General features: G+C 33.0%; 85 protein-coding genes (2 of these 85 cut by a window edge). 28 read left to right on the top strand and 57 right to left on the bottom strand.

The annotated features are described in order from the left end of the window. The 4 genes from J8L88_RS13035 to recR all read right to left on the bottom strand — a co-directional run. Positions 1–320: the beginning of a hypothetical protein gene (locus tag J8L88_RS13035; RefSeq protein ID WP_147404174.1), read on the bottom strand. It extends 328 nt beyond the left edge of the window; the window shows 320 of its 648 coding nt (coding positions 1–320); it begins with the start codon at positions 318–320; its stop codon lies beyond the left edge, outside the window. A 238-nt stretch (positions 321–558) separates the two neighbouring features. Then, positions 559–1,902 (bottom strand): dihydrolipoamide acetyltransferase family protein, encoded by a 1,344-nt coding sequence (locus J8L88_RS13030; protein ID WP_211060937.1) that lies wholly within the window; start codon positions 1,900–1,902, stop codon positions 559–561. A gap of 90 nt (positions 1,903–1,992) precedes the next feature. Next, positions 1,993–3,102, bottom strand: a complete 1,110-nt coding sequence (locus tag J8L88_RS13025) for a glycosyltransferase family 2 protein (RefSeq protein ID WP_371813669.1) — start codon at positions 3,100–3,102, stop codon at positions 1,993–1,995. Positions 3,103–3,147: 45 nt separating this feature from the next. Then, complete coding sequence (gene recR / locus J8L88_RS13020; protein ID WP_027395500.1) at positions 3,148–3,768, bottom strand: recombination mediator RecR; 621 nt, start codon at positions 3,766–3,768, stop codon at positions 3,148–3,150. Positions 3,769–3,949: 181 nt separating this feature from the next. Here recR and J8L88_RS13015 point away from each other — a divergent pair, with 181 nt between their 5' ends. The 5 genes from J8L88_RS13015 (at position 3,950) to secA (ending at position 8,761) form a co-directional block, all read left to right on the top strand. Then, positions 3,950–4,114 carry a hypothetical protein gene (locus J8L88_RS13015; protein WP_155839784.1) on the top strand — a complete coding sequence of 55 codons (165 nt, stop codon included), beginning with the start codon at positions 3,950–3,952 and terminating at the stop codon, positions 4,112–4,114. Further along, entirely contained in the window at positions 4,111–4,257 is a 147-nt protein-coding gene (locus J8L88_RS13010) for a hypothetical protein (protein WP_162144515.1), read from the top strand. Before J8L88_RS13015 ends, J8L88_RS13010 begins: the two co-directional genes overlap by 4 nt. Continuing rightward, positions 4,229–4,804, top strand: coding sequence for a cob(I)yrinic acid a,c-diamide adenosyltransferase (locus J8L88_RS13005; RefSeq protein WP_027395499.1), 576 nt, complete (start codon positions 4,229–4,231; stop codon positions 4,802–4,804). The genes J8L88_RS13010 and J8L88_RS13005 overlap by 29 nt, the downstream gene beginning before the upstream one ends. Before the next feature lie 140 nt (positions 4,805–4,944). Beyond that, positions 4,945–5,166: a DUF2795 domain-containing protein gene (locus J8L88_RS13000; RefSeq protein ID WP_006989959.1), complete on the top strand. Its 222-nt coding sequence runs from the start codon at positions 4,945–4,947 to the stop codon at positions 5,164–5,166. Positions 5,167–5,404: 238 nt separating this feature from the next. Continuing rightward, complete coding sequence (gene secA / locus J8L88_RS12995; RefSeq protein ID WP_027395498.1) at positions 5,405–8,761, top strand: preprotein translocase subunit SecA; 3,357 nt, start codon at positions 5,405–5,407, stop codon at positions 8,759–8,761. Between the two features lie 81 nt (positions 8,762–8,842). Here secA and J8L88_RS12990 read toward each other — a convergent pair whose 3' ends face one another. Both J8L88_RS12990 and J8L88_RS12985 read right to left on the bottom strand, forming a co-directional pair. After that, positions 8,843–9,451, bottom strand: a complete 609-nt coding sequence (locus tag J8L88_RS12990) for a hypothetical protein (protein WP_035086670.1) — start codon at positions 9,449–9,451, stop codon at positions 8,843–8,845. Beyond that, positions 9,448–9,786, bottom strand: coding sequence for a PadR family transcriptional regulator (locus J8L88_RS12985; protein WP_027395497.1), 339 nt, complete (start codon positions 9,784–9,786; stop codon positions 9,448–9,450). Before J8L88_RS12985 ends, J8L88_RS12990 begins: the two co-directional genes overlap by 4 nt. Before the next feature lie 119 nt (positions 9,787–9,905). Here J8L88_RS12985 and J8L88_RS12980 point away from each other — a divergent pair, with 119 nt between their 5' ends. Further along, positions 9,906–10,487: a DUF4377 domain-containing protein gene (locus J8L88_RS12980; protein WP_118386834.1), complete on the top strand. Its 582-nt coding sequence runs from the start codon at positions 9,906–9,908 to the stop codon at positions 10,485–10,487. Positions 10,488–10,570: 83 nt separating this feature from the next. Here the strand turns inward: J8L88_RS12980 and J8L88_RS12975 are convergent, their stop codons facing one another. The 5 genes from J8L88_RS12975 to J8L88_RS12955 all read right to left on the bottom strand — a co-directional run bounded on the left by J8L88_RS12975 (position 10,571) and on the right by J8L88_RS12955 (position 14,616). Further along, complete coding sequence (locus J8L88_RS12975) at positions 10,571–11,215, bottom strand: hypothetical protein (RefSeq protein WP_118386835.1); 645 nt, start codon at positions 11,213–11,215, stop codon at positions 10,571–10,573. Between the two features lie 324 nt (positions 11,216–11,539). After that, positions 11,540–12,229 carry a peptidoglycan DD-metalloendopeptidase family protein gene (locus tag J8L88_RS12970; protein ID WP_211060936.1) on the bottom strand — a complete coding sequence of 230 codons (690 nt, stop codon included), beginning with the start codon at positions 12,227–12,229 and terminating at the stop codon, positions 11,540–11,542. After that, positions 12,226–13,557 carry an NAD(P)/FAD-dependent oxidoreductase gene (locus J8L88_RS12965; RefSeq protein WP_211060935.1) on the bottom strand — a complete coding sequence of 444 codons (1,332 nt, stop codon included), beginning with the start codon at positions 13,555–13,557 and terminating at the stop codon, positions 12,226–12,228. Before J8L88_RS12965 ends, J8L88_RS12970 begins: the two co-directional genes overlap by 4 nt. A gap of 95 nt (positions 13,558–13,652) precedes the next feature. Beyond that, on the bottom strand, positions 13,653–14,045 hold the full coding sequence (locus J8L88_RS12960) for a hypothetical protein (RefSeq protein WP_211060934.1): 393 nt from the start codon (positions 14,043–14,045) through the stop codon (positions 13,653–13,655). Further along, a complete protein-coding gene (locus tag J8L88_RS12955; RefSeq protein ID WP_211060933.1) occupies positions 14,029–14,616 on the bottom strand; it encodes an RNA polymerase sigma factor in 588 nt (195 codons plus the stop codon). The genes J8L88_RS12960 and J8L88_RS12955 overlap by 17 nt, the downstream gene beginning before the upstream one ends. 148 nt (positions 14,617–14,764) lie before the next feature. On the opposite strand from J8L88_RS12955, the gene J8L88_RS12950 reads away from it, so the two are divergent. Beyond that, on the top strand, positions 14,765–15,115 hold the full coding sequence (locus J8L88_RS12950; protein ID WP_027395492.1) for a DUF6249 domain-containing protein: 351 nt from the start codon (positions 14,765–14,767) through the stop codon (positions 15,113–15,115). Positions 15,116–15,216: 101 nt separating this feature from the next. Here J8L88_RS12950 and J8L88_RS12945 read toward each other — a convergent pair whose 3' ends face one another. The 5 genes from J8L88_RS12945 to J8L88_RS12925 all read right to left on the bottom strand — a co-directional run bounded on the left by J8L88_RS12945 (position 15,217) and on the right by J8L88_RS12925 (position 19,274). Continuing rightward, on the bottom strand, positions 15,217–15,855 hold the full coding sequence (locus J8L88_RS12945) for a hypothetical protein (RefSeq protein WP_211060932.1): 639 nt from the start codon (positions 15,853–15,855) through the stop codon (positions 15,217–15,219). Between the two features lie 364 nt (positions 15,856–16,219). Then, the gene (locus J8L88_RS12940; RefSeq protein ID WP_027395490.1) at positions 16,220–16,519 is read right to left on the bottom strand and encodes a hypothetical protein; all 300 of its coding nucleotides are present in this window, start codon (positions 16,517–16,519) and stop codon (positions 16,220–16,222) included. A gap of 263 nt (positions 16,520–16,782) precedes the next feature. Beyond that, positions 16,783–18,162, bottom strand: coding sequence for a hypothetical protein (locus tag J8L88_RS12935; protein WP_027395489.1), 1,380 nt, complete (start codon positions 18,160–18,162; stop codon positions 16,783–16,785). Next, positions 18,134–18,745 (bottom strand): hypothetical protein, encoded by a 612-nt coding sequence (locus J8L88_RS12930; RefSeq protein ID WP_027395488.1) that lies wholly within the window; start codon positions 18,743–18,745, stop codon positions 18,134–18,136. Before J8L88_RS12930 ends, J8L88_RS12935 begins: the two co-directional genes overlap by 29 nt. Further along, positions 18,729–19,274 carry an RNA polymerase sigma factor gene (locus tag J8L88_RS12925; RefSeq protein ID WP_027395487.1) on the bottom strand — a complete coding sequence of 182 codons (546 nt, stop codon included), beginning with the start codon at positions 19,272–19,274 and terminating at the stop codon, positions 18,729–18,731. Before J8L88_RS12925 ends, J8L88_RS12930 begins: the two co-directional genes overlap by 17 nt. A gap of 233 nt (positions 19,275–19,507) precedes the next feature. Here J8L88_RS12925 and J8L88_RS12920 point away from each other — a divergent pair, with 233 nt between their 5' ends. Continuing rightward, complete coding sequence (locus J8L88_RS12920; RefSeq protein WP_027395486.1) at positions 19,508–19,732, top strand: hypothetical protein; 225 nt, start codon at positions 19,508–19,510, stop codon at positions 19,730–19,732. A gap of 3 nt (positions 19,733–19,735) precedes the next feature. Here the strand turns inward: J8L88_RS12920 and J8L88_RS12915 are convergent, their stop codons facing one another. Next, positions 19,736–21,334, bottom strand: a complete 1,599-nt coding sequence (locus tag J8L88_RS12915) for an NAD(P)/FAD-dependent oxidoreductase (RefSeq protein ID WP_211060931.1) — start codon at positions 21,332–21,334, stop codon at positions 19,736–19,738. An 86-nt stretch (positions 21,335–21,420) separates the two neighbouring features. Between J8L88_RS12915 and J8L88_RS12910 the strand changes: the two genes are divergently transcribed. Then, on the top strand, positions 21,421–21,981 hold the full coding sequence (locus tag J8L88_RS12910) for a DUF2911 domain-containing protein (protein WP_027395484.1): 561 nt from the start codon (positions 21,421–21,423) through the stop codon (positions 21,979–21,981). A 90-nt stretch (positions 21,982–22,071) separates the two neighbouring features. Continuing rightward, positions 22,072–23,130, top strand: coding sequence for a methylmalonyl Co-A mutase-associated GTPase MeaB (gene meaB, locus J8L88_RS12905; protein ID WP_118386843.1), 1,059 nt, complete (start codon positions 22,072–22,074; stop codon positions 23,128–23,130). Between the two features lie 39 nt (positions 23,131–23,169). On the opposite strand, the gene J8L88_RS12900 is transcribed toward meaB, so the two are convergent. Then, positions 23,170–23,460 (bottom strand): hypothetical protein, encoded by a 291-nt coding sequence (locus tag J8L88_RS12900; protein WP_027395482.1) that lies wholly within the window; start codon positions 23,458–23,460, stop codon positions 23,170–23,172. A gap of 299 nt (positions 23,461–23,759) precedes the next feature. Between J8L88_RS12900 and J8L88_RS12895 the strand changes: the two genes are divergently transcribed. Both J8L88_RS12895 and J8L88_RS12890 read left to right on the top strand, forming a co-directional pair. After that, positions 23,760–26,000, top strand: a complete 2,241-nt coding sequence (locus tag J8L88_RS12895; protein WP_211060930.1) for a transglycosylase domain-containing protein — start codon at positions 23,760–23,762, stop codon at positions 25,998–26,000. Between the two features lie 11 nt (positions 26,001–26,011). Beyond that, positions 26,012–26,941: an expansin EXLX1 family cellulose-binding protein gene (locus tag J8L88_RS12890; protein WP_211060929.1), complete on the top strand. Its 930-nt coding sequence runs from the start codon at positions 26,012–26,014 to the stop codon at positions 26,939–26,941. Positions 26,942–26,961: 20 nt separating this feature from the next. Here the strand turns inward: J8L88_RS12890 and J8L88_RS12885 are convergent, their stop codons facing one another. The 25 genes from J8L88_RS12885 to J8L88_RS12765 form a co-directional block, all read right to left on the bottom strand. After that, on the bottom strand, positions 26,962–27,528 hold the full coding sequence (locus J8L88_RS12885; RefSeq protein WP_118386846.1) for a phosphatase PAP2 family protein: 567 nt from the start codon (positions 27,526–27,528) through the stop codon (positions 26,962–26,964). A gap of 42 nt (positions 27,529–27,570) precedes the next feature. Further along, the gene (locus tag J8L88_RS12880; protein ID WP_027395478.1) at positions 27,571–27,798 is read right to left on the bottom strand and encodes a hypothetical protein; all 228 of its coding nucleotides are present in this window, start codon (positions 27,796–27,798) and stop codon (positions 27,571–27,573) included. Positions 27,799–27,915: 117 nt separating this feature from the next. Further along, positions 27,916–28,986, bottom strand: coding sequence for an OmpA family protein (locus J8L88_RS12875; RefSeq protein WP_118386847.1), 1,071 nt, complete (start codon positions 28,984–28,986; stop codon positions 27,916–27,918). A 139-nt stretch (positions 28,987–29,125) separates the two neighbouring features. After that, positions 29,126–30,505, bottom strand: coding sequence for an MATE family efflux transporter (locus J8L88_RS12870; RefSeq protein WP_027395476.1), 1,380 nt, complete (start codon positions 30,503–30,505; stop codon positions 29,126–29,128). 126 nt (positions 30,506–30,631) lie between these two features. Then, positions 30,632–32,800, bottom strand: coding sequence for a glycoside hydrolase family 9 protein (locus J8L88_RS12865; RefSeq protein WP_211060928.1), 2,169 nt, complete (start codon positions 32,798–32,800; stop codon positions 30,632–30,634). A 273-nt stretch (positions 32,801–33,073) separates the two neighbouring features. After that, entirely contained in the window at positions 33,074–35,413 is a 2,340-nt protein-coding gene (locus tag J8L88_RS12860) for a carbohydrate-binding protein (protein WP_211060927.1), read from the bottom strand. A 127-nt stretch (positions 35,414–35,540) separates the two neighbouring features. After that, positions 35,541–37,808, bottom strand: a complete 2,268-nt coding sequence (locus J8L88_RS12855) for a carbohydrate-binding protein (protein ID WP_211060926.1) — start codon at positions 37,806–37,808, stop codon at positions 35,541–35,543. Between the two features lie 214 nt (positions 37,809–38,022). Then, on the bottom strand, positions 38,023–42,402 hold the full coding sequence (locus J8L88_RS12850; RefSeq protein ID WP_051336353.1) for a carbohydrate-binding protein: 4,380 nt from the start codon (positions 42,400–42,402) through the stop codon (positions 38,023–38,025). Positions 42,403–42,802: 400 nt separating this feature from the next. After that, positions 42,803–46,087, bottom strand: coding sequence for a T9SS type A sorting domain-containing protein (locus J8L88_RS12845; protein WP_211060925.1), 3,285 nt, complete (start codon positions 46,085–46,087; stop codon positions 42,803–42,805). Positions 46,088–46,379: 292 nt separating this feature from the next. Then, the gene (locus tag J8L88_RS12840) at positions 46,380–49,541 is read right to left on the bottom strand and encodes an RICIN domain-containing protein (RefSeq protein ID WP_211060924.1); all 3,162 of its coding nucleotides are present in this window, start codon (positions 49,539–49,541) and stop codon (positions 46,380–46,382) included. A 35-nt stretch (positions 49,542–49,576) separates the two neighbouring features. Continuing rightward, entirely contained in the window at positions 49,577–52,831 is a 3,255-nt protein-coding gene (locus J8L88_RS12835) for an RICIN domain-containing protein (RefSeq protein WP_211060923.1), read from the bottom strand. Positions 52,832–53,064: 233 nt separating this feature from the next. Further along, positions 53,065–56,472, bottom strand: a complete 3,408-nt coding sequence (locus J8L88_RS12830) for a PKD domain-containing protein (protein ID WP_211060922.1) — start codon at positions 56,470–56,472, stop codon at positions 53,065–53,067. Positions 56,473–56,682: 210 nt separating this feature from the next. Then, positions 56,683–63,624: a PKD domain-containing protein gene (locus J8L88_RS12825; protein ID WP_211060921.1), complete on the bottom strand. Its 6,942-nt coding sequence runs from the start codon at positions 63,622–63,624 to the stop codon at positions 56,683–56,685. Between the two features lie 142 nt (positions 63,625–63,766). Next, on the bottom strand, positions 63,767–66,148 hold the full coding sequence (locus J8L88_RS12820; RefSeq protein ID WP_211060920.1) for a cellulase family glycosylhydrolase: 2,382 nt from the start codon (positions 66,146–66,148) through the stop codon (positions 63,767–63,769). Positions 66,149–66,356: 208 nt separating this feature from the next. Further along, entirely contained in the window at positions 66,357–72,977 is a 6,621-nt protein-coding gene (locus tag J8L88_RS12815) for a glycoside hydrolase family 48 protein (RefSeq protein WP_211060919.1), read from the bottom strand. Positions 72,978–73,986: 1,009 nt separating this feature from the next. Next, positions 73,987–75,375: a M20/M25/M40 family metallo-hydrolase gene (locus tag J8L88_RS12810; RefSeq protein ID WP_027395472.1), complete on the bottom strand. Its 1,389-nt coding sequence runs from the start codon at positions 75,373–75,375 to the stop codon at positions 73,987–73,989. Positions 75,376–75,417: 42 nt separating this feature from the next. After that, positions 75,418–76,296, bottom strand: coding sequence for a PPK2 family polyphosphate kinase (locus J8L88_RS12805; RefSeq protein WP_027395471.1), 879 nt, complete (start codon positions 76,294–76,296; stop codon positions 75,418–75,420). Positions 76,297–76,534: 238 nt separating this feature from the next. Continuing rightward, on the bottom strand, positions 76,535–77,056 hold the full coding sequence (locus J8L88_RS12800) for a hypothetical protein (RefSeq protein ID WP_027395470.1): 522 nt from the start codon (positions 77,054–77,056) through the stop codon (positions 76,535–76,537). 49 nt (positions 77,057–77,105) lie between these two features. Then, on the bottom strand, positions 77,106–78,269 hold the full coding sequence (locus tag J8L88_RS12795) for a sigma-54 dependent transcriptional regulator (protein WP_027395469.1): 1,164 nt from the start codon (positions 78,267–78,269) through the stop codon (positions 77,106–77,108). Next, a complete protein-coding gene (locus J8L88_RS12790) occupies positions 78,269–79,171 on the bottom strand; it encodes a DUF6268 family outer membrane beta-barrel protein (RefSeq protein WP_035086660.1) in 903 nt (300 codons plus the stop codon). Before J8L88_RS12790 ends, J8L88_RS12795 begins: the two co-directional genes overlap by 1 nt. Before the next feature lie 20 nt (positions 79,172–79,191). Next, positions 79,192–80,088, bottom strand: coding sequence for a mechanosensitive ion channel family protein (locus tag J8L88_RS12785; RefSeq protein ID WP_035086658.1), 897 nt, complete (start codon positions 80,086–80,088; stop codon positions 79,192–79,194). Between the two features lies 1 nt (position 80,089). Beyond that, positions 80,090–81,391: an ABC transporter permease gene (locus tag J8L88_RS12780; RefSeq protein ID WP_027395466.1), complete on the bottom strand. Its 1,302-nt coding sequence runs from the start codon at positions 81,389–81,391 to the stop codon at positions 80,090–80,092. Continuing rightward, positions 81,384–82,313 (bottom strand): ABC transporter ATP-binding protein, encoded by a 930-nt coding sequence (locus J8L88_RS12775; protein ID WP_211060918.1) that lies wholly within the window; start codon positions 82,311–82,313, stop codon positions 81,384–81,386. Before J8L88_RS12775 ends, J8L88_RS12780 begins: the two co-directional genes overlap by 8 nt. Before the next feature lie 339 nt (positions 82,314–82,652). Beyond that, positions 82,653–83,771, bottom strand: a complete 1,119-nt coding sequence (dnaJ, locus tag J8L88_RS12770) for a molecular chaperone DnaJ (RefSeq protein WP_108801583.1) — start codon at positions 83,769–83,771, stop codon at positions 82,653–82,655. A gap of 8 nt (positions 83,772–83,779) precedes the next feature. Continuing rightward, positions 83,780–84,322 (bottom strand): nucleotide exchange factor GrpE, encoded by a 543-nt coding sequence (locus tag J8L88_RS12765; RefSeq protein WP_211060917.1) that lies wholly within the window; start codon positions 84,320–84,322, stop codon positions 83,780–83,782. Positions 84,323–84,482: 160 nt separating this feature from the next. On the opposite strand from J8L88_RS12765, the gene J8L88_RS12760 reads away from it, so the two are divergent. Continuing rightward, on the top strand, positions 84,483–85,154 hold the full coding sequence (locus J8L88_RS12760; RefSeq protein WP_027395462.1) for a YceI family protein: 672 nt from the start codon (positions 84,483–84,485) through the stop codon (positions 85,152–85,154). A 75-nt stretch (positions 85,155–85,229) separates the two neighbouring features. Here the strand turns inward: J8L88_RS12760 and J8L88_RS12755 are convergent, their stop codons facing one another. From J8L88_RS12755 to J8L88_RS12745, 3 genes are all read right to left on the bottom strand, one after another. Then, positions 85,230–86,132: a TIGR01777 family oxidoreductase gene (locus J8L88_RS12755; protein WP_118386859.1), complete on the bottom strand. Its 903-nt coding sequence runs from the start codon at positions 86,130–86,132 to the stop codon at positions 85,230–85,232. A 108-nt stretch (positions 86,133–86,240) separates the two neighbouring features. Further along, complete coding sequence (mnmD, locus tag J8L88_RS12750) at positions 86,241–86,936, bottom strand: tRNA (5-methylaminomethyl-2-thiouridine)(34)-methyltransferase MnmD (RefSeq protein ID WP_211060916.1); 696 nt, start codon at positions 86,934–86,936, stop codon at positions 86,241–86,243. Then, complete coding sequence (locus tag J8L88_RS12745; RefSeq protein WP_027395458.1) at positions 86,936–87,442, bottom strand: DUF4920 domain-containing protein; 507 nt, start codon at positions 87,440–87,442, stop codon at positions 86,936–86,938. Before J8L88_RS12745 ends, mnmD begins: the two co-directional genes overlap by 1 nt. Positions 87,443–87,614: 172 nt before the next feature. Between J8L88_RS12745 and J8L88_RS12740 the strand changes: the two genes are divergently transcribed. Next, positions 87,615–88,682 carry a branched-chain amino acid aminotransferase gene (locus J8L88_RS12740; protein WP_211060915.1) on the top strand — a complete coding sequence of 356 codons (1,068 nt, stop codon included), beginning with the start codon at positions 87,615–87,617 and terminating at the stop codon, positions 88,680–88,682. A gap of 84 nt (positions 88,683–88,766) precedes the next feature. Here the strand turns inward: J8L88_RS12740 and J8L88_RS12735 are convergent, their stop codons facing one another. Beyond that, positions 88,767–89,153 (bottom strand): nucleoside triphosphate pyrophosphohydrolase family protein, encoded by a 387-nt coding sequence (locus J8L88_RS12735; RefSeq protein ID WP_027395456.1) that lies wholly within the window; start codon positions 89,151–89,153, stop codon positions 88,767–88,769. Positions 89,154–89,575: 422 nt separating this feature from the next. Between J8L88_RS12735 and J8L88_RS12730 the strand changes: the two genes are divergently transcribed. The 7 genes from J8L88_RS12730 to J8L88_RS12700 all read left to right on the top strand — a co-directional run bounded on the left by J8L88_RS12730 (position 89,576) and on the right by J8L88_RS12700 (position 96,939). After that, positions 89,576–90,859: a S8 family peptidase gene (locus J8L88_RS12730; protein ID WP_211060914.1), complete on the top strand. Its 1,284-nt coding sequence runs from the start codon at positions 89,576–89,578 to the stop codon at positions 90,857–90,859. A gap of 25 nt (positions 90,860–90,884) precedes the next feature. Further along, a complete protein-coding gene (locus J8L88_RS12725; RefSeq protein WP_211060913.1) occupies positions 90,885–91,514 on the top strand; it encodes a hypothetical protein in 630 nt (209 codons plus the stop codon). 6 nt (positions 91,515–91,520) lie between these two features. Continuing rightward, entirely contained in the window at positions 91,521–93,500 is a 1,980-nt protein-coding gene (locus J8L88_RS12720; protein ID WP_211060912.1) for a sensor histidine kinase, read from the top strand. Beyond that, a complete protein-coding gene (locus tag J8L88_RS12715) occupies positions 93,497–94,123 on the top strand; it encodes a response regulator transcription factor (protein ID WP_108801576.1) in 627 nt (208 codons plus the stop codon). Before J8L88_RS12720 ends, J8L88_RS12715 begins: the two co-directional genes overlap by 4 nt. Before the next feature lie 103 nt (positions 94,124–94,226). Then, positions 94,227–95,144, top strand: coding sequence for a YfaP family protein (locus J8L88_RS12710; protein WP_211060911.1), 918 nt, complete (start codon positions 94,227–94,229; stop codon positions 95,142–95,144). Positions 95,145–95,252: 108 nt separating this feature from the next. Continuing rightward, complete coding sequence (locus tag J8L88_RS12705) at positions 95,253–95,450, top strand: hypothetical protein (RefSeq protein ID WP_027395451.1); 198 nt, start codon at positions 95,253–95,255, stop codon at positions 95,448–95,450. A gap of 319 nt (positions 95,451–95,769) precedes the next feature. Further along, complete coding sequence (locus J8L88_RS12700; protein WP_027395450.1) at positions 95,770–96,939, top strand: cupin domain-containing protein; 1,170 nt, start codon at positions 95,770–95,772, stop codon at positions 96,937–96,939. A 72-nt stretch (positions 96,940–97,011) separates the two neighbouring features. Here J8L88_RS12700 and J8L88_RS12695 read toward each other — a convergent pair whose 3' ends face one another. Further along, on the bottom strand, positions 97,012–99,063 hold the full coding sequence (locus J8L88_RS12695; RefSeq protein WP_211060910.1) for a dihydrofolate reductase: 2,052 nt from the start codon (positions 99,061–99,063) through the stop codon (positions 97,012–97,014). Positions 99,064–99,249: 186 nt separating this feature from the next. On the opposite strand from J8L88_RS12695, the gene J8L88_RS12690 reads away from it, so the two are divergent. The 4 genes from J8L88_RS12690 to J8L88_RS12675 all read left to right on the top strand — a co-directional run bounded on the left by J8L88_RS12690 (position 99,250) and on the right by J8L88_RS12675 (position 102,466). Next, positions 99,250–100,287, top strand: a complete 1,038-nt coding sequence (locus tag J8L88_RS12690) for a GyrI-like domain-containing protein (RefSeq protein ID WP_211060909.1) — start codon at positions 99,250–99,252, stop codon at positions 100,285–100,287. A 16-nt stretch (positions 100,288–100,303) separates the two neighbouring features. Continuing rightward, positions 100,304–100,675 (top strand): fluoride efflux transporter CrcB, encoded by a 372-nt coding sequence (gene crcB, locus J8L88_RS12685; RefSeq protein ID WP_211060908.1) that lies wholly within the window; start codon positions 100,304–100,306, stop codon positions 100,673–100,675. A gap of 34 nt (positions 100,676–100,709) precedes the next feature. Further along, positions 100,710–101,048 carry a P-II family nitrogen regulator gene (locus J8L88_RS12680; RefSeq protein ID WP_027395446.1) on the top strand — a complete coding sequence of 113 codons (339 nt, stop codon included), beginning with the start codon at positions 100,710–100,712 and terminating at the stop codon, positions 101,046–101,048. A 317-nt stretch (positions 101,049–101,365) separates the two neighbouring features. Next, positions 101,366–102,466 (top strand): porin, encoded by a 1,101-nt coding sequence (locus tag J8L88_RS12675; protein WP_118389953.1) that lies wholly within the window; start codon positions 101,366–101,368, stop codon positions 102,464–102,466. Between the two features lie 68 nt (positions 102,467–102,534). Here J8L88_RS12675 and J8L88_RS12670 read toward each other — a convergent pair whose 3' ends face one another. Next, positions 102,535–103,149: a DUF1684 domain-containing protein gene (locus J8L88_RS12670; protein ID WP_371813660.1), complete on the bottom strand. Its 615-nt coding sequence runs from the start codon at positions 103,147–103,149 to the stop codon at positions 102,535–102,537. 128 nt (positions 103,150–103,277) lie between these two features. On the opposite strand from J8L88_RS12670, the gene J8L88_RS12665 reads away from it, so the two are divergent. Together J8L88_RS12665 and J8L88_RS12660 are read left to right on the top strand one after the other, a co-directional pair. After that, on the top strand, positions 103,278–104,507 hold the full coding sequence (locus tag J8L88_RS12665; RefSeq protein ID WP_211060907.1) for an MFS transporter: 1,230 nt from the start codon (positions 103,278–103,280) through the stop codon (positions 104,505–104,507). 10 nt (positions 104,508–104,517) lie between these two features. Next, complete coding sequence (locus tag J8L88_RS12660; RefSeq protein ID WP_118386877.1) at positions 104,518–105,270, top strand: DJ-1/PfpI family protein; 753 nt, start codon at positions 104,518–104,520, stop codon at positions 105,268–105,270. A gap of 715 nt (positions 105,271–105,985) precedes the next feature. On the opposite strand, the gene J8L88_RS12655 is transcribed toward J8L88_RS12660, so the two are convergent. The 5 genes from J8L88_RS12655 to J8L88_RS12635 all read right to left on the bottom strand — a co-directional run bounded on the left by J8L88_RS12655 (position 105,986) and on the right by J8L88_RS12635 (position 111,812). After that, positions 105,986–107,404 carry a hypothetical protein gene (locus J8L88_RS12655; protein WP_211060906.1) on the bottom strand — a complete coding sequence of 473 codons (1,419 nt, stop codon included), beginning with the start codon at positions 107,402–107,404 and terminating at the stop codon, positions 105,986–105,988. Positions 107,405–107,483: 79 nt separating this feature from the next. Then, positions 107,484–108,302: a mechanosensitive ion channel family protein gene (locus tag J8L88_RS12650; RefSeq protein ID WP_027395440.1), complete on the bottom strand. Its 819-nt coding sequence runs from the start codon at positions 108,300–108,302 to the stop codon at positions 107,484–107,486. A 194-nt stretch (positions 108,303–108,496) separates the two neighbouring features. Next, a complete protein-coding gene (locus J8L88_RS12645; RefSeq protein ID WP_211060905.1) occupies positions 108,497–110,095 on the bottom strand; it encodes a sodium:alanine symporter family protein in 1,599 nt (532 codons plus the stop codon). 103 nt (positions 110,096–110,198) lie between these two features. Next, a complete protein-coding gene (locus tag J8L88_RS12640; RefSeq protein ID WP_118386883.1) occupies positions 110,199–111,344 on the bottom strand; it encodes a hypothetical protein in 1,146 nt (381 codons plus the stop codon). A 24-nt stretch (positions 111,345–111,368) separates the two neighbouring features. Next, positions 111,369–111,812, bottom strand: a complete 444-nt coding sequence (locus J8L88_RS12635; protein WP_247666477.1) for an Lrp/AsnC family transcriptional regulator — start codon at positions 111,810–111,812, stop codon at positions 111,369–111,371. A 153-nt stretch (positions 111,813–111,965) separates the two neighbouring features. On the opposite strand from J8L88_RS12635, the gene J8L88_RS12630 reads away from it, so the two are divergent. Next, on the top strand, positions 111,966–112,307 hold the full coding sequence (locus tag J8L88_RS12630) for a hypothetical protein (RefSeq protein WP_233557568.1): 342 nt from the start codon (positions 111,966–111,968) through the stop codon (positions 112,305–112,307). Positions 112,308–112,312: 5 nt separating this feature from the next. Here J8L88_RS12630 and J8L88_RS12625 read toward each other — a convergent pair whose 3' ends face one another. The 3 genes from J8L88_RS12625 to J8L88_RS12615 all read right to left on the bottom strand — a co-directional run. Beyond that, complete coding sequence (locus J8L88_RS12625; RefSeq protein WP_027395435.1) at positions 112,313–113,488, bottom strand: alpha/beta hydrolase; 1,176 nt, start codon at positions 113,486–113,488, stop codon at positions 112,313–112,315. Between the two features lie 194 nt (positions 113,489–113,682). After that, positions 113,683–114,882: a hypothetical protein gene (locus J8L88_RS12620; protein ID WP_211060904.1), complete on the bottom strand. Its 1,200-nt coding sequence runs from the start codon at positions 114,880–114,882 to the stop codon at positions 113,683–113,685. 75 nt (positions 114,883–114,957) lie between these two features. After that, on the bottom strand, positions 114,958–115,343 hold the 3' portion of the coding sequence (locus J8L88_RS12615) for an amidohydrolase family protein (RefSeq protein ID WP_211060903.1). The gene runs 946 nt beyond the window's last position; 386 of the gene's 1,332 nt are visible here — the last part of the coding sequence; the start codon falls outside the window, past its right edge; it ends in the stop codon at positions 114,958–114,960.

Raw genomic sequence — 115,343 nt, 5'->3', positions numbered from 1 at the left:
ACAGAACTAGTTCCAGACGCACCGGATCCGTTACTAAATAAAACTAACCTTGTTTCATCTTGATAATCACTATTAAATCCATCACACAAGAAAGTTGTCGTTAACACCTCGTTAGTTTCAAGAATTGTATTTGAATTTAAGTCTAAGCCATTTTCAATTCTAACCCCTCCATTTTCACAATTTGCTCCGCTAGGCTCATCATTTAATATTGTAAGATTACTTAACCCAGGAACACCATCAGTTCCATCTTCCGGAGAACAACTTAACAACATCGTTCCTAACAATACACACAAAAAATAATTTACTTTTGAGAATCTCATACATTTTAAAATTTAAATATTTATTAGAGTTTAACATATGTATCATTTAGAAGGAAAATGTTACCCTATTATATGCATTTATTGTATAAAAATCAGAATATAGGGAATAGGAGTATTTCAAGAACTAACACGTTTATATGTCTTCTAATCAAAACATCTTGGTAGTAATTAAATATTATAAAATAAAAAAACCGCATAATACATATGCGGTTTTTTTATTTATAAATTATAGTATTTCTTAAAACTCTCTATTTACATCAAATGCTTCGAGATAGTCCTTTACTCGTTGCACAAATTGTCCTCCAAGAGCACCATTTACAACTCTATGGTCATAAGAATGCGATAAGAACATTTTATAACGAATACCAATAAAGTCTCCATCAGGTGTTTCAATCACAGCAGGCACCTTACGAATAGCTCCTAACGCTAAAATAGCAACTTGTGGCTGATTAATAATTGGCGTTCCCATAATACTACCAAAAGTTCCTACGTTAGTAACTGTATAAGTTCCTCCTTGAATATCATCTGGTTTTAATGCATTATTACGCGCTCGGTTTGCCAAATCATTCACAGCTTTGGTCATTCCAACTAAGTTTAACTGATCTGCATTCTTAATTACTGGAACAATTAAATTACCATCTGCCAAGGCAGCTGCCATTCCTAGATTAATATTTTTCTTTTTAATGATCGTATCCCCAGAAACAGAAATATTAATCATTGGAAAATCTCTAATGGCTTTTGCTACAGCTTCCATAAAGATTGGAGTAAAGGTTAAGTTTTCTCCTTCTCTCTTCATAAAATCACCTTTCACCTTCTTTCTCCAGTTCCAGATATTAGTTACATCTGCCTCAATAAACGATTGTACGTGTGCAGAAGTTTGTACAGAATCTACCATATGATGCGAAATCAATTTCCCCATTCTGGTCATTTCTATAATCTCATCTTCTCCCGATGCAACTACTGGTGTAGCTTTGGGAGCATCCATTTTCTTAGCTGGTGCTGTAGGAGTATTTTTTTGTTCTTTTAATACTGGTGTTGAAGGAGTCGCAGTTTTACCAGCTTTTCTATCTTCTACAAACTGTAAGATATCATTTTTAGTAACTCTACCATCTTTTCCAGTTCCAGATATATTTTCTAATTCTGCTATAGAAATTCCTTCTGCTGCAGCTATATTTTTAACTAATGGAGAATAAAACTTAGAACTTTCGGAAAAATCAGCTTTTGTAGTAACCGTTTCAGTTACTGCAGCAATATCGTTTTCTATAACTTGAGCTGCGGTTTCAGGTGCAGCTACAACTTCTTCTTTAATTTTTTCTGGAGATGCATCTGTAGCAACTTCTCCTTCTGTTTCAATAATAGCAATTGTTTGACCAACTTTTACTACATCGTCAACATCAAAAAGCTTTTCAACCAATACTCCTTCTACCTCGCAAGGGACTTCGCTATCTACTTTATCCGTAGCAATCTCTAATACTGCATCGTCCATTTCGATAGTATCTCCAACTTCTTTTAACCAAGTTGTTATTGTTGCCTCTGCAACACTCTCACCCATCTTCGGAAGTTTAAGCTCAAATTTTGCCATATTCTTAATCAAAGGTATTTATTAGTTATGTTTTTTGCGAAATTAATAAAAGTTAAGCTCTTAAATTAATTTTTATTTACTAAAGTTTCTTTAAAAAGTAATTACCTCTCCTTTTCCATCACTAAAATCACTTCCTAATATAAAATCACATCCTACTGGTTTAATCTTAAAAGTCATATTTGATTTTCTCAAAATTTGCATTTCTTTTATTATTTCACCAAAACTTAGTAACTCGTTGTCAAAGATAAGTTCGTTATTAGTATATCCCAAATTCTTTGCAGCTTCCAATGAAATAAACTTCACTTCTTTTTGCAGTACCTCACTAAGTCGCTTCTTCAAACTATGATTCTCTGATACTAAATAATAAGTATCAATCACACACTTTTCTTTATGATAACTTTTAAACGACTGAATTATAGAAGTCAAACGTATTCCTAGAGATACAATGAAGTCCAAGAACCAATTACTCTTAAAGTGTTTTCTATAAAACAATCGCATTGCTCCATAAAAACGTTTTATGTATTCTGCGTTACGATCTGTACTTTCGCCTTTATAATGAATTACAGGAATTGTTCCTATATAGTAGTTTTGTAACCCTTTCTTTTTCATTTTATATGAGAGATCAATATCCTCTCCATACATAAAATAATCTTCATCAAAACCTTTTACTGACTTATAGTCTTTTTTTCTTACCAGAACAAAAGCCCCAACTAAAATATCAACAGCTGCAATTCCAGTTTCAGGTATATGATCTGCATAATAATTTTTCACTTTGCCTAATTTAACACCAAACAATCTTCGAAAAGAAGTCAAAGGAGATGGCACATTTCTCTTACTTTCTGGAAGAAAATTACCAGTACCATCAATAAGTTTTGGGCCTAACATGCCCATATGTATTAACTTTTCTGATGTCGAAATAATATTTACAAACGTATCTTCAGCTACTACAGTGTCTGGATTTAGGATACAGATATATTCACCTTTTGCTAAATCAACTCCTTGATTGTTAGCCCTTGCAAACCCAACATTATCATTGTTTTCTACTAAGAGAATTTTAGGAAAACGTTCTTTAACCATAGCACAACTATCATCAGGAGAATTATTATCAACAACAATAATCTCTGCATTTAAATCAGTTACGGCTTTCTGAACACTTAAAATGCATAGTTCTAAAAAATAACGAACATTATAATTAAGGATGACTACAGATAATTTCAGAAGATCAAATTTTAAAAATGAAACAAATTAAGAACTCTTCAATGCGTTTTCAAAAGGAATTCTATTAATAATACTTCTACCTAAAGTCACCTCATCGGCATATTCTAACTCGTCATTTACACCTATTCCCCTAGCAATAGTAGCTATTTTAATATCGACACCTTCTAATTGTCTATAAATATAAAAATTCGTAGTATCACCTTCCATAGTAGCACTTAAAGCAAAAATTAATTCCTTTACTGCTCCCGATTTTACTTTTTCTACCAATGTATGGATTTTAAGATCCTGAGGGCCAATACCATCCATTGGGCTAATTTTTCCACCCAAAACATGATATAAACCTCTATACTGGTTAGTACTCTCTATCGCCATAACATCTCTAATATCTTCCACCACACAGACAATATCTTGTATCCTATTAGGATTACTGCAGATATCGCATATTTCTACATCACTAATACTATGACAGTTTTTACAAAACTTCACATCTTCTCTTAACGTACCCAACGCTTTTACCAAATGCTGTGTTTGCGTCTCTGGTTGTCTCAAAAGATGTAAAACCAATCGTAACGCAGTTCTTTTACCAATCCCTGGCAACTGAGACATTTCATATACTGCATTTTCCAATAATTTTGACGAAAATTCCATAGCGATACAAATGTAATAAAATAGTCTTTGAGTTTACTTGTCTCTAAGGGAATACGATCACAACTTAAGTTCTTATTTAACATTTAACAATCAACTTAACACCAAACTGTACTAACACTGATAAACTCTAGTACTAAAATACTCATAGCTATTTATTACATTTACTGCAAAAGAAGAAATCATGTTTGATGCACTATCTGAAGAAACCCAGTTAGTTTTAGTTATTATTGGAATAGCATTACTGTTTTTTGTAGTGCGATGGAATTCTGGCAGAAATAAAAAGAAATTATATGATCGCTCGACAAGAGATTTTAGGAAGAATTATTTCAAAAAGAAGAAAAAATGAAATTTCCTTGGTTTTGGACCGCTGTATTAATCGGAGGAATCTTTGTTTATTTAAATGTAAATAAGGCGAAAAAAGATATTTCTAAATATAAAAAAGATAATCAACAAAAAAGAGATGAAGATATACACAAAGACAGGAGATAAAGGCACTACCGCATTATTTGGTGGTACCAGAGTCCCTAAACATCATATTCGTATTGACAGCTATGGGACCGTAGATGAATTAAACTCGCATATCGGTTTAATAAGAGATCAGCAAATAGATGAGCTAAGCAAGACAGTATTAGTGACTATTCAGGACAAATTGTTTACTGTAGGAGCCGTTTTAGCTACAGATCCGGAAAAAGCAACATTAAAAAACGGACAAAAAAGATTAAACATCCCTACTATTTCTATAGAAGATATAACACTTTTAGAAACTGAAATAGATCGTATGAATGAATCTTTACCTCCAATGACTCATTTTGTACTACCAGGAGGACACCAAACAGTGTCATTCTGTCATATTGCACGCTGTGTATGTAGGAGAGCCGAGCGTTTAGCCACAGCGTTATATGAGTTAGACCCTTTTGAAGCAACAACTTTACAGTACTTAAACCGACTATCTGACTATCTATTTGTACTGGCACGAAAGTTGTCCTACGATTTACAAGCAAACGAGATACAATGGATTCCTCAAAAAAATTCTTAGTGCTCAAAAAAGCTTAAAAATAAGTTAAGGGTAATACCCGAAAAATCACGTTCTTATAATTATTGTTGAAATAATTAATTTTTTACTTGACTTTTTAAACTAAAAAATTATTTTTGCAAAAAAATTAAACCAGTAAGCATATGTATTGGACTTTAGAATTAGCATCTTATTTAAGTGATGCACCTTGGCCAGCAACCAAAGATGAGTTAATTGACTATGCAATTCGTACGGGAGCACCGCTAGAGGTTGTGGAAAACCTACAATCAATTGAAGATGAAGGGGATTCGTATGATTCTATAGAAGAAATATGGCCAGATTATCCAACTGACGAAGATTATCTTTGGAATGAGGATGAATATTAAAAAAATATTTAAATAGTATTAAAAGTCTCGCAAGAGGCTTTTTTTTTGCGTAAATTACGCCACCTTCACTAGCTGTCAATAGTCTGTGAAGCATTGTATAATAATGCCTTTTAGGTATAGAGATTACAATAGATTCAAAGAATTGAAGTTACATTTAGAGTTCTTCTTTTTTTAAAGGAGAAACAAGTTAATTTCATTTTAAAATTAAATCTCATTAAAAAACACATAACCATAAATCATGGGAGTTTTAGATTCTGTATTAAAAGTATTCGTTGGAGATAAATCCAAAAAAGATATAAAAGAAATCCAACCAAAGGTTGAATTAATAAAAAAAGCAGCGCAAGGTATCGCTTCTCTTTCTGACAATGAATTACGTGCCAAAACCGTAGAATTCAAAAATACCATAAATGAAGCCCGTGCTGATATCAATGCAAAAATTGATTCCCTTAAAGAAGAAGCGGACGCTACAGAAGATATTGATAGAAAAGAAGATATCTATGGTGAGATCGACAAACTAAAGAAAGATGCTTATGAAGCAACAGAAAAAGCTTTAAACGAAATCTTACCTGAAGCTTTTGCTGTTGTAAAAGAAACTGCTAAGAGATTTGCAGAAAATGAAACTATTACAGTAGAAGCTACCGCTTATGACCGCGAACTTTCTGGAACGAGAGATCATATTAATCTCGATGGAGATCAAGCTATCTGGTCTACAAGTTGGGATGCTGCTGGTAAAGAGGTAAAATGGGATATGATTCACTATGATGTGCAGCTGATTGGAGGTATTGCTTTACACGAAGGAAAAGTAGCAGAAATGCAAACTGGAGAAGGTAAAACCCTAGTTGCTACGCTACCTGTATACCTTAATGCATTATCTGGCAATGGTGTTCATCTAGTTACTGTTAATGATTACTTAGCCCGACGTGATAGCGAGTGGATGGCTCCTATATTTCAATTCCATGGATTAACTGTAGAATGTATCGATAATCATAGACCTAATTCTGCAGAACGTAGAGCAGCCTATAACGCAGATATAACTTATGGAACTAATAATGAATTTGGTTTTGACTACCTAAGGGATAATATGTCTCATGCACCGGAAGATTTAGTTCAGCGCCCTCATAATTATGCGATCATAGATGAAGTTGATTCAGTATTAATTGATGACGCACGTACTCCTTTAATTATCTCTGGGCCTATTCCTAAAGGAGATATCCATGAATTTAATGAGCTAAAACCAAAAATTGCTGATATCGTTGGGGTACAACAAAAATACTTAACAACAGTCTTAGCTGAAGCTAAAAAACTTATCAAAGAAGGAAACACTAAAGATGGTGGGTTTAAATTACTTCAAGTTTACAGAGGAATTCCAAAAAACAAAGCGCTAATAAAGTTCTTAAGTGAAGAAGGTGTAAAAATGCTGCTTCAGAAAACTGAGAATTTTTACATGCAGGATAACAATAGAGAGATGCATAAAATTGATGCAGATCTATATTACGTAATAGAAGAAAAGAACAATCAAATTGATCTTACTGACAAAGGTGTAGATTATCTTTCTGGTAAAGATGAGCCTGATTTCTTTGTACTACCTCAGATAGGAATGGAGATTGCTAAAATTGAGAATCTTGGCTTACCAAAAGAAGAAGAAGCAGAAAAAAAAGAAGATCTTTTCAGAGAATACAGCGTAAAGAGCGAACGCATCCACACGTTACGCCAATTACTAAAAGCATACTCTTTATTCGAAAAAGATGTAGAATATGTAGTGATGGACAACAAAGTAAAAATTGTTGATGAACAAACAGGACGTATCATGGATGGACGTCGTTATAGTGATGGATTACATCAAGCAATTGAAGCTAAAGAAAATGTAAAAATTGAAGATGCAACTCAAACTTTTGCCACTGTAACATTACAGAACTATTTCCGTATGTATGGAAAATTATCTGGTATGACCGGAACTGCCGTTACAGAAGCGGGAGAACTTTGGGAAATATACAAATTGGATGTTGTAGAAATCCCTACAAATCGACCTATCGCTAGAAAAGATATGGAAGATTTAGTATACAAAACTAAACGCGAGAAATACAATGCTGTAATCGAACAAGTAACCGAATTATCAAGAGCTGGTAGACCTGTACTTATTGGTACTACTTCTGTAGAAATTTCGGAATTACTGGGTAGAATGCTTACAATTCGTAAAGTACCACACAATGTACTGAATGCGAAACTACATAAGAAAGAAGCAGATATTGTAGCTGAGGCTGGTAATCCAGGAGTAGTTACTATTGCAACCAACATGGCAGGTCGTGGAACAGATATTAAATTATCTGATGAAGTAAAAGCAGCTGGAGGTTTAGCAATTATAGGTACAGAACGTCATGATTCTCGTCGTGTAGACAGACAGCTACGTGGACGTGCTGGTCGTCAAGGAGATCCTGGTAGTTCTCAATTCTATGTTTCTTTAGAAGACAATTTAATGCGTCTTTTTGGATCAGAACGTATTGCTAAAATGATGGATAGAATGGGACTGAAAGAAGGTGAGGTAATTCAGCATTCTATGATTTCTAAATCTATCGAAAGAGCTCAGAAAAAAGTAGAAGAAAACAACTTTGGAGTTCGTAAGCGATTATTAGAATATGACGATGTAATGAACGCGCAGCGTGAAGTTGTATATAAACGTCGTTATCACGCATTGTTTGGAGAGCGTCTTCGTGTAGATCTTGCTAATATGATTTATGATACCGCAGAGGTGATCACAGAATCTAATAAGAATGCTCAGGATTATAAAAACTTTGAGTTTGAATTGATTCGTTATTTCTCAATGAGCAGCCCTATAACTGCTGAGGAGTTCGAGAAAATGGATTCTCAAAAGATTGCTGGAGAAATTTACAAAGCAGCTTATGAGCACTATCAAGATAAAATGAAGCGAAATGCAGAAGCTGCATATCCAGTTATTAAACAAGTATATGAAGATCCTTCTAGTAAATACGAACGTATTTTAGTTCCGTTTACGGATGGAGTAAAAAGCTTAAATGTAGCTACTAACCTAGAAAAAGCTTATGAAAGTGAAGGAAAACAATTAATTACTGATTTTGAAAAAAATATCACTTTAGCAATTATTGATGACGCTTGGAAAACACATCTTCGTAAAATGGATGAGTTAAAACAAAGTGTACAATTGGCAGTTCACGAACAAAAAGATCCATTATTGATCTATAAATTCGAAGCTTTTGAATTATTCAAAGTAATGATTGAAGAGGTTAACAAAGATGTTATTTCTTTCTTGTTCAAAGGAGAGTTGCCAACTGGTAACACTCAGGACATTTCTGAAGCTCGTCAGGTACGAAAAAAAGAGAATTTAGAAACTTCTAAAGAAGAAATCCCTAATATGGATGAGCGTGCTGCACAAAACAGAGCTGCTGGAGAAACACAACAACGTCCTCAGGTAACAGAAACTATTGTTAGAGAACAACCAAAAATTGGACGTAATGATAAGGTTACCATCAAACATGTAATGAGCGGAGAAAACAAAACGGTAAAATATAAGCAAGCAATTCCTTTAATAGAAAAAGGAGAATGGGTTCTTATTTCTGAATAAATCCCTAAAACGCTTAACTTAAAACAACCCTGAAGTAATACCTCAGGGTTGTTTCATTTTTATATCATATATCTCGTTTACTTAAGCAAGGGACTTTCTATACATTGTAAAAAACAAAAATGGAAGATACCCTACTACAAAAATAAAAGCACCTGCTAACAATAGCACCTCTGCTCCCATCCAATGCATCAATTTAAACAATCCTGATAAACCTACAATAACACCAGAAACACAACCTAAAACAATTTTTAAGCGCTCTGAAAGCGTTTTTGCAATCGCTACTTTATATCTATCAATAGCTAGCATCGGAACAAAAATCAACAACAACAATAGAAAACCTGTCATAAAAAGTTTATTAGCACCAGGATACCATAATATTTTAAATACAACACCTACTGTTAATGTTAACGCTCCAATAAATCCAATAAAATACATCAGTTTTTTCATCATAATAATTCGTTTTGAGTTTAATAAAAAAATTGTTTTTCGTTCTAAATCGATTAATCCATTAGGTGCCAATTCTGATATAGCATCTCGTAATGATTGATCAAATGTTCTTCCTCTCTTAAGATCACTCTCTACAACACAACATAGATGATCTTCTATATCATCTCGTAATTCTAATAGTTTAAATCCTTGTTTATCTACAAAATTTTTAATTTTCTTTTCTTGTTCACTATTCAATTTCATATAGCATCTAGTTTTGGAAAAATAACTTTATTAAGTGTTTCCATAAAATCCTTAAGCTCCTCTATATAATTTACTTTTTCTTCTTTCCCTTTGGATGTAAGCAAATAGTACTTTCTAATTCTTTTACCGATATATTCTTCTTCACAAGACAACAAACCCTCTTTTTTCATTTTCTGTAAAGCAGGATAGAGTGACCCATCCTTTAATAATATTTTACCATCTGATCGCTCTTTTACTTGCTGAAAAATCTCATAACCATACATTCTACCTTTTTCAGATAATAAGTTGAGAATAATTACAGACAGTGTTCCCTTTAAAAGTTCTTTTGAATACATAGATCAAATATACATAAAAATACAATACATCATAATTCTATGTATTTAATTTTAACATTATTTAAGATAAATAGTGAGCAACCTTTAAACACATAAACCATCCTATAATAAAATGTTATATGAAAAAAAAATTCCTTTTGCTTGTCATAATACTAACAATAAGTATTTCTTGTAATAATGATGATGAAATAATAGAAATCACTAACATTAGAGTGAATCATTATCAGGACACTGGATTAGTTACATTTTGGGGAGATTTAGGTGTTATTATACTAACCCAAGAAGGAGATCAGATTGGAGAAGAAGAATTTACAAATTCCCATGAAAAAATACAGGGATTTGAATATGGATTAGGGTTTATTCATGATTTACAAGTCAGCAAAACCCACATCCCCGATCCTCCACAAGATGGTTCTAGTATAAGAATTGACTTAATTAGAGTGCTATCCAAAACAGCCGTTTCGTCAAATACAGAATTTAAAGTACGATTAACAATGAATACAACCGATGGAACCTTTTACAACTGGACAACTGTAGATCAGGAAAACAACCATGCACTAATAAACTCTTCAATATCTATCGATTGTCAAGATCTATGTTTGGAATTATCTAATAAAATCAATAATCAAGAACAGTTAACAGGAGTATTTACTCATGGATCTGATAATCAATATGTTTTAAAAGAAATAATAAACGAATAATACACACTAATTACAAATAAAAACAAAGCGGGTTCTAATCGAACCCGCTTTATTCTTGTATTTGTTTATCCCCTTTAAACTTCCTACAAATCAGTTAATGTAGCTTGAGTTTCTATAAATTTTTCAACAACAACAGAATCCCCTTTACTATTTTCTAATATATATAATCCTACTGGTAATTGACTTAAATCTATTTCATTTGTTGTTTTAGACAATACGTGAATAGTATCTTTTACTTCAAACAATTTTAATTTGTCTCCTTCTTCAAAATCCACTACTACGATTATATCACCTTGCCTTTCAATATTCAATAAGTTCTGGTTTGAATTTACATAGTTATTGATGAAATCTTTCTCTACATTCATTTCTTCATCTCCAGTAACATCAGCAAATTGAGCATCATCCCCCACTATAAACTCTTCTTCTTGTAAAATAACCGCGCCATCAATCATCAACTCCTCTTCTTGACGGTTAATCACTAAAGACTTACCTTCATTGTTTTCTAATAAATAAGAACCAACAGGTAATTGACTTAAGTCTATTAATGAATATGATTTAGATAAGATATGATCCCCTGTTTCAAGTTCAAACAACTTTAATTTATCTCCTTCTTCAAAATTTAACACCTCAACAGTTAAACCATCCATATGAACAGTAAGTTTGTTGTCTTCATTGGCTGAAATGATAAGAGATAAAAATAGACTGAATATTAGGGCTATAACTTTCATTTTTTCTGGGGCTTTAAAGTTAAGTTATTACGGCTTTACCATACAAGAATAACACAAAAAACTTACGCCACCAACTAGAAATCAGACTTTTAGATGAAATAACACGGATTTTCGTTCAACTACAAAGGTTTTGTTAATTTTTACAACAAAACACTGATTATCAAGTTATTATATTTAAAAAATTATAAAAATACTGATGAAAGGCGTTTTAAAATCGATCAAAAACACAAAAAACTCCCAAGTTCTTATCTGTTTTCATATTATTTTACATTTTGATTATCTCACGTATTAATCAAACAAACCTAAAACAACACAACAATTAGCTTAAATTTTAAGTAATAAATTAGGGTTTGGGCAATTTTGCAAAAAATACCGCAATTCTTTTTTATTAGATACTCCTGGATAATCGCCTACATTACCCTGCATATCCTTAATAATCTGAAAATGTAAGTGAGGGGCATAATCACCATTCACAGATGCATCCCCTAACTTAGCTACCACATCTCCTGCATAAAAGTGTTGTCCTATCTTTATATCTTCAATTGATTTTTCGCTTAAATGTCCATATAATGTATAAAAGATCACTTTTTCTATCTTATGCTCTAGAACTATAGTAGGCCCGTAATCGCCAAAGTTTTTGTTATTTTTAAAACTATGAATTTTTCCTTCTAATGGAGCTAAAACATCAGTCCCTGCATCACACCAAACATCCAATCCGAGATGTATATTACGTTCGGTTTCTGGGTCTTGTTGGTTAAAATGTTTACTTCTTCTATAAATACCTCTGGTTTCATTATAACCACCAAAAGCTACCTCAGCCGCATTCTTGATCAAATATCTATTTATATAACCTTCAAAAGCCTTAGAAGAAGATACATCAATACGCTCTAAATCTTTATTATATATTGACAGATCTATAGAAACATAATTCTCTTTTAAAAAATCAGGATCAACAATAGGTATAAAACTACGGGATAAGCTCTCTATAAACTGAGAAAATGAATCATTCATCATAAAGTACTTTTTGAAATATTATTAGGTGTTTTCGAAACCCAATTCTTAGGCAACTGTTTTAGTAACGATTTTCTAAATTTATGATAATCAACAGTAATCGTATGTCTAGGTGTATTAATCTGTTTGTAGTGTGGATGTGTTATTTCTCGTTGACATAATTTTTTGATAGTAGAAGGCATTTTCCAGTCTCCCGTAAGGTAATTTGCCAGTATTTTACTTTGTAATTCTGATCCCGGCCAAATACATCCTAAAGGCTGGAATAATCCAATAAAAAAAAGGTTATGAAATTCTTCGTGAAACATCTTAAGGTATAGTGGAACTGGTCCATCACTATAATCGATAAATGAAGAATCAAAAAATGAATGTTTTAATACATAGCCCGTGCATGCTATAATTACATCATAATCTTCTTTTGTTCCATCTTTAAACCATACTATTTTACCATGCAGTCTTTCTATGTCAACTTTTGGATGCACTTTTCCATGTCTTACTTTATACAAAAGTTCATCATTAATCGTTGGATGTGTTTCACCAAACTTAGTTTTCACTTCTGGCAAACCGTATAATTTATTCTTCCCTAGCATAAGGCGTAACAACCTATCATTAAACCAACCTCTAATTTTTACCGGAAGCCATGCAGATCTTGCCCCAACAATGTCTGAGGGTAATCCAAAAAAGAATTTGGGTATTATTCGATAACCTCTACGCCAACTAATTGCTGTTTTTTTACTTACCCTACTTGTCTCGACAGCTACATCACAAGCAGAATTACCCCCACCAATTACTAAAACTTTTTTATTTGCAAATGGTGCTGCCTTTTTATACTCATGAGAGTGTATAAATTCTCCAGAAAAATGACCAGGATATCTAGGAACTCTAGGGACGGAATGATGTCCATTACAAACTACTAAATCTGTAAACATTTCTTTTCTTTCATCTCCATTTTGCAGTATGGTAATTTCCCATTTACTGTCACTTATACGGTTACAATGCTTTACAGTAGCTCCAAACTCTATATAAGGATAGAGCTCAAAATGTTTAGCATACGCTTGAAAATACCTTTTTAATTCGTCATGAGAGGGGTAATCCGCCACCGAACTATCAAAATCATCAAAAGTAAAATCTTCATACTGAGAAAGCGTTTTGGAACTAATTATATGGGTAGTTTCGAATACACTAGAATGACTAATATCTTCCGAAAAAATCCAGTTACCTCCTACTTCCTGATTACGATCATAAACAACAACTGCTAGATCTTTGTCTTTCAAATTTTTTAGAGCGGTAATACCACTTGGTCCAGCCCCTATAATACATATTCTTGATTTCATAAACTATAACTCTGTTATCCAAAGCAGCTTGTAAAATAAAGAATGTATATAAGTTTAAAAAGTAATTTATGATTTAGATTAACAACAGAAGCAGTTTAAACAGAATATATCTTATCTATTCTTCTTTTAATTATTGTAATCTGTACTATAAATAATATGGCAAGAAATATAATTCCATATGCTGTAGTAGTATGAAGCCTAAAATCGGAAAAAGGATTCTTAAAATCAACTAGACTAAATAATGAAAGATCGAATTTACGCAAAGCCCAAGTACCTTCGGATAAAAAGGGTAAAGAAATTAAAATTCCAATTACTATTAAACCAATAACAACCCATGCTTTTCTTGAAATCAAAGGTTGATAAGCTAGCGGTTGATCTGCCGAAGTATTTTCTACACTACGCATCACATTTTGTAAAAAATCTACTGAAGGGTTTTCTACACCTACTTCTTTTACTAATTTCTTTATGTCATTAAATTGCTCTTCCATTGCTAGTATTAATTTCTGGTGAAATGTGATACTTAAGTATCGAATATAGTTTTTTTCTACTTCTGTATAGTTTTATTTTTATATTATTTTCTGTAATTCCTACAATATCTTTAATTTCTTTTACACTCTTCTCTTCAAAATAATATAAGGTTATAATAACAGCTTCTTCTTCAGGAAGCTTAAGAATACTATCAGAAATAATCTGTTTCCGTTCTTTATCCTGTAAATAACTTAATGCGTCATTTACATTGGTCACTTCTCCTTCACTTATCTCCTCAATTAATTCTGTAGCAACGAATCGTTTTTTAGTTTTTATTGCGTCTAAGCTTTTTCTATATGCAATAGTATACAACCAAGTAGAAAACTTAGCTTCTCCTCTATAATTAGATAAAGATTTATACGCTTTAATAAAAGTATCCTGTGCAATCTCTTCTGCTTCTTCTTTATTTCTAACCATTCGATATATTACAGTATACACCAAATTTTGATAACGCTCTACTAATGTCGAAAAAGCGTTTACATCTCCTTCTAACACTTGTTTAATATAATATTGATCTGATTGATGGTTCATTTATACATTAGACGATATCTTTTTATAACTGGTTACACTCCTTACGTAAAAAGATACAAAATAATTTTTCATCTTTTCTGTAACCGAACTTTACATATCAACGTCATAGATAAAAAACGAACAGTTAAATTTTTTAAATCTAAAAATTATGAGTTTTATCGAAGTACTAATACCATTATCTATATTCGGATGTATTTTTGGTATTTTTTATTTATTTATTACCGCCCGCAATAAAGAGCGTATGTCTCTTATTGATAAAGGAGCCGATGCTTCTATTTTTTACAGCAGTAAAACTAAAAGAGTAACTCCCATTTGGAAAGTTTTCATTCTTAATTTTTCATTATTATTAATGGGGATTGGTTTAGGTATTTTTATAGCAGGAATACTGCACTATAGCTTAGGTGTAGATGGAGAAGTAGCATACCCAGGAACTATCTTTTTAATGGCTGGGGCAGGATTATTTACTGGTTTTAAAATGACTAGCAATTTAGACAAATAAACTTTTAAATAGTTTATAAAATATAAAGACCTATCATTTCTGATAGGTCTTTCCCCCAAATTCTACTTATTCTATAAAAATAAATAATTAATTTTAATTTTCTAGTTGAATGCCACAGTCTCAGTAAATTCTAGATCAACATCAAACTTCTCTACAACTACTGATTGCCCTCTATCATTTTCTAAAATATATTTACCGGTAGCCAACTGCGTAAGATCTACAACTTCTGTTGTTTTTGATAAAACGTGAATTTTACCAATCATCTCGAACAATTTAATCTTATCTCCTTCTAAGAAGTCTACCACTGTAATAACATCTCCATTCCTTGTTATTCCTAAAGGATTTAATTCTGACTTTAAATAGTATTCTTCTAACTCTTCCTCTACAGTTACATCACTTGAAGACATCGACTCGCTATCATACTCCACGATATATTCAGCACCAAGTTCTTTCTCGATTACTATATCATTTTCACTTTTTTCGATTACAACAGACTTACCTTCACTATTTTCCAATAAATATTTACCTGATGGTAATTGACTAAGATCAATCTGTCCTCTTGTTTTAGATAAAATATGATCTCCGGTTTCAACTTCAAACATTTTTATCTTATCTCCTTCTTTAAAATCGACAACTACTATAACAAATCCTTCTCTTGCTATTTGCAGATCATCATCCTCAAATCTAGCATTTAGATTTGTTAGGAAGAATAAACTGAAAATAAAAATTAAAGCCCTCATTGTCTGGATATGTTTATTGTAATGTTATTACGTGATTACCATACAATAATATTGTTAAATTATCGTTTCCCGAAAAAAAACACCAACTTTTAGATCAAACGTTTTTGATTTTCGACAAATGACACAAAAAGGTGCGTTTATTTAATTTTAAAATTACAAATAATTGATTATCAAGTATTTATTTTTTGTAAGGTTTCAAAAAAAACGACAAAAAGCACATTATTTAGACGAAAAAACCAGATTTTAATATTCGTACTATTATAATTCTCTTAAAAAAACATTAACAATTAGCTTTAAATGTGAATAAATTAACATTTATTCAAACAATTTTCATGTCAAAATTAGCTTGATTTTTGATTTACAATCACTTAACATAAAACTCTGGATTTGATAACTTCTCGACAATAACTTTTCGCCCATCTTTATCTACTAGAAGGTATTTACCTGCAGGAAGCTGAGTAAGGTCGAAGATTCCTCTTTTTGTTTTATAGGTAATAATCCTACCTGTTCTTAACTCAAACAATTTTACTTTGTCCCCATCTTTAAAATTGACTACAGTGATGATGTTGCCATTACGTTTGACGATGAGGCTTTCGTCATTCCCATTATTTCCAAACAAAACTGTAGCAGATATTAAAGAAAAAATTAGTAATAATTTTTTCATAAGCCACTGAAATTAAATTAATTATGATCTGTATTTTCCCACTTTAAATTTACTATAAAATCAGAATAGACAAAAGAACCTTAAAACTTTTTAGTTTAAATTTCAATATGGTCGACTAAATACATAATTAAACGATTTTAGAAACAAAAATGTAGTACTCCGTTTACAAGAAGAAATCCTTTTACAAGTAAAACACAACAACAAAAAAAGCTCTACTAAACTGATTAGCAGAGCTTTTAAACAATTAACACATTATTATAAAATTATTGTAGTATGATATCGCTATACTTGGCGTTTATAGTTATAACCCTATCAGTATTTCTGGTTTGATTGAATCCATTGACGAATACATTTCCAAAATTTCTTCTTGCATTTACCTCCATGGTTTTCGGTAATGAGATTCTACTTTGCATTCCACTATAGGCTATATTAAATGCTACTTCTGGTAATTTCAATTTAAAATCACTATTCTCAACCGCTAAATCTAATGTCGAGAATGACTCTAAAAGATTTGCTACAGTAATTGCTCCAAAACTTCCGGATATAGCAGCATTATCTTCTAGTTCTTGAATAAAAATATTGCTAGAATCTGCATTTACCCTAAGGTTTTTAGCGTTTTGAATCCTGCAATTCTTCACGTAATTAACTGCTAATCTACCATTATTCCATTGTTTAATATTTACCGGAGAATACGATGTTCTAATAAATGTCCGATCTCCATCGATAACATTAGCTTGTAGGCTTGTATGGGATAAAGAAGCAATTATATTCGTAGTTTTTTCTGCTAATTGTACATCTCCATGTCTAATATTTAATTTAAGTAATGCTGCTTTCGGCATTTTTACTTTTACAATTCTATGAATAGTTCCTGAGTTATTCATTCTAGAACTATATCTATATACGGTAACGTTAGAACCATTTGTTTGAGTAATTTCTAGATCACCAGAGAATTGTGATGCCCAAGCTTGCATTCTTCGAGCAAACTCTTCTCCTGCCCAATTCTGAGAACTCAATTCAGAATTTGGTTGGATTTGTTTTACATTCTTACTTAGTTCTTTTGTCCAACTCTTTACAACATTCTCATAATTATCACCAAACTTTTCTTTTATCTGGTCTCCCCATTGTTGAATATATTTTTCTTCATTTTCTTTAAACTTATTCGTATCAAAATTCATACTAGCCAGGTTTTCGGAAAGAGCACTTGGCATCGGATTATTCTCTATGTTCTTTAAAATAGGCTTTAGCATATTAGAAATAACTGGCTCCAATCGTCTAAGTTCTGGTGAGTTGATATTTTGCGTATTGGAAACAGCTGCTTTTCCTGACCAAAAATTACCCGTAATAGAATTTATAGTAATCTCTTTACTATTGCCTAAAGCTTCTATTTTCCAATTTTGTAATAGCCGCTCTTTATTTTCTTCTGTAATATTATCCCCCTCTATGTACGCTTCTATCTCAACGGAATTTTTATTCCAAGTTTCGAACACAACTTCGGTATGGCTAGTATTTAGATGAATTGCAACATCTTTATTTACTACAAACTTTTCACTTAACTTGTCTTGTCTATTCTGAGCAAATACTCCAGAGAAACATACTAGACTAAGCGTTACAAGATTAAGCTTGTATATCAATGTAATTTTCATTCTCAATTTTTTCTAATTCTTTTAGTTTGTCTTTTAGTCTCTTTAAGAGCGATAGTCTAAGTGTTAGATTTTCTATCATTGCTTCCGCACTTTGCTCATTAGGTCCTATCTCTATTAATTCTTTATTAAGATCTTGATATTCTCTATTTAAATTCTCTAACCTCTTCATAAAACTTTCTACTAGCTCCCTATTAGAATCATCCACATTAATTTGAGATAACTGAAACTTTATTCCTGTTAGCAAATAATTTTCCGTTTTTTCATATTCAGGAAACATTTCGGCTAATGAAGATGTCTGCTTACTCAAAACCACTGTAGCATTTTTCACATCTGGAGTATTGGTATCAACAATTTTAGTATTACTACCATTATTATTTCCAAACTCATTAAAAGCGAACATAGATATTGATAAGATTACCACAACACTGGCTGCAATTCTTAACCAACCATAGTTAAATTTCCTGGCTTTTTTAGGAAGTTCCTCCTCTAATCTTGCCATAAAACGATTCTGATGTCCTTCTGACAAACGTTCTGAAGGAATTCTGTTGTCTTGTTTTAATAACTCTCTAATATCCTGTCCCATCTCTCAAATGTTTTAATTGATCCTGAAGTTGTTTCTTTCCTCTATGTACTAAAGTCCTTGAAGCAACTGGAGTAATATCTAATATTTCACTGATCTCCTTATGATCATATCCTTCTATTAAAAATAGCATTACAGCATATTTATATTTCTCAGGCAATCTTTCTATTGCTCCCTTTACTTCGTCAACCGTTGTAGAATCAGCAACAGACCAATCATCCTGCTCTTCTACGGTAGACATCACCTGCTCATTAATAGCAACCATATTCATCTTCTTCGCTTTGAGCATATCAATGCTCTTATTAATCACTATACGTTTTAGCCACGCACCAAAAGTCACATCACCGGTAAACTGATGAAGTTTTAAAAAGGCTTTAATAAAAGATTCTTGCATGGCTTCTTCAGCCTCAAAAGGATCTTTTAGAAATCGTAATGCTACATAATACATACCATCACAGTATTTATTATAAAGCTTCATCTGTGCTTTACGATCATTAGCCCTACATTGTTCTATTAGCTCGCTCTGTAACAAACTTTTCTAAATTTTGGTTAGTGATTACTCTCTTAAAACTGTTCTAATTACTATTCTCTTCTAAAGACGACAGGGAATATCAATTTGTTGCAAAATTAAAGATAAAAAAAACAAAAAAACAAAACACACTGAATATCAATTTGTTAAAAAAAATCACGAAACGAAGTAAGCTTTTTATAAAAGATAAGACTATTGAAATACACTAATTCTGTTAATCACAAATTATCAAAGAAATGCTTACTCCAATTAACAATACTAAAACAGATACTAAAGAGTTTAAAAATGTTATCAATCTTATGAAGGATAATGTTGATAGTACGAAAGATATAATCAATCAAATAGACAATTTCTTAGAAACTAAATTATTGCCAAAATCAGTACTTGACTTATTAGTTACTCAACGAAACACATATGCAGTAAATGTGATGAATTCTATGAGAATCATGAAGAAAATATAGCGGTTAATATTTAGCAGCAATTTCTTTAAACTGCTTACTCATATTCCATTTTATAATTGTAGCTGCAGTCAAAACACCACTCCCCATAGCTCCACCTACTCCAACTAATGTAATATCTTGCCCAGTTAAATACAAACCTTTAATACGAGTCCTAGGTCTCAAGACTCTAGTTTGATATCGCTCCGGTCCATGAGTGATCCCATAAATTTCTCCTTGACTGTAATTACTAAATTTTCTCGTAGAAACAGGAGTAGAAACTTCTGCATGGATTATTTGCCCATCCAATTGTGGGTAGAGTTCTTTAAGCAATGCTAATCCTTTAAGCTTAAATTTCTCTTTAATTTTATCGTATTCTTCGCCTCTATTGAGCCAAGGCTTATCTTCGTATTTACTGAAATCCGAATACCAAGCCCTACCTATTAATTGAATTGTTGATTGATCAGGGTGCTCAGAAGGCCATAAACTATCTTTCGCAGAAGGAAAAGATATATAGGCAAAAGACAAAGTATCTTTTTCTAGATTATTTCTATCATTTAAAATACTATCTGTATCCTTATCATCATACCACCAAATATTATATTTTGGTAGTTTAAGATCCTTATCGCTTTTATTTAAACCAACATACAAGCACAAATGAGAGGTAGATGGATTAATCTTTTCAAAATTCAAATACTTTTTATTGTTCAAAGAATTGTTTAATAAACGTAAAAAAGTATTACGAGCTCCTGCATTACTTATTACTTTCTTACATACATATTCTTGTCCATTAATCATCACTCCACGCACTGCTCTTCCTTTAGTAAGAATTTTTTCAACTTTTGCTTTGATATATACCTGAACCCCTAAAGATTCTAAATTATCAATTATGGTCTCGTGGATACGATTAGCTCCTCCTCTGGGATAATACCCTCCTTCCATAAAATGATTAATCACTATACAATGGGAAGCAAAACTACTTTCTTTAGGTGATAGTCCATAATTTCCACATTGGGCACATAACGCTGCAATAAGCTCCTGATTATCTGTAATACTACTTAAAACCTCGTATGTAGTTTTTTTAGAAATAGAACTCTGTATTCTTCTAAATAAAGGGCCTAAAACTACACTTAGAAATGTTGGAAAAGCTTTCTGAGCAAAATATAAAAGGTTTTTCTTAATTGATTTCTGAAGTAATTCTAAATATTTATCTATTGCAATAGTATCATTAGGAAAGTATTCATGAAATTTCTGTCTAAAGTTTTCCTTTCCGCTAACAAATTCAAACTTACGATCACCTATGTACGCTACATCGTATGGATCTCCCATCGAATCCCATTCCAACTTATTATCAGATAGATAATTAAAAATCCTACGTAATCCCGAATCTTCTTCCATGTTCCCCACGTAATGAACTCCTACATCCCAAATCAATCCTTTTCGTCTCTTAAAAGTGTGTGTAAATCCACCTGGAGTATAATGTTGCTCTAAGATTACTACTTTTTTCCCAGCTTTAGCTAAAAAAACCGCAGTGGTTAAGCCGCCAATTCCAGAACCAATAATAACATAAGTATCATCGGTAAATTTAATATCTGAAGTAAATTTTTTAAAGGATTTTTCGACCATATGTCACTAGTAAGAGCCCAAAAGTACATAAATATCTGTATTTTCACATGTAAAATGGATTATCTTTAAAAACAAAAAAGCAACTAATGTCTAAGCTCTTAAAAAGATTATTAATCATAATTATCGGAATTGTAATTATAGGAATTGCAGGAATATCAATTCTTAAATCGAAGACCAAAGCGCATAGTCCAGAACAGACAGTGACACATGCAAGTAAAGAAACAAACTTTACTGTTTTTTATAATAGACCTATTAAAAACGGTAGGAAAATTTTTGGAGAATTAGTTCCTTTTGATAAAGTATGGAGAACTGGTGCCAATGAGGCCACAACTTTTACGACTGATAAGTCAATTCTCGTGGATGGCACGGAACTAAAAGCCGGAACCTATACGCTATGGACAATCCCCGGAAAAGACTCTTGGAAGGTTATTTTTAATAAAGGTCAATATAATTGGGGGGTTAATTTTACAGACGGTACTCCATCTAGAAACCCTGAATATGATATACTAACTATAGAAGTTCCTGTACAACATTTATTGAATGTTGTAGAACAATTTTCTATTTACTTTCAGGAGGCTAATAATTTTACTATTATGTTCTTAGCTTGGGATCAAACGGCTATTGCGATCCCTATAACTTCTAAATAATAATTTTACTTTGTATTCTATACAAGAATAGTAATGTATACTAAAATGAATTTATAAATTTGCTCTAAAGTAGTTTCTGAATAAAATTATATGAAAGATCAATCTTCTAAAATCCCCTCTAACACCAATAAGAATGTTATTGATCGTTTTAAAAAATTACAGCAAAAGGAAGTATCTATTCCTAATATATTTGAAGGAATTGTTTCACAAAACACAGCAGCTTTAAGCAAAGGAATTACATTAGTAGAAAGTACTCAACAAAAACACAGTCAAAAAACCCAACAACTTATTGAAAAATGTCTTCCTTATGCTAATAACTCTATAAGAATAGGAGTTACAGGAGTTCCTGGAGTAGGAAAAAGTACATTTATCGAAGCTTTAGGAAATCTTCTTATAAAAAAAGGAAAAAGAGTAGCCGTTTTAGCGGTAGATCCTAGTAGCACTATTTCTGGCGGGAGCATCTTAGGAGACAAAACCAGAATGGAATCACTTGTGAGATCAACTGGTGCTTTTATTAGACCTTCTCCTTCCGGAAGTTCTTTAGGAGGAGTTGCCCAAAAAACACGTGAGTCAATTATTTTATGTGAAGCTGCAGGCTATGATATAATAATCATTGAAACTGTTGGAGTTGGGCAAAGCGAAACTGCTGTGCATAGTATGGTAGATTTTTTCCTTTTATTAAAATTAGCCGGAGCGGGAGATGAACTTCAGGGAATTAAACGAGGTATTATCGAAATGGCGGATGCAATTGTTATTAATAAAGCAGATGGCGACAATCTAAAACGTGCTAGGGAGGCTAAAAACCAATTTAAAAAAGCTTTGCACCTTTACCCTATCGCTGAAAGTAGTTGGTCTCCAGAAGTATTGACTTGTAGTGCTCTTAAAAATACTGGCATTGAAGAGATCTGGGAATTAATTTTAAGGTATTTAGATATTTCAACAAAAAATGGGTATTTCGAACAAAACAGAATTCGACAAAATAAATTTTGGTTATTACAAACTATTGAAGAAGAGTTAAAAAGCTCATTCTATAACCATCCAGAAATCAAAAAATCTTTATCTGATCAAATTAAGGCTGTACAACAACATAAAATCACTCCCTTTGCGGCAGCAACATCTCTATTAAATCAACATAAAAAATCGAAATAACGGCACTATCTGTTTACTTGGAGCCTATAATATAATCAGTTAAACATCAAAGTTTACTTCATCTCTCACTTGTTCTTTTGTAACAGCTTCCGGAACTTTAATATTAGAAGTGTTCTCATCGTGATCTTGCATAACACCAGCAAGACGCTCACTAATTTTGACTAAATATATGGTATCATTAGTTTTTACCTCAACAGCCTCAATAGTATGATTTTGATGATTTTTAAAAGAAATAATATCACTGTCTGAATAGCCATCTGGAAATTTACCTACTAAAAGATTTAAAATATCTTTATTCAGTTTCTTGTAGTTAACAATTACTCTTTTCATAATGCGCAGGATTAGTCGGTTACTTTACTAATAAATAGTAAATCAAAGAATGTTATTTTGTGTTACATTTTTTAATACAATCCATTTTGAAGCTCAATTTTGATGGATGCTCCAAATAATTTTCTTCTAGTGCTTATGACACAGTATTTATTACTACAATTTAAAATAAAAAATCATAAAACCGTGATAATTAACCTTCAAAAAAAGTAAGTGTTTCCCTGAAATTAATTTTAGGAATATTGTAAAGCATGATACTCCTCAATAATATTATATTTTTAGCGTTAACAGTAGTCAGATCTATGATACGAGTACTATTAAAAAAAAAATGGATTAAGTATCCATTAATCTCATTAGGAGGATTTATTTTCATCTTCATTATTTTCTATGGAAGCATTTATTTTGGTTTCTGGGGAAACATTCCGAACAAAGATGAATTGAGCTCATTAAAACAAGTAGAAGCAACACAAGTTCTAGACAAAGATGGACGTCTTATTGGAAAATATTATATCTATGACAGACAACCCATAACCTATGATGATCTCCCAGATCATTTAATAGATGCATTAGTCGCCACAGAAGATATTCGTTTCTACCAACATAATGGCGTTGATAATGTTAGTTTACTTAGAGTCTTTTTTAAAACTATCTTATTAAGTGATAAATCCTCTGGAGGAGGAAGTACAATTACATTACAATTAGTCAAAAATATTTTTGGAAGAAAAGACTATGGGGTTTTTAGCATTGTAGTAAATAAATTAAAAGAATCTATTGTTGCTAAACGAATTGAAGATTTATACTCTAAAGAAGATATTTTAACCCAGTATTTTAATACTGTTCCTTTTCCTGATAACACATATGGAATTGAGAGTGCTTCGCAGAAATTTTTCAATAAATCAACCAAAGAACTTACATTATCAGAAGCAACTACATTAATTGGTAGTTTAAAGGCTAACCATAGCTATAACCCTAGACTCTTCCCAGAAAGAAGTCAATTAAGACGCGATGTTGTTTTACGCCAAATGGTAAAATACGGACACATTACTCAAAATGTGGCAGACCAAGTGATGAATAAAAATATCGTATTGGATTATCAATACTTTAATCATGATCTGGGATTGGCACCTTATTTTAGAGAAGAAGTAAAGAAAGAACTTATTCAGATCTTAAAAAAGCACAAAAAAACAGATAGTACCTTATATGATATCTATAAAGATGGGTTGATAATACATACAACCTTAGATTACGAAATGCAATCATTAGCCGAAAAAGTAATGAAAGATCATATGCGAAACTTACAAAACGTATATGAAAAAGAATATGGTTTAAAGGCTCCTTGGAAAGGAAACACAAAACTTCTAGACAATACAATTAAACGACTTCCTATTTACAAGAAATACCTTGAACAAGGTCTTAGTGAAAACCAGATCAAGGATTCATTATCTGTAAAACAAGAAATGGAACTTTTCGAATGGGGAGGTAATATTACCAAAAAAGTATCTACCAAAGATAGTGTCCAGCATTATCTAAAATTTCTGAATGCAGGAATGATAGCAATTGACCCTACAGATGGTGCCGTTAGAGCATATTTAGGAGGTATTGACTATAGATACTTTAAATATGATCACGTATCACAAAGTAAAAGACAAGTAGGTTCCACGTTCAAACCTTTTGTATATACTGCAGCCATTGAAAATGGAATGAAACCTTGTACTTATTTCCCATTAAAAGAAGTTACTTATACTAATTTAGAAGATTGGACACCAAAAAATTCTTCTACAGAACAAGATCCTTATTTAAACTACAACCTAGAAACTGCTTTAAGTAACTCGGTAAATACAATAGCTGTAAAAGTTATGGACGAAGTTGGAGTTACAAATGTGCTTGATCAAATAAAAAAAATGGGAATCGATGAAGAGCTACCGGAACAACCGTCCATTGCACTAGGAACAGCTGGAATCAAAATTAAAGAATTAGCTGGTGCTTATGCTAGTTACGTTAATAAATCTAAAGGTGTTCAACCTTTTTATATCACAAAAATACAAGATAGAAATGGCAATCTAATTGCATCTTTTGAAAAAGAAAAAACAGAAACTGCCTATAGCGATTATACCCGACAGGTAATGCTAGAAATGATGAAATCTACTGTAGATAATGGTACAGCAACCAGATTACGAAAAACCTATGGCTTAAAAAATGATATAGCAGGAAAGACGGGTACAACTCAAGATAACAAAGACGGTTGGTTTGTAGGGATTACACCAAAACTTGTCACGGTAACCTGGGTGGGGAATGATAATTATAATATTGGATTTAAAACCACCAAACAGGGACAAGGCGCTAATTCTGCATTACCAATCTTCGGAGAACTTTATCAAAAAATGAACGAGAACCCCGTTTTCGATCTTATAACCAAAAGTAGTTTCGAAAAAACTTCTAATAATGTGCTTGAAGATTTAGAATGTAAACCGGAAAAAAGAGATAATTTTTTAAAGAGGCTTTTTAGTAAAAAGAAAAAAAGAAAGAAATTTAAAAAGAATTAAAACCTAACTTAATGAATTCACACAATTATATTTTCTGCTTTTTGGCAGTAATCATGATTATGAAAATTTCTGCTCAGGAATGCAACGATACCGTACATACGGGTGAAGGTACATTTTATGATGGTGTAGCAGGAGGTACTTTTGGTAATTGTTCTTTGCCTGTAGGAGTTGGAGATTATATGCATTGTGCACTAAATAATTTTGATTACGATGGCAGCAATGGTTGTGGAGCCTGTATCGAAGTGACTGGAGCAAAAGGAAGTGTTATTCTAAATGTAGTTGATCGTTGTCCTGAGTGCGCTTCTGGTGATGTCGATATGACAATGGAGGCTTTTGAAATGATTGCCGAGGTTATTGACGGTAGAGTCCCAATATCATGGAAGTTTGTACCCTGTGAAACTATACTTACTAATGAAACTATTAAAATTAATTTTAAAGAAGGTTCCAGTGAATTCTGGACAGCCATCCAATTTAGAAACATTAATCATGCAATTTCTAAAATGGAATATCAATTACCAGATAATACTTGGAAAAACACAAATAGAGAACTATTTAACTTTTTTATAGAAACTTCTGGAATTCCATCTCCGATGAATCTAAGAGTAACTTCAATTTTAGGAGAAGAACTGATTTTCGAAAATATTGCATTAAATCTAAACGAAGATTTTGATACAGGACTTCAATTTTCTACTCCAGAAGAATGTAATCAAGAACTTTCTATACCAGAAGTTGATATTACAGAAGCAACGATATTGTATCCGAACCCAACATCAGATATAATACATATCACAAAAAATACTAAAAAATGGAAACTGGTAAATAATGCGGGTAAAATATTAGATCAAGGTTCTCGTAAAGAAATAGATATATCATCTTACAGTAATGGTATCTATTATCTAATATTAGAAAAGAAAAAAGTTATAAAATTAGTAAAACACTAACATTAGACTTAATTATAGATCTATCTTACATATTTTTTGACTAAAAACATAAGTAATTTATAGGCGCCTACACCTAAAAGAATTCCGATAGCCATACCCGTTATAATATCTCCTGGGTAATGAACTCCAACATAAATTCTGCTATAACTAACTACAGTAGCCCAAACCACCATAAAAGGAAATATATATTTCAACTTTTTTTGCAAAGCCAATCCAGTGAAAAAGGCTAATGCCATAGAACTAGCAGCATGAGCAGAAAAATACCCATGACGACCACATCTCTCAGCTATAAATCTGGTAAATTCCTCTACCCCTTCTGCCCGACAAGGTCTTGGCCTCATAAACAAAACATTTTTAAACAAATTAGATAACTGATCAGATGCTGTTATTAAAGCAGCTACTATAACAAGTGTTATAATCGTACCTTTAATTCCATAGTACTTATAAAAAAAGTATAACAGAAGTACATACAAGGGAATTTGATATAATTTTTCTGTCATAAACAACCAAAAACCATCCCAGAAAGGAGTTCCTAAATTGTTAAGAAAAACAAACAGATCTTTATCTAATTGTATAAGTTCTTCCATAATGACAAGTAATTTATATTTCTTTTTTAATTAAAACATTAATTAATCTTCATAACGTTCAATCTCTCGATCATAAAAATCATTCGCAGCCTGAAATAGATTCTCAGCCTCACTTTCTAATTCTTTTTCATCGCTTTTATCAAATTCTTCTAACCACTCCACCTCATCATTCTCTAAATTAATAATAAACCGAGGAAATTCTGTATGCACTACAAAGATGGCATTTGGATAATCTGTATTATCACCTAATAAGAATTTTGGAAAACTCATATATAAAATATTATGTTAAGCAAAGCTACGAAGTTTAATCCCAAAGTAACAAAAACAAGAAGAGGTAAATTTATTTTAAAATTTACCTCTTCTTGTTTGTTATGTCTTTATTAGGATTTATTCTATAATAATTTGAACTCTAGCGTTAGAACCCAATTCTGAATTATCTATACCTTCTCCTTCTTTAGGTTCTGTATTACTAACACCCACATATTCAATCAGGGTTTCGTCAATTCCATTTTCTATCAAGTAATCTTTAACAAATCCAGCTCTAGCAGATGAAAGAATTTCATTTTCAAATTCAATTTCAGAATCATTCGCATGACCAACTATTTTAATACTATCAAACTTAAAGACTTTAAGATATTGAAGATAAGAATCAAGTGCTGTTTTAATCTCTTCATAAACTTCACTTTCTCCGATTAGGTATTCTATATCAGAAAAGTCAAGTGCCATATCACAGATATTATCCACTGCTACACCTTGCACATCTTGCATTTCTCTAAGCTCTACATCATCTATATAATAATATGCATCGTTAAATGGTCCACCTTTTAATGATTTTCCATTAGGTGTATCCGAAAAATACCCTAAAGAGATATATTTTTCAGTTCCCTTAGCTTTATAAACTCCGCAAACTTTCGTCCATTCTTTTGTATCACAAATCATCTCTGAAGATTCTATGTGCAGTTTATAAGTTGATGTTTCTGTAATCCTAGGAACCCTAGCTGTAAAATAAGAACCTATTGATGAAGTACACGAATTACTAACTCTTCCTTCTCCAAGTGACACATACATATGAAAATAATAATACTTCCCCGCTTTTAAAGGGCTAACCAATTTCGTAACAATGGATTCTTTCGTATTGTTACCCGTTACATATAATCCTACTTTAGACTCACCTGTTCTAGGAGCCTGAGGACCAAATTGCTTTAGAAATCCAGGTGCTTTATGGTCAAACTTTACTTCGCTTACAGCTGGATGGTGTGCATCAGGTGTATTTGTTAAAGATTTCCAATGTGAAATGACACCAAAGTTTCGCATCTCATGCTTTAATTTTCTAACAGCTGCATTCGTTTCTTCAAAACTTGGATTAGGAATTAAATTTTGCGCATTAATAGTGTTACTAAAACTAACACTAAAAATCGCAAAAAGTAAAAGGTAAAGGTTAGATTTTGGGCTATTCATCTCTTTTCTTTTCAGGTTTAGATATATTCGAAATATAGTTAAATATTTCTTAATATGAAATATACTTTGACAAGTAACAAAAACTAGTCCAAAAAAAGAAACGATCTAAAACTATCTATATTGTAAAAGTCAAAAAAGATTACGCATTACCTTTTTTTAACATTAGATCTTTACTTAAATAATTGAATCTAAAATAAAGTAATATTGCCGATGTTGTTAACCCTGCCAATAGTCCTATCCAAATACCTGAACTTTTATATTCAGTATATAAACCTAGATAATAACTAACAGGAAAACCAACAACCCAGTACGCAAAAAATGTAATAGCAGTAGGTATTTTAACATCTTGTAATCCTCGTAGCGCACCAAGAACTACCACTTGTATTCCATCGGATATCTGAAACAATGCAGCAATGATCAAAAGTTTCGCAGCGATTCCAATTACTTCTGTATTATCCGCTAAATTTTCTGTGTCGTTAACATCTAAATAAATCTCGGGAAGAACATTATTAAAAATAACAAAACATAATGCAAATACAATTTCAATAAAAAAAGTTAATAAGAATATCGAAAAAGCAATTCTTCTGAGTTCTTTATATTTTTTCAATCCTTTTTGATTCCCTACTCTAACCATCGCAGCAACACTCAATCCCATAGCTACCATAAAAGTCATTGCCGACAAATTCAATGCTATCTGGTTGGCTGCTTGCGGATTTTTACCTAAAATACCCGAGATCCAAATAGCCGACGTAAAAATAGCAACTTCAAAAAACATCTGTAATGCAGAAGGAAAACCTAATGTAACTATTTTTTTCAACATGTTTTTTTGGAGAGAAAAGAATTTAATATTAGACACATACGCTTTTGATCTCTCTTTATATTTCAGAAAAAACCATAAAAAGATTACCATAACAAATCTAGAAACTAATGTTCCTACTGCTGCTCCTACTATCCCCATCTGAGGGAAACCGAACTTCCCAAAAATTAGCAAATAATTCAACACCACATTAACAATATTCGCAATTAATGTTGCATACATTGGATATTTGGTCATTGACAATCCATCGGAGAACTGTTTAAAAGCTTGAAAAATAATTAAAGGAATTAATGAGACTGCAACTAAGTCCAAATATGGTATCGCCAACTCAACCACTTCTGTTGGTTGTCTCATAAAGTACATAAGTGGTTTCGCTAATAATATCCCTAAAAATAAAACTATACCTAAGGTTGTACACAAAAATAATCCGTGCTTAAATGCTGATTTACCTTTGCTAAAATTATCTTCTCCATCTGCTTCTGCTACCAGAGGTGTTATTGCAGTAGAAAAACCAATACCTAGAGACATCGCAATGAACATAAAACTATTTCCTAGAGATACTGCAGCTAATTCCGCAGTACCTAATTGCCCCACCATAATGTTATCAATTAATCCCACAAAAGTATGTCCCAACATACCCAACATTACTGGGGCTGCCAACTTCAGATTATAACTAAACTCTTTTGTGTATTGATAAAGCATCTGTACATATTGAACCTACAAATATAGGGAGATTAGTAACAGAATTACTTCTTGTTTTAAAACAACTTTACTAAAAAAAGGTGCTTACAAATAAGCACCTTCTTTTATAGATATAAAACGATCATATTAATTCTTCATAAACTTGGTAGTCGCTTTAGCACCAGTATTAGAAGTTAAACTAACAAAGTACATCCCAGATGATAAATTCCAAGTTGGTATCGAAATCCTATCTGTAGCAACGTCAGATACTGTAATAGATTTTATGATATTTCCGGTTATTCCAGAGATCACAACAGTCGAATTTTGAATCTTTGTTAAATCTCCAGAAATGTAGATTACATTTTTTGCAGGATTAGGAAATAACTGTAGTCCTAACACATCAAAATCAGTTACAGATAATGACCTTGAAGGCTCCGTACCCCAAACTAATACCCCATCAGCATAAATAGGAACTTTTTCTGATTCGATAAGTGTATTACTTAAATTTTCATAAGAATAATCATTAGTAGGATCCCAAGAACTATCAGAAGCGTCATTAGGCACTGAAACTCTTACTTGAATTTCTTTTCGATGTTCTCCTTGCCCACCTGGAAAAGGCATATTTTCATTATCAATAGCTACCTCAACAAAATATATATTGTCATCTGCATTCCACACTTGTAAACCTCCTGTAGCTTGACCATTTCCTCGACTAGTAATTTCATAATCACTAGGTGTATATCCTGCATTAATTCCTTCGGTAATATCAATAAAATAACGTGCTGTTAAACTTCCCGGAATTCTTGCAGGCCAAGCTGACCTATTATTTAGCCAAATTGCCAATTCTGTAAATCTTCCTGACTCACTATTGATTTTCGTTTCATTAAGAAATTCAGTATTCGCTTGCTCTTCTTGCGGAAAATTATCCAATGCAGTACCTCCAAATTCCATTACCATTCTAGCTAAAACTCCTTGATAACAGGCATTATAGTCACAAGCAACTTCATTAGCTTGAAAATCTGATCTATTCTCTACAAAAACATCATCAGGGTTTCCTGGTCCTCCCATTAATGCGCCCCAAAGTGTATGTCTTGATTCTTCTGGAATACTTTCACTTCTTATCCAACTAGAATGTTGTCCTCTATGGTGTGGTTTTGTAGGAGGGTTTACTCCATAACCAGTAACTAAACTACGATTATTAGGGTTATCTCCTAAAGCATAATTAACTTGATCAACAGCAAAATCGTGATATTCTTGCTTATTTGGAGTATCTACAGTATCACTAAATATTAAAGCTGTTAATGCTGCATTCATAGAATGACGTAAAGATCCCCATTGTGTAAGATGCGCCTGACCTCCAGGAGAGTATGTTATACCATTCTCATTGTCTATCCAAAACTGCAAATGTCTTTCTGTATTATCAATATATTGTTGCTTTCCTGTAAGCTGCGCTAATAAAACCATATTTCCATATCGCTTATCATCCCATACAAAACTCCATAGATAATCTGGTTCTCCATAAGCGGCTTCAGCTTTTTGAAGATACGTATTATCTCCTGTTGCTTTGTACAACCATAAAGCACCCCAACTTAATTCATCTTCATACCCTCCAGAAGAATAAGTCCCAACAGCTGGAATTCCACCTTCTTCAGTATATTTTCCTTTATACGTTTCTCCAAATTCATATAGATCTTTAGCATGTTGTAATAAAGTAGCGCTATATGTAGGGTCACTGTCTTTAAATATAATACTAGCAGAAGCTAAAGCAGCAGCTGTTTCACAAACTACTTCTGTTCCTGGGTGATCCACGTCTAATTTATAAGATTCTCTTTGACCATATTGCGGATGTACATCTATCATCTCGGCAGGCATCCAAAAATTATGATCTTGTCCCTTTTTAGAAACTTGAGCATAAAATTCAAATTTAGAAGGGTGACATTTTATAAAATAATCTGTTACCCATTTTATGTTTCTCTTGTAATGTTCTGTTTGATTCACAGCATCATAACCATCTTTATATTCTAAAAACCCCCAATTTAATGCAGTTACGGAAAATGCCATTGGGAAACCAAACTTTATATGATCTCCAGCATCAAACCATCCACCAGTTAGATCTAATCCAACATCTTGCCCATCATTTACACCGGCGTTACTACGCCAGCTAATTCTATTCCAATCTGGAAGAACCCCTGATTGTTGTGATTCATAAAACAATATTGATTTTTGTAAAGCTTCACCATAATTGTGTTGTGCGACGACCTGTGTCCCTTGTAATCCTAAAAAGATTAACAATAAGTTTCGTAAGTTTTTTTTCATGTCTAAATGATTTGTGTATTATTTTAATTTATGTGAGGTTAAAGGTTTTCATAACTCTTTTTTCAGGTTACATATTGCTGTTTTTTTTCATTGTTAAGAGAGTGATAAGATATTTTTATGCTATTTGAAAAAAATTCTTACAAAGACCTTTTTCTTGTTATTCTAAAATTAAGAAGAGAAACTATCCTTTTTTAAGGGATAGTTTCTCTATACAGAGTTTGTGCAAATAATACTGGTAGTTAACTAGTATTTACTCTTATAGTTTTACCTGCTTTACTGCTTAACTATTTTCTTAGAAACAATTAATTTATTTGATTTACCAGCTTCCAAAACATTGATTATATAATAACCCGATGACAGATTGGCTACATCGATAGAATTTTGACCAGCTTCTAAAACAGTTTCCTTCATCAACACTCCATTAACATTGAATACTTTAACTATTTGACCTTCTATATTAGAAGAAAAATTAATGGTATTTACCACTGGATTAGGATACAATAGCACATCCTTCGATGTATTTTCATCACTTCGATTTGTAGTATAAGTGATAATCAATTGAGGTTTTGAGACTGATATATTTTCTTTTGAAGCAAATGCAAAATCATTTCCCGAAAGAGCATCGATAACAAATGAAATTTTATTACCAGAAATTTGTGTTGTTTTTAAAGGAATTGTTTTTGTGCTACCGATTGGAAGATTCGTATTTAATGATCCTAATTGTGCTCCTTTTCCTGGCTTATTGGAATTGGATAAATTAGTTTCTGTCCAATTATTACTATTTCCTTTACTAACAGCAATATTCCCATTTCCAGCATCTGAATATACAGTAAACTCAAGATCAGCTTTTGTTATAGTTCCGTTGATTGATGATAAATCAAACATCAAATACCCTGAACGTCGATTATGCTCAATTCGAATCATATCAAGATTGTGTCTAGTTGATCCTTGCAAATAAGCATCTTGTATTGGAATTAAAGTAACTGTTTGCTCTACTTGCTGGATCTTTGTTGCGATAACTTTGTCAATGTTATATAAATATCCAGAACCTCCTTTAAAAGATAATCTCAATGTTTTTTCTCCTGAAGTTAAAGAAACAGTAGTGGAATATTTCTTGTAATTATGCCATTGTCCTGTTACCGGAATATTTATCGTACCAACAATAAATCCTGTTTCTAAAATATCTACTTTTCCTCCAGTTCCATTACTAGAAGCATAAATATCAAATATATACTCACCACTAGAATCGACATTTATCGTGTAATCGGTGTAGTTATCATTTTTTATAAATCCAAGGTTTTTGCCAGAAGTTCCTGGTGTATTTTCTACACGAACATTACCTGATTTTCTTGTAAAATCCTCGACTTCGAATGTTCCTGGAATTGATCTTATTGGGTTTTCATCTTTTAAAACCACAGGGTATAGCGTTCCTCCTTTTGGAGATTCACTCGCTGATAACGCCGGAAAATTTGTTGCAGGATTCGAAGGTTTTACTTCTCGAGGTCCTTTGTACAATAAATTAGGATCTGACCATGGTTTAATATTATTATGATTTTCTTCAAGGCAATTATTCCTATATATAAAGTTTGGTTTTTTTGAATTTTGATGTTGGATGGACCAAGGTCCCATAATTGCATAGTAGTTGGGTTCATTTCTATTGTTATAAGCCGCATTTGGTGTATCAGCTTTAGAGTTAGGCATATCTCTAGGTAATGTAATTCTGTTATTTTCTATTAGGTTATTTCCATTATCACCACTATGGAAACTTACTTCTTGCCTAAAATCATTATCATACACCACATTATATTCAACGTTACTTCCTTGTAAAGATATATGTCGTAAACGGGTAACCTTACATCCTGTAATAAGATTATAAGCTCCTTGTATAAAAAAATATCCTTGCGCACCACCTGCTTTTTTATGAGCTCCATCTACCATTAAATCTCTCAATGTTACATGGTTAGAAGGAACCCTTACTGGATCTCTTGCAGAATTAATAATATTTACTTTATCTAACCAACAGTCAGGAGAATCATTAAACTTAACAGATATATTATCATTACCTCTTAATTCATCGTTAGCACTTAAACTATAATTCCAGTCGTATTTTGGTTTTCCCCAACTCCCTTCGATTGTTAGAGTATATATTCCACTTTTACTAACCTTATAAAAACTAAAGGCATTACTACTATTCATCCTAATGATACATTTAACACCTTCTCTACTCTCTCCTATCAAAGAGACATTTGATTTCATGGAAACTCGTTTATTGATATTGTAGGTTCCATTTTTCAAAAACACTGCTACCAATCCGTTTTGTTTAGATGCATCCTCAATTGCCCTATTAATTGCATCACTATCCGCGCCATTAGTTAGAGTTTTTACAATTTTAATGTCTTTTAAAAAAGGGATACCACCTCTAACACCGGCTTTTTCCCATTCTTTCATTTGTTGATAACGGTTATCAAATTTTTCCGAATCAAAAGTAACTCCTGGATCTCCTACTCTCAATTGGGCTTCTAATTGAGTGGTTATAAAAATCAATAGAAACAGCATACTTCCTATAGTTTTCTGCGTAGAATATTTATATTTTTTTGAAAATAAATTTTTCATTTTTTTTTGAGTTTTCTTCTAAAATTAAAGAAGAGAAACTATCCCTTTTTCAGGGGATAGTTTCTACATACTGAGTTTGTGTAAATAATACTAGTAGTTAGCTAGTATTTCTTGTTATAATTGATTCTTATTGTTTAACTATTTTCTTAGAAACAATTAATTTATTTGACTTACCCGCTTCTAAAACATTGATAATATAATATCCAGATGACAAGCTAGTTACATCAATAGAATTTTGACCAGCTTCTAAAGTAGTTTCTTTCATCAATACTCCATTAACATTAAACACTTTAACTATTTGGCCTTCCATGTCAGAAGAAAAGTTAATTGTGTTTACCACTGGATTAGGATATAATTTTATAATATTCGAGTTATTCTCATCACTTCGACTTGTAGTATAAGTAACCACCAATTGAGGTTTGGAGACTGATGAATTGTCTTTCGAAGCGAATGCAAAATCATTTCCCGAAAGAGCATCGATAACAAATGAAATTTTATTACCGGAAATTTGTGCTGTTTTTAAAGGAATTGTTTTTGTGCTACCGATTGGAAGGTTCGTATTTAATGATCCTAATTGTGTTCCTTTTCCTGGCTTATTCGAATTGGATAAATTAGTTTCTGTCCAATTATTACTATTTCCTTTACTAACAGCAATATTCCCATTTCCAGCATCCGAATATACAGTGAACTTAAGATCCGCTTTTGTTATTGTCCCATTAATTGACGATAAATCAAACATCAAATATCCCGAACGACGGTTATTCTCAATACGAACCAGCTCAGAGTTATATCTCGTTGATCCCTGTAGATATGCATCGTGAATTGGCGATAATATAATAGTTTGTTCCACTTGCTGAATCTTTGTAGCAACAACTTTGTCAATGTTATATAAATATCCAGAACCTCCTTTAAAAGATAATCTCAATGTTTTTTCTCCTGAAGTCAAAGAAATAGTAGTAGAGTATTTCTTATAACTATGCCATTGTCCAGTAACTGGAATATTTATAGAACCTACAACAGATCCAGATTCTAAGATATCTACTTTCCCTCCGACTCCCTGACTTGAGGCATATATATCGAGTGTATATTCACTTGTTGCATCTATAGTTACAGTGTAATTAGTAAAATCTCCATTTTTAATATACCCTAAATTTTTACCAGCGTTTGTTCCAGGAGTATTTTCTATACGAACACTCCCCGATTTTGATTCAAAACTTTCTGCCTGGAATGATCCTGGTATCTTAATTACATCAATTGGCGGAACCGAATCATCTTTAACAACAATATTTACAGCTTGTGATGTAGCAACAGCTCCATCATTATCAGTGGCCTTTGCTGTGATAGTGTAACTTCCTGCCGAATTAATAACCGTAGTTGTTTCATATGGAGCAACTTGCTCTGTTGCTATTAAGTTATTATTTACAAAAAACTCTACTTTAGAGATAGATCCATCACTATCGGATGCATTCGCTTTTAAAGGTATCGTTTGACCAACCTGATAATCTGCTCCATTTGTAGGTGCCGTAACATTAACTGTTGGAGGAGTATTAGGATTTGCATCATCCACTAATCTATAAGAGCGTACCCAATCATAATATGTAGTTCGATTTTCCAAAGAATCATTTATTCCATCCTGACCATTTTTTGGTGGATTCCAATCGTAGGTCTCCACTACCATACGCAAGTACATAGGAAGATTAAAATCTGCTGGTGGCTTAATTTGCCCAACAAACTGACCATCTAGATAAAATAAAATTTCACTTTTACTTTTCCACCAAACTCCATAAGTATGATAATTTTTCCAAGAAGCTTCTCCTAGTGGAGCTTTGTTTCCTTGTTGCCCAACAGGCGTATTATTACAATTTGTATTTCTACTATGCGTATTGGAATTCATATTAGTGATCATATTATCCACCCAATTAGCTCCATTAGAGTTAACACCTACCGTCTCCGTAATATCTAACTCTGTAACGCGAAGATTACATCCACTACCTTCATTTCGTTGATTAATAAGCCAAAACGTGGATGACATAAAGGTTTTATTACCTTTCATTCGCGTTTCGTAATATCCGTATGTATTTTTTGTTAAGGATCTAACCAGACCTCCGTTATGAGTCCAACCATTAAATGGGTTTGCCTTTTTAGAAGCAGAAATTTTAAGGTCTCCGTTCTCAACAGAAACTGATGATGTTTCAAATCTGGCAGGTTTTCTACCTTCCCATTGAGGACTATTTATTGCCCATTTATTAGTATTTAATGAAGAACCATTAAACTCATCAGACATGATGTCTATTTTTTCCCACTTCTTACCATTTGGAGGTGTTGGTTGTGCAAAAACACTTACTGTTATCACACATAACAATAAGAATATGATTGATTTGTTATTTTTTTCCATGATTAAAATCGTTTTGTTTTTTAGATCAAAATCCAATCTTTTTCAGATTGTATAATACAAGAGTATCTTAACATTTTTGGTAAAGGTTTTAAAACACTTTACTTCTTATATTTAATAATAAGTTAGGGGAAAAGGCGGTCTTTAAATGACCGCCTATTTTCCTATCCTTCTTTTTAAATTTTATTTTGATCTAATAAAAGATGAAAGAACTTGATTAACGCTTTAATACTTTCTTAGCCGAAAGAATCTTATTCGTTTTACCTGCTTCTAAAATATTTATGATGTAATATCCAGATGATAAATTACTCATGTCAACAGTATTTTGACCATCGGTTAGTACTACTTCTTTCACAAGAATACCAACAGTATTAAATACCTTGATTGTCTTTCCTGCAGTTGAACCAGAAATATTAATTACATCCACAACTGGGTTCGGATATAATGTAATATCATCCTCAACCTGTCCATCATCCCTATTTGTAGTATATGTAATTACTAACTGAGGCTTCGATACGGATCCATTTTCTTTAGATGCAAAAGCAAAATCATTCCCAGAAACAGCATCAATAATCAACGAAAGTCTATTTCCAGATATCTGCCCAGTTTTTAATGGAATCGTCTTTATGCTTCCTTCTGGGAAATTAGCATTTAACGAACCTAATTGGGTTCCTTTTCCAGGTTTGTTTGAATTTGACAAATTTGCTTCGGTCCAGTTATTAGTACTTCCTTTGGTTACACTAATATTACCATTTCCAGGATCAGAATATATAGTAAACTTTAAGTCTGCTTTCGTAATAGTTCCATTTATAGAAGAAAGGTCAAACATTAAATATCCCGTTCTCTTATTTAATTCTATACGAACCATATCGTTATTGAATCCTGTAGATCCTTGCATATATGCATCATGTATTGGATTAAGTGTTACTGTTTGCTCTACTGGTTGTATTTTTGTTGTAACCACTTTATCCACATTATACAGATATCCAGTTCCTCCTTTGAATACGAATCTCAATTCTTTTTCTCCTGAGGAAAGAGACACTGAGGTAGAATACTTCTTGTAATCATGCCATTGTCCATTAACCGGAATTGATACAGATCCTACAACTGTTCCTGCTTCAAGAATATCCACTGTACCACCTGTTCCTTTAGTAGATGCATAGAAATCAAAAGTGTACTCGCTAGTTGCATCAACATTTACATTGTATGATACGAAATCTCCATTGTTAATGAACCCAAGGTTTTTACCAGTACTATTTGGAGTATTTTCTATTCGTACACTTCCTGATTTTAACTCAAAATCTTCTGCTTCAAAAGAACCAGGAATATCGATTGCATCAGTTGGTGGAGTAGAATCATCTTTAACAGTTATATTTACTGGAGAAGACGTCTTAGTTGCTCCTTCATTATCAGTAGCTTTTGCAGTAATTGTATAGCTACCTGCAGCATTAATAGTTGTTGATGTTTCGTAAGGTGCTACTTGCTCTGTAGCTGTTAAGTTGTTATTTATATAAAATTCAACTTTTGCAATAGATCCATCGCTATCAGAAGCATTAGCCACTAATGGAATTGCTTGACCTATATCAAAGCTTGCACCATTGGCAGGAGATGTCACAGAAACTTGAGGAGCGGTATTTTGATCCTGGCAATCTGTATAGAATACATCTGGTCCTGCACCTGATGGCTTATTATAAGCTTTTGACAATACAAATTTATCCATTTCGAAACCATCTTCTCTCATAGAGAAAGAGATTGTATGCACTCCTGCAGAAGGAATATCTAAATAGATCTTTTGCGCTTCTCCACAGTGATTTGCATTGGTTCTTTGCTTACTTTCCCAAGTCCATTGGTTTTTACCAGCACACCATTGCATTCTTGCACCTGATGCTGGCCAGTTTCCATTTAATCCTACATGAATTCCATTATCTTCGGATCCAGTAGAATGTGCTCTAACCCATACAAAGTATCTTCCAGCACTTGTAAACTTAACTTTGTAATCGATGATCGCTACTTGTCCAGGAGTATTAGAAAAACTTACTCCGTTTACTAATGGATCACTATGAGTTACTCGCGTATCTGGCAAGATTTCTAAGTATCCGCCTCCACTAGCTCCATTAGAGTGATCTGGATCCGGATCTGGTGTAGGAGTTGAAGCTCCACTACCATCTAACACGTACCATTTTCTATCAGCTACTTTAGTTTGACTTTCAAACTTCTCTGCTTCTACAGCTAGGATTCCATTTTGTTCTGTTGGGATACAGTTATCTCCATCACCGCCGCCGTCTCCGCCGTCGCCTCCATCACCACCGTTGTCAGTACAAGTGAAGTTTAAAGCTGTCCATCTTCCTCTAGAATATGCAGTACTATTACCTTCTGGTATGGTACCATTGGTATGAGAGTTAAATTCTACTCTAATTTTATCACCTTTAGTAACCTGAACACCTGTAAAAGTTCTCCCCGATGCAGTATAATCAGTAGTAGTTGTAGGGTTTACAAACTCACCAATACGTGTTCCATTAACAGAAACTCTGTATGTTGATTCGCCATCAATTTCTGTAAGTGTAGCTAAATTGATATCATAAGTTCCAGAATCTCCATTAAAAGTAGCTTCTGCAGCAGCAAACTTATCTTTGTATTGTGCGGCATTAATTGCTAGAGCATTTCGAGCATTATCTTTATAAGCAGGTGAAAAACCCGCTACCGAAAGTGTAGGGAAATCTGTAATTGCCTGCATAGAAATTGTACCACAATTTCCTCCACCATTATTATCACCATCCTTACTTGTTACTAGGGCTACCCAGTCATTATTATCTGGAGCAACAAGATTGTTTCCAAGAGTTTGTTTAGTGGATAAATTTCCCCCAGAACGTGGATTATACCATTGTACATCGTATTTATTATTACCTCCTGGTAAACTTAATCCTGTAGATCCTCCATTAGGTCTATAGACTGCATAGATGCTACCCGATTTTGCTAATACATAATCGTTATTATCCGAAGTTACACCGTCAGAACTTACCATGTTCACCATATCTGACTGGAGATAACGATTAAAAAAGCTAAGTGCATAACCTCCTTCTTTATACTTATTACCTCTTTTACGCTGATCATTTCCGTTTATATCACCATCATCATTAGTATAACCACTGTAATACTCTACTCCTGTTCCTCCTGCTATAAGAGTAGCCCATAAAATTCTATGCCTTACTTCTTTATCAGAAATTCTAACTCCTGTAGAAGCAGGACCTTGCTCATCATTAGCAACTACCCATTTTTTACCTGAATTTCTAGACTTTTCTAACCATCTTCGCACATCATTATGAACGTTGTTTTTTCCTGTTTGGATAGAAGCCCCGGTTAAATCAGAGTTGTTTCCTAACAATGGATTATATCGCTGGTCTTGTTGATTTGGATATGTATGAATCACAATATTATGATCATATGGATCCACATTTTTAATATAAGTTGCAGTCGATTTTGCTACTTGATCTTTTAAAGTAGTTTCTTCTGTTAAATTCCAGTTTAGTGCTAAATGATGACTAAATCTTGCAATTAATTCACGATAGTATAATTTTCTTTCTCTTCCGAAATTATCACCATCCATTTTATTATCATTCTCCGTCTCCATGGTTTTAAAATGAAGATATACTCCTTTTTTATCAGCATACTCCATTACTTTTTCCCATTGAGCCATTTTGGACACATCAAATCTATCGTGATGAACCTTATCCCATTGTTGGCCTCTTGCTGTGTTTCCATACTCTTGTTCAGAAACTTTCAAAACATGCGGAAAAACTGCTCCTCCATCTCCAGAAGTGTTCCATGTTAAAAAAGAAACAACATTAGCTCCTTGACCAGATAGGTAGTTGATCATACCTAAAATTTCTGTTCCTTTACCATTCGACCAAGTATAAGAAGATGCATCAGCAGCTACATAATCTCTTTGATGTGGTTGCCACGTTTTATTTCCTATTTTATTAAGGTTATTATTATAACTTGGTGTAGCATCGAAATCTACATAGTTAAAAGCATTTTCTGGAGAATCTGCTCCAGCTTTTACAAACCAAGGTCCATTCGGATTACTGGGATTTGTTCCTACATGCTTTAAATAATGTTCTCCAATATACTTAAGCCTTCCAAGTTCTTTACTTCTATAATCTCTTCCTGACTTATTTGATTCAGCAATATTAAAAGATCCCGTATCACCATTCATAAATCCAGCATTAGATCCTCCACCATTAATTGCTACATTGGATCCTGATTTAAAAGAAGCCGACCAATTCCATGTACCTGTCTGATCTGGAGCAAAATTTACTCGCCATTTATTACCGGAATCACAACTATTATTTTCTGCATTTCCGCAAGCGGCAAAATATCCTGGTACAGTATAACTAGTATTACTACCTTGATGTGTAAATGTTACATCCAATCGATAATCCGAAAAAGGATTTGGGTTTGCGGTCTCTGAGGTGTTAGGACCGTTAAAGGTCAGAGTGACTTTGTGCCATCTCTTTAATTCTCCTTCTGGTGTTTGAGCTTGTAGCAAAAACCCTAGAAACAAGAACGTTAATAGAACGTTGAGTTTAGTTAATTTCATGATTTAAATTGTTTTTTGTGTGTGTTTGGTTTTAAGATATTTATTTTGTTCGTGTAAGTATTCAAAGAACGTCTTTTATTGTTTTTAATTTCGAGTCAAAACACCTAACAAACAGTTAGTTAACAAGTTTTAACACGAAGTTAAAAACGAAAGATTTCTCGAATTTAAGATCTCATAAGCTTATTAAATTTATCAAAACTATTAAGTGTTCTTTTGGAAATAGAATTCGTTAAAATTCATTTAGAATTCGATATTTAATTAACAAAATAGTTATTATAACTTATGCTACCTTATTGGGTCAAATGGACTTTTGTCCTACTGAAAATTACTATTTTTTAACTTTTAATTAACTATTTGATTTATGTTTTTCATGTTTAAAAAAAGGGTTGAAAATTTTGATTTAGTCTTTAACAAACTGCACTTTATCCTTACCAAATACTGATAAAACATAAAGTCCAGATGCCATATCAGAAACATTCACTGATTTATTATTGGTGGTTAATTTAGTTTGTTTAACAATCTTACCTGTTAGATCATAAATAGTAATAATATCATTAGCCTCAACTCCCAGAATAGTGATCGATTCTTTGGAAGGATTTGGATATACCGTTAGTACTGAATCATCTGATGTAGGGTCTTGTCTATTTCCTACGGAGAGAATTTTCCATTTTTGATTCGCATTTGTATTATTATAATCCCAAATAGTTGCATTCGTACCAACTACTCCTCCGGCTCTATCTAATGCTCTAGAAAGACAATGCATCGGTTTTACCCCATAAATATCATTACCATTCTTAACGATTTTCCATTTCTTATGAGAATCTACATCATCGGTCCAAGTGGCGACATTGGTTCCATTTTCACAACGAGCATAAGGAACTTCTAAATATCTGTTCGTTCCTAAATTTTTAATGGTATATGAATTATCACTAATATGCTTAATCTCCCATTTCTGATCATCAAAATTCGCTGGCTTATGCATTCTGGCACTATGACTTTCTAAAGCGCGAGCTAATAATCTTTCATTATTCTGAGGAGATTCTATATAATAAATACCATTTGGGATTAGCTGGGTAAAACGAGTACTTACTATCACATTATTTACTTGATCTCTGTCAATGGCATCTTGCCATGATGTATTTAACGGTCTGATATGAACTTTATAAACATATCCATTTCCAGGTGGAGGCAAATTAGGTAGGCTAACAGTAATTGTTTTTGTACCAATACCTTTAGCAACTTGCTCATTTTGTTGTGCAATCCAACCAGTTGATGACCAAAACTCTAATATTATATCTCTGGCGGTAGAAGCTTCATAATTAATATCAAATGAATACGAAGTTGCTTGTACAATAGTAGTTGGTGCATTGCTAAAGGAAACCTTATCCGCAAATGTTTGGTTAGCAACAGTTACATTATCCACCTGATCTCTATCGATAGCTTCTTGCCAGGTAGTGCCCACTGGTCTAATATGTGCTTTGTAGATATATCCAGCACCTGGAGTTGGTGCAGATGCCAAATCAACGGTAACATTTGCTGTTCCAGTACCGGCATTCACTGCTACCATTTGCTGACCTAACCAGCCCGTTGATGACCAAAATTCTACCACAATTTCTCTATTTGTGGAAGCACTATAATTCAATTTAAAATCATAGGAGGTTTGTGGTTGAATTGATGTTGCTGCGTTTACAAATGCTATCTCATCAGGAATAGTTGTATCATTACAATCCTCGCCAGGTAATCCATAACACCCATTTCCTGTAGGACCTAGGTCCGAATTCCAGTTGATTCCTGTTCTAAATGGTGGCACACCAAACTCATAAGCTCCTACATCAGGCTTATTCCCCTGATAACCATCTGTGTATCCGCTAATAACCCTTCCATAATCAATTGCTTGAGCTCCTGATTTTAAGGTATAATCATTATTATTATAGTTTTTAAAAGAATTTCTGCTTACCAAGTTATTCTGCTTATCGGACTGCGGTTCCCAAGTACTTTCAGTTTCTTGATTTCCATCTTGATCTGTAGCTTCTTTATCTGTTATGTTATTCCAAACTTTTACATTACTAAATTGAGTACCTGGCTTGTGCCATGCCCCCATAGTTGCAGAACCTTTGGCAAAGGTATTATTGAAAATATTGAGGTTTGTACCATCCCAATTAATCTGTATGTTGGTCCATTTAGTGTTCCATACAACGTTATGGTGGACATCCCAATTTTTAGAATCGTTATCTAAATAAATTCCTGCTCCTTTAAATCTACCAGTTCGAGCTTTAGAGTCATGAAAAGTATTATGATGAATAGATGATTTAGCAGCTCTTGCGTTAGTCGTATAAAGTAATCCTCCATCATCGGCGATAAAGTTATTATTACTAATATCATTATATGCAAATTCTCCGCCATCAACATATGCTTGAATTACATCTTTACCAGCTCTAGTTAAGGTATTATTTCTGTATTTTCCTCGTTTTGCCCCACGAGTATTTAGCACACAATCATAGTTACCTAAATAATTAAAATCATGAACATAAGAATTCAACAATCTATTATCATCTCCTTTATCATAAACTCCATTTCCTGCTCCCCAAGCAATTTCACATTTTTCAATAAGATTCTTATTACCTGTTATCAGAACACTTTGTCGTCTAGAGTCAAATCCATTGATAACACCTAAGGTATGATTACCATAAAAACTTGAAACCGCATATAACTTATTATTATTACCACTGATATAAATGGAACCGCCAAAAACAGCTATTCCTTCAATATGAATGTAATTTTTATTTAGATTTATAGTCTGTGTTCTTCTTCTAAAACGAATAGAATTATTTGCTGGCGATCCTCCACCTTCAATTTGAACATAAAGTGTTTTATTTCTTTTATCATAAAACCATTCATTTTTATAATCCAAAGCCTCTTTTATTCCTTGTAGAAAAAACTCACCCTTTTTGATACCATGTCCAGTATATCCTGGATTATGCCTTAATTGAATCCAGTTTTGCGCTCTTTGTAATTTAAAATCTATTCGATTAGAAGAGGAATTCGTTACATAATCCGTCCAGGCTAAAAATCCTGCTCCACCATAAAAATGAATTGAACCTCCATTTTGCCATTTACCAGCATGAGGAATACTCGTTGCATGTCCATTGGATTGGCTTCCATTATAATTTAACCAAGTTTTCCCACCTCCTGCAGCACCTCTATTACAAGCTGGTAAATAATCACGTTTGAATAAGTTTTGCGTTACATTGTTTGGCCATCTAGCAAGATCCATGAGTTTATCATTATGTAATGTCATATTATCTTGTCCTAAATCCCAAGTAACTTGTGCTTTATAGATCTTACCTTGGTCTTTACTCCAATTATTAACAGCTTGCATTGCTGTTATGATTACCTTTTCTCCAGCTTTGGATCGGTATATAATTGGATTCCCTGCTGTTCCAGATCGCACAGGCCGCAACAGTTCTTCATAAGTACCGCCTCCAATGATGACCACATCCCCAGCTTGGGCAACAGAAGAAGCTTTTGCGATTGTCTTATATGGTTTAGATTGTGTTCCTGGATTATTATCGTTTCCGTTTTTAGAAACATAAATATTCTTAGCACATAACGATGATGCTATAGTTAAGAAGAATATCAAGACATATTTTTGCAATATGAATTGAAGTTTTTGGTTAGTTTTCATGGTTTTTGAGTAGCTTTTGGTTTTTAAATGTATAAAATACGTTTAAAAATTATTTTTCTATTTTATTAATCGCTAGGATTCAAAAAGAATTCGTTAGATATTTTGAGACCATTACATAAATTAGGGCTATATCGAAATTCTCTTCACCCTACATACAGATAATTCCCCCTAAATACTTTGATCTAAACTATCACGATTGGTTCTGTTCGTTTACATCACTTTATACGTTTGCTATATTCTTGACAAACGCATAAAGGATGTTTTCTTTTTAATTAAATAATTCTTAGAGTTGTTACTCTTTTACAAATTGTGTTTTACTTTTTCCGAAAACAGATAGTATATAAACCCCAGATTCTATATCCGAAATTGATATTAACTCATCTCCAGAAGTTAGTTTCGTTTTCTTAATCGTTTTACCAGTGATATCATAAATAGTAATAATATCATTCGCTTCAACTCCTAGAATAGCAATCGATTCTTTGGACGGATTTGGATATACTGCCAGTACTGAATTATCTGATGTAGGATCCTGTCTGTTTCCTACGGAGAGAACTTTCCACTTTTGGTTTGTATTGGTACTACTATAATTCCAGATAATGGCATTTGTCCCAATGGTTCCTCCGGCTCTATCTAATGCTCTAGAAAGACAATGCATCGGTTTTATTCCATAAATATCGTTACCATTCTTAACGATTTTCCATTTTTTATGTGAATCCAAATCATTAATCCAAGTACCTACATTACTTCCATTTTCACAACGTGCATAAGGAACTTCCAAATATCTATTAGTTCCAACATTTTTAATGGTATATGAATTATCACTAATATGCTTAATCTCCCATTTCTGATCATCAAAATTTGCTGGCTTATGCATTCTGGCACTATGGCTTTCTAAAGCACGAGCTAGTAATCTCTCATTATTCTGAGGAGATTCTATATGATAAATACCATTTGGAATTAACTGAGTAAAAAGTTCAGTAACAGTAATATCATTTGTCTGATCAGTAGCTAATGCATCTTGCCAAGTAGTTCCTACTGGTCTAATATGTACCTTAAATAAATATCCTGAACCAGGTTGTGGCATATTCGGAAGATCGATTGTAATTGCTTTAGATCCAGTTCCTGCTGTTACCACTTCTTCTTGCGCTGCAATCCATCCGGTAGCTGACCAAAAAGACATTACAATTTCTCTATTAGAAGAAGCCTCATAGTTTACATCTAAAGTATAAGAAGTCGCCTGCGCCATACTATTCGGAGAATTACTAAAAGATATTTTATCTTCTAATGTTTGCCCTTGCACAGTTACATTATTAATCTGATCTGTATCAATAGTCTCTTGCCAACTAGTACCTACAGGTCTAATATCTGCTTTATAAACATATCCAGAACCCGGGATTGGTGCTGTTGGTAAATCGACTGTTACAATTATAGTATCTGAACCACTTCCCACAGTAACTCTTTTCTGACCTAACCATTCGGTAGCTGACCAAAACTGTACTACAATATCTCTATTGGTATCTGCACTGTATTGCACTTCAAAATCATAGGAAGTTTGAGAAGCAATTGTAGTGGAAAGATTGATAAATACAATTTGATCATTTGCTGCATCTCCTTCTCCTGTATCTTCTATTGCATCAATTCCTGCAGTCCATCTCGTTCCTCCTCGTTCGTAAGCTCCAATATCTGGTGCAGAACCTTTATAAGCTTTTTCGAATCCTGCAATCACTCTTCCGCTATTGACCACAGATCCATTAGATTTTGGCATAAAATTTAGACCATTTGCATTCTCAAATGGAGAAGTAGCATTTATTATATTATTCTTGTATTCAAACCCTGGTGCTTCATGCCATCCTTCTTTATTCGAATAATTATTATAAACTCTATTATCACTTTGTGGATAACCATTTACCCATGAGCCCATTGCTTCTCCTGCATTCCAGATAGTGTTATGAAAAAAGTCTAAATGTTCATTATTCCAGTTTACCTGATAACCAGTCCAAGATACATTCCATACCACATTATGATGGACAACATATCCTTTACTATTATTATCTAAGTATATCCCAGCTGCTTTATTTCCAGCATATGAAGGTGGTTTTGAATCATGAAACCAATTATGATGAATTTCAGTTCCTTTTCGTCTATCATCACCAACTGTATAAAAAACTCCTGAATCAGCATTGATTAGCTGCGCTCTTGACACATCATTATAAGCAACTTCGCAGTTATCTCCACTAACGTACATTCCATCTCTTCCTGAATTGGTAATTTTATTCTTTAGGACTTTTACATTATTTGCTCTCGTTCTTATAGGCGTAGCATGAATTCCTAAATAATCGATATTTGAAATGGTATTTTTCTCGATAATAGAATTATGAGCATTTGCCCAACTCTGAACCGAAATTCCATTTGCAGAACTATGATTAATGGTACAATTTCTTATAATAGTATTAGGTCCCAACACTTCGATTGATGATTCACCTACACCTGCGCTCGTACTATTTATATTATCAAAACCTTCACTTCCATGGATTACTTTATTATTCTCAAAGATATTAGAACGACCATTGATCTTTACACTTCCTCCAAAAAACTCAATACCTTCAATTTTTATATAATCTCCTTTTACTTCCGCAATAAATTTACGAGTGGCATACTCTACTGTATTATTAGCAGGTTTTTTACCATTCGCAGGTTGAAAATATAGTGTTTTAGTTACAGTATCGTAATACCATTCTCTGGCATAATCTAAGGCTTCAAATTTATTAAACAGATACAATTGTCCTCTATGTCCATTTCTTATAATTGTTGGGTTATGAGGATTAAATGGCCATTTATTTATATTCACTCCTGCGTGTTCAATCCTATTTCCGGTGCTACGAGTAATTCTTCTTGTCCAACTAGTACCCGAATGTCCTCCAATATAATACACTAATCCGCCTGTCCAATCGAAATTGGGTACTCCTGAGACACTAAAATAATTGCTGCCACCATTATCAATAAATTTACAATCTACCGTAAATCTATTGTTGTCAACATTATTTGGCCACCTCGCCAAATCCATATACTGTTGATTATGGTAAACATTCCGAAACCTTTCTTCTACAGTCATATTCACAGATGCCTTATAAATATTACCAGAATGTAATTGCCATCCATTAATAAACTTTGTTGCCTTGATTTTTACATTTTCTCCATCTGCAGCTTTAAAGGTGATATAATTATTTTGAGTTCCTTTTTTATTAACAACTAAAGGCTCGGTATATACTCCTTCTCGGATAACACATACATCCCCAGCTTTCATTACTGAAACTGCTTTAGCAAATGTTTTGAAGGGACTACTTATAGCACCGTTGTTATTATCATTTCCATTAGTTGCTACATAATAGTCCTTGGCGAGTAAACTCTGGGCACAGAATACCCAGAGAAAGCCAATTAAAAATTTAATTTTCATGGTTTGATTATTATAAATTAATTTAATTAGCTGATTTACTCTTTTACAAATTGTATTTTACTTTTTCCGAAAACAGATAGTATGTAAACTCCGGATTCCATATCGGATATAGATATCAATTCATCTACAGAAGTCAGTTTCGTTTTCTTAATCGTTTTACCAGTGATGTCATAAATAGTAATGATATCATTAGCCTCCACTCCCAGAATAGTGATCGATTCTTTGGATGGATTTGGATATACCGTTAGTACTGAATCATCTGATGTAGGGTCTTGTCTATTTCCTATGGAGAGAATTTTCCATTTTTGATTCGCATTTGTATTATTATAATCCCAAATAGTTGCATTCGCACCAACTACTCCTCCGGCTCTATCTAATGCTCTAGAAAGACAATGCATCGGTTTTATCCCATAAATATCATTACCATTCTTAACGATTTTCCATTTCTTATGAGAATCTACATCATCGGTCCAAGTGGCGACATTGGTTCCATTTTCACAACGAGCATAAGGAACTTCTAAATATCTGTTCGTTCCTAAATTTTTAATGGTATATGAATTATCACTAATATGCTTAATCTCCCATTTCTGATCATCAAAATTCGCTGGCTTATGCATTCTAGCACTATGGCTTTCTAAAGCGCGAGCTAATAATCTTTCATTATTCTGAGGAGATTCTATATGATAAATGCCATTTGGAATTAATTGAGTAAAACGAGCACTTACTGTCACATTGTTTACCTGATCTCTATCGATTGCATCTTGCCAAGAGGTATTTAATGGCCTGATATGCACTTTATAAACATATCCACTTCCTGGTGAAGGCAAATTAGGTAGATTAACAGTAATTGTTTTTGTACCAATACCTTTAGCAACTTGCTCATTTTGTTGTGCAATCCAACCTGTAGATGACCAAAACTCTACGATAATATCCCTAGTGGTTGAAGCTTCATAATTAATATCAAATGAATACGAAGTAGCTTGTACAATAGTAGTTGGTGCATTACTAAAAGAAACCTTATCCGCAAATGTTTGGTTAGCAACAGTTACATTTTCCACCTGATCTCTATCAATAGCTTCCTGCCAGGTAGTACCTACTGGTCTTATATGCGCTTTGTAGATATATCCTGTACCTGGAGTTGGTGCAGATGCCAAATCAACGGTAACATTTGCTGTTCCCGTCCCTGCATTCACTGCTACCATTTGCTGACCTAACCAGCCCGTTGATGACCAAAATTCTACCACAATTTCTCTATTTATGGAAGCACTATAATTCACTTTAAAATCATAGGAAGTTTGTGGTTGAATAGTTGTTGCTGGATTTACAAAAGTAACCTCATCTGGAGTGGTACTCACATTACAAACTTCTCCTGGTAATCCATAGCATCCATTCCCTGTAGGACCTAGATCTGAATTCCAATTAATTCCTGGCACCCAATTTTCGCCTCCAAATTCATATGCCCCTGCATCCGGTGCAGATCCTACAAATCCATCAGTTATACCTGATATTCTTCTACCAGCGTTTACTGCGGGTGAGTTAGATCTTAATGTAAAATTATTTCCGTTATAATTCGTATAACCAGATTGAGTAATTACATTATTTTGCTTATCCGCATCTCTTTCGAAAGTACCTTCGTCCTCTTGTGTAGAAGGGTCATCTTCAGTTTTAACATCAGCAATATTATTCCAGACCTTAACATTCGAAAAAGCTGTTCCTTCCTTATGCCAAGCTCCCATAGCTCCTCCCTCTGTCTTGACCAACGTATTATTAAAAATATCAATGTCTTTACCATTCCAATTAATCTGGACTCCAGTCCACTCTACATTCCATACTACATTATGATGTACTGAAAATGCTTCTGCATCATTATCTAAATAGATAGCTGCAGCTTTTCTTAATTTTCCTCTACCCTCATTATCATGAAACCAATTATGATGAATCTCCCCATAATGCGGCCCACCTACTGTGTATAGTAAAGCACAATCATCATTAATTAAGTTTGACCTATATACATCATTATAAGCAAACTCACTTCTATTATTAAAGAATTGAATACCATCTCTTCCAGCTCTAAAAATTGTATTTCCTTTGAAAAGAGTATTTTTTCCTCCTCTTGCATTAATGGGCGCATCATAAGAACCGATATAATTAAAATCATGAATTCTAGAATTAAGAATTCTATTTTTATCACCACTTACTTTGATACCATTGGCAGCTCCAAAAGCTATCTCACAACGCTCTATTGTATTATTATTTCCCTCCATTAAAACACTTTGTTTATTGGCAGAAAAACCTTTTTGAACACCTTGTGTATGATTCCCATAAAAAGAGGAAACACCATAAATCACATTATTATTTGAATTTCTAGGCATATTAATCGATCCTCCAAAAACAGCGAGGTTTCTGATATGAATAAAACTTCTACCACTTAGATCTACGGTTGTTGTTCTTCTTCTCATTTGTACAACTCCATTAACTGGTGCCTGCCCACCTGGCATTTGTACAAATAATTCTTTTGTCTGCTTATTAAACCACCATTCATTTTGATAATCTAAAGCTCCTTTTACTCCTTCTAAATAAAAATCTCCTTTATCAGCTGGGGCATGGAAAGTTCTAATCCAAGCAGGATTTTTATCCAGTGTAAAATTTACTCTTCCAGAAGAACTACTATTAATAAATGCTTTCCAGGCGATCCACCCTGATCCAGGTTTGTCTCCGTAAAAGAAAACTGATCCTCCCGACCAATTAATATTAGGAATTTGTGAAGATGTTAAAAAAGCTCCATTCACTACATTGCTTCCACTACCTCCATCATTTCGACGAGAATTTAACGTGAAAGGATCACCATCTGTATTATTGGGCCACCTTGCCAAATCCATTGCTGTATTACCATTCAAAACAAAGTTTTCTTGTCCTAAATCCCAGTTTATTTTGGTTTTGTAAATAGCTCCATTGTCTTTTTGCCAAGCGCTAAGCGCTTGCATAGCGCTAATTATTACTTTTTCTCCTTGTTTTGAAGTATATGTAATAGGCTGACCCGCTTGCCCTGATCTTGCTGGTCTTATGACTTCCTCATAGGTACCTCCTCCAATAACAATAACATCGCCTGGTTGTGCTACTGCAGATGCCTTTGCAATTGTCTTATATGGACTTGATTGTGTTCCGGAATTTGAATCATTCCCGTTTTTTGCTACATAAATATTTTTCGCGTGTAAGGAAGACACAAATATGAATAAAAGTATCCATATACATTTTCGAAAAAAGGTTTTGAGAGTTTGATTGTTTTTCATTGCTAATTGTTGAGTTTGATTAATTTTGGCGAAAATAATATTACCTCTTATTTCTGTATTGCTTCTTCTATTAACCGCAGGTATTATGCTAGAATTCGTTAAATAGAACAACAAGTTTGAGAGCTAAAAAGCTTCTTTATTTTTTCCAATAAATTCTATTTTTATTGCTCTTTTTTAAAGACTGACAAGGGTGATTATTTCTAATTCATCATCCATATCAATATCTTTTTTTGCTATCTATTATTGACTATAATTTTTCTTCTTGAAGTCACGTTTTCTATAAGGTCTTTAATCTCTAAAATATAGATTCCTTGTTCTAGGTTATCTAATGAAAATGTTATGATTGATTGCCTTTCATTCGGATTAGCTCTACGAACTAAATTACCTACTAGATTTGTCAATTTCACTTCAATTTTTTCCAAAACCTCAAAACCTGAAATATTAATATGGTTTTTAGCGGGGTTTGGATAAACTTTTACGTTTTTCAACAAATCTAATGTTGTTACAGAAGCAGGTGGTTCTATGCCCCAAACCAAATTTCCATTCACATACAAAGTCATCTCATTATTAAACTGAAAATCGGTTAACAAGGACTTGTAAGAGTAATCATCATTTTCATCGAAAGTGCTCCAATTGGTTTTAGCAAACCTTGTTTGTATTGGTCCAGAATTCTGGCTAGGCATTAACATTCCAGAAGCTGGATCAAATGAAACTTCGAGATAATCTACATTATTCTGTTGACCAAAAACCCCATTAACCATTTCAGCTCCTAATTGCGCCCAATCGCACCAAAAATTAAGTTCATTATTATCTTCTGAAGTGAACCAATACCTAACTGTTATGTCTTGATAAGAAACTGCAAGGTCACTATTATTTTGAATTCTAAAATGTGGATTGATCATGTTATCCGTGGCATTACCATTACCACCATCTTTATATTCTACGGATATATCTGATACAGGAAGTATCTCTTGTACTTGAATTACCATTGTACTACTATCAATTCCTCCTTGCCCATTATCTACCTGAAGAGTTACTGTATAAAATCCAATAGTATTAAAAGTATGAACAACGATTTGACCTGTTTCTGTTGTCCCATCTCCAAAATCCCACAAATAACTTAATGTATTATTAGAAGGATCTGTAGAACCTGAACCATCGAATGTTACTTGCAAAGGAGCAGAACCTGAGGTCACGTCTGCAATAATATTTGCAATAGGATTTCCATCAGAAATTATAATTTTTCTTATTGTAGAATCTTCAATTTTACCATCACTTACAGTGAGTTTTACATCAAACTCTCCTTCATTTTCAAATTGATATGAGACTACTACTCCTGTTGCAGTATCTCCATTTCCAAAATCCCACGTATAAGATAACGTGTCATTGTTCGCATCTGTTGATTCTGACGCATCAAAAGTAATACGTATTGGTGCCACACCTATTTCGATATCGCTGGTAAAAATAGCTAAAGGTGCTACATTAGGGTCGGTAACTGTAATCGCAATTGTTTCGCTATCTGAATTTCCATTACCATCATCAACTGTAAGAGTAACTAAAGCTTCTCCAAATTCAGCAAACTCATATATTACTATTCCATTTATAGCGGTATCTCCATTTCCAAAATCCCAACTATATGTTAGAAGATCTCCATTTGGATCTGTGGACGCTGATCCATCAAATGTTACAGACAAAGGTCCATCTCCACTTATAGTAGAAGCTTGAATTACTGCCGTTGGAGTATCTATTGTTGTTCCTGGTTCAATACCGCTAACTAATTTTCCATTAAGATACAAGGCAACTTTTTCCCAAGTCTCAAAATCCTTCTTAGTTCCATCATAAGAATAATCATTCGTTTGATCTGTATCGGACCAATTGCTATTCGCTATTTTGGGTTCCATTCTTCCGGAACCAGCGTTTCTTCCTAATATACCTGCGGCGGGGTCAAATGTAATTTCTAGGTAATGTTTGTTAGGCTCTGTACTAACAATTTGCCCTTTAACATTACTACTTCCTATCATTGCATAATCTATAAAAAAACTAAGTGGCAAATCAACCTCTGTCTCGAACCAATAGCGAATACTTAGATCTGAATATGCAACATCCTGAGAAGAATTATTAAATAATCTAAAATGCGGTTTTATAACATTTGTTATCGCCTCAATAGAAGCATCCTTATATTCTAATGATAATATACCATCTCCTCCTATTTGAATATTTCTAGGTGTTGATGTTTTAGTTAATCCACTAATACCCGTAGCTACCGAAGTAATAGTGTAATTACCATCAGGCAAGCCTGATATATCTAACTCATAGGGTGCAGTAGTGTCTTCTCCTATCAATTCTCCATTGCTAAAAAACTCTACTTTATTAATCGTATTATTTTCATTGAGCAAATTAGCTTCCACATGTACAACACTACCAGTTACATACTTATCTCCCGACTTAGGAGATAACAGAGATAGATAAATGGCTTCTCCTCCAGACATTTCTTCCATTCTCAGCGCATGCTCTTTATAAATAGCAACTTCGACATCACCTTCGAACACACCAAATTTATCTCTAGGTGTATTATTATCAGGAAACCACCAGAAGCCACTTGCTCCGATCTTATTTTCCTCAATAAAAGCATACATCTCTTCCCACCACTCGTATCGTTCTTGGATTTCTACATTAAACTCTCCAATATATAAAGGCTTTTTGATGATATTATGAGACTCATTAGACCATTGTTCCATTAGTTTCATGGTTTGTTCTAATGTAAAATTGGACCAACTTTCTCTAATATAAGGATGAGCTGATGTAAAATCAATATATGGAGATTCGTGTATTTTTATAAAATCATTTCCTTCATCTCCTCCAAAATTATATTTGGTTCCATGAGCTTCTAAACCAGTCCCTAACAAATGATTAGGATCAAGCTCTTTAATAAAAGCTCCCATATCATCAACCCAAGCTCTTAGAACATCGGAAGCAATATCATCTCCAAAACCCTGATACCTAGGCTCATTCATTAATTCCCAAGCTAAAATCGTAGGATCGTTTCTATATTCTACATTATCATAATGATTGACACGAGTAAGAAAGTACTCCACATAATCCTTATATCCTTGTACAGCCGATGGATTAGTAAAAAATTGCCCTTGATCATGTTCTCCGGCACCTTGTACATCGATTCCTTCCCATTTAAGACGATCTTTGATACCTCCGTAATCATTCCAATAATTTTCTAAAGCGACGATTAATTTTATCCCATTAGCTTCAGCTGATTTAATGATATAATCAAATAAAGAAAATTGAGCTTCACTATATACTCCTTTTTGAGGTTCAAAACCGTGCCAATCTTCGTGGCTAAATCCCCATAATCGTACAACTCTGATTCCATTTTTATATAATCTTCGCATATGTTGATCTATGCGATCTTTGTCCATAAATTGGGTTTCAATATCGCCACTGGAAGATCCGTAAGTAAAAAAATCATATACATTGGCTCCAGAAAAGTAATAAGGTCTCCCATCCAACATGAACTTTTCTTCTTCTGCATATACGAATCCCGTGGGAGCACTTTTTTGTTTTTGAGCAAATACTTGCATGCTACAGAGCAAGCTCGCTATTAATAAAATTTTAATGTTAGTTTTCATTTTTAAAAGAATTAGTTGTGTGTATGTTGATTTAAGTTTGAATTGATAATCATTATTCCAACTATTCCTAACTCATGAATCCCCCGATTCTAAGAACACTCTATTTCGGATGTTCTAAATTCTTTCTTTTTAAAAGTTTATTGTTTAGAGTTTTATTTTATAACCACTGTTAGATCTCCTATTTAAATAAGAGATCTAACAGTGATTTTCTTATTTAATAATTTGTTTAATTACGGTTTTTTGATTCTTCCTAATTTGTATGAAGTATATCCCTGATTGAAACGTATTCATATCCAATCGTATCGACTCTATGTTTCTCTGAATATTACTAGATGATAAGACCTTTCCATTTATATCTACAACCTTAATAAAAGTTCCTTTTAAATTTTGATTACTTTGTATTGTTAGATAATCTATTACCGGATTAGGAAACGCCGTTACTGAGATCGAAGTATCTTTTAATGGTTCACTTAGCTTGTTATCACAATTAGGAGCATTATTTTCATTACTAAAGTATATAGTAAATCCTGCTGTTTTAGAAACGAGCACCAAATTATTTCCATCCATAACAGCATCATAAACACCATCAAAATTTGATATTCCTATTCCAGAAAATGTTATGCTTGGTTGTACTTGATTAAATGTTTGACTTTCAATATTTGCCTTTAAATCAATCCACCAAGCAGGGTTACCATCACTCATATTCATTGAACATTGCCATAATCCATTGTTTTGTAAATCCCAGTTGATTGTAAAATTAGCCATGTTGCTTAAATCCGGACCTCCTTCTCCTAAAACATAGGCATAATCAAATGTGGAATTAGATAATGTAGGTAATGGATTTTGCATAGGAGCGCCAAAACTACAATTAGTACTGCCCGTAGATTCATTTACCAGAAGTACAGCTGTTTGATTAGCTGATAAAAGTCCATCACTTACTGTAAGAGAAATAATATATTCTCCAGCTGCCGTATATGTATGGGTACTATTTATTCCTTCTCCGGTTGTTCCATCACCAAAATCCCATAGGTATTCTAAAGTATCTCCATTGGAGTCAGAAGAAGTTGAAGCATCAAAGCTTACCAGCAAAGGAGCAACTCCTGATGTTACCGACATATCAAAACTAGCTTGCGGAGCGACGTTACCCTCAAGAACACTAATAGTAATTGGATCAGAAATGTCCGAGACTACGCCATCACTAATTGTTAACGTAACCGCATAAGATCCAGAACTAGTATATGTATGAGAAGGATTGGCCAAATCACTCGTATTTCCATCTCCAAAATCCCAAATATATGCTATCACAGATCCATCCGGATATACAGAACTCGAAGAATCAAAATCGACAACTAAAGGTACATTTCCTGATACTGAGTTTAATGTAAAACTAGAAATTAAAGTTGGAGTTTCGTCTTTAACCATAATCACAATAGATTCTGTATCGGAATTTCCGTTTCCATCATCCACAGTTAATTCAACCTCATAATCACCTGGAGTAAGAAATGTAAACTGACTAGTTACACCTGTAGTAACATTACCATTCCCAAAATCCCACGAATAACTCAGTGAATCCCCATCCGGATCACTAGAAGCTGAAGCATCAAAATCTACGGATAAAGGTGCTGTTCCTGATACAATACTAGGGTTTATAATAGCATTTGGTTTTCTATTTACTATTCCTCCACCATTAGGCTCTAATCCCCAAACTAATTCACCTTTATAGTATAAGGTTGTTAATACATGTGGTTTCAGAGAAGTCTTTCCTGCGTCATATGAATAATCATTATTCTGATTATGTGTTTGAAAACCTGAATGATGTAATCTAGTCTGAATTTGACCAGACTTACTATTAGGATTTAAATTTCCAGAAGATGCACTAAACCCAATCTCTATATAATTTTCTTCTAAACTAGAATCAAAGCCACCTACAGTTCCTACTACTGCGGAATAATCTATATTAAAATTCATAGCTTGATTATGTTCTGGAGTATACCAGTATCTAATTTTGAAATCTTTTAATGAATGACTTTCTGATGACTCACTTACTATCTGAAATACAGGCTTTAATTCTGATGTAGATACCCCAGAACTATTATCTCTATATTCTAAACTAAAATCGGTATCCGGAAGATTATTAAATCGTTCATCCACAGTTATTGTAACCTCTGCAGAATCTCCAATGATTTCTCCGTTTTCCGTAGCTAATGATAATGTGATAGTGTGTACACCTTCTGACAAGCCTGAAACTGGTATTGGTGCTATTTCGAACATAGAACCTTTCTCGATTCCATCAATAAAATACTTAATATGCTGTCCTCCTGGATGAATATCCCATTTATAAGTAGAAAATTCTATATTAAAATCAGGTCCTACCAATCCACCATCTGATGGGGATTGAATAATTGCTGTAGGATTTTGTGGTAATGTTTCGTTAGTAACTATTATCGTAATTGTTTCACCTAAATCTGTTACAGAATTATCACTTCTCTCCATTTGTAATAACAACTCATGAGGGCCTTCTGATAAAGCTGTACCATCCGTAAATTCCCCTTCGGAGGTTATTAATCCACGATCTTGTCCATCAATTTTAAATCTTAGTTTATACTGTTGAGATGGTAATTCCCAACCTTCAGTATTAAAATCTATTTTCAAAGGAGTATTAACTAACTCTCCATCCACTGGTGATTTAAAAAACACATCAGGCAAGGGGCCAATTGGTGTATCTGCATCGCCTCCATGTAATGTCCATAAAACCGCTGCATCGAACATGGCTAGTCCTTGATCAGTGAGCAAATGCATAAACTGATCTCGCAATGGGAAAGCTACTCTTCTCGAAGGGATATCAATACTAGCCTCATAACCAAACAAAATAGGTTTGGTTCCGGCTGTTGCAATAATAATAGCTTCATCTGTTGGATTACCGAAAGGTAAACTTTGACTTATGGAATATAATGATGTTTCAATACCCGCATTTACAGCCATTGGATGTCCTGGAGATGTTATTGCAATTGAAGAAAAACCTTGTTCTGTAATACCAAATCCACTATTTAATTCTCCAGTAACCATTCTTAATTTGTTATACATAAATGGATTCCAAGTCATCAATGGAACTCTAGCTCCTTCTAAATCATTTCCTAGTTCTCTAGGATCAACTGTGGAAGAAATTAAAGCCATGTCGAATGGATTAGCAGATTGCGGACTGGTCGCTTCTTCATCCGAGAATAATGTAATTTTAAACCCAAACTTTTGCTCCAATCTAGATTTTATACGTTGGTCTTCGGAAGTAAGTGCATTTTTATCCCCAACAACAAACATCACTTTTATAACATTCTTAAATTGAACTGTGATTTCCGGAGTTACAGAAGCTGTATTACCATTGTTATAAAAAACCTTTGCGTTGATTCTATAGTTTTTCCAAAGAACAGGTGTCCACGATGATGCGAAAGGAGCACTTACCACTTCTTCTATCATTTCATTATCTACAAAATATTGAATCTTTGTAATCCCTTCTATATTAGTATCAACACTAAGGTTTTGTGATTCTGCTCTATCAATTATAGATCCATCAACAGGAGAAGCCATTTTTAGTAACTGCTCTGATGGTTTGGCTAATTCGGAACCATCAATCTGTTTTATATATGCCTCTAATTGTCTTATTTGAGTGGCATTTAAAGATGATGTTACTCCGTGAGTATCATTATTATAAATTGTTAGTACTTCTTCTATAGTTTTGGCCATTCCATTATGAAGATATGGAGCTGTTGCCCAGACATCTTTTAACGTTGGCACATCAATCCCAAGTAATTTTTTATCCAAACGATTTCCCGTAGTACTCGTAATTGTACCAACATCGTGTAATTTTCCAGAATTACTATCTGTAAAATTACTCCCACTATGGCAAGCATAGCATTTTAGATCTTCAAATAAAGATTTTCCTGCTACTCCATCTGCTGTAAGCGATCCATCATTATTTCGATATGGACTAGGGCTAAAACTATTTAGAGATTCTATATACGCCGTTAAAGCATCTAAATCAACTGATTTCCCAGTTTTAGGATCTCCAGTAGTTAATGCCGTTGTACCGTCATTAAAATCCTGATCACTCATAAAACCTTGTCCCTTAAAATGAAATCGAATATCATTTTCAAAATCCTGAATCTCATCAAAATTAGCGCTCCAATGAACTCTCCCGTGAGCTGTTCCTGCTCTACCTATTAAAGAGATTGTATTTCTCAATCCTTCTCCTCTATCAGTAAAGTCCCAAGTTCTTCCATCTTCTCCTCCATCGATATGACAGGTAGCGCAACTCACATAACCATCTGTACCCATTCTGATATCGGCCGCATCATAGAATATTTGTTTCCCTTTAAGTTCTGTAGCTGATAGTAACTCATTATCTACCGTTACAATCGTCGATAATTCTTCCAACGTACTGCTACCATCATTTATCATCTCATTAGCATCAAAAACCGTAACTGAACGATCCATAAAATTCTTCACAAAAACCCGATTATTTACAGGATCTATTGTCAGTCCTTGAGGAGCTTTTCCCACATCTTTTTTAAGCAATTCTTGTCCCGTTTTAGGATCTATTACTACAATTCTATTGTTACCTTGCATGGTAACAAAAAGGTAATTTCCAGTTGGCGTGTATAAAGCCGATGAAGGCTGACCATGATTATCGATATCCAACCTCTCATTTAGATTTTCATTATTAGTTGTTAGATCAATAGATGATATTGCGGTCCTCACAACATTATCAAATGACAGTGGTTTTCCATCACGATTTAATCCTCTAAGAATATTATCCTTTTTAGCTACTGACCACGCTGATTCATTATTTGGATGAATAGTTATCCCTGAAACATAATTAGGCAAACCTCTTCCTTGATTTCCATTATCCTGTGTAAAATCATCCAATGGCAATCCAATAGTTGTGTCAAGAGTAAATGTATTTAAATCTATTTTCCATATTTGTCCTTCTTGATCTGGAGAAACAAACCTTGTTACTAAAAGCACTTCCCCTTCTCCATCTATAGCCATTGCTCTAGGTTTTTCTCCAACAGCTAATTCATTGACAATTGAATTAGTAACTATTGAAAACTCTAATATTTTACCTGAACCAAAAGTTGATACAAACCCGCGATTACCATCAGGTGTAAATACAATTCCATAAGGTTGAGATCCACTTTCTAAAGATATTTTGGTTTCTAATATTCCATCTTTTCTTAAAATATACACCTCATCAGAATCTCGACACGTGACCCAAGCTTTCCCCTGGGAATCTAATGCTATATTAACAGGGTCTTTTCCTACTTGTATTTCATTAATAATAGATAAATCATCCGAATTAATAAGTGTTACAGAATTATTATCGGGATTTACTGACCACACAGTTCTATTATCAGTATCAACGGTAATGGGTCCCGATTGTGTTGGTAACTTATCATATATAGCATCTACTATTACAATAGATTGAGATCCTACTACAAAACCACCATTATCATCAGAAATTTGTACTTGTATCAGGTAATTTCCTGGTTCTGTATACGTATGACTACTAACCGCTCCAATCCATTGGTTTTTAGGAGAATTATCATCAAAATTCCATCTATATTTCAAATCATTACCATCAGGATCACTTGCATTCGCTGTAAAATTTATAGTAGTTCCGATCGTTACCGGAGAAGAGATGTCTACATCAATTCCTGTAATTACAGGGGATTGATTAGAAGCATCGCCTCCAGTAGTAAAGTAAAACACATACTCTTCAATCCCATTACCAACAGCATCTTTTACACCTCCTTCTACAAACTTTACTTCGTAGGTTGTATTAGGAAGTAAATCTTCTTTTGGGGCATAATTTATAACTTGATAAGATGTTGTGGTCACATCACCCCGAATTGGATCACCTCCTAAAGGACTTACTTGTATAGTCTCGTCACTAAGCGTTAAATCATTTAATGTTTCATTTATTACAAAACCTATTGTAGAAGAAATAGGTTGATTAATTGCCCCAGAAATAGGAAAATGATGACCTACTGTTGGAGGTTTTGTATCAAGTCCATCCTGATGAGCAAAAATAGACGTCTTATCATCTCCACTTGCTATAAGAATATGGCCTATTGGCATCCATTGATTATCTATAAACTGAAGTGTCTCATCACTTGATGGTGGAAAAAACTCTTGTTCAATTTCCATAGTTTCAAAATTAAATTTGACTCCCCGATCAAAACGACCAGAAAAACCAAACTCATCCTGAAATATCATATACCTTCCTAATGTGGCTTGATCAGAATGTAAACTAAAACCTAATTTAACATCAGTTGGATCACTTATATCAAATCCAACCAAAGCATTTGGCCCTTCATTTCCACTCATGAAAACTAAGTGATTTCGCCATAATTGAAACCCTGTACTATACTGCTCATGAGGAATATCTCCTCCAAATGAACCAAGAAATTTAATATTAGTAGGGTCACCAAAATCAAATACACTTATATCCCCTGTTTGTGGTGCATAAAAAACATAGTTCCCTATTCTAACTACTACATCTGGCAAAGAAACTGAAGTTGGGATGTCATCTAATTGCTCTCCAGTTCTCATATCAAAAACTCTATTACCATCTATAGTATGTGGAAAAGTTTCTAAATTATCATAATTAGATTGCCCGTCTTGTACGGTATAGAGAATATCCGAAGTAGTAATTGGTTTTCTTTCTAACATATTAGAAAGATCTAAATATTTATATCCAGTTCCTTCTACTTCGGGAACCGAATATTCTCTATAGAAAAGATCTCCTTCTAATTTCCACCATCTATGTCCGTTATTTGCTGCATCGCTAAATTGTACTTTTTTGGGAGCCGTAGGGTTAGAAACATCCCATATTCCTGTTCCAGCTTGGCCATTAATCATCAAGTAATTACGATGGTAAGTATTAATTCTATCTCCTTCAGGGAAATTAGAAAGAAAAGTTCCCGCAGGCCAAGTTTGGGTTGTCATCATTGGTCCTTCTGTTCCATCATATACATCTACGAATGATATGACGGCAAGGCCTAATGATATTGATATTGCTATCGTGTAAAAGAGTGCTTTACGAGTATCTTTTATATACGCACGCCATCCACGCTTATTGTTTGGTGTTGGTCCCATAATAAGTGGTGAGTTTTGTAAATTATTTTGCTGTTTCTTTTCTATAAAGAAAAGTCTGTTGTAGGTATTTTCAGGATATTAGTACAAAAGAGACAACTAACATATCAATCATCTTAGAGTCTCTTTTATACTACTCTTTAAATTATTGCTTTATAATTTGTTTTGTTACAATATTCTTTTGGTCAAATATTTTTATAAAATAAACGCCAGCCTTTAATTCTGAAACATTTAACTCTATCATATTTGTATCAGTAATTGTAGAAAATGTTTTAATTACTTTTCCTGATATATCAACTATTTTCATTTGTGCATTATTAAAACTATTATCCTGACTTATCATTAATTTATCCGACACAGGGTTTGGATATGCTTTTATTCTTATTACGTCATTCTCAACAATTGGATCTTTTAACTGTTCCTGACAATTAGGAGCTGTATTACTATTACTAAAATAAATTGTAAACGCTCCGCTTTTAGATACCAATGCAAAATTATCCCCATCAATTGTTGCGTAATAAGCACCATCTAAGTTAGAAAAACCTGTACCTGCAATGGTAATACTAGGTTGCGCAGTATTAAAATTTTGAATAGTAACATTAGTTTTTAAATCATTCCACCAGCTTGGAATTCCATTATTGGTATTCATAGAGAATTGCCAAAGACCATTATTTTGTAAATCCCAATTAACAGTAAAATTAGTAACATTACTTAAGTCCGGTCCGCCAGATCCAAGAATATATATATTGCTGTACGAAGCATTAGAAATAGTTGGTAAAGGGTTAGCTAATGGTGCTCCAAAATTACAATCACCTCCAGTATTTGATTCTGTAATCACAATAGTAGTAATTGCTGTATCAGAGATTCCGTCTGCATTAGATACTGTTAATACAACATCATAACTACCTGCCTCTACAAACACGTGATTTATAGTTACTCCAGAACCAGCAGTTCCATCTCCAAAATCCCAGCCATAAACCAATGCACTTCCATCTGATGATATAGAACCTGTAGCGTCGAAATTAATAGTTGCTGGCGCTACTCCCGAGTTATTGTCCGTAACTAAATTAGCAGTAACCGTGGAAACCGTATCGTCTATAACAATTATGGTTTTATTAGCAGTATCACTTAATGCTCCATCATTAACAGTAAGACTAACTTGATAAGTACCTGGTTGCGTAAACAAATGAGATATTCCTACTCCAGTGGCAGTAGATCCATCGCCAAAATTCCAAGAATAAGATAAATTGTCTCCATCAGGATCTGTGGATTCAGATGCATCAAATTGCACTGTTAAAGGTGCATTACCTGAGTCTATATCCGAAGTAAATCTAGCTGTAGGAGGAAGATTTCCTGTTCCTCCTACAACATTAGGAATAAATGGTGCCAAATGGGGAGTTAACACATCTAATTTCCATTGATTAACATTTGTCCAATCATCTTGTAAAATTCCTCCGGTATCTCCAGAATTTGGATTCATACTCCAAAATGTCCAAGAATAAATATCACCCATGAAATCTGTAAACTCGGTAAACCAGGTATAGGAAATACCTCCAAAAGCATCTTGATCTTTAATCCCAAATTCTCCTAAAAATAGTGGAGAAGTACCCTCTTCATATAAATAATGAAAATTATCAGTCCATAAACCAGGCATATTTTGAGGAAAATCGCTAGCAGTAAACCAGTCTTGTTGGGATACCTCAGGACCATATTCATGAGCAGAATACATAAGTTTACTTGGATCAGACAATTGAACTGGATATTTCTTTGCTCCCATTAATTGTCCACCCCACCAATATGAGTTTCCTTCAAATTCTCCTACACCTTCAATTATAATTAAAACATTCGGATTTGCCTGAAGAACTGCATTACCACAACGTTCTGCTGCCTTATTCCAATCTGTATCAGGGTTACTATCACCCCAAGTAGATCCATGAGGTTCGTTATTTAAATCCATAGCTACCACTGCAGAGTAATTCTTATAACGATCAGCTATAAAAACCCAGTCGTTAATCCAACGTTCCTCAGAATATTCTGGAGTATACCAAACCGCCTCGTTTAAAAAACCATCAGCGGCTCTAGAATGATTATCTAATACAATCTTCATGTCATTTTCCTGACACCATTTTACAAAAATGTCAAATAATTCTATTGGCTTGCTTACCGTTGCTTCTTCTTCATTCATTGGTGATACTCCGCTATAGGCATCAGTACCATAAGAATTTATGGCAATAGAAGAACTCGGGTTTAACATCTCGTTACACCAAGGAACCCGTATGGTATTAAAACCTAAATCTTTAATTTGTTGTAAAACACTTTTCATATCTCTTGACCAAATTCCATGAGGAGAATAGTTTTGTGTTTCAAAACCAAACCAATTTACACCAGTTAGACGTACTTCTTTTCCTGTTGTATCATATAATTTATTTCCTGATACAGTTAAGAAATTTTGTTGTTGTGCTATAATTTCTGTAATACTGCTGAAAAACAGTAACAGAATCATCATATAATTTATAAATCGTTTCATGTATATATTTTTTTCAATAATTAGCGTAGTTATTGTAATTGGTATTAGTTTGCTCAAAATTGTGGTAACTGAAAAGTATATGACAAACCTATGATTTTAGCAAACTTTTGTTCATTTATACTTTTAAGAAGATGTCTATATATTCAGACTTAAAAAAGAATAAAAAAAGTAAGAGAGAGGTTGTACAACCTCTCTCTATTTTTTAAAATTAGTTTTTAATAATTTTATTTCTGAATTTATCTCCAGTAGTTATATCATATATTTCTAAAATATACATTCCAGAAGGTAATCCATTAACAGAAAGTCTAGTAGACTTTTGTTCATTTTTCATAGATTCTGTTCTGATCACATTACCAGCAATATCTATCACTCTAATTCTAACATTTGTCATATCAAAATTAGTAGAAAGTGTAATATAATCCGAAGCAGGATTTGGTGTAGCACTTACGGTAAGTTCTTTTTCTGGAGCTTTAACTCCTGGTTCTTGATCTCCAAAAAAGAATCCAAATTCTGCATTAGCTAATGCTACTTCTATCTGAGCCCAACTTCTATGATAACGTTGTGTATATTCCTCTCCAGCATTGTATGCTGCTTCTAATCTATCAAAATCTGGATCATTTTTATAATCTGATCTTATATCTAGGAATGTAACTCCAGGTTTAATCTGATCTCCATTAGGCATTGTTCCGCTAAAACCATTAGGAATGTATACTTCTTCTTCAAAGATTCTTGCAAAATCTCCTCTATCTTCTGGAGAAGAAACCCCTTTATCATCTCTATACGTATTCCACATTCTATCTAATACTTCTTTAGCTAAATCACGAGATTCTGTATCTAAAGTAGCATGCTTTTGGGTTGCTGCTGCATAATAAATAAGTGCCTTTGCCATAGAAGCTGCCACACCTAAATCTTTACCATAATCTGTAACTACAACACTAAGGTTATCATTACTTCCAGGACTATCTGGATTCCAAGTATCTGGTTCACCAGTCCACTCTAAAGTAGCAGGTATTTCGAAATCATCTGTTCCGATAAGTTTTACTTCACTTTTAACCCATGTTGCCCATTTATCCATCAGAGATTTTGCCATTGGATCGTTTGTGATATAGTAATACTCTGCCACTCTCTCCATAGACCAAGCTTGCCATCCGAACCAAGTTCCACTTCCTGGATCATGATATACAGGATCAGTATCAAAAGCCATATCGTAGAATGTAGATTTACCAGCAGGATATGGACTATAATCTCCATTCCAACTATTAGTAGCTCCACCAGCAATAGCACCTTCTTTAGACTGTAGCCAAGTATAAAATTCCATTTGTCTTTTTAAACTTTCAGTCCAATCTCTTTCTCCATTCTGAGATATTGGTTTCAACTCATCTACCTGTGTTAAAGCATAAGCCGCCATAGGATTCTGATATCCGAAGTGGCAATGACTAGAACTTATTCTAAAGGCCCATTGCGAAGCAGGATCTGCCGAACCACCCCAAGACATGTACCACGACATTAAGTAATGTGCACTGTCATATCCAGATCCCGCTCCACTGGTCGCACTTTGTACTCCCATGGGTTTAAAATACTTATCAAACATTGATAGCCTAAGGAAATCTCCCATTTTAGATGCTTTATCTAAATCTAAACTTCCTAAACTTGCACCTTGTTCTTTTGCATACACTTGAGCCCAATACATTGCTTGAACTGCTCTTGCATCTGCATCCGGAGCACTTGTATATCTCCATTGTTGTGCATAATTTTGATCTTCAATAAATAGTGGAAGATATCCATTGGTTCCTCCCCAGTCGAAACTCTCCCAAGATGGGTGAGGTACAGTTTCATAAACTGATTCCTGTTCTCCTCTTTGGAAAGTATTTATATATGATGGTGTACTTACGCCATCACCTCTGTTACCATATCCATAAAAGTTATCATTATCTAATAACCAATGCATCTGATAAATATCAGCACCGTATGTTGCAGTTAAATCTGGTGAAACTGGATCTGATCCAACCGGAGCACTAAAATTAAGTGGTGCCGGATAATCACTTGGCAATGGGAATTCACTTGCGAATGCTGCTGGAGATGAAGCATTATAGGCACCATTACTAGGCTGATCCGCTGTAGTAGGAATTATAAATTCCTCAATTTTATTCCAAACATTATTTAACGGAGCCCAATCTTGTGTAATTCTACCGTTCATAACTTCTAGCCACAACCAGTACGAATATAATTCACTAGTTGATTCATGACCGTGATCAGGAGCTTCTACAATTAATGTTTCCACTGAGTGATGTGGAGAACCATCTGCACTAAAATATCCATTTGCAGGATCATAGAACTCATTTCTCATTTCGATAAAACGATCGATATATGCATTTTCACCAGTAGGAGGGTTAATTATAATATCACCATCCGTTACCGTAATTGTTATCACTGCCTGATCTGTACCTCCATTACCATCATCCACAATTAATGTTACCGAATAATCTCCTACAGAAGTAAATGTATTTTCTACAGTCACTCCATTAGCAGTATTGCCATCTCCAAAATCCCAAGCGTAACTTAATGCATCTCCATCTGCATCGATAGAAGCAACTGCGTCAAATATTACTAAAAGTGGTGCTTCTCCAGAAATAGGGGTTGCAGAAATATCCGCCACAGGATCTGTATTTCCTCCTCCAGTATCGCCACAATCAGGCGTTGTAGGACTTAAACTGAAATAAAGTGTGAATCCATTATTTTTAGAAACCATTACAAAATTATCTCCATCTACATTCACCCAATACTCGCCATCCAAACCACTAATCTGAGTTCCTGTTAAAATAGCTTCTGGTTGAGAAGAGTTAAAATTATGAGTTAGATTTCCACTAAGATCTACATACCAATCAGGAGTACCATTATTTGTATTTAATGCAAATTGATATAATCCGTTATTTTCTAGATTCCAGTTGATAGAAAACTCTCTAATATTACTAGGATCTGGACCTCCATCGCCTAATACAAATACGTTAGTATATCTATTATCAATAGATGGTAATGCTGATGCAATTGGTGTATCAAAAGTACAATCGCCACCAATAGTGACTGGATTTCGGATGACAGCTATAGAATTCGAAAAATCAAAATCTCCTACTAAATCCGAAACATTCGTATTTGGTGTTAAACCTTGTAATCCATCCTCATAACTTAAATGCCAAATTAAACAAGTTCCTGTTCCTGCTCCATCAAAATCAACATCTTCGATGTTTCCTGGTAATCCAAGAATAACATTCTGATCATCTGTTACTACCCATTGAAAATTAGTACCTGTATTTCCTGCTAAAGAAATTCCAGAAACATTGTCTGTAATACCATCTCCAACGGTAAACGTGAACGGACCTCCTGATATAACTCCTCCATCAGGACCTGGTTGGTTTACTGGATTTCTTACTACATCAATTGAGTTAGAAAAATCAAAATCTCCTACTAATGCTGAAACATTATTATTTGCTTCTAAACCTTGTAATCCATCTTCATAACTTAAATGCCAGATTAAACAAGTTCCTGTTCCTGCTCCATCAAAATCAACATCTTCGATATTTCCTGGTAATCCAAGAATAACATTCTGATCATCTGTTACTACCCATTGAGAATTAGCGCCTGTATTCCCAGTTAAAGTAATTCCTGATACATTATCAGCAACACCATCCCCTACTGTAAATACAAATGGGCCTCCAGTGATACTACCACCATCCGTTATAATTGGATTCGATATTCCTCCATCACAATCCGGTGCAGTTGCAGAAGTGCTAAAATAAATAGTAAATCCACCAGTCTTAGAAACTAAAACAAAATTACCCTCATCGATTGTTACATAATATGAACCATCAAGCCCGACAAAACCAGAACCTGTAATTGTAATCTCTGGCTGAGAAGAATTGAAGTTTTGTGTAATGTTTGGTAAAAAATCATTCCACCAACTAGGAGTACCATTATTGGTATTCATAGAAAACTGATATAATCCATTATTTTCTAAACTCCAGTTAATATTAAACTTGGCAATATTATCCAAATTTGGTCCTCCATCTCCTAAAACAAAAATATTCTGAAACTCCTCATTAATAGAAGGTAATCCATTAGGTATTGGAGTATCAAACGTACAGCTTACACTACCATCAGTAATAGTAATAGCTTTTGTCACTGCATCTGTATCTCCCGAAGCATTTGTAACTGTTAGTGTTACAATCACTTCTCCTATATCTGTATATGTAGCGGAAGTGGTTACTGTAGAAGCTGTTTGACCATTCCCTAGATCCCAACTATATGTAAGACTTCCTCCTGTTGGATCTGCAGATCCAGAGGCATCAAAAGTAACATCTAATGGTGCAACTCCTGAATCTGTACTTACAGTAAAAGCAGCTACTGGACTTCCATCTGTAACTGTAATTGTTATGGTTTTTGTATCTTCTTTACTACCATCACTTACCGTAAGTTGAGCATCATATTCTCCTATTACAGCATATTCATGTGCAATTGTTACTCCAGACCCTGATTCTCCATCACCAAAATCCCATACATATGTCAAAGAATCACCATTTTCATCGGAAGAAGCTGACGCGTCAAAATTAACTATTACCGGAGCTATACCTGTAGTTGGTGTTACTGAAAAATCAGCTATAGGTGCTATATTCCCATCAAGTACGGTAATTGTTCGTGTAAATTCTGAGGAAGTATTAGTTCCATCATTAACTGTAAGAGTTACTAAATAAGATCCTATCTCTGTATATGTAATCAATGGATCTACAACAGAAGATGTTTGACCATTACCAAAATCCCAATTATAACTCAATGAATCTCCATTCGGGTCAGACGAAGCTGAAGCATCAAACGAAACCTCTAATGGAGCCGTTCCTGATTCTGGAGTAGCCGTAAAAGATGCTGTTGGTACTTCACCACCATTAGGCTCTCGTCCTCCTACTAATATTCCATCTGCATAGATTGGTACATTATCTGAAATTTGTAATCCACTGGTTAATCCTTGATACGAAAAATCATTAGATGCATCCCAAGCCGATTCTGGAGCACTAGTAGGTAATGAAACTCTTAGTTGAATTTCACTTCTATACTCGCCTTGACCTCCAGGAAAAGGCATATTATCTTGATCAACTTCTATTTCTGCATAATAAATATTACTAGAAGCATCCCATTCTTGTAAACTATTAATTGTTGTGTTTCCTGCTCCACGAGCAGTAAGCTCGTAATCACTAGCAGTAAATCCAGCTGCAATACCTTCTGAAATATCAACAAAATAACGAGCTTTTAGAGTATTTGGTACTCTCGCTGGCCATCCAGAACGGTTATTTAACCATATTGCAACTTCTGTAAACTTTGACTGATCATTATTTAGTTTAACCTCGTTAGCAAACTCTAATCCAGGAGTCTCTGGCTGTGGAAAATTAGGTAATGATGACCCTCCAAATTCCATCACCATTCTTGCTAAAACTCCTTGATAACAAGCATTATAATCTGTAGCTACTTCATTCGCTTGAAAGTCATCTCTATCCTCTATGAAGAAATCATCTGGCTTAGCAGGACCTCCCATTAATGCGCCCCACATAGTGTGTCTTGATTCTATTGGGTTAGCACTACTCCTAGACCAACTAGAATGTTGTCCTCTATGGTGAGGTTTTGTAGGAGGATTTACTCCAAAACCTGTAACCAAACTTCTGTTGTTAGGATTATCGCCTAAGGCATAATTTACCTGATTAATCGCAAAATTACGATACTGAGTACTTTTTGGTGTGTTCACATTATCACTATAAATAAGTGCGGTAAGGGATGCATTCATTGCATGACGCAAAGATCCCCATTGTGTTAAATGTGCTTGACCACCTGGAGAATAATTAACTCCTCCGTTTCCTTCTTGCCACCAATCTAAATGACGCTCGGCATCAATTTTATATGTTTCTTTTCCGGTAATAATTGATAACAAAACCATATTACCATATGACTTATCTTCCCATACGAGACTCCATAAAAAATCTGGCTGCGCATATTCCGCTTCAGCTTTATCCAAATATTTTTGATCTCCTGTAGCTTTGTACAACCAAAGTGCTCCCCAGGTTAATTCATCTTGATAATTACCAGATGTATAAGTACCTACAGCTGGTATATTACCTTCTGAAGTATAAAGTCCTCTATGATTATCTCCGAATTCATACAATTCAATTGCATGACTCAATAACGTAGCACTGTAAGCAGGATCGCTATCTTTAAAGATTATACTTGCTGATGCAAGTGCAGCGGCTGTCTCACAAGCTACATCTGTACCAGGATTGCTTGTGGTTAAAGCATATGATTTTCGTTGTCCATACATAGGATGCACGTCAACCATTTCTGCTGGCATCCAGAAATTATGATCTTGTGATTTACTATCCGCTACCTGCGCATAAAAAACATTAGGAGAGGGATGACATTTAATAAAATAATCCGTAACCCATTTAATGTTTCTTTTAAAATGTTCTGTCTGATTTGCCGTATCATATCCGTCCTTATACTCTAGGAATCCCCAGTTTAGAGCAGTTACAGAAAAAGCCATTGGAAAACCGAACTTAACGTGATCTCCAGCATCATTCCAACCTCCGGTTAGATCAAGACCTACATCTGCTCCATCATTGACTCCCGAATCGGATCGCCAACTTATTCTATTCCAATCTGGTAACTTTCCGGACTGTTGTGTTTCATAGAAAAGCAAAGACTTTTGCAGTGCTTCTCCATAATTGAACTGTGCTGATGATTTAGCACAGAATAAGCACAATAATATAATAGTACTTATCTTAATTAAATTTCTCATTGTTAGTGTAGTTTTAAGAATTGTGTTTTGAAAATTGTTTTTGATTTTGATTTTATAAGCAGTGAAAATAGTCTTATGCAGACTAGTCATATACTTCGATTTATTAATTGATCTGGTCTAAAGAGAATCCGATATAGTATTCTTAGAATTCGTTCAATAAATTGGTTGACCAATTTATTGAAACCTAAATATTCATTGATACTATTAACTCTCCTTTGAAGCTTTGTTTATTTTTTTACTGTAGTGTCTTAAATCTTTAGTTAAGACCAATAGGTTTAGAATGATGAAAAAAATTCGATTCTAAATAAAATAACATAGAAGACAATGCTATTTTGTTTTTTTTGAGTTTGTTCATAGGTTAGTACAGTTTTAAGTTAATTGTCATTAAAACCATATCAAACATAAATTGGGAAAATGCTTGACATGACGATTGTTACGTTTACTTTTCCGTTCATCGATAAACTCTTTTATCAAATCTTGATTTAGTTATTAAGGTTTGATCTAAAAATATCGTTTGAAACGTTGAATAAAGTTATGACAACTCTCAGGTAAAAAAGTAACACTAGTCACCTTTACTAAGTCTTAACAAGTTTTATCTAAAACTTGTTAGTTTCTAGCATTAATCTCTGAGCTTACTGTTTCTGGGGCGTAAAGGAAGAATCAAAATACTTTTCTTAAATCTTAAAAAAAGAAAAAAGTTTCGTTGTTAAGAAGATGCTAAGAAAAAAGAATGCAAAAAAGGACAAAAAAAAAGATGATTTACAAAAAAAGAAAACCTTCTCAATGGTAAAACCACAGCCTAAATTAACAAAAAATCATTTTTAAATGTTTTTTCTTATAAAAATTTTCATAAAAAAGTTAAATTTTTAAACAAGAAACAACTTACAGAATTTTTACACTTTTACACAATATTAGACAAAAAGCGCAAAATTCCCCAAAAAAAACAAACTATATCAACGTGTTTTAAGAAGTTTTTACGCCTAAATTTTTATTAAATTAACTTCGAAAATTACTTGACTCCATATTTATCAAAAAGATAAATTAAACTTGTCATAGTGGCAGCACCTAATTCTAATTCTCTTTTATTAATAGCATCAAAAGTATCATTCTTAGCATGATGATAATCAAAATACCGTTGAGAATCTGGACGAAGTCCGGCCAATACTATTCCATCTTTTTTTAATGGACCTATATCTGCTCCACTACCTCCCTGAACAAAATAATGAATCAAATAAGGTTCAAAAAGAGGTTTCCAACTTTTAATCTGATCAAAATTTTCATTACTACAGTCAAAAGAAAAACCTCTTGGAGTAAAACCACCTGCATCGCTTTCTAATGCAAATACATGATTCTCCCCTTTATTTTTAGCTACAGCTGCATATTTTTTACCTCCTCTTAGTCCATTTTCTTCATTCATAAATAAAACTACTCTAATGGATCTTTTTGGTTTATATCCTGTATCTTTAAACAACCTAAGTACTTCCATAGATTGTACTACTCCTGCTCCATCATCGTGTGAGCCGTCACCTAAATCCCAAGAATCCAGATGCCCTCCTACAACCATATATTCATCAGGGAATTCACTACCCGTAATCTCTCCTATTACATTAAAAGATTCCACATCCTTCCAACTACGGCAATTCATATTTAATAAGAACTTAACCTTTGGGTTTAGCGTTAACATGGAGTGTAATAATTCTGCTCCATTTGTACTTATTGCAGCTGCCGGAATCTTTTCTAAATCAGTTAGTTTTCCATAACTCATTGAACCTGTATGCGGAAAATCATCTAATCTCAAGTTCATTGATCGTACAATTACACCAACCGCTCCGAACTTAGCAGCTTCTGCAGCTCCAGAATAGCGTTGATCTACACATCCACCATAAGCTTCAAAAGTATTAATTAAATCAGCTTGCATCGGACGGTTAAAGAATACTATTTTTCCTTCTATCTTATCTGTTCCAAGTTTTCGAAGATCCTCTAAATCCTTTACTTCAACTATTTCGGCCTTAACTCCACCTATAGGTGTAGGAACAGAACCTCCAAGAGCGCAAATTGGGACATTCGTTGTTTGTCCAGGATCCGTTTCTATATAAGCAAATTCAGTAACTCCTCTTGTCCATTTAGGTACCATTACAGATTGCAACCATACTTTATCCAGCCCTATATCTTTAAGTTCCTGTTCTGTCCATTCCACTGCTTTTTGAGCATTTAAAGATCCTGACAACCTAGGCCCTATTTGATTAGATAAATAATCCAACCAAGTATAGCTTTTACCTTCTAATAATGAAGTTGTATAAAAGTTTTTAATTGCTATTGAATCTTCTTTTCTGTTATCCTTTTGACTATAAGAGGAAAAAGAAAAAGTTATAAAAAGGATAAAGACTATATTTCTCACAGATGTATTTTTTATAATATTATTTTAAATGTAATCGTATTATTATTCGTTTTCCAGTTGTTGCTTATATTGTTCTATATTAGACTTGGTTTTTTCGTCTAATTCCGGCTCTCTTATATCATCAAATTTTATCAAAGTATCATATAATGTTTTTGCTACAATATATCTTGCGGTGGGTTTATCATCTGCAGGAATTACATACCAAGGTGCATGTGGTAGGGATGTTTTATTTATTGCTTCTTGATAACAAGATTGATAATCGTCCCATAGTTTTCTTTCCTTAAGATCTCCTGAAGAAAATTTCCAGTTTTTTTCTTTCTTTTCTAACCTACGAAGTAATCTGTTTTTTTGTTCTTCTTTGGATAAATGAAGATAAAATTTATAAACAAGTGTCCCGTTATCTGCTATATGTTTTTCAAAATTTCTTATCTGCTCAAAACGCTTTTCCCAAAACTCATCATTTATATCATCTACAGAATTAATATTCGGTAGTTTTTCGCCTATAATATATTGTGGATGTACTCTAGTCACTAAAACATTTTCATAATGTGTTCTATTAAAGACAGAGAATCTTCCACGTTGTGGCAACGCTATATAATGTCTCCATAAATAATCATGTCCAAGTTCTAATTCCGTAGGAACTTTAAAACTATGTACAACAATTCCTCTCGTATTAAAATCTTTAAAAACTTCTCGGATAAGACTGTCTTTCCCAGCTGTATCCATTCCTTGTAAACAAATTAAAATGGCATATTTATCGTGCGCATATATTGTGTCTTGAAATTTGCCTAATTTTTCTCTGACCTTTTCTAGTTCTTTTTCAATTTTTTTTTCACTCTCTCCGAGGTCATAAGTTGTAGGAATTTTTGACAATTCTATCGGTTGAGAAACTTTAAAATCTTCGTGATCTATTTTATTCATAGTTTGATTTGTATTATCTCTGGTAAGATACTAAAGTTTTAGATTGGTCAAAAAAGAAAAATGTTAAGTAAGATTAATTACTTAAAGGATATTTGAGAATAAAAGAGGGGTAATGTAATGTATTCTAAAATTCTTTGGATGTAATCTCAAGATATATTCCTCTCATTCATAATACGATTCTTGAGAAGATATAAAGGTCAAAATAAAGAGTAACTTTTACCACAATAAAACAACATCATTATCGTGCATCAAAGTCATAACTAAATCCAATAAGAAACGTATGATATTGTTTCCCAAGGCTTTTTAAATTAAATTCGGCAAAAATATGAACAGGAACGGCAATTTGATGTAAAGCTCGTAATTTAATTTGAGCTCCATGATTAAAATCTCCACTTCTAAACGCTATTAAAGCATCATCTTCTATCTCTTCAAAAACACTAGAATCGTTTCCTATGTAACCAAACCCTGCAGTTATCGTTGTTGGATACCAATTAAACAAAATTAAATTAACTCCGAGAGCAAGTTCATTGTACCCTTCTATCTCATCGCTTGTTCCAATCGAAAACAAACGATTATATTCTCCCATATAGGTTGTATAGCAATTTGGAGCGTATTCTATTCTTACTCCCAGCCCAACTTCTTCTATCGAACTAAAACTTTTAATAGCAACTACCCCATAATTTATTGCACTTGGTTCATACTGCGCATTCAATACAGATGAAAGGCAAGCTAATATAATTACAAACAGTATTCTCTTCATTTTTGGGGTCAATATATTTTAGGGGTAAGTCGCAAGATAATGATTCTTCTTACTTCGCAGCAAAAAGTTTAACATCCTCCTCGCTAACTTCCTTTCCACCAAGTATTATAAGACGTTCCACAACATTACGTAATTCTCTAATATTACCGGTCCAATCATATTGCTGTAATTGCTTAACTGCTTTATCCGAAAAAGTCTTAGCAGGAGATCCTTGTTCATTAGAAATTTTCTTTGTAAAGTAATCTACTAATAAAGGAATATCTTCTCTACGGTCGTTTAATGCTGGTACTTTTATTAGGATCACCGCTAATCGATGATATAAATCCTCTCTAAATTTATTGTCTGCAATTTCCTTTTTAAGATCCTTATTTGTTGCAGCTACCACTCGTACATCTACTTTAATATCTTTATCACTACCAACTCGCTGTATTTTATTTTCTTGTAAAGCTCTAAGTACTTTGGCCTGTGCAGAAAGACTCATATCTCCAATTTCATCTAGAAATATAGTTCCGCCATTTGCTGCCTCAAATTTACCTGCACGATCTTTATTAGCAGAGGTGAATGCTCCTTTTACATGACCAAAAAGCTCACTTTCGATTAATTCACCCGGAATAGCAGCACAATTCACTTCTATCATTTGACCTTTAGATCGTTCACTTTTTTGATGTATCCAATGTGCTACCAATTCTTTACCAGTACCATTTGGACCTGTTATAAGAACTCTTGCATCCGTCGTTGCCACTTTTTCGATAATATTCTTTATATCAGAAATAGCTGTGGACTCACCGATCATTTCATAATTTTTAGAGACCTTCTTTTTAAGCATTTTGTTTTCGACAACTAATTCTTTTCTGTCTAAAGCATTACGAACAGTATTTAGTAATCGATTAAGATCTGGTGGTTTAGAAATATAATCAAAAGCCCCTAATCTCATGGTATTTACAGCTGTATCTAAATCACCATGACCCGAAATCATAACCATAGGAACTTCTGGTTTTATTTTCTTTACGGCTTCTAATACTTCTACCCCATCCATTTTAGGCATTTTGATATCACATAGTACTAAATCGAAATCCTCATTCTTGATTTTTTCAATTCCAACTAATCCGTCTTCTGCCTCAAAAACTTCATATTTATCACTTTCCTCTGATAATATCTTAACGAGCACTCTTCTGATTGCCGCTTCATCCTCTATTACTAATATTTTTGCCATTATAATTTTAATTTAATTCCACCTCTCAGATAAAATGTATTTCTATCATTGAGAATTAAAACATTTTCTTGATTCTTATCTCGCAAGCGAATTTCATTACTTAAAGTATATCCACCATATGCAAATAACAATAAGTGTTCCGTAAAATAGTATTCATACCCCAAAGCACTATTAATTAATAACATTGAAGCGTTTTCTGCAGTTTTAGTCTCGCCATTTTCATCGACAAACACCCTATTATTCTGTATGTTACCATAAAATCGATCTAGCCCTATAAATGCTTGTAAAGTATTGGTCTCATTAAAAAAATACTTTATACTTGTTTTTGGTGTTCCTATAGAATATGACCAACTTGGATGAAATCGTTTAGAATAATTAATTATAGGCAACGGAAAGTTAATACTGGCTGGTGCAGCATATCGCAATCCCAACACTAATCTTGCAGATTTTGGAGATGTCTTCTTTCCATAACTTTTTACAAAGTAAACCGATCCTACATATCTAAAATCATCTCCGTCTATTCCAGAACCTTCAAGATTAGAGGAAAGACGTGCTCCCAGTTTAGCCCCGAATCTCCAATTATTCTTCATTTTATAGGTATATCCTAATTCAAAACCTATCGTATGAAATTCTTGAAGACCATCTTTATCAACGATTATAGAATCATCATTTAACAATAAGTTATTTAATCTATACTGAAATGACATCACCAAATAAGTTCCCTTGTCATCCATCTTAATTGGATAGTTTCCAGAAATTCTTAAACTATTATATTCATTATCACTATTAGCTTGCGGAATATACGCGTACTCTACCCTAGCTAAATTAGTATCCTGTGATCTTACCGTATTAATAATACAGCAAAGAGTAATACAAATTATTAGTAAGGTTCTATTATTCATTTTTATATCTAGGGGCTATACTACTGTTTGGGGTTTAAGATAGTAACTTCTCGCTGAGGGAACGGAATATTTATCTTATTCTCCCTAAATAAACGATCAATTTCAAATCTTATTTCACTTTTTGGAATACTGGCCTGAAAGCTATCATTCATGGTAAAAATAAGTTTGAAATTTAAAGAGCTATCACCAAAGTTAGTAAACAATACTAGTGGTTCTGGAGTTTTCAGAATTTTGTCATTATCGTTTGCTATTTTTATAAGCAATTGCTTTACTAAATTTATATCACTACCATATGCTACTCCAATCTCTATGGATTCTCTTGTTATTGATCCATTCTGGGTCCAATTATATAATGTTGACGTAAGATACTTATGATTAGGGATAACTAACACTTTATTATCTATGGTAACTGCCCTAGTAGTCCTTAATTTAATTTCTTCCACCCTACCTACTTTACCGTCTAATTCAATAATATCCCCTACGTGAACCGTCTGATCAATTAGTATAAAAATCCCAGAGATAACATCCTGAATTAATGTTTGTAATGCCAAACCTACACCTACCAAAAGTGCAGCCGAGGCAGCAAAAATAGCTGTAATATTAAACCCTATACTATCTAAGGCTATAAGAATAACAATTATATAGATAAAATACTTTGAAAAAGAAAAAACAGATTCAAATTTTAGTTTATCCTCCTTTTGTAATTTTCTTGTAACGATTCGTCGAATAAACTTTAGTGATATCGTAGTAATAATGAGAATAAATATCACGAATAACAGAAGACCCACAGTAAGTATAATAGAATGATCATCTGGACCGAAATGAAATATTTCGTAATCTAAAAACTTCTTGATATTACCCCATACATCTTCTTGGATTACCTCTTTAACCTGTTCTGTTATTTCTTCCTGAATCATATTAATACTTCAACCATTTAAACAACTCCTTATAACTAGGTTTTTTACCGTACATCAAGATACCTATTCTATAAATTTTACCTGCAAACCATACCATAAAAATAATACTCCCTATAAGTAATGCAATAGAAATTAGAATTTCCCACCAAGGAACTCCAAAAGGTATACGCATAAGCATCACTATCGGAGAAGTAAGAGGAATCATAGAAAACACCGTAGATACTGTTCCGTGTGGATTCTCAATTACTGCAAAAAAACCAACATAAATCCCTAACATTAAAGGTAATATAATTGGCAACATAAACTGCTGAGAATCTGTTTCACTATCTACTGCTGCTCCAATAGCAGCATATATCGAACTATACAAAAAATAACCTCCTATAAAATACACAAAAAAGGACGACACCAATGTTAATAAAGGAAGTTTTAGAATATCCTGCACCAAAAGCTGAATTTCTTGTTGATTATTTTCTTGTAACGCGATCGAGGGATCAACTCCTACCGGTTGCGGATCTATTCCAAATACAGAGGTAGCAACTAATAGAAGAACTCCTCCTAAAATTACCCAAATAAAAAACTGTAAAATACCAGCAAAGGATGTCCCTAGAATCTTACCCATCATTAACTGCATTGGTTTTACAGAAGAAATTATAATCTCTATAATACGATTCGTTTTTTCTTCTATAACAGATCGCATCACCATATTACCATAGATGATGATAAACATCATTAACAGATAACCTGCAAAACCTCCAAATGCCATTTTTACATAATTAGACATTTTAGAAGTTTTCTCTCCAGAAAAATTCTCTATTTGAATATTTATTCTGGCCTTGGAACTCTCTATCGCCTCTAAATTTAGACCTTCTGCTTTATAATTCTGTTTTGTTAGTTTATTAGCTATAATTCTCTCAATCTTATTTAATATTGAAAAATTAGGAGATTCTTCTGCATAAAACTGTATGGATTCCGCAAGCTCTTTATTGGTAGATTTATTTGGGATATATAATAAACCATACAACTTTTGCGATATTACAGAGTCTTTTGCAGTTTCTAAATCAAAGCTACTATAATCTATATATTTTACCTCATCTGTATCTTTAAGATCTGCAGCAAACGACTTTGTTTCATCTACGTAAGCTACCTTCTTAACTTCGTCATTATTAAGAGTCGTTAACCAGGCGATCAATGCAATCATCCCCACTACGATTAAAGGACTCAGAAAAGTCATTACAACAAAAGTTCTATTGCGAACACGAGATATAAATTCTCTCTTTATAATTAACTGTAAATTACTACTCATTTTCGGTGATGGTTTTAATGAATATTTCGTTTACACTTGGTATTACCTCGTTAAACCTAACAACTTGCCCTTTCTCAGACAAATACTTTAATAAATCATTTGAAGTAGCATTGGTATCCAAAGAAATTTTTAACTTCAATTGGTCTTCTATAGTTTTAAAATCTGCAGGCTCCGTTACAAATCTGGCTTGTAAATCTTTCTGTAATTCTACTTTATTATCAGATAGTAGTCCAACTTCAAAAGTATTTGACTTATATTCTTTTTTAATATCAGATACCTTTCCTTCCAGTATTTTATTTGACTTATTTATTAAAGCAATATGATCACATAACTCCTCTACACTCTCCATACGATGTGTTGAGAAAATTACCGTAGCGCCTTCATCTCGCAATTGAAGTATTTCATCTTTAATCACATTGGCATTTATTGGATCAAACCCACTAAAGGGTTCATCAAATATCAATAATTTAGGCCTATGTAGTACAGTAACAATAAATTGAACTTTTTGAGCCATTCCTTTAGACAACTCTTGTATTTTTTTATCCCACCAATGCGAAATATCAAATTTATCAAACCAATATTTAAGACGCTCTTTAGCATCTTTTTTACTTAACCCTTTTAATTGAGCAAGATATAATGCTTGCTCTCCTACTTTCATAGATTTATACAAACCTCTTTCTTCGGGTAAATAACCAATATCTTTTACATGATGTGGTTGCAATGGTTCTCCATCAAGAAATACACTTCCAGTATCTGGTAATGTAATTTGATTAATGATTCTTATCAAAGTAGTTTTACCAGCTCCGTTAGGACCCAATAAACCAAAAATACTTCCTTTAGGTACTTTTATAGAAACATCATTTAATGCAATAAAATCGCCAAATTGTTTCGATGCCTGTTGTACCTCTAAAAGATTAGTCATAAAAAGGTATGGTTTTTTAAAAAATTAAAAACAATGCTAATTAAGTCAAAATATTAATGAAATGAAATAAATAACGAATTTAAACTGATCATTCAATAGTAAGATTGAAGTTACACATCAGATATGTTCTAAATTAGAATCTAGATTGGTCTAGAAAATTTAGTGTTTATAAAAAAACAAAACCCACCCTAAATACAAGTATTAAGGATGGGAAAAAAATTGCTATGAAAAAGAAAAATTATCACTAAATGCGCTAGTGATGTTTCAAATATACGAATTTTTATTAAACAAAAATTAGCATTCAAGAATGATTCTGGTTATATTTTATCATTCTTATTTTTATGAAAACATATCTTTAACTTTTTCAAAAAATGATTTGTCTTTACTATCAGGACTAGGTTTAAAATGATCATCCTGCGCCATTCTTTCGAAAAACTCTCGTTGTTCTTTATTCAATGTTTTTGGTGTCCATACATTCACATGTACTAAAAGATCTCCTTTTCCATAACCATTTATACTAGGAATTCCTTTACCACGTAATCTTAATATTTTACCACTTTGTACACCTTCCTCTATTTTAATACGAACTTTACCAGATACAGTATCAATCTCTCTAGATGCTCCTAAAGCAGCCTCAGAAAAACTAATATAAAGATCATAATGTAAGTTATCACCCTCGCGTTGTAATTCTGAATGATCTAATTCTTCTATTGCAACTAAAAGATCTCCCGCGACACCATTACCTGGCGCCTCATTTCCTTTTCCAGAAACTTTAAGTTGCATACCATCTTCTACTCCTGCCGGTATTTTTATACTTACAGTTTCTTCAGAAACTTTTAGTCCCTGCCCATCTGCATCTGAAGGTTTTTTATCTATAACCTGTCCAGCTCCTCCACAAGTAGAACATGTAGTAGAGGTTTGCATTCTACCCAAAATTGTATTCGTAATACGAGTCATTTGACCACTACCATTACATGTTCCACATGTTTTATATGTAGTTCCGGGTGCTTGAATTTTTCGTTTTACTTTAATCTTCTTTTCTACGCCATTAGCAATTTCCTCTAATGTAAGTTTTACGCGAATACGAAGATTACTCCCTTTTACGCGACGTTGTCTTCCTCCGCCGCCAAAACCGCCACCGAAACCACCGCCGCCAAAGATATCTCCGAACTGACTAAATATGTCATCCATATTCATTCCGCCACCTCCAAAACCGCCGCCAAAACCGCCGCCACCTTCGAAAGCCTGATGTCCATATTGATCGTAACGCGCTTTCTTGTTAGGGTCGCTTAAGACTTCGTATGCTTCTGCTGCTTTTTTAAACTTTTCTTCTGCTGTAGCATCTCCTGGGTTTTTATCCGGATGATATTCTATCGCTTTTTTACGATATGCCTTTTTAATTTCAGCTTCAGTAGCACCTTTACTAATACCTAAAATATCATAAAAATCTTCTTTCATCATTTATCTTATTGTCCGGTTACTACCTTAGGAAAACGAATTACCTTATCTCCTAATTTATATCCTTTTTCTATAACATCCACAATCTTCCCCTTTAACTCATCTGTTGGAGCAGGTATCTGGGTAATTGCTTCATGATCATCTGCATTAAAAGCATCTCCAGCAGCTACCTCAACTTCTGATAAACCTTTCCCTTTAAGGGCTTCTTTCAATTTATTATGGATTAACTCCACCCCTTTTAGCAAATCTTTATCAGCAGATTTTTCAATCTCTTTCATAGCACGATCAAAATCATCCAAAACAGGTAACATAGATTGCATTACATCCTGACCTGCGGTCTTAAATAATTCTATACGTTCCTTTGAAGTTCGCTTTTTATAATTTTCAAACTCTGCAAAAAGTCTCAAAAATTTATCTTTCTCCTTTTCCAGATCTCCTTTTAATTGTGTTTCAACATCTATTTCCTCTACTTCAGTATCTTCAACAGTAGTATCAAGTACTTCTTCTACTTGATCTTTTATATCTTCTGTATTTTTATTTTTCTTACTCATGTAACTAGTACCTTTTATAAGTTTCTTTATTTGAAGATGCAAAAGTACTGCCATTTTTGAATAAATGTCATAATGTCACAGGAATATTTTAGTATATATTTAAGAGTATTCATTTTCTAAAAAAATAATTTTGAAAATTAAACTATAAACTAACATTATTATGAAGACCAAATTGATTAACCTATTTGCTGTAACTGCTATTATTGTAGCGGCAACTTCTTGTAAAGGTGAGAAAAAAAATGAAACAGAAGCTACGGCAGCTGAAGAAGTAGTAGAAGCACCAGTAGAAGCAATTACATACGTAGTAGACAACGCGGCAAGCACTATAGATTGGGTTGGAAAAAAGCCAACAGAAAATCATACAGGAACCATCAATATCGCAGATGGAAAGGTAAAAACACAGGATGGTAAAATCCAAAGCGGATCATTCGTAATTGATATGACATCAATTAACGTAACTGACTTAGAAGGTAAGCAAAAAGCAGGATTAGAAGGTCATCTTAAAGGAGAAGGAGAAGGTAAAGAAGATCATTTCTTCAATGTAGCACAATTTCCAAATGCATCTTTTGAAGTAACTGGTGTTTCTGAAAAAGAAGGAAAAACTGTTATTGATGGTAATCTTACTATTAAAGGAATTAAGAAAAATATTTCTTTCCCAGCATCAACTTCTGTAGAAGGAAATACTATGACATTAAACAGTGAAGTTTTTACTATCAATCGTACAGATTGGGGTGTAAATTATGGATCTAAATCAGTATTTGAAAATTTAGGTGACAAATTCATCTTAGATGATATCGAGCTAAAAGTTAGCTTAAAAGCGACTAAAGCTTAATCCAAAAAGATTTTATAAAGCAAAAAAGTCCAGCATTTAAAATGTTGGACTTTTTTTATTTCTGAATTGAATCCATCAAACAAGATCTTCTATTGCCTGAGTAATATTTTCATATTTAAATTGAAAACCTGTTTTCAAAATTTTATCACAACATACTCTTTGACTGCTAAAAAGAAGCATATGCATTTCTCCAAGAACAAGTTTCATAGCAAAACGAGGAATATTGGGTAGTATTATTTTTTTCTCCATTTGGTCAGCTATAACCATTGTTAATTTATGATTAGAAATCGGATTTGGAGCGACAGCATTATATAAGCCATTTAATTCTTCTTGAACCACGTGCATAAACATTTTTGCTAGATCTTCTACATGTATCCAGCTTTGCCATTGCTTTCCATTTCCAAACACAGCTCCCATTCCTTGCTTTATAGGTTTTGCTATTTTAGGAAATGCACCTCCATTATCAGAAAGAACCAATCCTATCCTTAGTAAACTAACCTCTATATTTAGTGTATCAAACTCTTGGACAGCCGATTCCCATTTTTTCACCACTTCTCCTAAAAACCCATTATCAACTTTATTGGAATCTTCCATATAATAATTCTGAAAAGAATCTGGGTAAATCCCAATCGCACTAGCTGATACAACTTGACGTATCGAATGTTTTATTTTTTTTAATGACTCTAAGATTAGTGAAGTTGTAAGAACACGACTGTCAATAATTTCTTTTTTATAACTGCTCGTCCAACGTTTCGCTACTGTAGCACCCACAAGATGAATAATAACTTCGACGTCTTTAAAACAATCTAAATCAATTTCTCCAGAACTTGGATTCCAATAATATCCTTGATAATTCTTTTCAGATGTCAGTTTATTTTTACTTGTAGTAAGATAATTGACATCAATAGAAGATTGATGACATAACCTTACAATTTCCTGACCAATAAGTCCGGTTGCGCCAGTAATTAAAACTTTCATAATAAAGTAATTTATTGCAAAGTAATACGAGGGTTTAACATAACCTACCGATTTATTATAGGTTTAACACACTAAGAAAACTGTATTTTAATTTTCTAAAATCCATTATCAACCGTTCATTATTTTAGTAGCTCGAAGCATTTCTCTTTTGCCAGGAGGTCCAGGAAGTCTTTCTACAGTAAAACCTACTTCTTGCATCGCACGCCTTACGCTTCCCTTTGCAGAATACGTAACTAAAACCCCATGATCTAAAAGTGCATCATACATCTTTTTAAAGATATCTACTTCCCATAAAGTTGGCTGTACTCGAGCTCCAAATGCATCAAAATAAATCAAGTTATAACAAGATTTATCATCAATATCTTCAAAAAACTGTTGTCTCTTGGTAAGAAAAAATGAATCCGTTATAGCATGTTGATCCCCCCAAGAAGATTGATGAAAATGATCAAAAACAGCTACCTGATCTTGAGCTGATAATTGCTTTAAGTAATTCAGACATTTCACCTCTTCCATCAAAACAGGATACGCCTCTACTCCAACATAATATAATTTTTGAGAAACTTTAAGTGCTTCTAAATATGTTATAAAGGCATTTAAACCGGTACCAAAACCTATTTCTAAAACATGTAACTCTGGAAATGCTTTTGATGCTAAAACATGATCAAAACCCTTATCTATAAAAACATGTTTTGCCTCATTGATAGCTCCATGTTTAGAATGATAATGCTCATCAAGTTCCGGAAAATGAATAGTAGTAGAACCATCAGAAGTAGTAATAATCTCCCTTTTTAGATTCTTTTTCATTATTGTTTTACTAAAACTCCATCTGCCATAAAAGAATATGTTTTCTTAGGAGCAGTAATTGCTGCTATCTCAGTTTCTGATTTTCCTGCATCAGAAGCTAAATGACGTAATTCTTCCACAGAAGTTTCCGAGACATACGCCTTACCCTGAACAATTATTGTGTCGTTCTCTATATCCTTTGGAACAAAAAAACCATAATCTTTAAATTTCACCATTGTCTCTTGATCATTTCCTAAAGCAACTTTCATCCAACATCCTTTAGCTTTACAAACATCGTTTACTGTACTAGAAAAAGCGATATCAATAGTATCTCCTTCACTAAGATTTTCATATCTCTCTGCTATTGCATCCTTATAAAGAACTGTTTCTGATGAAACTTCTCCTCCAAAATTATCATATTGACTTAGTGTTACATCCGCAATTGAGAAAGATTCTTTTTCTTTTTGAACAGAATTACAAGATACTAGAAATGATAATCCGGCAAAAAATAGTGTGATTTTTTTCATGATACATTATTATTAATGATGTTTAGCAAAATTAAACATTTTTAAAATTCTTAATTTATAAGAAAAGGGTATTTTTGTTTAAAATATTAAATGAGTATATAGATCTATTATTATTTTAGAACTAATACAACAATTAATAAAAACTTTCATAACCCAATAAATTAAGTATCGGATGAGAAATGCAGTTCCGCAAGAGATCGAAATTACCAAGATAAATGAATCAAAAATCAGTCAAGTAGATTTTGAAAACTTAGCTTTTGGTAAAGTTTTTACAGATCATATGTTCATATGTGATTATGTCAATGGCGAATGGCAAACACCAAAGATTGTCCCTTACGGACCTCTAACACTGGATCCATCTGCTCGAGTATTTCATTACGGGCAAGCTGTTTTTGAAGGAATGAAAGCTTATAAAGATGATCAAGGTGATACTTTCTTGTTTAGGCCAGATGAAAACTTTAAACGAATTAACAAGTCTGCTGAGCGATTAGCAATGCCAGAATTTCCCGAAGAGTATTTTTTTGACGGACTAAATACGTTATTAAAACTAGATAATGAATGGATCAAATCTGGTTTTGGTAACTCCTTATATATACGCCCATTTGTAATCGCTACACAACCCAGTGTTTCTGCATCAGAAGCTGATGAATATCGTTTTATGATTATTTGTTCACCTGCACAATCTTATTATAGTGGTGATGTTAGTGTATTAGTTGCAGAAAAATTTAGTCGATCTGCAAGCGGAGGTTTTGGATATGCTAAAGCTGCCGGTAATTATGCGGGGCAATTTTACCCAACCAAACTAGCTAAAGAGCGAGGGTATCAACAAATTATCTGGACAGATTCTAACACTCATGAATATGTGGAAGAGGCTGGAACCATGAATGTTTTCTTCAGAATTAATGACACTTTATTGACAGCTCCCGTTAGTGATAGAATCTTAGATGGGATTACTCGTAAAAGTTTGATTGCATTAGCAGAAAAACAAGGATATAATGTAGAGGTACGCCCTATAAAAGTTAGTGAGGTTGTAGATGCTTTTAAAAATGGTAGTCTTAAAGAAATTTTCGGAGCAGGAACTGCGGCAGTAGTAAGTCCAGTAAAAGCATTCGGTTATAAAGGAGAGCATTATGAGCTAGAAAAACAAGAAAATTCATATGCTTCCCATTTTAAGAAAGCTCTTATGGATATTCAGTATAATAAAGCTGAAGATGCTTTTGGATGGAGAACGAAGGTGTAATTACTGAACTAAGATTAACAAATTACGAATTTATATAATCAAAAATGCCTCAAGAGAATTCCTGAGGCATTTTTTGATTTATAATTATCGGTCTAAAATCTCCTTGATATTCGGTTTGAAATAATTAGGGCCTTTTAGCACTTTACCATCTTCTCTATATATCGGTTTTCCATCTTCTCCCAATTTACTCATATTACTTCGTTGTATCTCTGCAAACACTTCTTCTATTTTATGTTGCATTCCATGTTCTATAATAGTACCGCATAGAATATAAAGCATATCACCTAATGCATCCGCCACTTCTACCAAATCATTATTTTGTGCAGCCTCTAGATATTCTTCATTTTCTTCTTTCATTAAATTAAAGCGAAGTGTGTTTTTAGCTTCTCCTAAATCTGCAATAGGCTCATTTTTATATCCTATCTCGAATGCTGTATGAAATTCCTGTACAGCAGCAATTTTATCTTTCATGTATTTCCTCTAATAAGTTATCTTTGCTGTAAAAATAGCATAAATATGTTTAGTACTGGTCAATGGATATTTGCAGGATGTTTTGTAATAGCTTTTATTGTTTTAATGATTATCAGCTACCGAAAAGATCTTAAACTACATCGCAAATACTACAAAGGCAGTATTTTTATTCTCGTTGGTTTTATTATCTTTATTTTACTGCTTTTCGTACTAAAAACGTATTTAAGGCCAGAATAAAAACTATACCCCTAGTTTTCAATTAAATAGTAATTCCTATTACCTAGGATCATTGGATCAGTAGGAAGGTGTTGTTATGGTGTTTTTTTAGATACCTTTAGAAATATACCTTGTATTGGGTATGGGAAAATTACAATATAAAATGAACCTTTGTTCAAGCAGTTAATATTTAATTTTTAGTCGTTATGAATTATTGGAAAAAAAGAGCTGAGAAGTTCCAAGAACTAAAAGAAAAATATGATTCTTCTTTTCAAGAACCAAGTCCTAATGGTAGATACATTATTTTATCACAAAATGATCATAATGCTAATAGGATAGAAAAAAATATCAAACGTAGTGATCTTAATTATGAACCAATAAGCTATGACAAGGTTATAAGACAAAAAAAAAGTATTGATAATGTTCTTTCTGAAAAAAAAGTCATTGTAATTAAAAAAACAGGTATTGGTATCATCAAGCTATCTGATGAAGAATTTAAATCCTCCAATAAACATTCAGACTTCTTAATAATCCCTGACTTAAAAATTCAAAATTCTAATCATCAGTCCTCAGAAGAAATCTTAACTCACAATGACCCAAATGCCAAGATGACTTATGGAATTAGAATGGGAGAAATTAAACTTGATTCTCATTTTAAAGGAAAGCAAGTTTCAATAGCAATACTTGACACAGGAATAGATAAAAAACACCCAGATTTAAAAGACAAGATTGCGGATGGAAAATCATGGGTTGATAATGAAAATGATTTTTGTGATACAAACGGTCATGGTACACATTGCGCTGGTATAATTGTAGGAGGAGTGGACTCCAATGGACTAAGGTATGGAGTTGCTCCAGAGGCTAAGTTATACGTTGGAAAAGTGTTAGATCATAATGGGGAAGGTTTTTTATCTAACTTACTATGTGCTATAGACTGGGCTATAAAAAATGAATGCAACATTATATCAATGTCTTTAACCTCCAAATTATACGACATTAGTAATGCTGTACATTCTGACTTATTTGAAAAAGCAGAGAAAAAAAGAATTGTTATGATTGCAGCCGCTGGTAACAATAGTGATCATTCTTCTGGTACGACCCATATAATATCAAACCCTGCTGCTTCACATTCTGTAATTGCGGTAGGAGCAATTGACGAATATTACAAACTATATAACAAAAGTAATGTTGGGGTATATCCGAGACTACCTTTAGGCTTTGTAGCACCAGGAGTAGATATTTATTCAACTTGGTTATCTGAAAATGGAGAAAGAAACTATAAAACTTGTACCGGAACAAGTGCTTCCGCTCCATTTGTTGCAGGTATATTCGCTTTAACAATTTCAAAATTTCATAACAACAGAAGAATCAATAGTTACAGACGTAGAGCTAGTCCGGAACAATTATTAAACGCAATTAATAGAAATGTTTTAGATCCATGGGACAATTCTAATCTATATGGTATTGGACTTCCACTTGCGCCTAAATAATAACTAATAACCAAATATTTATAAAATGTCAAACTTACACATCGGAAATGTTGATCTTACTGATAAAGAAAACTTTCAATTTTTATACGGAAGCCAACTTTACGGAACTCTTTTTGGAATTTATGGGAAATTTACCACAGCAAACGCTGATGAAGGATATTATATAAAAGAAATAGAGTTCAAAACAATTAATTATAAAGGAATATTGGATATTAACATTTCTGAAATTAAACGACCTGAATCTAAAGATTACCAACCTCCTCAAGATCCAGATGCTAATGAAGAAAGTCCAATGCCGACACCACAAAAAGTTCTAGTTTTCCTAATAGAAGTTCAAGCATTAAAAACTGCAGATTCAGATATCCAATACATGAACTTTATTCATCAAAATGGTGGTAATGAAAACGGTATAAAAGTTGGCAAAAACAATTTTTTACATTTTGATAGAAGATTAAAGAAAATACACGAGAATGGAGAAGCATTAAAAAACAATGTTTTTGATTCGGAGTTTTATTATAGAGAAGGGATTCTTCTAGATGGAGAGCAATATCCAGAAGTATGTCCAAAACCAAAAACTCAATCTGATGGACCTGTTAGTTTATTAATGTCTCATTCAGGAGGAATTTGCCCTAGAGGCACTGTTAAAATAAGATAGTTATAAATGATAAAAATATTATTCTTTATTTCACTTTACGGTTGTTGTTTTCTTTCAACAACCGTTTATTCATTTTCCAGTAACAAGCAAACTCAAGAGTTGATCATTAATAACATTGTTAACCTAGAGTATGAGAATGCAAATAGATTAATAGAAAAAATTGAAGATTGGCAATTAAAAGAAAGTTTAAAAAATTTAAATCTAATACTATACAACCAAGGTCAAGAGATTCAAGATTCCACTTCGGTTAGTTATCAAATAAATCTAAATACCAAAGACAAGCTTCTTCTTACTCTTAATAATCTTGCATTCGGATATAATGAATTGTTTCACAAACCCAATGAAGGAACATCTTTTACTTACTTTTTTGAGGCTTACCGATTGGCAAAAGAAAAAAATGACACTAATTTAAGAATACTAAGTTTATTAGGTATACTTGAATATTATCACTATGAATTTGTTCTAACTAGCAGACAATACGAAAAATACTTATTAGAACTCAAAAGTGTTGCAAAAACTCCAATTTTATATTCTTGGTATTATTTACATTACATCTATTTCAAATTAGAAAGTACTAACGAAAATGAACGAGAAGTATCTAATGAAATAGATAAACTCGAACAACAAATCAAATTGTTAAAAAAAAATCATAGAATTAGACCACTCTTTCTTTCGCTAAAAGCTATCAACTTAGGAAGACAAGGGAAAATAGAAGAGTCCAAAGAATTTCATCTAAAAACTTTAAAAGAATCTGCTGATTTTCCGTTTTTAAAATACATTAGATTCAGAACTTGCTATAAATTAGCCGAATTATACAATACTAACTACTATACTGAGGATGGTTTGAAATATATTAAAATGGCCGAAGAACATATTGATATTTCAGATAAACTGAGAAGTCAAGTTTTTATATCAAAATATATATCCGAAAATTATAAAGCTTTAGCCGAAAAATATATTGATTCTTTTAACGCATTAAAAAAAAATAAAAATTTATTCAGAATTGACTCAATGGCTCAAAAAGCTTTCTTGAGCTATCGAGAATCCTACACAAAATTCACACGATCTGTTCAATTAGAACATGAGCTGGATTATCAAAAAAACACTTCAGACAATATTAAACTTAACAAACAACTTCAAACAGCAGAAAAAGAAAAACAAATCCTAATAGAACAACAACAAAAGAAACGAAACCAAAACATAGCGATTGGTTTAGGCGGATCTTTAATCTTAGGAAGTACTATTGCGATTCTTATCTATAGAAACACCAAACGAAAACAACGTATCGCCGAGCAAGAACGGGAGATCGAAATTCAAAAGACAGAAAAACTACTCAAAGAACAAGAACTTACGACGATTGATGCTATGATTTCTGGACAAGAAAAAGAACGACAACGATTGGCTAATGATCTACATGATAATCTAGGTAGTACACTAGCAACCGTAAAACTGCATTTTGATCACCTGAAAAACAATCGAAATAATCCAAAAGTAGAAAACATAGAAGAGTTATATAGTAAAACAAACAACCTACTAGATGAAGCGTATAAAAAAGTTCGTACTATTGCCCATGAAAAAAACAGTGGTGTTATGGCCAAACAAGGATTATTACCTGCTGTTAGAAACCTTGCAAAAAAAGCTTCTAATGGTAATATATTACAAATTGAAGTTCAGGATTACGGACTAGATGAACGATTAGACAATGCATTAGAGATTTCTATTTTCAGAATTATTCAGGAACTGATTACCAATACTATCAAACATGCCAACGCTTCAGAAATTGGTATTTCTCTTACTAATCACTACTCTTTATTGAATATCATTGTAGAGGACAACGGAAAGGGGTTTAATGCGAAAGTATTACCCGAAAAAGATGGAATGGGATTAAAAAGTATTGAAAAACGTATAGAACATCTAGAAGGAACTTTTGAGATTGATTCTACCATAGGAAAAGGAACTAACATTATTATAAATATACCTATATGATCACAGTAGCCATAGCAGAAGATCACCAATCACTTATCGATGGAATAGATTTACTTCTCAAATACGAAGAAGAAATAAGCATTATCGGAAAGGCAAATGATGGCGAAGAATTGTTAGCTATTGTTAGAAGAAAACAACCCAAAGTAGTACTTATGGATATCCGTATGCCCAAAATTGATGGTATTGCAGCCACTAAAATCATAAAAAAGGAACTACCATACACTAAGATTATTGCTTTCTCTATGTTTGATCAAGAAGATGCTGTGAGACAAATGGTGGCTGCGGGAGCGTCTGGATATTTATTAAAAAACTCCCCTTTAGAAGAAGTTTTAACTGCTATACAAGAAGTTATGAAAGGTAACACATATTATGACGCTTCTATTGATCCTTCTTTTTTTTCTGAAGAGACAAAACAACAAGTAAAGAAACAGGTGCTTTCTAAAAGTGAACGTGAAATACTAACGCTTATTGGCCAAGGAAAAACCTCATCCGAAATAGCAGCAATTCGCTTCAACTCTGTATCAACTGTAGAAACACATCGTAAAAATATTATACGAAAATTAGGGCTGCAAGGAAAAGGAGAATTGCTTCGATATGCTATTGAAAAAAAATATGATTTTTAAAAGACTAAAGCTTATCCAATACAAATCAAAAATACCCTATTACGGGTATTTTTTTATGCTCATTTCGAAGGTAGATTTGATGTAAACAAAAAATACCATTCAAATGAAAAATTTTTATCTAATTACAATTATTGGAATACTATGTTGCTACAGTTGTAGCGAAGACAATGGCGATTCAGGAAATTCAGGGATATCTGATCCTGCGCAAATTGCTACTATTATGAACGACAATTTAGTATTACCTCCCGGTTCTTTTACGGTAGATCCAAATACCGTACAAATTGATGAATCCATAACTATTGGTAATGGTTCTTCTAGCATTGTGCCATTAGCTTCTGGACAATCCATGACTAATTCTATATCATTTAACGCTCCAAACGGAAATGTAAATGCTGTAGGAATGCGATTCGGTACAACAGGGCCTATTTATTTTGTTCCTGTAAATACCAACGGTGCTACTGCTGGTACTGGAAATTTTGATTTTTTAATCAATCAAGGAATCTGTGCAGATTTATCACAAGTATGTCATGATATCAAATGCTATGAATTTGCACAAACATCTTCTGGAAATATCTCTAGAGCGAACATAAGAGATGTAGCTATGCTCTGCGGTAATTGTGATGAACCTTCGTGTCAAGGTTTAGTTGACGCGTCTGATTGCGGAGGATTAGCTGGACAAGACGGAAGTCCGAGATTCAACCTTACTTGGTCCGGCAGTGCTGATTTAGATTTGTACGTTCAAGATCCGAATGGTGAAACTTTATCTTTTAACAATCCACAATCAAATTCTGGAGGTGCATTAGATATAGATTGTACAGGAAATTGTTCAGGTGGTAATTCAGAGAATATCACTTGGGCCAATGGAGGTCCTTCAGGCACATATCAATTCTACGTAAATATTTTTAGTGGAAGCGCTACATCATATACTATAACTGTAAGAGATAATGGTAACACTGTAAATACATTTAATGGTACTATCAGTAGTGGAAATTCTAACACATTAACATACACAAAAAACTAGACCTTTATTTTTTAGTGAGTCAAGTTAGCTAAGAAAATACCCCTAATTGGGTATTTTTTTTTGCTAATCTCCTGCCTAGTTTTAACAAAACTTTTAAATATTTTAATTATGACTAAATTGAAACTTTCAGATTTTGAAATTGACAATGTTTCTAAGAACTACAATTTCAGAAGGACATTTTATTCTGCTTTATTAGTATCATCTCTAGCAGTAACAACTTCTTGTACTACTGACAGTCCCGTTTGCACCGATAGCAATAGTGGGGATGCGGTAGGAGCTGGTGTTAACTGTGCGGACTCAGATTAATTTACTCGAATTTTAAAAAAACAAAAGAAGTTACCTTGTTATTCAATAAAATTGTAACTGGAAAAATACCCTCTTTTGGGTATTTTTTTGCACGTAATTCAATACTAATTTTAACATAACACTAAACAATAAAAGTTATGATTAAAGTTTTTACATTCTCTAAAAGATTACTCAAAGATTTAAAAAAGACAACTATAAATAAGATTTACACTACTGCTTTTTTAGTTTCGTTTTTTTTAATCTCCTCTTGTTCTTTTCATCAACCGATGAATTTATAAAAGTTACTATTTAAATCCTTCTTTATAATAAAACACCACGTATGAATCTGCAAGAAATATTACATCCAATTACTACAGATGTCTTTTTTAATGAATATTTTGAAAAAAAACACCTAATAATAAAAAACAGAAACAGAAGTTTCTTTGATCAATTGCTATCTATTCAAGATTTAGATTCTATTTTATTTTCACAAACTAATCATCACCCAGATTTTAGATTAGCTGATCATTCTAAAACCGAAAAACCAGATTCTAAAGAATATACCATAAAAGATTCTGATATTATAGATCCCCTAAAATTCTCTAACGCATTCGAAAATGGAAGCACTTTAGTAATGTCTGGACTGCAAAATAAAATTTACAGTTTAAGAAAATTAACTAATGAATTAGAGACATTTTTTAAACATAAAATACAAACAAACATCTACCTAACTCCAAAAAAATCCCAAGGGTTTTCTACTCATTACGATACTCATGATGTATTTATATTTCAGTTTGAAGGTTCTAAGCATTGGCGTATCTATGACCAACCTGTTCTATTGGCTGATAAAACAACTCCTTTTAACAAAGAAGAATTCATTCCAGGTAAAGTAATCGACGAATTCACCTTGGAAAAGGGAGACGTATTATATATCCCAAGAGGAATTGTTCATGACGCCTATTGTACTAATCAAAATTCTGGGCACATTACTACAGGTATCATTGGCAAAACTTGGGCAGAACATTTAGCAGAAGTTCTTTTAGAAAAATCTAAATCCATATTACCGTTAAGGAAATTCACAAAATTTCATTCTATTAACGAAAATGATAAAAATGAAGAGATTATCGAAGTTACCAATGTTGTTACAGAACTCATCAAAAAATTACAACAAGATGATGAGATTATTGATGACTTTTATAGTAGGCAAAAAGCTATCGCACAAGGCCAACTAAGTCAAATAGTGAATATTGATTGTATTAATAAAGATTCTAAAATCAAGATTCGAGAAAAGAACAAATTTAGAATGATCAAAAACTGCGAAAAAATAGATGTGAAATTTTATGATCTAAAACTATCTATGCCAATACAATGTGAATCATTTCTTAATGTACTTATAAACGAAAATCAAGCATTACCTATCCATAAAATCCATTGTAATCTTGATGATGAAAGTAAAATTCTAGTAACCCGGCAGCTATCTAAAATTGGAATACTTGATATTGCTTCTTAAAGTAGCTTAAAAAAATCACCTTCTAAGGGAATTAACTTAGAAGGTGATTTACATAAATAAAATATCTTCTTACTAGTTTACCTCTGGCAAGAAACCATAAGTCTTACTATATTCTAACATTTGAGTAACAAAATCTTTCGGTTGTGTTACATTTATCTTAGTAATTTCTCCATTCTCATTCATTTCAGGAACTAATACTGGATTTACAAAACCACTATAAGGAGCAGAAGTAAATTGTTCGTTCCTTTTTAGGACTTCTGCATGAATATCTTGATCCACCTTCACTCCATAACCTTCTACTAATGCCTCAGCTGCCTTAAAATCACCTTCGGATTTAATACGTTGTGTCTCTCTTAGAAGACGACCAAAAATTTCACGTAGCTTTGTATAATCATTAATATTATAATATGTTTTCCCTTCTCTAGTCACTTTTTCGATCACATTATCTTTTTCTCCTTGTTCAAAAGCCCAAGCACTCACCCATTGGCGATTACGCATATGCGCTTCTTCTACATCATCACCTAAATTAAGGCGAATTAACTGTGTCATTAATCCATTTCTTATATAACCATCATAAGCTGCTTTTCCAACTTTTTCCCAATCATCAACCAATCCTAATTCTTGTAATTTTGGATCCATTAAATAATATAACCCTACTAAATCGGCACGCCCTTCTTCCATAGTAGATGCGTAATTCTTTAACGTCTCTTTAGTTTCACCAACTCCAGGATTTAGTTGTCCAGAAGCATGTCCGACAACTTCGTGTAAAGCTGTATGCAATTTATCTCCCAATTGCCCATATTTCTCTTCTAATTCGTATTCTTCATCATCGTGAACAAACTCTTTAAGACGACCTGATCCACCAGCATTATTATAGGCATTAATAATATTACCTAAAGAAACTGATTTAGATCCAACTGCTGCTCTAATCCAATTAGCGTTAGGAAGGTTTACTCCGATTGGTGTACTTGGGGATGCATCACCTGCTTCTCCAGCAACTGTAACTACTTTATAAGTTACTCCAACTACACTATCTTTTTTGTGCTCATCCATTAATGGAGAATTATCCTCAAACCATTGTGCATTTTCTGATAAAACCGCCATTTTCTTAGACATATCAAAGTCTTTGATCTGTACTATTGTTTCATAAGAACCTCTATATCCCAATGGATCATTATATACTTCGATAAAACTATTGATATAATCAATATTACCTTCGGTAGCTGCAGTCCATGCTACATTATAATCATCCCATGTCTGTAAATCACCAGTTTTATAATACGCTATCAATAATCCTAATGCATCTCCTTGTGCTTTATTTTCCGCAACTCCTTGTGCCTTTTCTAACCATTTGATGATCTCATCAATAGCAGCTCCATATAAACCTCCAGATTTGTATACTCTTTCTTTTAATGCTCCATTTTCTTTAATTAGCTGAGAATTTAAACCATATGATAAAGGTTTTTTAGGATCTGGAGATTTCATATTAGCGTAAAAAGAAGTAACATCCTTATTAGTAACACCAGGCCCATAAAAATTAACTGCTGATGAGGCTACATTATCTACTCCTTTTGCTTGATTTACCTTTTTAGAGTCATCCTCATTAAAAATTACGTTCGTGGCATCTTCTGATAATTCAGTCTTAGTTTCTGCTAAAAGAGATACTAAATAATCCTTATCAAATTCTGGCTTGATTTTATCATTACTATAATGATGATGAATTCCATTAGAAAACCATACTCTCTTTAAATATGTTTCAAAAAACTTCCAATCATTAGTAGTTTTATCTCCTGCATAAGAGGTATACACTTTTTCTAAAGACTTTCTAATTGCTAGGTTATGGCGATAGTTTTGATCCCACATAATATCTCTTCCACTTAAACCAGCTTGTGTAAGATAATATACTAACTTTTGTTCTTTAAGAGAAAGATTTTCCCATCCCAGAATTTGATATCTAAGCACTTTAATATCTGAAAATTGCTCCACAAGATGATCGAATTTTTCTTCTTTCACTTCTTGTTTTGTTTCTTCTTGATTAATCTGATCCTGTATACTTGGATCCTTTTTACAAGCAATTAGCATTACACTAACTGTCATAAAAAATATTATACGATTAAGTTTCATTTGTTTATGTTTATTGTTTCCAGCAAATGTAACGAAATAAAAAAAATCACTTTTTTAAATACTTACCAAGTCCTATCTTAATAAGACATAAAACTAATAACATCATAACCTATTGGAAATCTTAAAACTAAAACCCATTTTAAAAATTGATTATATTAGCTTCTGAAAAGATCTAAACTAACTAACATGAAAATCATAAAATATCTATTCTTTCTTCTACTTATCTTAATTATTGGTGGTAGTGCTTATGTCGCTATGATTGATGGTAAATTTCAGCTAGAAGAAAGTAGAGTAATTGACGCACCTGATGAACTCCTTTTTAACACTGTTAATGAATACAAAACATGGAAAAAATGGAACCCTTGGATGGATAATTCTGATGATTTAATTTTAGGATACGGAAACCAGACCAGTGGTAATGAAGCTTCTTATAGCTGGAAAAGTGAAACACAGGAAGATGGAAAAATGAAGACAGTAAAAGTTGCACCTTTTTCTAGTATCGAACAAAAACTCTCTATAGTTCTTCCGGTAGTTGATGAAATTACTAATGACGTTTATTGGAATTTTGAAAGACTTGAAAGTAATAAAACTAAAGTCACTTGGGGAATCAAAGGAGAACAAGGCTTTATGGAAAAATTATTTTGGATGACAAAGGATAGTACTATGTCTGAAAGTTTAAGACCTATGTACAAAGAAGGACTAGAAAAACTAGATTCGTACGCAAAAGAAAAAATGAAAGAATATTCTATCAATGTTGATGGAGTTACAGAACACCAAGGTGGTTTTTACATGTATATGGCTACTGCATCATCTATTGCGGAAATTTCTCAAAAAACGGAGCAAATGATTCTTTCGGTCGTATCATATGTGCAACAGAATAAACTTCCACAAACTGGTATGCCTTTTACTCTTTATAATGAATATAATGAAGCTCAAGGAACGGCTATTTATTCGACGGGAGTACCTATTAGAGAAGAAGTAATTACGCCTTCTGACAGTAATATTTTATGTAGCTCATTACCTAAACAAAGAGTTGTAAAGATAACTTTAAATGGAGATTATATAAACTTAAAAGAAGCTTGGGAGACTGGCTATAAATATATAGATCAAAATGGACTAGAAGCTAATCCAGAGTCTTCTGCTTTTGAAGTTTATAGGTCTAATGCAACCTTACAACCAAATCCGGCAGCTTGGATCACAGAGATTTATATACCGATAAAATAATAGATACTTATACTAAATGAAACAATTACTTCTTGTATTTATAGGAGGAGGCACAGGTAGTGTAGCAAGGTTTCTTATCAGTAAATACCTAAATAATGAAGCTACTGGAATTCCTTATGGAACTTTTGCAGCAAATATTCTGGGGAGTTTTCTGATTGGTACTATATTAGGACTAGCTCTAAAAAACAATGTTTTATCTCAGAATACCATTCTATTTCTCGCCACAGGTTTCTGTGGAGGATTTACAACATTTTCCACTTTTGCCTATGAAAACCATATGCTTTTAAGATCTGGTGACTTTATAAACTTTGGTTTATATGCTATAGGTACTTTTGTGATAGGATTTCTTTTAGTATTTTTAGGAATGTGGATAGCAAAAATGATATAAAGATTTTTATCCGCTTAAACACCATAAAGAATAAATGAAAAAAATAGAAGCGATCATTCGTAAATCAAGATTTAAAGAAGTTAGAGATGCATTGCACGAAATAGAAGTGAACTTCTTTACGTACTGGGATGTTACTGGCGTAGGTAATGAACAAAAAGGTCACGTATATCGAGGCATTAGCTATAGCACTACAGATATACAGCGTAGGTATCTATCCATAGTTGTTTCTGATGAATTTGAACAAAAAACTGTTGAAACAATTATCAATGCAGCTAAAACCGGAGACGTAGGAGATGGAAAGATTTTTGTGTCAGAAATACAAAACACCTACAGAATACGAACTGGTGAACATGGTAATCAAGCTCTAAACTAATTTTTTTATACATATATTGAAAAGGCTTACCTATTGGTAGGTCTTTTTTGTTTAAGTGATATTCTTAACTTTTATTTTTAAATAATTTAACAAATTATAGACCTTAAAGTCACTTTTTTATCTCCTTTTTCTAAAAACCCACTTTCAAAATTCTTAAAAAATCACGAATTAAACATTAATGTCTAATTTTTTAAGGGCATAAAATTGAAAATATGTAAAAATAACTACTCAACCCCTATTTTTTATTGGGGTAAAATTGTTTTAACATAGTTTTACAGCTCCAATTAAAAACAAATTAATACCAATTAATGTTTATTATGAAAACAAAAACCGTAACAAAACTTTTCAAAAAAGTATGCCTTTTTTCTCTTGCGCTAGTTAGTTTAACCACCGTAGCACAGGAAGAGGAAGAAAAAAAATGGTTCGATAACTTTTCGGTTAATGGATCCGTTGATGGATATTTTAGATATAATTTTGGGGCACAAAATGACAACTCCACAGCACCAGCAACTTCTTTTGCTAATCAATCTGGATTTGCTTTAGGAATGGCTAATCTAATACTTGGCTATGAAGGGGAAAAAGTAGGATTTGTAGCTGATCTTGTATTTGGCCCAAGAGGTGAAGATGCTGTATTTCTTTCAGATGGTTCTTCTCAAATCGTAAACCAGTTATATGCATACTGGAATGTATCTGAGAAAGTTAAACTTACTTTTGGAAATTTTAATACGTTTCTAGGTTACGAAGTAATATCACCTACAGGTAACTTTAACTATTCAACATCATATATGTTCTCTTATGGACCTTTTTCTCATACAGGACTTAAAGCAGATTTTGCAATCAATGATAATTGGTCTGCAATGGTAGCAGTTATGAATCCAACAGATTACACAGAAAATAACCCTTTTGACACCTATATTTTTGGAGCACAAGTTGGGTATGCTGCTGATAACGGTAGTGCATATTTAAACTTTAGATATGGAAATGAAGGTGAACCAGGATTAGTAGGACCAACTTTTCAGGTGGATCTTACTACAGGTTGGGATCTTTCAGAAAAATTTTACTTAGGAGTAAACACTACTTATTTAACTACAGAAGATCAAGGAGATGCTGATGCATCTGGATTTTATGGCGTAGCATTATACCCGCAAGTAAAAGCAACTGATAATTTTAGTATTGGATTAAGAGGTGAATACTTTTCTGTATTCAACGGAGGCTTAGTTGATGTAGTAGGTTTAGATGCCGAAGGTGATGGTAGCGTAATTGCTGCGACACTTACAGGAAGTTATGATATTGGTGACCTAACGCTTAAGCCTGAATTAAGATTAGATTCAACTTCTGAAGATTTCTTTTCGGATAATGATGGAGAAGCAACAAAAAGCCTTTCATCTTTTGTTCTTGGAGCCATCTATAAATTTTAATATATTATAGTTTAATATATTTGTTTGTTTATGCAAAAAGCGCTCTGTTTATTCAGAGCGCTTTTTATTTATTTGTTTACTTCGTGTATATCATATTTCTTAACTCCCACAGGTATTTCTAACTCTAAATGATTTTCTTCTGGAGGAATTGGGCAAGAATATCTTGCACTATAAGCACAATATGGATTATAAGCCATATTAAAATCAATAAGAATTATATCTCCCTCTGGTATCTTAAGATCTATAAAACGCCCTCCTCCATAACTAGTTTCTCCATTGGTTAGATCAGTAAAAGGAAGAAAAAGATAATCTTCATATTCTGATTGTGTCTTTAAACCTTGATTTTGATATATATTCAATGTCCATTCTTTTTCTTGAAGTGTAAAATGAGCTTCTCCAAACTTAACATAAATAGGTTCTCTATCCGTTGTAGTTTTCATAATAAACGGAGTCTCATATGGGGTTCGAACAAACTCTGCCGTAACACTATACGTGGTATCAATATGAAAAAAATCAAGCTCTTTAAATACTTTAAAATCTTTTGGGGTTAATGGTGATTCTTCTTCGGATGCAAACTCCTTATTAAGTTCATCCTGAAATATTAATATTTTTTTAATGGTCGTAGAATCTTGAGCCATCACATGACTAAAGAATAATATTAGTAAAAAAGATAATTTATGCACTGTCCCCTTATTTTTTTGCAAAAGTACAAAGCATTAACAATAAACAAGTTAATATTCTCTAAAATTGCTGTTAGTTTTTCGACAAAAGGTTACTTTTACCAGTTTTCAGAAAACCAACCATCAATACATTGAAAAAACTTTTCAGAAATTATATCGATACTTTTTCTGGCTTATCAAAAGAAGTTTGGTGGTTAGCACTTATTACCTTAATTAATAGAATGGGTGCAATGGTAATACCTTTTTTATCTTTGTATCTATCCGACAATCTATGCTTCTCTCTTGGCCAGATTGGTTGGGTAATGACTAGTTATGGACTGGGTTCTCTTTTAGGTGCTTGGGTTGGAGGAAAATTAAGCGACAGCATTGGTTATTATAAAGTAATTTTAGGTTCTTTACTATTAACAGGCCTCTCATTTTTTGTTGTTCAATATTTCACTAGTTTTTGGAGTATCTGTATCAGCTTTTTTGTATTAATCGCGGTTGCCGATGCTGCACGTCCTGCTTTTTTTGTAGCACTTAGTGCCTATAGCAAACCCGCAAACAAAACTAGATCTTTAACTTTTATTAGATTAGCGATAAACCTAGGGTTTTCTATGGCTCCTGCTTTAGGTGGTTTTATGATTGCAACAATTGGTTATTCTGGATTGTTCTGGGTGGATGGAGTCACTTGCATTATTGCTGGAATAATTATGATTAAGACCTTACATCCTAAAAAAGCTAGAATAATTGACAAAGAAATTATTGTAGATAATCCAACCCCAGCTTATAGTGATGGAGTTTATATGATTTTTCTAGTAGCACTAACACTCTTCGGGTTTATTTTTGTCCAGTATTTTTCTACAATCCCCTTGTATTACAAGGAAGTACACCTGCTTTCTGAAAGAAATATAGGATTAATCTTAGCTATGAATGGAGTGTTAATTTTTATTTTTGAAATGCCATTAATAGCCTATTTAGAATCCACTTCAATATCTAAAATTAGAAATGTAATGAACGGGTTTCTTCTAACCGGGATCAGCTTTATATTGTTATTAATAACTCCTTGGACTGGGATTGTCATTATAGGTATGATCATAGCAACACTTGGCGAGATGATTTCGTTTCCTTTTGGAAATGCTTTTGCTTTAGACAGATCTAAAAGAGGTAGACAAGGTGCATATATGGGATTATACAGTATGTCTTTTTCTTTTGCTCATATATTTGGACATAATTCTGGAATGCAATTTATAAATCAGTATGGTTATAATAACACTTGGATACTCATGACTATAGTTTCTGCAGTAGGAATACTTTTATTATTCATTGTAAAACAAAAAATCAATAAAGAAAATACTTTAAAGGCATTAAATTCTAATTAAGAAATAAATTATGAGATCTATATTATACGCCATTTTTCTATCAGCAATAATAATTAGTTGTCAAGAAAAATCTATTTTAAGTAACAAAGAACAAGTTAAGGTATTAAAGAAAGAGAAAACTTTCCCTAAACTAGAACCTAACAGATATAATGTAGCTTTTTTATTGATGGATGGGACTTACAATACCGAATTCACTGCTCCTTTTGATATTTTTCAACATACTCAATATCGAAAAAACATTAAACAAATGAATGTTTTTACAGTTGCCAATACAGATGAACCAATTACTACTTTTGAAGGTGTAAAAATAATCCCAGATTATAACTACTTAAAAGATGTCTTACCTAAAATTGATATTCTAGTAGTACCAAGTGCAGAGCATCATCTGGATACAGATTTAGAAGATGAAGCAATGATAAATTTTGTAAAAAAAGTGAATCAAACAGCTTCTTACATAACTTCACATTGTGATGGTGCTTTCGTATTAGCTAAAGCAGGAATATTGAACAATGTAGTTTCTACAACGTTTCCTAGTGATATTGACAAAATGCGAGAAATGTTTCCTGATTTGGATATAAGAAAAGAGGTATTATTTGTACATGACGGAAAATATATCACATCCGCCGGCGGAGCTAAAAGTTTTGAGGCAGCCTTATATTTATGTGAACATTTATACGGAGCGGAAATTGCTCGATCATTAGCAGGTGGGCTTGTAATTGATTGGAATTTAGAAAACATACCGCATTTGGTAATTTCAAAATAGATCTGGAGTACACTAAAAACATAAAAGCGCTCCGATCAAGGAACGCTTTCATCAATTTTAGGGCTAATTACGTACTCTCTTTAGCTTCAAGATTTGGGGTCTTTCAGACTAATGTCCTCACACCTAATAGGCCCTGATGTATTCCAAACTAAAATTTTAAATCCATATCGTCATACAATTTAAAATGTTAATTCTGGCCATACACCGAAGTATTTTTTAAGCACATGTAAATATATTGTAAAAAAATTGTTAACACAAAATTTTTAACGATAAAAAACAATAAAAATCGATGAAATACACAAAAATGTATTTATCAAAGGTTTTTTTATCAATAAAAATCGATTAAAGTTTTATTTTATACAGTAATTCTCCCCTTTATTCTTTAAAAAAATCTGTTAAAAAAGAAAAGCGATCTTTTTCAAGATCGCTTTTTCATACGGGGCAAATTACGTACTCTCTTTAGTTTTTAGATTCGGGGTCTTTAGACTAATGTCCTCACACTTAATTTATCCCAATGTATATTCCAAATTAAAATTTCAAATCCATATCGTCATATTTCTTGATATGTTAATTTCTACAATACACACCGTTCATATTTTACGTGTTATAAAGATATATGAATTTTTACTTCAAAACCGTAATCTAAAAAAAAGTTATTAACAAAATATCGATTAAGTGTTATTTACTATCGTTAAAATACGCAATAACTTACTTTTTAGTCAAAATTGAAATACTTTGAAGTCCCCAAATATTGTTTGATAATACCATTATATTCTTTTGAAACCCTTAGAGCTAAAGTCCCATCTATGTTATAAAGTGATTCTATTTCCTTATATCCTTGTTGAAGCATTTTTTCTAAATAAAAAAGGGCTGTTTCATCGTCTTGATCAATCGTACTTAATGAAATAATATTTCGGTATGATTCAAAATCATCTTTATCTACTATCGTACTCAGTATATTTAAAAATATTTTCCTGTCTTCTTCTTTCTCCTTATTAACTAATTCCTTTTTATAATCAGATAAAACGTTTTTTAGAAAACCTCTTAATCTTATTACCATATTCGTAACATGTACCCCTCCTTCTTTTTGCCTTTTTTCTAATTCAGTCATTTTATATTGCCACCAGCCAAGGTTATCATATTGGTTAAGCTCTATATCTTCCTCCAATGAAAAAAACAAAGACTGCCTTAAAAATATTTCTTGATTTTGATGTCTAGTTATAAGTCTCTTTTCTTTCTTATAGCTATTAACTTTTTTGATTTCTTTTTTTTCTTCTTTAAGGTTATCTACGTTAAAATAAGAATCATATCTACTCATCATTTGGGTTAGCTCATCATATGCCCGTATATACTTACCTTCTTTTTTCAGTAAAGAAACGAGTTCTTTATCTCTCTTATATCTATTAGCAATCCAAACAGAATCTTTTGGTATCATTCCCTTAGCCATAGCATCCAAGGTAAAATATGGTAATGCTTTTGATATTACCTCCGAAGATGGAAGTTCATCTTTACCATCAAAAAAGGAAACTTCAGAACTTATTTTTTTCCTTTTAAAATACTTATCAATATCTATAAAATCAAGCGTTCTAAAATTTTTGTCCCCAACCATTCCTACATATGAGAAATTCTTATTTCTACCTATTTTTTGATAATAGTTATAACTATCGCCAATAGCAATCGCGCCACTGAAATGTTTGTATAAAAGAGGCAATGAGGTATTTAGAGGAGCATCTTTCCCTACTCCAAAAACATACATTCTTTCATTTTGAATTGGAAAAAGAGAAACCATATGTTTTATAAAAAGAGCAATATAATTGGATTTTTCTTCGGAACTTAATTTTTCTGAATAATTAGAAACCACTACTATGTATCCAAACTCCTCTGCTGAATTTTTAAATACATTGGTAAATTCATTCATCCTTCCTGTACTGTCAAACCCAAAAAGTATTGGCCAACCTTTGTTTAAATCTAAAGATGTCGGTAAATAAATACTATAAACCCCTTTACTAGAAGGTACTGTCAATGAATCTATAACCTGTCCTTTTTTTAGTCTTAAAGTATTTTGACTATATGAATAAGTCACAGTACACAAAAACACATAAAACAATATATTCCTAATAGAAGTAAATTTCATATTTAAAAATTTTGACTAAAATAAGAGCAGCAAAAAAAATGCCATTCACATCTTTTATTATATAAAAGTGTATCTGAAATTATACTCCAATGTTCCCTAATTCTACACCTTCTGAGTAGGCAACTTTAATATCATGCTCGCTAAATGCTTTTTTAATCTCTTGATGGGTTATAAAGGTAACTTCCCAAAAATCATCGGGTTTTACATAAGGTCTTACAGCTATCAAAATATTATGAGAATCAAAATTTTCAATTCCAATTTCTGTTTTTGGTGAATCTAAAATTTTATCAATTGGAGCTATGGCATTCTCGATTACACGCTTAACCTTAGAAAAATCTTCATTATACGGCATTGTAACACCTATCTCTAAACGTACTACACCTCTCTTAGAGTAATTAGCAACAACATCATCGGTTATTTTAGCATTAGGAATAATTAAAACTTTATCTCCAGGAGTTATTACAACAGTGCTAAAAATACCTATTTCCTGAACCTTTCCAAAAGAATCACCAACCTGAATCCAATCTCCTGCTTCGTATGGTTTTAGAAACATAATTAAGATTCCTGATGCAAAATTACCTAAACTTCCCTGCAAAGACATCCCAATGGCAAATCCAACCGCAGCGAGAATAGCTAATAGCCCTGATAAATCTACTCCTAAAATTGTAACAATCGCAAAAATGACAGCTATCTTTAGAACTACCGATATAATCGAAAGCAGGAAAGGGCGCATAGTATCCGAAATACCCGTTTTTTCTAAGGTTTTATCTAATAATTGAAGTACTTTTTTAATGATTTTGAACCCTATCCAAAATACCAAAGCAGCTCCAATAATTCTTGGAGCGAAAAAGACAACTTTATCAATGGCTATTTCAAAATATTCGTATAATTTTTCCATGGTGCGATTTTTATAATATCTAAAATAGAAAAATAAAATAAAAAAACGCTCAGAGTTTTGCTCGAGCGTTTTTCTTATCCTTTTCCCGTACTATCTTTAGTTCTTTTGAACCAATGTCCTCACACAAGATTTTGATAAATTCTATACACTTATATAGGTATCAAATCTTATGCCAAAAAAGCAAATAACGAGCTCTAAATCAATTTATTTTCTGAAATAGCTCTTTTATATTTTTTTAGTTCTTTAGACACTCTTGGCGCCATCAAAAATAAACCGATCATATTAGGAACGAGCATAGAAAAAATCATTGCATCAGAAAAGTCAGTAACAGCAGTGAGACTAGCTGCAGAACCAATAATTACGCAGATACAAAATATACTTTTATAGATATATCCAGTGAACTTTCCTCTACCAAATAAATAAGACCAGGCCTGATATCCATAATAAGACCAAGAAATCATAGATGAAAAAGCAAAAAGGGTAACCGCAAAGCTTAATACATATGGAAACCAAGAAATACCACTCTCTAAGGCTTTAGCAGTAAGTAAAACTCCTTGCTCATCAGAGATTTCTGTTCCTACATCAATTTGTCCTGTAATTATGAGAACAATAGCTGTCATCGTACAAATTACCACAGTATCTATAAAAGGTTCCAATAACGCAACTAACCCTTCACTTGCTGCATATTTAGTTTTTACCGCAGAATGCGCGATAGAAGCTGAACCTATTCCAGCTTCATTAGAAAAAGCAGCTCTTCGAAATCCCTGGATCATCACTCCTATCATTCCACCTGTTATCCCTTCTGGACTAAAAGCTCCATTTATAATAGCATAAATAGCATCTGGTATTACTCTATAATTAATAGCTATAACGGTTATTACAGCTACTACATACAAAACAACCATGGAAGGCACTATTTTATCAGTTACCTTAGCGATCTTTTTTATACCACCAATAATAACAATACCGACCAGAATAGCCATTACTAATCCAAACAACCATCCTTTTCCATAGATAAAACTATTTTCAGCGCCTGTTACATGTTCGAATAATTTAAAAGCTTGATTAGCTTGGAACATATTGCCTCCCCCAAAAGATCCACCTACACACATAATTGCAAAAATTATGGCTAAAATTTTTCCTAGATTAGTAAGTCCTTTTTCTTTTAAACCTTTACTTAGATAATACATTGGACCGCCATACACCGTACCATTTTCGTCTATTTCTCTGTAAGCTACCCCTAAAGTGCATTCAACAAATTTGGATGCCATTCCCAAAAAACCTACTAAAATCATCCAAAAAGTCGCTCCTGCTCCTCCAATAGATAAAGCAATCGCTACACCTGCCACATTTCCTAAACCAACTGTTGCTGATAAAGCTGCAGTTAAAGCTTGAAAATGACTAACCTCGCCTATTTCACCTTCTATCCTAATTGTATCCGGTTGATCGCCTTCTTTTGTATAAACTGATTCTGACACCTCCAATGGAGCAGAGGATTCTAGATCATCATACTTACCTCTAACAATATTTATTGAAGTCCAAAAACTCTTAAAATTTATTCCTTTAAAATAGATTGTAAAATAAGATGCTCCTACTAACAAAACGACCAAAACCCAAGGAATTCCAACTTGAGAAGTAATTGGTATTTCTGCAAAAATACCATCTACAAACCAATCTGTAGCATTCTTAAAACCTTCATTAATGTTTTGATCAATAGTGCTTTCTAGTTTTTCCTGCGCATTTGTATATACATACGCAAAAAAAGAAATACACATTGCTGTAATTTTCTTCATCTGTTCCGAGTATTATGATTTCGGACGAAGATTGAATAAAACTAGCTTTAAGAAAAGATTACGTACTGATCAAAATCGACATTACGTATGCTTAAGCATATACTTAATCAGTATTTTTATTTTGGATACTAGCGTACTTTAGTAATTCATTGGCTTTAGCAAATGCGATAAGTTGTTCTTTTCCATCAGCTCCACTAATTTTAAGTACTTTCTTAATCTGGTAAATATGGGTTTGAAAACCATCTAAACTAATATTCATAGCTTCAGCAATCTCGGTATATGATTTACTAGCTCCACACGCTCCTAGATTTCCTAACACTTCTTTTTGTCTATCAGAAAGTGCTATTCTTGTAGATTCTTCTAATACATTAATTTTTACTTCACTTTCTTTTAAGCGTTTTTGTAATGTAGTAATTGTATCTAAATGACTTTCGTTAGCTACTACTAATTTTTCTTGCTGTTTTAGTAGCAGCTGTTTTTCTTCAAGAAGGACCTCCAGTTCCGTTTGTTTTAGTTCTTTTTCTGAAAGAAATTTCCAACTATATAATAAAATGGAAAATAGCAGGATAAATAAAAACTTGAAGGAAACTCCAGCAATTACTCCAAGTAAACTCCAAAATTCCTGATCTATGTAACCCAGTACTTTATCTTGTGGTATAATTCTATGTGTTACAGCAATTACGATAAGTACAAATAACAAAAAACAAGGAACTACCATAAATTTCATAGCCCGGTTTGCAAAAGCTTTGCTTAGTTCATTTAATAAGGCAAATGCCACAATTAAAGAAATTGGAATATCTATAAGCCAAATAAAATTATTACTAATCTCTGTATTACTATAAGAAGTGACGATAAATACAAAAGCAATCATTGCTAGAACACCACTAAAAAGTGTTACAAACTCTTTCTCAGAAAAACGCTGTACCAATCTAACCACGATATTACGTTCTTTCTGATGTTCTATAGATGGTAATGACAGTAAAATACTAAGTGAATTGGTTAAAGAAATAAATACTCCCAGATAAATGACAATCTTATTAGTGGTTTCAATATCTATTAATTGGACCAATATAACATTTATGAGAGCGCCCAACCCCCATAAAAAAATTGCAAATCCGAACCATTTAATACCACTAATCGCTATAGAAGACTGATTCTTTATCTTCTCTTTATAATAAATCCTATGTATTACGAAAGCAGTAATTAAACAAACTATTGCCGTAACATAATATTCTAAAGTAACGTACATGATATTCTAAAGATAGTATATATTTTATTTATTATTTCTATTCAAAATCGGGTTGTTTTCGACCACATTAGATAAAATAATATGAGTTTTAGCCTCCCCATACGTTATCAACCTGTCTATAAAACCCTGAAGATGAACCTGATCCTCCAGAACTACTTCCATAATAATATTTTCATTACCAGTAATTCGATAACAATTAAGTACTTCTTTAAATTCAGATATTTTTGATAGAAATGGTTTTAAACGTCCCATAAAAGCTCTTAAAGTTATAATAGCTTTTAGTTGATAACCCGTTTTGGCATAAGAGACTTTGGTTGTATATCCTTCAATAATACCATAATCTTCCATTTTTTTAATTCGTTCGGCAACAGCTGGGGAACTTAACCCCACGCTTCTTCCTATTTCCGCATTAGATAGTCTCGCATTCTCCTGTAATAATTGAAGAATTTTCCAATTTGTGATATCCATTATAATTTTAAGTAAAAAATAGAATTTACATTATTTTCTAAAGCAAATTAAACATTATACCTTAAAGTAAAAAGCAATATCCCTATAAATACTCTTAATTTTGACTTAACCATGAATTCGAGCCCTAAAAATAAAATATTATATAAAAAAGCTATGGAAATACTCATTCTATCAAAGAGTGTTTCTAAATATTTAGTTCATGATTTTTCTGCGTTAGAGAAAAACGGAAATGAAAATCCTTTTATTTATTTTACGGGTGATATTATAAAAGATTCTGATTCTTTAGTTCCTGAAATTCTTAAGGCAGAAAATCAAGTTTTCCAAAATGATCGTTTAAAACATGCTTGTTTATTAGAGAATTTAACTAATAAACTTTATCGAAATTGTCAACGACTAGAACATTCTGAAAGTAATGGTAAAGATTTTGTTAGACTACTTCGCAAAGAGGTAAAAAAGTTCAAAAAACTTCAGCGTAACTGGATGATGTCCTTATAATCAATTTATGGATAAATCAACTTCCTTATTTTCTTAGTAAGTTCCTTCTGTTTCTGATTAGATTGATATAGATTGGGATTATTCATAGAGTGTGCAACAGCAAAAATCTGGAATCTCAACCTTTCTAGCATTTTTTTTGTTTGCGGATCTTCTTTTTCGTCTAGCTTTTCTAATTTCCCCAACTCTTTTTCCCACCAAGAAAGATCAATTTTATCAGGTTTTTTATAATCTTCAAACAGACGTGTAGTAAACTTCTTGGTCAAAGTAACTTCTTTATCAAATGCCTTAGACACAGATTTTAATAAATTCTTATATTCTTTACTCTTGCGGATTACTTTTAATTTATCCACAATACTATCCAATTTATAAAACGAATTATAAGTAGTCAAAGCGCGTTCATAATTTTCTACAGCGATTAGTAAATCTCCTTCTTCCTGCGCCTCTAATGCAGTGTTGTAAACTTTTTGATAATTCTTATAAATTTCTGAATCATCTTTTTTACGAATACCTTGAAGATGTGCCTGAATTTCGAGCCAATCGAATGCTCTTAAAATTTGATCAGGAGGCGTCCAACTATGATGACCATCATAGGTTATTAATGTGTTTGTAAAATTTAGTTTTTGTAAATATCCTTTTGCACGAATCATTTCTTGATAATTCATATCCCTATCACCACAAACACCGGCATACGCAAAACTCTGCGTACTGGGAACATGAGAAGATTCTAAAGAAAAGCCTGCACCACATCCTACAACGCCAGCTACTTGATTTGTTAATACTGCAATGGCCGAAGCTAAGCGAGATCCTCCAGAGAAGCCAGATAAATATATTTGATCTTGCTTAATCTTAAAATTAGCGAACATAAATTCGAACAAACGATTGGTAATATCAAAATTACGATCGTACGGTCCATTTTTAGTGTGATTGGAGCATACTAATATATATCCATAAATTTCAGAAGCTTTAATAAACTGTTGTATTCCTCTTTTACCTTCTGCTCCTGGATCAAAAATAAAAACAATTGGTGATGTTACATTGGCATCAAAAGCACTAGGAAGATACATCGCAAATGTCTCTTTACTTTTATCAGAGACAAGAATAGAATCTATGAGTTTTCCTGTTTCATAGGTTTGAGCAAAAGTATTTACACAAATACTCAATAATATGATATATCTTAACATTACTTATATCTTTTGAATCAATTACTTACCTTTTGAAGGTTATTTCCTCCCAATTGATCGAAAATAAAGCAAATAATTTACTGGTTTATATAGTTAGATGAAGATAAAAAAATAAAATTTATTCCCTAAAAAAGTTTTATATTTTATTACTAATCAGCTTTATAGAAAACTATTGCTAAAAAAACACAATCAGATCAATCTTTAGATTCTAAAAACTCTTTTTCTTCTGTTGTTAATACAATAGCATTAGAATTAATCACGTTAGACGGGAACATTTTGTAAATCGGTTGTTCTAAATCCACTACCCCAGTATTTCCAAACCTCCTTTTTTTGGATTCTTTTAGAACAAAAAGATCATTTTTAAATTTAGTATCATAGTTTTTGTTATCATAAGATAAAGTCACATTAGCTTCTATACTAAATTTACTTAGACTATATTTTTTATCAACTTTCTTAGCAAAATTATACGAGATAACCTGACTTTTACTTTCATACTCATATTCTCTATTAGAAAAAGTAGAAGTCTTTTTCTTTATATCATTACGTAATTCAATCTCCTTAACAAACTCGATAACTGCTTGCGTTTTTTTATCAAAAACGAACCTGCCTTTTGTTCGGTTAGCTATTTCATTAACGTTCTTCCAGTCCGTTGTAAAGGAAACTATTATAACATCAGATGAAGATACTTCTACCGTTTCTTCTATCATTCCTGAATATTTCAAAAATCCAGCTATAGCTACATCTAAGTATGTATTAAGTAATAGACTTTTAGTGATAATATGTCCACTAGATTCTGGATTAGATTCGCCTTTATCATTAATATCAAAATCCATAGGAACGTTCTTGCTTTGACTAACAGTACCTAATTTAAGTTTTATGTTTCTCTCTAGTTTTCTATTATTAAAACCTGCATCTTTTGTCCAGATTTTAAGATCCGAAAGGATTAGACGATGTATTTTATCATCCACTAATAGGGTTTCCTTAAAAGAACATTCTTTTTCTGTTGGATAATCCACGTATAGGTTATAATAATTATCCAATACATATTGCAACGCTTTTCTTAAATCAAAAGAGTTAACAATTACCTCATCTAGCTGAACATCATCGGGTTTTAAAGAAATAGTATTTAACAGTGTTATTTCTTTTGGTGTTATAGTTACATCTTGATAATTAAGATGGGAGATCGTTAATATCTCTTCTCTAACGATAATATTTGCAGCACCATCAGCATTTGTATAACTTCCTTCTTCTAGATTAGCATATAACAAATGAACTCCTTCTATTGGCATATTAGTAAGCTCATCAACAATAATAATTTGTTTTGTCTGAGATGCTCCAAAAGAATGAACAAGAAGAGTAAATAAGAGTATTACACGGTATTTGTAAAAGTTCATAAGATGTTTTTTAATGCTACATCTATAATCAAAAATCTTGCCGCAACCTATAGTTTACTATTTTCATTATTAATCTTATTTATATCTTTTACCGTGTTTAATCACCATATCAACATCTTGCAATAAGTTTACATGTCTTAAAACATCTCCTTTTACTGCTATAATATCAGCAAACTTACCTTCTGTAATAGTACCTACTTTATCAGAAACTCCCATCCAAACTGATGGCCAATACGTAGCTGCTTTTATTGCATACATAGGATCTATCCCAAACTCATTTACCCACACATCTAATTCATTCCAAGTAGATTGACTATGAAACTTCATTGGGATACCACTATCTGTTCCAATCATAAGCACAACCCCTGCATCCATTAATTGTTTAATCTTCGTTTCTAATGTTGGTTTACGTAAAGGTGTTAATTGAAAATAAGGCAAACGATCTTTATGCGCAAAACTAT

The organism is Aquimarina sp. MMG015, assembly GCF_018100855.1.
Lineage (GTDB): Bacteria > Bacteroidota > Bacteroidia > Flavobacteriales > Flavobacteriaceae > Aquimarina > Aquimarina latercula.
This window is presented reverse-complemented; position numbering and strand designations above follow the sequence as displayed.

Coding starts and splice junctions, on each gene's coding strand:
- J8L88_RS13030 (WP_211060937.1), bottom strand. CDS start 1,902: ATGGCAAAATTTGAGCTTAAACTTCCGAAGATGGGTGAGAGTGTTGCA.
- recR (WP_027395500.1), bottom strand. CDS start 3,768: ATGGAATTTTCGTCAAAATTATTGGAAAATGCAGTATATGAAATGTCT.
- J8L88_RS13015 (WP_155839784.1), top strand. CDS start 3,950: ATGTTTGATGCACTATCTGAAGAAACCCAGTTAGTTTTAGTTATTATT.
- J8L88_RS13010 (WP_162144515.1), top strand. CDS start 4,111: ATGAAATTTCCTTGGTTTTGGACCGCTGTATTAATCGGAGGAATCTTT.
- J8L88_RS13005 (WP_027395499.1), top strand. CDS start 4,229: ATGAAGATATACACAAAGACAGGAGATAAAGGCACTACCGCATTATTT.
- J8L88_RS13000 (WP_006989959.1), top strand. CDS start 4,945: ATGTATTGGACTTTAGAATTAGCATCTTATTTAAGTGATGCACCTTGG.
- secA (WP_027395498.1), top strand. CDS start 5,405: ATGGGAGTTTTAGATTCTGTATTAAAAGTATTCGTTGGAGATAAATCC.
- J8L88_RS12990 (WP_035086670.1), bottom strand. CDS start 9,451: ATGAAATTGAATAGTGAACAAGAAAAGAAAATTAAAAATTTTGTAGAT.
- J8L88_RS12985 (WP_027395497.1), bottom strand. CDS start 9,786: ATGTATTCAAAAGAACTTTTAAAGGGAACACTGTCTGTAATTATTCTC.
- J8L88_RS12980 (WP_118386834.1), top strand. CDS start 9,906: ATGAAAAAAAAATTCCTTTTGCTTGTCATAATACTAACAATAAGTATT.
- J8L88_RS12975 (WP_118386835.1), bottom strand. CDS start 11,215: ATGAAAGTTATAGCCCTAATATTCAGTCTATTTTTATCTCTTATCATT.
- J8L88_RS12970 (WP_211060936.1), bottom strand. CDS start 12,229: ATGATGAATGATTCATTTTCTCAGTTTATAGAGAGCTTATCCCGTAGT.
- J8L88_RS12965 (WP_211060935.1), bottom strand. CDS start 13,557: ATGAAATCAAGAATATGTATTATAGGGGCTGGACCAAGTGGTATTACC.
- J8L88_RS12960 (WP_211060934.1), bottom strand. CDS start 14,045: ATGGAAGAGCAATTTAATGACATAAAGAAATTAGTAAAAGAAGTAGGT.
- J8L88_RS12955 (WP_211060933.1), bottom strand. CDS start 14,616: ATGAACCATCAATCAGATCAATATTATATTAAACAAGTGTTAGAAGGA.
- J8L88_RS12950 (WP_027395492.1), top strand. CDS start 14,765: ATGAGTTTTATCGAAGTACTAATACCATTATCTATATTCGGATGTATT.
- J8L88_RS12945 (WP_211060932.1), bottom strand. CDS start 15,855: ATGAGGGCTTTAATTTTTATTTTCAGTTTATTCTTCCTAACAAATCTA.
- J8L88_RS12940 (WP_027395490.1), bottom strand. CDS start 16,519: ATGAAAAAATTATTACTAATTTTTTCTTTAATATCTGCTACAGTTTTG.
- J8L88_RS12935 (WP_027395489.1), bottom strand. CDS start 18,162: ATGAAAATTACATTGATATACAAGCTTAATCTTGTAACGCTTAGTCTA.
- J8L88_RS12930 (WP_027395488.1), bottom strand. CDS start 18,745: ATGGGACAGGATATTAGAGAGTTATTAAAACAAGACAACAGAATTCCT.
- J8L88_RS12920 (WP_027395486.1), top strand. CDS start 19,508: ATGCTTACTCCAATTAACAATACTAAAACAGATACTAAAGAGTTTAAA.
- J8L88_RS12915 (WP_211060931.1), bottom strand. CDS start 21,334: ATGGTCGAAAAATCCTTTAAAAAATTTACTTCAGATATTAAATTTACC.
- J8L88_RS12910 (WP_027395484.1), top strand. CDS start 21,421: ATGTCTAAGCTCTTAAAAAGATTATTAATCATAATTATCGGAATTGTA.
- meaB (WP_118386843.1), top strand. CDS start 22,072: ATGAAAGATCAATCTTCTAAAATCCCCTCTAACACCAATAAGAATGTT.
- J8L88_RS12900 (WP_027395482.1), bottom strand. CDS start 23,460: ATGAAAAGAGTAATTGTTAACTACAAGAAACTGAATAAAGATATTTTA.
- J8L88_RS12895 (WP_211060930.1), top strand. CDS start 23,760: ATGATACGAGTACTATTAAAAAAAAAATGGATTAAGTATCCATTAATC.
- J8L88_RS12890 (WP_211060929.1), top strand. CDS start 26,012: ATGAATTCACACAATTATATTTTCTGCTTTTTGGCAGTAATCATGATT.
- J8L88_RS12885 (WP_118386846.1), bottom strand. CDS start 27,528: ATGGAAGAACTTATACAATTAGATAAAGATCTGTTTGTTTTTCTTAAC.
- J8L88_RS12880 (WP_027395478.1), bottom strand. CDS start 27,798: ATGAGTTTTCCAAAATTCTTATTAGGTGATAATACAGATTATCCAAAT.
- J8L88_RS12875 (WP_118386847.1), bottom strand. CDS start 28,986: ATGAATAGCCCAAAATCTAACCTTTACCTTTTACTTTTTGCGATTTTT.
- J8L88_RS12870 (WP_027395476.1), bottom strand. CDS start 30,505: ATGCTTTATCAATACACAAAAGAGTTTAGTTATAATCTGAAGTTGGCA.
- J8L88_RS12865 (WP_211060928.1), bottom strand. CDS start 32,800: ATGAAAAAAAACTTACGAAACTTATTGTTAATCTTTTTAGGATTACAA.
- J8L88_RS12860 (WP_211060927.1), bottom strand. CDS start 35,413: ATGAAAAATTTATTTTCAAAAAAATATAAATATTCTACGCAGAAAACT.
- J8L88_RS12855 (WP_211060926.1), bottom strand. CDS start 37,808: ATGGAAAAAAATAACAAATCAATCATATTCTTATTGTTATGTGTGATA.
- J8L88_RS12850 (WP_051336353.1), bottom strand. CDS start 42,402: ATGAAATTAACTAAACTCAACGTTCTATTAACGTTCTTGTTTCTAGGG.
- J8L88_RS12845 (WP_211060925.1), bottom strand. CDS start 46,087: ATGAAAACTAACCAAAAACTTCAATTCATATTGCAAAAATATGTCTTG.
- J8L88_RS12840 (WP_211060924.1), bottom strand. CDS start 49,541: ATGAAAATTAAATTTTTAATTGGCTTTCTCTGGGTATTCTGTGCCCAG.
- J8L88_RS12835 (WP_211060923.1), bottom strand. CDS start 52,831: ATGAAAAACAATCAAACTCTCAAAACCTTTTTTCGAAAATGTATATGG.
- J8L88_RS12830 (WP_211060922.1), bottom strand. CDS start 56,472: ATGAAAACTAACATTAAAATTTTATTAATAGCGAGCTTGCTCTGTAGC.
- J8L88_RS12825 (WP_211060921.1), bottom strand. CDS start 63,624: ATGGGACCAACACCAAACAATAAGCGTGGATGGCGTGCGTATATAAAA.
- J8L88_RS12820 (WP_211060920.1), bottom strand. CDS start 66,148: ATGAAACGATTTATAAATTATATGATGATTCTGTTACTGTTTTTCAGC.
- J8L88_RS12815 (WP_211060919.1), bottom strand. CDS start 72,977: ATGAGAAATTTAATTAAGATAAGTACTATTATATTATTGTGCTTATTC.
- J8L88_RS12805 (WP_027395471.1), bottom strand. CDS start 76,296: ATGAATAAAATAGATCACGAAGATTTTAAAGTTTCTCAACCGATAGAA.
- J8L88_RS12800 (WP_027395470.1), bottom strand. CDS start 77,056: ATGAAGAGAATACTGTTTGTAATTATATTAGCTTGCCTTTCATCTGTA.
- J8L88_RS12795 (WP_027395469.1), bottom strand. CDS start 78,269: ATGGCAAAAATATTAGTAATAGAGGATGAAGCGGCAATCAGAAGAGTG.
- J8L88_RS12790 (WP_035086660.1), bottom strand. CDS start 79,171: ATGAATAATAGAACCTTACTAATAATTTGTATTACTCTTTGCTGTATT.
- J8L88_RS12785 (WP_035086658.1), bottom strand. CDS start 80,088: ATGATTCAGGAAGAAATAACAGAACAGGTTAAAGAGGTAATCCAAGAA.
- J8L88_RS12780 (WP_027395466.1), bottom strand. CDS start 81,391: ATGAGTAGTAATTTACAGTTAATTATAAAGAGAGAATTTATATCTCGT.
- J8L88_RS12775 (WP_211060918.1), bottom strand. CDS start 82,313: ATGACTAATCTTTTAGAGGTACAACAGGCATCGAAACAATTTGGCGAT.
- dnaJ (WP_108801583.1), bottom strand. CDS start 83,771: ATGAAAGAAGATTTTTATGATATTTTAGGTATTAGTAAAGGTGCTACT.
- J8L88_RS12765 (WP_211060917.1), bottom strand. CDS start 84,322: ATGAGTAAGAAAAATAAAAATACAGAAGATATAAAAGATCAAGTAGAA.
- J8L88_RS12760 (WP_027395462.1), top strand. CDS start 84,483: ATGAAGACCAAATTGATTAACCTATTTGCTGTAACTGCTATTATTGTA.
- J8L88_RS12755 (WP_118386859.1), bottom strand. CDS start 86,132: ATGAAAGTTTTAATTACTGGCGCAACCGGACTTATTGGTCAGGAAATT.
- mnmD (WP_211060916.1), bottom strand. CDS start 86,936: ATGAAAAAGAATCTAAAAAGGGAGATTATTACTACTTCTGATGGTTCT.
- J8L88_RS12745 (WP_027395458.1), bottom strand. CDS start 87,442: ATGAAAAAAATCACACTATTTTTTGCCGGATTATCATTTCTAGTATCT.
- J8L88_RS12740 (WP_211060915.1), top strand. CDS start 87,615: ATGAGAAATGCAGTTCCGCAAGAGATCGAAATTACCAAGATAAATGAA.
- J8L88_RS12735 (WP_027395456.1), bottom strand. CDS start 89,153: ATGAAAGATAAAATTGCTGCTGTACAGGAATTTCATACAGCATTCGAG.
- J8L88_RS12730 (WP_211060914.1), top strand. CDS start 89,576: ATGAATTATTGGAAAAAAAGAGCTGAGAAGTTCCAAGAACTAAAAGAA.
- J8L88_RS12725 (WP_211060913.1), top strand. CDS start 90,885: ATGTCAAACTTACACATCGGAAATGTTGATCTTACTGATAAAGAAAAC.
- J8L88_RS12720 (WP_211060912.1), top strand. CDS start 91,521: ATGATAAAAATATTATTCTTTATTTCACTTTACGGTTGTTGTTTTCTT.
- J8L88_RS12715 (WP_108801576.1), top strand. CDS start 93,497: ATGATCACAGTAGCCATAGCAGAAGATCACCAATCACTTATCGATGGA.
- J8L88_RS12710 (WP_211060911.1), top strand. CDS start 94,227: ATGAAAAATTTTTATCTAATTACAATTATTGGAATACTATGTTGCTAC.
- J8L88_RS12705 (WP_027395451.1), top strand. CDS start 95,253: ATGACTAAATTGAAACTTTCAGATTTTGAAATTGACAATGTTTCTAAG.
- J8L88_RS12700 (WP_027395450.1), top strand. CDS start 95,770: ATGAATCTGCAAGAAATATTACATCCAATTACTACAGATGTCTTTTTT.
- J8L88_RS12695 (WP_211060910.1), bottom strand. CDS start 99,063: ATGAAACTTAATCGTATAATATTTTTTATGACAGTTAGTGTAATGCTA.
- J8L88_RS12690 (WP_211060909.1), top strand. CDS start 99,250: ATGAAAATCATAAAATATCTATTCTTTCTTCTACTTATCTTAATTATT.
- crcB (WP_211060908.1), top strand. CDS start 100,304: ATGAAACAATTACTTCTTGTATTTATAGGAGGAGGCACAGGTAGTGTA.
- J8L88_RS12680 (WP_027395446.1), top strand. CDS start 100,710: ATGAAAAAAATAGAAGCGATCATTCGTAAATCAAGATTTAAAGAAGTT.
- J8L88_RS12675 (WP_118389953.1), top strand. CDS start 101,366: ATGAAAACAAAAACCGTAACAAAACTTTTCAAAAAAGTATGCCTTTTT.
- J8L88_RS12660 (WP_118386877.1), top strand. CDS start 104,518: ATGAGATCTATATTATACGCCATTTTTCTATCAGCAATAATAATTAGT.
- J8L88_RS12655 (WP_211060906.1), bottom strand. CDS start 107,404: ATGAAATTTACTTCTATTAGGAATATATTGTTTTATGTGTTTTTGTGT.
- J8L88_RS12650 (WP_027395440.1), bottom strand. CDS start 108,302: ATGGAAAAATTATACGAATATTTTGAAATAGCCATTGATAAAGTTGTC.
- J8L88_RS12645 (WP_211060905.1), bottom strand. CDS start 110,095: ATGAAGAAAATTACAGCAATGTGTATTTCTTTTTTTGCGTATGTATAT.
- J8L88_RS12640 (WP_118386883.1), bottom strand. CDS start 111,344: ATGTACGTTACTTTAGAATATTATGTTACGGCAATAGTTTGTTTAATT.
- J8L88_RS12635 (WP_247666477.1), bottom strand. CDS start 111,812: ATGGATATCACAAATTGGAAAATTCTTCAATTATTACAGGAGAATGCG.
- J8L88_RS12630 (WP_233557568.1), top strand. CDS start 111,966: ATGGAAATACTCATTCTATCAAAGAGTGTTTCTAAATATTTAGTTCAT.
- J8L88_RS12625 (WP_027395435.1), bottom strand. CDS start 113,488: ATGTTAAGATATATCATATTATTGAGTATTTGTGTAAATACTTTTGCT.
- J8L88_RS12620 (WP_211060904.1), bottom strand. CDS start 114,882: ATGAACTTTTACAAATACCGTGTAATACTCTTATTTACTCTTCTTGTT.